A 115,343-nucleotide genomic window follows, 5' to 3' on the forward strand; every position below is an offset into this window, starting at 1 on the left:
AAAATAATACAGGTCCGGCAGTATTTAAAACCGAGTCAGGTTTAATTTGATCAAATAATTTGAAGCGCACAATAAACTCCTGAGTTACAAATTGAGCGCAAAAAATACATTAAATTTAAACTTTTTTCAATGATTTACCTCAATAACCTTATTTAACAGTGTTAATGCATTGTACTATTTCATTAAGATCGCTGTCTAAAGGTAAAACATGAGCGGAATTTTTTAACCAGTGTGTGGTGACATTAGGTAGTGACGTGAACAGTTTTTCAACCTCTTCTGATGCAACTACCTCATCATAAGTACCCAGAAACAGATCTACAGGGCAGGTTGGTGGTACCCACTCATATTGTTGGGCAAGAGTCAGCATTTCTATGATCGAAGAAATTGGGAGTTTTCTATAGGCAATTTCTGCATGTTCGTTGGTTTTTAGATTACCCGCCGCATTACGCAGATGACGAAATCCGAAGTATTTGAGTATTTGGGCTAGCTTGAGCATGGAGTTTACTTTCATGTGCAGTTTTAGAGCTGGCGCCAAAAGAAACAGATGATTCAGTTTGAATCGTTGACTCAGTTCGCAGGCCAATAATCCCCCTAAAGATAAACCTAAAACATCTACTTTCTTGTATTCTTTTGTTAATGTTTCGCAAGCATGATGTGCAGTTAATAACCATTCGGAAGCTTTGGAATGAGAAAATGCTTCAATACTCTCAGCATGGCCAGGAAGAACAGGACAAACAATAGCATCATAATGTTTTAACTTAGGTATAAGATAGCGATAAACCGCAGGAGAAGAAGAAAACCCATGCAGAACCAGTAACGCACGTTCAAAGCCCGTCCCGCGTTTATTGATCGGTTCAAGAAGTGCCAGTTCCTCCTGAGTTAACCCTGAGAGTTGTTTACCACGCCGCATATAGCGAAAGTCGTCATTATTCATGGCTTACCTGTTTCTTATGATTGGTACACTGCATTACTTTTTATATTAGCTCTAAAAAATAGTGGTGTACCAAGTCGGTTATTATTCTAAATTTATTAAGCCATTATTCTCTGGCCTTTAATTTATTATAGAGCTAATTTTGATATAATTGCTCTCTATTATATTACTTTAAGTGAGTATTTAAGATGGATTTAAAACCTTTGACTGTAGATAGCGCCATTGAGCCATTAGGATCTTCAAACGTATTTGATTCTTATGAAAAGAAAGCTAAAGCGTATAATCAAAAAATAAGCGGATATCAAAATGATATAAATGCATCTGAATTAATACAGCAAGCGGGACAGGTTTTAGCGCAAAATCCTGAATTGGTTATGGCGTAATTACTTAATGCCTCTGGGATATGTCATGCTTAAGGCTAATTTCAAGATGCCATGAGGAGCTTTCAATAAGATTAATGAAATCTAACCAGTCAATTGTGTAAAAATTAATGGCCGTGCTCAGTAAATAATGTTCTGCAGCGTGCTATAAAACTGTAGAGGATCATGCCATTTAAAAATGCAAAATACGAATGAGCTACTATAATTTAATTATGATAGACTTAATTGGTACCTTAATATGGCAGAAGAAACTCCACCAAGCTCTGTATCTACTCCCTCTCCGAGTACGTCCGGGTCATCTGCTCCAACACCTACTCCAGAGCCAACGCCTTCTTCAGGCCAAGGCTTTTTAGGTAAAGCTGTTGATTTTGCAAAAAAAGGTGTCGATCTGGCTTCGAAGGCAAAAGCAGGATTAAGCAAATTGGCTCAAGCCCCTGCTGATGATTTTGCTGAAAATCAAAAGAAAAAGAAAAAACTTGAGGAAGAGTCAAAATCGGACAGTAAAGAAGATCCAATGATGAAGCTGTATAATCAGCTTTATAAAACTGTTGCAGGGATAAATGGCGCATTATACGATCCTATAAGAAATATTGGGAAAAATTTGGCACAAAAAGGTGTCGATGCTGCGGTTGATAAAATAAAGAATAAAGTTAAGAGTGTTTTTTCGAAGCCAGAGAGTGATTCTGCTAATCAACAATCACCTGCTACAACTACGCCACCTTCAACACAACCACAAAGCAGCAGTAATGTTGGCAGTAATCCTCCTGTTCAACCTCAAGGTAGAAGTACTTCTTCTGTTGTGGGGGACGTTGTTCTAGAAGTTAAGGAAGAGGTTAAGCCAGCAGTTAAGCCAGAAGATAAGGTAGAAGCTAAGGAAGAAGTTGAGGAAGTAGCTAAGGAAGAAGTTGAGGAAGTAGCTAAGGAAGAAGTTGAGGAAGTAGCTAAGGAAGAAGTTGAGGAAGTAGCTAAGGAAGAAGTTGAGGAAGTAGCTAAGCAAGAAGTTGAGGAACAGGCTGTTAGTAGTTCTGAAGTTGAGAATAGTATCGATCCTTCTGAAATCAGTCCTCCTGTCCAGGATCAAGACAGCAGCTTATCTGTGGAAAATGACAGTTCACCTGTCCCAATGACTGCAATGACTCCTTTTCCGGATTCTCCATCACCAAACCCAGAGGATCCCTTAAAACAAGCGAATACTGAAAAATATGATAAAATAGCCGAACAACCAGCTCCACCAGTCACACCAAGTTCTGAAGTGGAGAATACGAGCAGTATGGGTAATGTAATGCAATAACTAAATACCCCTGAGGGTAATCTTACCTACAGGGTATTAAACAAACAAAATTTAAAGATTTTAAAACTAAAATATAAAGCTAACCTGAAGATGAATTATCGGGTTAGCTTTATATAAAGAGATTTATCGTTCAAGCAATTTATGCGGTAAACTTTCGATTCTCCCCGCCTGAGTAACTACCACATAATTTAATTTGCGTTGTAATTCACTGATCGTATCGGCTCCGGCATAGGTTAGACCCGATCTTAAGCCACCTACGATATCGGCAATTATACCATCAGGGTTTTCTTTAAAAGGAACTTCTGTTGCTACTCCTTCAGCAGTTTTCCATTCGTGCATTTGACCTAAAAATGCTTCTTGTGCTTCCCTGGATGCCATACCGCGATAACGCTTAACTTTTGTGCCATCTTCTTTTTCAATGACATCACCCGGTGTTGGAGAAGTTCCAGCTAACATTCCACCAATCATCACAAAGTCCGCTCCAAATGCCAATGCTTTGACTATATCGCCGGAAGTTTTTATCCCTCCATCAGCAACTATAGAACGGTCAGCACGAGAACAATCCTGGATGCAGGTGAGCATAGGAACGCCAAAACCTGTTTTGATTCGTGTACTGCATACTGAACCGCCACCAATGCCTGCTTTAATAATATCAGCGCCACAGGAAGCAAGATAATCGGCACCCGCATAGGTCGCAACATTTCCTGCCATGATGCAGCGGTCACCCAGCAATTGGCGTAAACTTTTCAGAGTTTTACCGACGTACTTGGCATGAGCATGAGCTACATCAACGCAGAAATAATCAGCGCCTGCATCACGTAATGCTTCGGCTCTTTGTAACTCAGCATCAGTACATCCTACGGAAACAAAAGCATTACCCGTACATTTTTTAAAGTCCTGAATGTTCTCTTCTATGGACATAAAACGATGCAATGCTCCCATAGCACCTTTACTGTGCATGAAATTTGCCATAGTACTTTCAGTAATGGTATCCATATTGGAACTGATAACCGGGAGGTTTAAGCTCAGTTTACCCAATCGGTCCGTGTTCGTAGTATCAACCACCCGTCTGGATTCATGGTGGTTGTATGAAGGAACAAGTAAAACATCATCAAAAGTGATGGCTTGATCGGTCATGGTTAATCCTCGTTAAAACGCGTACTATAAATGCTCCGCTGCATAAAATGCAAGTCTTGAGCGTTCGCCGCGAGTTAAAGTCATATGCGCGCTGTGTTCCCAATGCTTGAAACGATCCACGGCAAAAGTTAATCCCGAAGTGGTTTCAGTTAAATAGGGGGTATCGATCTGCTTGATGTCTCCCAGACAAATGATCTTGCTACCGGGGCCTGCTCGAGTTACCAGAGTTTTAATCTGCTTGGAAGTCAGGTTCTGTGCTTCGTCTATGATGATGTAGCGATTTAAAAAAGTACGTCCCCGCATAAAGTTTAGTGAACGAATTTTAATTTTGTTCTGCAATAAATCTTGCGTTGCTCCACGTCCAAAACTACCGCCTACCTGCGAGCCATGAAGTACTTCCAGATTATCCATTAATGCGCCCATCCAGGGAGTCATTTTCTCTTCTTCGGTTCCTGGTAAAAAGCCTATATCTTCACCTACAGGAATGGTAACCCGGGTCATTAAAATTTCATTATAGCGATTCTGATCCATAACCTGAGTCAATCCGGCAGCAATAGTAAGCAATGTTTTCCCTGTACCTGCAGAACCTTGTAATGTTACGAAATCGATGTCTGGATCGAGCAGTAAATTTAAGGAAAAATTTTGTTCACGATTACGTGCGGTAATTCCCCAAACTGAATTTTTTGTCTGGGTGTAATCACGTACTAATTGAACCACGGCATTTTCACCATCAATTTTTTTTACCAAAGCCTGAAATTCATTGTCTTCTGTGCTGATGCAGTCATTGGGATTCCACTGATTGACCAATGGACCGCTGACCCGATAAAACGTCTTTCCACTTTCTTGCCAGGATCCCATATCTTTTGCGTGAGTATCCCAAAAATTGTTGTCTAAAATATGTAATCCGCGATGCAAAAGATTAACATCGTCCAACACCTGATCATTGTAATAATCTTCCGCGGGTATTCCCAGAATTCCTGCTTTAATACGTAAATTGATGTCTTTGGAAATAATAATTACCTGTTTCTTGCCAGCATATTTTTTTTGTAAGCCTAATGCGGTTGCCAGGATGGTATTATCCACTTTGTGTCCAGGTAGAGTGGATGGCACTACCTGATCAAATTCATCTGTTTGAAAAAACAGTCTTCCGCTGCCGTTCCCTTTATTGGAGCTTATGAAACTGGGTATCGCCAGACCGGATACAATTTGTTCATGGCTTGCGTTACTCATTAACTCCACTAACATCCGGTTGGTTTGGCGGACGTTGCGTGCCAATTCTGAAGTACCTGTTTTGTGGCTGTCTAATTCCTCAAGAACGACCATAGGTAAATAAATATCATGCTCGTCAAAATGATAAATAGCAGTGGGATCGTGCATTAATATATTCGTATCAAGCACGAACAGCTTTAGTCCAATATTGGTATTATCCATAGGGTCACCCTGTCAGCTAAAATAGTATTTCTTATAATTCAAGTTGTACCATGCCACCTGAGAGTAAAATTAAGGCTTCTGGATTCATCAGGACTTACAAAAAACTCCAAAATTTTCGTTAAAAGAAATTTTTTAATTCGGTCATTTAGTCCATCTAAACTCCCTTATTAAAAATTCCTTTTGCCTCCACCTTGGGGTTTTCGTAAATCTTAATATTGTGTCTCTTGAACTATTGGCCTATCTTCATTGTGCTGAGCTGGAGTAAATACGTCAAGAATTATATTTTTTTGTTTAGGAACAATTATTTAAGAATTTTAACCTATAATTAATAGGCGGCCTCAGCAGCAAGCCGTTCCGCCTTTAATTCCTTGTTGTTAAACACAAATAAAGTACACAGGGCTAAAGCTAAGAGAACAATCCCAACGGGAAATAAACTTTCATGATTCAGTAACCTTCCTGAATAGGTGCCAAAAGCCGAGAAACATAAAAGGATAAGGCTGCGGACTGCGGAAGCAGAGCCACGAAATTCATCAAAACACTGTAACGCTCTGGACGTTGTTCCACCCCAAAGGAGAGCAGAGCTGAATATATACATACTGAGATCAAGAGCATTAAAAATCTGATAGTCACACCAGCCGAAATAGTTACCTGCCAGGAGTAATACACTGCTGATTAATGCGATGTGTATTCCTAATGAAATGGTTTTATCTACCCCAAATCGAGTGAATAATTTAGATGCCAGCATAGAACCAAAGAGAAATCCCATTGAGGTGAGCATCAGTAAAAGACCCATTTTGTCTGGAGAGACATGCACATGAGAATAATAAAACGGTGCCATAGTCAGAAAACACCATTCACCACAGTTCAACAAACCGAAAAGGGCGATGTAGGAAATAAACGTTTTGTTTTTTAATATCTTGCCATAAATACGAAATCTTTCTTTTAAGTCAGGAGCATTAATCGTGGTGTTATTGGATGGATGGTTAGGCAATAAAATCATGATAACGCACAAAATTGTAGAATATATAGCAATGCCATATAAATTCATGTGCCAACCGTAGAGCACATCAATTTTGCCGCCTATTGCAGGTGCAAAAAGGGGAAGAGCTGCGACAAGGGTTCCAATCCAGGACATAATCCGAGCTCCGTCATCTTTGTGGTAAAGATCCTGAATTAAGGCCCACCCTGCAACTGGAACGACAACAGCACCTGTTCCTTGCAGGAAACGACAGGCCAATAGCAGATTGATTGAATCAGCATACAGACTCAACATAGATCCGATAAAGAAAATCAGCATGCCAATAAATAGAGTTTGCCTTCTTCCTATAAGATCAGCAATGATTCCCCAAATAAGAACGGTTGCAAATTGGCCTATCATAAAAATTGAAATAATCATTTTGACGTCGTTAGATGGAACTGCAAAAGATTGTGCAATTTGAGGCAGGCTGGGCAATAAAATATCGGTGGCTACCAACGTAAGTATTGATGAGGCAATAACAATAAACAGTTGAATATTGCGAATTAGCATATTAAAGTCAGGTTATTATTTGATTGAATTTGCTAATAATAACACAATTTATTAACTCATGTTTGAAATTCCGATATCGACGTTCCGCGAATTTGGGAGTCTTTGATGAATAACTTAATGCGGGATTAGGGAGTGGCATCCCGCATTTGCAATGGTGTTACAAGTGTTTGACGGAAGAGTTTTTGATTGTAAGGGATCTTTTCAATTTAAAGATTTAACATAATTCAAGACTTCCTCGACATGTCCCTTGACCTTAACTTTTCGCCATTCATGTTTTAAGGTACCAGTTTTATCTATAATAAACGTACTGCGCTCTATACCACGTACTTGTTTTCCATACATGGATTTCATTTTGATGACATCAAACAATTGGCATAGGTGTTCTTCCTGATCACTGATTAATTCAAATGGAAAATTGTATTTGCTTTTAAAATGTTCATGAGACTTTAAACTGTCTCTAGACACGCCAAATAGAACAACATCCAGAGCCTGGAATTGTGAATAAGCGTCCCGAAAATCCTGGCCTTCACTCGTGCATCCAGGTGTTGCGTCTTTAGGATAAAAATAGAGGATCACCGTTTTGCCTTTATAATCATGAATATGAGCTTTTAAATTATCGGTTGCCTGGAATTCGAAATTCGGTATTTCCTGACCTATGTGCATTTACGTTCTCCTTAATGATTCTTTTTCATGACGCGCGATTTGTCTCTCTGCCATTCTCTGTTTTTGATGGTATCTCTTTTATCATGCTCTTTTTTACCTTTGGCCAAAGCAATTTTTACTTTGATTTTATTTTTTTTCCAATATAAGGAGAGCGGTACTATGGTGTATCCTTGCCGTTCAACGCTGCCGATCAAATGATTCAATTCTTTACGGTTTAATAATAATTTACGAGTTCGTGTTGGATCGGGTATCGAGTGAGTCGATGCCGTTTGCAAGGGTTGAATTTGCGCTCCTAATAAAAATGCTTCGCCGTATTTAATGATTACGTGTGCGTCCGAGAGGTTGACTTTACCTGCGCGCAGGCTTTTTACTTCCCAACCTTCAAGGACGAGACCTGCCTCGTATTGATCTTCTATGTAGAAATCAAAACCGGCTTTTCTATTCAGCGCTATGCTGGAGTCGAATTGTTTTTTGGTAGTCATAAGACACCTGAACTATAAAAAAAAGATATTATAACTGAAAGGTACGATGAGATACATGCAGGTCGGATTAATGCGCTGGATTGTCAGGCTATTATACCAATAGGGTTTCTTTTAATTTAGGAGACTCAGGTCACTTCTGTATCATCTCGTGAAACGTCATCCCTAATTCCATTCGGGATGACGATATGTCGCAGATTTATTTAGGGTATCTCTCATCTTTATAATCTTGTGGCAGCTGAGGATAAACGCGCTCTAATTTTTGATCCACTGCGACTCGATCATCAAAAACAAAACATCGTCCTTCCCATAAAGAATCGGTTTCGGGTATTTTTTCAATATAGTTGAGTATGCCGTCATGCAGCTGGTATACATGCTGAAAGCCTTGTTCTTTCATAAAAGCGGTTGTTTTTTCACAACGAATACCACCAGTACAGTACATGGCAATTTTTTTATCTTTTTTATCACTCAGATGACGTTCAACGTATTCAGGAAATTCCCGGAAATTTTCAATATCGGGATTAATTGCATTTTTGAATGCGCCGAGTTCAAATTCATAATCATTGCGGGTGTCTAACAAAATGACTTCGGGATCCTGAATCAATTCATGCCATTGCTGTGGATCCAGATAGGTGCCTGCATTTACTTCAGGATCAACGTTTTGAACGCCCATGGTAACAATTTCTTTGCGGAGTTTAACTTTGGCTTTATCGAATGGATTTTCATTGTCAAAAGTTTCTTTAAAGTTCAGGTCAGCAAAGCGAGAATCACTATGCATGTATTGATAAAAATGTTCCATCTGCTCTCTATTACCTGCAAAGCCACCATTGATGCCTTCATGAGCCAGTATAATAGTGCCCTTTATGCCTATTTCACGCATTTTGGCCAGTATGGGTTCTCTCATGGTTTCAAAATCAATCAGAGGCACAAATTTATAAAATGAAGCAATGACTATTTCTTTCACGTGACTACCTAAAAATGACATAAAAATTTGGTAAAAATTAACATTTACTCACAATTTAATCAATAGGAATGAATTAAATGCACTATTTGAAACCAGTTGTTCTAAATATGACATAATGCGTTGACAACAATTTCATACCGATCGTACTCTTAGGATCAAGCTATCGTTAAATTGGGTTTGCTAGCTTTTATAAGGAGATTTGTATGTATAATCACAATAGAATGTGTCGCTGGCTGTGTATCCTGTTATTTTTTATTCCATTAGTAAGTGCCGCATCCATCCCTGTTAAATCAATGGTTGTCTTTGGAGACAGTTTATCTGATACAGGAAATACCACTCATCTGCTGAAAAGCTTACGGAGCGAAGAAAACCCCGCTTATATTGTTGCTCCTTTTAAAGTTTTTGTTATTAATAAAATGATCGAATTTGCTAACGACTATTATGTTCCTCAAATCGTACTTGATGCCGGTATTCTTGCGGTGACCGATTTTTTTGATCATGATTTGGCTCCTTATATTGTTAATTTGATTGCCCAGGTCAAATTGGTACCCATATTACCTGGTAAGCCTTATTGGAAATCCAGATTTTCAAATGGCCGTGTCTGGAATGAATATCTGGCAGACATGTTATCCATTCAAAAGGACGATGAAGATGTCTATTTAAACCGCGCTTTTGGCGGCAGTTGGGCTGCAACTTATGATACTCAGCTAACGGTTTGGAATGTGATTCGTCATCCTTTGGGAATCATTAAAACGTTAATTGTAGGGAAATTGATACCACCCAGCCTGGGATTAACCGTACAGGCCTATTTGTTAGAGCATCGACAATTAAGTAATGAGACTGTTTATTTTGTCTTTTCAGGTGGTAATGATTACATCAATGCCTTGCAGTATGAGGATAAATACGATCCTGCTGTTATGAGCGCTTATATTGATAATATTGTCGATGGAGTCAGTTCTGCTGTGTTAAAACTGACACAAGCTGGAGCACGACGTATTATTGTGCTAGGTGTTCCTCATGCGGGAGATACTCCTAAGTTTGTTAAAACAGCAGACAGGGAGCTATTAAATTATGCCTCAGATCAGCACAATGAGCGATTGGCGATTCGTGTTGCAGAATGGAAACAACAGTATCCCGACGCCGACATTCTCTTTATTAATACCCAGGAGTATCTGGAACGAGCCGTAAATGAACCCGGTAACTATGGATTTGCCAACGTGACTGATGCATGCATCGATGTAAAATTCCCTATGTTCCAGGGTCTTGCACATTCGGCTTTCGCTAATAACTTTGTCCTAAGATACGCTCAGGTACTTCAGTTTAAAGATAAAAGTTTTGCGCCAGGCGAGACAAATTATCACGTCTGTGATGCCCCCGAAGATTATTTGTTCTGGGATGAGATTCATCCAAGCACACGAGCCCATCATCATTTTGCTTATGAAGTCTGTTCCGCAATGAAAGATCATGGCTATGATGTACGCTGTACGAAGCCAGAATCCGCTCGAGCATAGAGCAATTGATTGCCTGAACAAAATTTGTAGTATTGTTCAGGCAATTGCCTTAGTGATTTACTCATGTTTATGGCATAATTCCTCTTTTTAATTGAAATGCCTCATCTTTGGTGAGGGATATTTTTCTTCGCAATCTAAATTGAGTTATGAATTGTCATTGAAAATTAATCATAAACCGAATTTAGGTACTATAAATAAATAGATAGAACATCTATAAAGCGGTTTCTGGAATGAGGAGCGGGTTATGTGTGGGATTATGGGAGTTGTTTCAGAAAGGGATATCAGCAAAGTCTTGCTGGAAGGATTACGTCGTTTGGAATATAGAGGATATGATTCTGCAGGAATCGCAGTAATAGATAATAATTCACGATTAAAACGAGTTCGAATTCAGGGTAAAGTACAGAATTTGGCCGATGCGATGCAAGAAACGGCAATTGCCGGTAATACTGGAATCGCCCATACTCGTTGGGCAACCCATGGAAAACCTTCAGAGCAAAATGCGCATCCTCATCTGTCTCATGGGCAAATTGCATTGGTTCACAATGGGATTATTGAAAATCACGATCATTTAAGACAACGGCTTATTACGAGTGGCTATCAATTCACCTCTGAAACAGATACTGAAGTTGCGGCTCATTTAATTCATTTCTATTACATACAGCATGAAAACTTATTATTGGCAGTACAAACTGCTGCGGCAGAGATGCATGGTGCTTTTGCTCTAGGAGTAATTCATCAGCAAAGACCGCTTGAACTGGTTGCCATACGTAAAGGCAGTCCTCTGGTTGTGGGTCTGGGAATTGGTGAGAACTTTATCGCATCTGATGCTCTCGCCTTAAGATCTTTTGCCCAATCGGTTATTTATCTGGAAGAAGGGGACAGTGCGTGCATTACTGCCCATCAGGTACAAATATATAATGCTGGAAGAGAACTGGTTGAGCGAACTGCCCATACACTAACTACTGATTCAGAAATAGTCAGTAAAGGGCCTTATCGACATTTCATGCTAAAAGAAATATTCGAGCAGACCAAAGTGCTTACGGATACTATCGAAGGCCGTATTAACAGTCCCGAAGTACTCAAAGCCAGTTTTGGAGAACGTGCTTCCCACGTATTCCCTCAAGTAAAACAAATTCATATAGTCGCCTGCGGTACCAGCTATCATGCGGGTCTGATTGCCAAATATTGGTTGGAATCGCTGGCTGGACTTCCTACTCAAGTAGAAATTGCCAGTGAATATCGCTATCGAGATGTGGTTGTTTCAGAAAACACCTTGTTTATCACCGTGTCACAATCGGGTGAAACAGCAGATACTTTGGCTGCCTTGTATAAAGCAAAGAAAATGAATTACTTAGCCAGTCTGGCCATCTGTAATGTTGCCACCAGTACTTTGGTGCGAGAAGCGGATTGCGTTTTTTTAACTCGTGCTGGAATTGAAATTGGTGTCGCCTCTACCAAGGCGTTTACTACACAGCTGGCTGCCTTTTTGATGTTGGCCGCGGCACTGTGTCATGATGACAGGGCACAGGAAGTATTAAGTCAATTACAGGAGCTCCCTGCGTGTTGTGAACGTATTTTAAAGATGAATGAAGAAATCGAAACCTTATCTGCTTTATTTGTGAATAAAGCTCATGCATTATTTTTAGGCCGTGGGGTCCAGTATCCCGTCGCTCTGGAAGGTGCTTTAAAACTTAAGGAAATTTCATACATTCATGCTGAAGCATATCCTGCCGGTGAATTAAAGCACGGTCCTCTTGCCTTAGTCGATAAAGATATGCCGGTAATCGCGGTTGCACCAAATGATGAACTTTTGGATAAATTAAAATCCAATCTGCATGAGGTGAGTGCGCGAGGCGGACAATTGTTTGTGTTTGTAGATGATTCTCAAGACTGGAAAGCAAATGGTGCACGCTTGATTAAAGTGCCATCCTGCGGTTCCTGGGTTGCTCCAATAGCATATACTCTCCCATTGCAATTATTGGCCTATCACGTTGCGGTAGCCAAAGGTACGGATGTGGATCAACCACGTAATCTTGCTAAATCGGTGACTGTTGAGTGAGTAAGGGGCATCAATTTTGGACTGAATTATGGGAGCAGGGACTCACTCCGTTCCATAAAGACGTAGTGAATCCTGATCTCATCAGGTATTGGCCAGAGCTAAATCTTGCTGCACCTGCCACAGTCCTTGTTCCATTATGTGGAAAAAGTCTGGACATGCTTTGGTTGTCTCAGCACGGTTTTCATGTCATAGGGATAGAGCTTAGTGAACAGGCAGTACACCAATTCGCTAATGAACATCATTTATCGTTTCATCAAAAGATCAACGGCCAGTTTATTCATTATTTTAATGACCAGTTCAGTATATGGGTTGCGGATATATTTAACCTGCCCCCTGCGTTCATTACACCTGTAGATGCTATATATGACCGGGCTGCTTTAATCGCATTGCCCGGCAAATTACGCTCTGCATATGTTAATGTCTGTTTAAACTGGTTAAAGCCAGGGGGGGAGATTTTGCTGAAAACAATGAGATATAATCAAGAAGAGATGCAAGGGCCTCCATACAGCGTTACTGATGAAGAGGTACGAGCGCTTTATAAAAACTGCGATGAGGTTCGATGCCTGAGCAGTATTTCCAGTACACGGGATTCAACTGATCCCTTGTTTGCAAGAGGTTTAAAAATTGTAAATGATACGGTGTGGTCTATTAAAAACGTATAGTTTTTTTTGGGATAGTAGGTGAGGGTGGTTTTTGAAATTATTATTGGATACTTTATATATCGCAACAGGACCTGTTGAGTATATAATGTGTCGATTTTTTATCATGTTTTACGGGGATGTGAATGGCTCAAGAGATGTTAGCGTCAGCTGCGATTATAGCGCAAGAACTTAAGGTAAAAGTGTCGCAGGTTGAGACTGCTATTCGATTGCTGGATGAGGGAGCAACAGTACCTTTCATAGCTCGCTATAGAAAAGAAGCGACTGAAGGACTTGACGATGTGCAATTACGTTTTCTGGATGAACGGTTACTCTATTTGCGAGAGTTGGATGAACGACGTGCAGTAGTTCTTCAATCCATACGGGAGCAGGAAAAATTAACTCCTGAATTGGAGCAGAGCATTCTGGCCGCGGATACGAAAACACGTCTGGAAGATTTGTATTTGCCCTTCAGGCCTAAAAGACGTACCAAGGCTCAAATTGCTGTTGAGGCAGGATTAGAGCCCCTGGCTCTTGCATTATGGAAGGATCCCTCTCTTGATCCTGAAGAACAGGCCGTTCAATACATTAATGCTGAACTGGGTGTTGAAGATGCAAAAGCCGTACTTGACGGAGCCCGGCATATTTTGATGGAGCATTTTGCTGAAGACGCGGATTTGATAAATGAACTGCGTGAGTATTTGTGGCAACATGCAATTGTCAAATCCGTGGGTAGCTCCAAGAAAAAAGAAACAGTAAATAAATTTTCTGATTATTTTGATTATTCAGAAGCCATTAAGAAAATCCCCTCTCATCGCGCACTTGCTTTATTCCGAGGGAGACGTGAAAGTGTTTTACAGGTTAACCTCACTCTGCCTGAGCAGGATATGAATTATGGAGAAAACAGAGTCGCGGCACATTTCAATATTGCAGATCAACAGAGAAAAGCCGACAGCTGGTTATTTGAAACCGTGCGTATGACCTGGAAAATAAAATTATTTACCAAACTGGAATTGGAGTTATTGACTCGTTTACGTGAAATGGCTGATGAAGAAGCCATTAAGGTATTCTCCAGGAATTTACGTGATTTATTACTTGCTGCTCCTGCGGGTCCTCAAATTACTATCGGTCTGGATCCTGGAATCAGAACTGGAGTAAAAGTTGTGGTAGTTGATACCACAGGTAAGCTACTCGATTATTCTGTTATATTTCCGTTTGCTCCACAGAATGAATGGCATCAATCCATTGCTGATTTAGCGAAGTTAGCAGCGAAACATCGTGTCAATTTAATCAGTATTGGCAATGGTACCGGCTCAAGAGAAACGGAACGTCTGGTTGCTGATTTGATTAAAATGTACCCTGATTTGCAATTAACCAAAATCATTGTTAGCGAAGCAGGTGCTTCCGTATATTCTGCTTCCGAGATAGCAGCCCGTGAATTTCCTGATTTGGATGTTACTTTGCGAGGCGCCGTTTCAATAGCAAGACGAGTGCAGGATCCTTTGGCTGAATTAGTTAAAATTGAAGCCAAGTCTATAGGTGTTGGACAATATCAACATGATGTAAATCAGGCCAGGCTTGCTCGCTGTCTTGACGGTGTGGTTGAGGATTGTGTGAATGCAGTTGGCGTCGATGTCAATACCGCTTCAGCAGCTTTACTGGCACATGTTTCAGGACTTAATGAAACTTTAGCGAAAAATATAGTGCAGTATCGCGATGAGCATGGAGCCTTTGTGAATCGGGAGCAATTAAAAAATATTAACCGTATGGGTGAAAAAGCATTTCAACAGGCGGCAGGCTTCCTGCGCATTATGAATGGTGAAAATCCACTTGATGCATCCTGCGTGCATCCAGAGGCATATCCTCTGGTTGAGCGAATTATTGCTGATCAGAAACTCGATATTCCTCAAATCATTGGTAATAGAGAAGTTCTGCAAAGTGTTAATGCAGATAAGTACGTTGATGATACCTACGGCTTACCTACGATAAGAGATGTTTTGCGGGAGCTGGAAAAACCGGGGCGTGATCCGCGACCGGAATTTAAAACAGCGCAGTTTAAAGAGGGTGTTGAAGACATTAATCATCTGCATGAAGGAATGATTCTCGAGGGTGTGGTAAGTAATGTGACCAATTTTGGCGCCTTTGTGGATATTGGCGTGCATCAGGATGGATTGGTACATATTTCTGCAATGACCAATCGGTTTATCACTGATCCAAGGGCTGTGGTAAAAGCGGGTGATATCGTGACAGTTAAAGTTGTTGAGGTGGATAAAGAACGCAGACGTATCGGTTTAAGCATGAAATTAGGGGATGACAGTACCCCGGCTGCGACCAAAAAGACAGCCAAATCAGCGCCACCCAAAAAGCAACCTGAAATTAAAAAAGTGGAACATAAGAAAAAACCAGAACCTGCTAAAAAATCAGAGCCAGTGAAGAAAACAGTATTCAATACTGCAATGGCAGATGCTTTAGCTAAATTAAAGCGCGGTGGAGAATAATGACACGGTTACCTAAAGGTGAATTGACCATTCAGACACTGGCCATGCCCATGAGCACCAACGCTAATGGCGATATATTTGGCGGATGGATAGTGTCTCAAATGGACTTGGCTGCTGGTGTTTTGGCTAAAAAAATTGCTCAGGGACGAGTCGCAACAGTGGCCATTAACTCCATGTCCTTTTTGAAACCGGTTCATGTGGGGGATGTGGTCAGTTGTCATGTTGATCTGATAAAACAAGGTACTACTTCGATGACTATAGGTGTTGAAGTATGGGCACTGCCAGCAACCCAGATTGAGAGATATCAAGTGACTGAAGGTACTTTTGTTTTTGTTGCCATTGATGAACAGGGACAACCACGACAGGTGCCAAAGCACCTATGACGAATCATCCTGAACTTTTGCACCGTTTAATTGCGGAAATGGCCGTTTTAATTGAACGTAATGACGATCCTGATCCGCAGTTATATGCGCTGTTTTTTCAGCATCCGGAATATGCGCTGGAACTGATTAATATATTAAATAATCTGGATGAGGAACTGATTCATGATGGTCCTCCCATTTATTCTGCCTGCGTATTTGCATTGGATATCTGTGTAGCTCAATTGCAGGCAGCTATCGATGCAACGAATAAATCAACTTCTAAGTCATTAAATCTACTGATGAATCATCTGGCTGATGTGATTCAAGCTAAAAAACACAGCTTAAGCTTTTGGTTGCCGGTTTTAAACGCGTTCTATGAGGTGCATGTAGAACTGACCCAGAAACTAAAAGACGCCTATTTTGATTTAGCCAGTCAGGAAGATGACAATGTAGAAGAGGCTGATCAAGTGTCCCATTTGGATTCCATTCGGGATTTAATAACGGAATTATCAGACCTTTCAGTTTTTGATATCGCTGAAAATTTTTTCGCGCAAAGTTATGCGATGCCAGCAGATTTTTTTGCTGATTTAATTATCGATTTATACAGTATCGATGAAGGGCATGATATTGCTTTACTGACCTTATTGCATCCGAAAGCAGAAGTCCGTGAGATTGCGGTTGCGACCTTGGATCAGGTGATGGATAGAGTAATTTTAACCTCTATATCATTATCGCGGTTACAGGTTATAAAATATTGGTATCCAGAGAGTTACCACGCTGTTTTTGATCGATGGATTAAAATTCAACGTAAAAAAGGCGTTGTATTTGAAGCAGAACATGAACCGGTCTTGATGTCGATCAAGGCAACAGAAGTAGATGGAACCGGCTCTCAGGGAATGTTCATTCATATCCGCAAAAACAGAAAAAATCGGCTTTGTGGTTTATTATTAAAATTCGAGATGGGCTTAAAAGATGCCTGGATTACTCCGTTCATTCCAACCAAAGAAGTCACTGAATATTATAGGCAGGCGTTTGCTGAAAGTGTCACACTTCGAGAAGTAGACAGTTCCTATTTTCAACAAATGGTAGAGCATTTTCTAGCAATAACTGTTGAAAAAGGGGATATTCCTTATCTGCATTTTCTGGAAATTCAAGAGTTGTTAGGCATTCGTTTAAGGCCAACAAAATTGGATTTAGAGTATCTATTTGAACAGCTCAGTGTACAAATCACTCCATTCACTCAGGAGACAATACAGGAATCATTACAACGGTCTAAATCCTGGCTTAAAACCAAACAATTTACTGAGTCCTGGTATATAGAAAATCCGTTGATTGATAAAATAGTCAATCATAACAGCAGTTTTGTAGATGGAGTTAAAGTGTGTCGGTTAGCCGATGCGATGGATGCTGTGTTTATCGAAGAAATGGAGTTACATCGGGAAAAATGGCAATTTCATTTTCTCTGGATAGCTTTATGGGTAAAAGCCAAGGCCAGAAAGAATGAAAAAGTATGGCAGGATAGTTTTCTAATTGCTTATACCATACATGAGGGAACACCGCTCAAAGATATTCCCGTAATGAAAGAAATCTGTCATCAAACAGTAATCAATAGTGTCGAAACCATGCAAGAAAGAAGAACACATTTGAGCCAGGAATAATTAAGAGTGCTGCTGAATTGGTTTGGTTATGATTTCTATTTGTACAGGACTTTCGAACTAATTGGTTTATTACTGCATTTGTATGCAAACACTGAATAAATGTCCTTAGGAGTGGCTTTAGTTTGAGTAGGCAATTGCTCGCATCGGTCAAAGTATTTTTTTAAACATTCACTTCGGTCCTTCAAATCAATAAACAGTATTTCCTGAACTGTTCTATTTGCAATTTTTTGATTGATGTCGGCACTCCATATTGAATATTGGTTTTGTAATGAACCACAATCCAAAGTATAAATAATAGGCTTATTTTTAATAAAAAATAACATTCGTGCTTCAAACCACCCTGAAGAAAATACGTACTCAGGAACGTCTTTAAGTTGAGCATTAAATTGTTGAATCAGGTGATAATAGTACAGCTTTTTTGAAGGTATAAAATGATATAAATAACTGTTATTCATGATGATCAGTACGCTTGTCAGTGCGTAGCCAATGAGGAGAGTGCGAATTGATTTATGATAACGAAATTCTTGATAGCAATACCCCCCCAATAAAGCGCTGGTAATCAGATATGGGGTGAACCAGCTTCCTCTGATAATGGCTTTACTTGCTGTGAATAAATAAAAACAGAGAAAAGTCGCGCAGATAATTTGACATAGAGTGACAATAATTTCATTCTGTTCTTCAACAGAATTGATCGATTTAATCGGTACCTTATGAAACCAGCAGAGAAGTGATGGGAGTAGCATTAAATTTAATGCAGGCAGAATGGTATTAAAAAAAGAATAAATGACCTCTATTACAGGATAGTTTCCTTCTTTCAGTTGATGGATTGTCAATTGATATATAAAGGATTGCCATTCATGCTGATAGTTCCATATGATAACAGGACTAAAACAAATAACCGAAATCAGCAGAGCAAGATAAAAATGATAGGATTTGAATAAAACACGATACCTTGTTGAAATCAGAAAAATAATTAATGATACAATTAAAACGATTCCTGAATATTTTGACAACAGCATGAGGCCAATGCTGATACCAATAAAGTATAAAGTACGGTTTTCGTGATTTTTTAAATAATGAATTACAAAATAAAGGGTCAGCGCCCAAAATAAGGACAGTGGCGTATCATAGGTAGTTTGTTGTATCAGATCTGAAGTTACCAAAGGTGAAAACAACCATAATGACGTAGCGACAAAACTCGGTTTTTGTTCTAAAAATTGACGAGCCGTGTTATATATGACCCAGCTGGTGAGCGCAGTAACTGCAACGCCTACAAAGGTTAATGAAAATAGAGTATTACCAAATAATAAAGTCGATATCTTGATTAAGTAAGCAATCATGGGTGAACCGTCGTAATAGGATAAATCCAAATGACGGCTCCAATCCCAATAATAATAAGTATCAAATGACGACAGATTAAAAGGAGCAAGGATTAGCAAAAATATAAAATAGATAAAATAATAATGGCGCAAATTTAACACGAATCATCCCTAAGGCACTTTTTTGGCATTCATAGACTTTTTTCTTTACCGGTGCTTTGTGTTTTATTGTCACGTTACCAGAGTCTTTACCTTGCGCTCTATCAATATGCATGAAGTCTAAAGTTACATTGGGTTATGAGGGAATCCGTTCAGCCCAAATATGGCGTGTATAGGTAAAATAATTTAATAAAGAACCAAGCCCAATCCCTACCGCTAATAATATATTTTCTTGTAGTGTACCGCTACCAAAATAACTGACTCCAAGTTTAAGCCAATGACTTTGCAGATAGACCATGATGAATGAGTAAATGATAAAACCGGCAAGGCGTTTCATTTTAAATGACCATCCAACAAATGAGTTGCTCTTGAACGTAAATCGGTTGTTTAGAATAAAGTTGTTGATTATCGCTGTTAATACGGCAATTTGTGATGCGTTGTAAGGCGTCAAATAGTCCCGCAATACATTATATACAAAAAATTGAATGATCATGCCCATTGAGCCAACCAGGCACATATTTAAAAATCGTTTTAGCTCATAAAAGCGAAGAGTAAAAACAACTTTAAGCGAATCACCGATGCTGTTTTTAGGTAATTTACTAACCCCTTTTTCCCTGTCGATAAATTCAATAGGGTACTCGCAAATTTTCGCTTTATTTTTGTGCAACAACCAGAGGAGTTGCAATTTATAAGCGTACTGATTGGAGAGGAAGTTTTTGGGCAATACTTTTTGTAACATATGACGCCGGGTAGCACGAAAACCGCTCGTGAAGTCTTTATATCTGGGTGTAAGTACAGCTCGCGCAATGTAGTTACCAAAAATAGAAAACAGTTTTCGGTGAAGAGCCCAGTTTTTTGGAATGCTCCCTCCTTTAACATAGCGGCTACCCACTACACAATCACAATTTTTAAGCATTTCCAGCATGCCGAGTATGTATTTAGGCTGATGTGACAAATCAGCATCAAATTCAAATAGTATGTCAGCATTGAGTGTCGTCAGGGCATAATTCATCGCTTGCAAATAAGCAGAGCCTAATCCCGATTTTGCTGCCTCACTTTTTAAATGAAGTTTCGGATAAGTACTTTGTAAGGTTTTGATAATTTGCTGCGTGTTATCAGTAGAGGCACTATCAAAAATTAATACATGAATGTCATGGTTTTTAATTAAATTTACTGATTCAAACACCTGTTTTATTGTTTCTTCGATTACAGCTGCTTCATTATACGTTGGGATAATGATCACAACTTTTTCATTTGCTGACTGGCGATACACAGGTAAATTTGATGTGGCGAACTTATTTGAATCAAGAGTCAAATTTTTTATCTCGGATGTAATTAGCCATATTCCGGTGATATTATCAGTTGGGTTGTAAAAAATAAAGGGGAATCGATTTTATACAAACTGTAATATTTGTAAATTTGCATCCAATGGGCACTTTTCCATCATTGATTATCTAGTATAAGAGCCTAGAGTAGTTATGAAGCAGAACAGTATTCTTCCTTCAATGAAGGATGGTGATATTTGTATTTACTAAAACCGGAGACTCTAATGACGGTACCACACTCTAAATTTTGGGACTATTTTAATAATAAAGAGTTTGTCAGAGCGCAACGGGAGTTTGATGAACTGAGCAGTAATGAAAAGCAAAACATATTTAAAGACCTGTTTCAACAAAGCGCAGGTCATCGAATGCCATTTATGGTGTCTGTACTTAGAAGAGAATTAAAGGACAATACTTCATTTGATGAGTTTTATCAGTCATGGCTCCCCAGGGAAGACATGTGCACGAAAGTGACCATTGGAGAACAAGTGTTTCACCAGCATTTTCCAATACCCGTTCGTGTCGTTAATGCCATCAATATCAATAACTCAAAAGAAATCATTAGCATAGGAATAAGTTGGGTAACTAATAAAGACCAAGAGCAGACTTTGTTGAAACAAATAAAACAATCCAGTGAAGGTAAAGATAAAAATAATGAGCTTCGTCACGAACGTATTAAGGACGTTGCACAAGGCGAGTTAATTGGATTGTTTCGTGTTGAGACCGATGACTATTTAGGAACGCCATTTTAATATAAATAAAGATCGCTTTAATATGTGGTTAATGTCAGAATAGCTTTAAGAGATCGTTCTGTTTTGTAATTGCCCCGAAATGATATATTACAATGAAGTGATTGAAATATATGGATTTTTCTGATTTGATATCCTCAGCAATAAAAACCGACTGTATTTTTAATTAAATCAAGTATAAGTTGTTAAAGTAATGCGTCTTATAGAGTACTGATGTAAAAAATTAACCTTCAATTAAATATCTACAAAATACTGATCACGGCTGCCAATGATTGAAGTGTGGCCAAAAAACCGGGCTGGTGTTTCATTTAATTCCATTGACTTAGCATTATACTCAATTTTTTATAGTCTAAGTTATCTGGTTTTTTTCTCAATAAGAGCCAAGATGAGCTATCTATTACGGTCACATTTTAATATTTCAAAAGTTTAATTGTAATCGCCTGCTGATTTTGAGGGGTCAGAATCGTCTTGCACTGTTATTAGTACAGTTTTTTTAATCGGTAATGCGTTTGCAGGGATATCAACATGAAAGTAAGAAACTTGATTAATAAAATAGGTGTAGGGGCATGGGCAATGCTAACTGTGACTCTAGCCTACGCAGGAACGCAGCTATGGACCCTCACACCAATAACAGCAACCTCAATCACGGTTCCTGCAAATGGCACGGCCACAGTGGCATATCAAGTTACCAATCAATCCAAAAAGTCCCATACGTTGGTGATGAGGTCCATTCCAGGAATTACCCAGGTGACCACAGCGGGCAATTGCGCTAACCCCTTTGTTTTAGGATATCAAATATCATGCATTTTGAATTTAAGCATCAAGGGCAGCACATTAAATGGTAATGTGACCGGTGGTCCCATCGTATGCCATAAAGGCAATATTAATCAGTGCTATCAGCCAAGCGCGGTGAATAGCTTAAATATTACCAAAGGGCCGGCTGTTGATTATACTGTAGGGGGCTCTACTTTTGGTCTTCAAGGGACTTTGGTTTTAGTAAATAATGGAGGTGATGCACTGACCCTCAATGCGGACGGCACATTTACTTTTGCAAATGCGTTGCCACCTGGCAGTGTCTATTCGGTCACTGTGCTGAATCAACCTGCAACTCAGACGTGCACGGTAAGCAACGGCAATGGCACGATAATAAATTCTAATGTAACGAACATCACCGTGAATTGTTCCACTAATACTCGAACCGTAGGTGGTACCGTTTTGGGGCTAGCTGCTGCGGAGTCGGTTGTGTTACAAAACAATGGAGGTGATAATCTGACCATCACCAATAACGGTTCGTTTACCTTTTCTACACCAGTCGCTCAGGGTGCAAATTACAATGTGAGCGTGTTGTCTCAACCCAGTACCCAATTATGTACCGTAAACAATGGCAGTGGAACGGCTGGGACTACAAACATCACCACTGTGCAATTGACTTGCGCAAACGCCTATACTGTGGGTGGAACTGTAACGGGCTTATCCGGGACAGTGGTGTTGCAAAACAACCTGATGGATGATTTATCCATAAGCAGCAATGGGGCATTTACTTTTCCCATCCCGGTAGCCCAAGGCGCAACCTACAGCGTGACTGTGTTGACCCCGCCACTAGCACAAACGTGCACCTTGACCAATGAAAGCGGGACTATGGGGAGCGCCAATGTCACTAATGTAGGTGTTAGTTGTGTTACTAATACGACAACTCTCACCACGAGTATCAGCGATTTGGCCTTGAGCAGGACGGGATTGACTGAGTACGGGGTCACGGGGACCCCGTCGTCTGGTGTTGCCCGCGTTATTACGATAACCAACACAGGAGTTAACTCCGCGTTTAATCTAGTAGTAACACCACCGAGCTGGCCTTCAGGCACCTCCAGTACCACAGACTGTAGCAGCACACTGGCGTCTGGTAGTAACTGCACCATTACTGTCACGCCGGGCAATACTGCAACATCGGATGGCACCAATCCTTGTTCTAGCGGGACTGCACCTGTTCCAGGCGCGATTCAAGTCACTGCGGTCAATGCAACTACCGTATCCATAGATGTCGTGATTTTGGGCTATGGATGTATTTATCAGAGTGGTTATGTGTATGCTTTTGATGATACGACCCCAAATGCGGGAAGTATAGGGGGTAAAGTAGTCACAACGAGCGACCAGGACTCTAATGTAATTTGGAGTTCCAATGGAGGAGGTACTGGTTCTCTTGATGTGAGCTATGATACGATTCCTGGGGTTGATGATGCATCCAATACCTCAACAGGCTCCCCCTCATACGCAACATTTACTGCATTTTTTTCACATACTTATATCAATGCAAATCCTTTTAGCAGTGCCTCCTTTGCAATGTGCGATGGAGGATCAGATGGAGCTTGCAATACAGGTAACATTGAAACATTTTATCATCAATTCATTACAAACAATACGCTGGGAAATGGTGGCTTTGCTCCCTTTTTAGCCACAGGTGGTCCTACTCCCCTCTCTTTTTATGCTGCAGGAATATGCAAAAAAACGATTAGCACTTTGACTGATTGGTATTTACCTGCAACTTGCGAGATGGGATGGGGGAGCGGTGATTGCGGTTTAGGCACACCCGCGCTGCAAAACATGCAAAGCAGTCTTATGGAGTTTAATCACCTTGATTTGCTTTCAGGCAACTATTGGAGTTCTACCGAAGTCTCGTTCATTGCTGATCAAGGCGCATGGTATCAGTCCTATGCCCCTGGTCACAGCAATCAAAACTATGGTGATAAGAGTGAGCGTCATAGAGTACGTTGTTCTCGGGCTTTAACTTTTTAGTTCTTCACCTCTAATGTCAGGTTTTACGAGTATCTTATAACCTCATTATTGTCATTGATCCTCTCATTGGCCACAGCAAAAAAGGTGGCCAGAAGAGTGTAAGTTAAGTTGGCAAACGATCCGCTCACCTTTGAAAGAGTACTCGTCCACTGTTTATTTTTGATTGGATAACCAGAAGTTAAATAGTCCATCAATATCAGTTGAACATAGATAATTCATGGCTGAAGCCAACTGATTTTCAGGCCAATTCCACCATTCTATGGTCAAAAGTTGCTTTATTTGTTCTTCAGAAAAACGCTTTCGAATAGGCTTTGCCGGGTTTCCTGCAACTAGTGTATAAGGTTCAACATTTTTTGTTACAACCGAACGTGCTCCAATTAGAGCCCCATGTCCAATTTTGATGCCTGGCATAATCATTGCCTCTGCTCCGATCCAGACATCATGCCCAACTTCTGTGTCTCCAGCATTTTGAAAGCCATCAATGGCATTTTGAGCATACTCATCGTCTGTATAAAAGAAAGGAAAGGTACTTATCCATTCCATTCTATGACCTTGATTACCTGCCATTATAAATGAAACACCTGAGCCTATAGAGCAAAAACTACCGATGATTAGCTTGTCTACTCCCGTTTCATCGGACAATAAATAACGAGCACAATCATCAAAGGAATGACCATGATAATAGCCGGAATAGTAACTGTAGCGTCCAACGATGATATTGGGATTGGTAACCTGTTCTGATAAAGGTATTCCTTTAAAAGGACTTTCGAAATAATTATTATTTATCATGAGAGTGATCACTTATGTTTAATGCGTGCTGTTTTTTTTAGTTTCTCAATAACCCGGGAAATTACAGGTATTAAATTCAGATCATTGTATTCGGTTGAAATTGATCTCCTGAGTCGATAAATGATGAGGCGATATAATAATCGATAGTAATGAATTTGTAATTTGATTTATAAATAATCGATTGTTTAAAAAATTAAAAAAGTGGTTTTGTTGCTTTCAATTTGATAAGTCCATATACTCATTATCAAAAAATTAGCTAAAATAATATAGGGAAATATTGCATGCGAATGATTCTATCGTGTATTGGCCTTTCTACCGCTCTAATGCTAACAAACGCCCCATCTTCAATAGCAGCTAGTGCCGATACTAAAACTCAAAGCCTGGAGAGAAAAACCATTTATGGTTTATCGAATGCCAGGCATGTTAAAGCATCTTCTTCTGGCGAGTTTTACATTCAAGCGGGGACATTTAAGTCGCTTCGAAATGCAGATGATTATAAGAGCAAGTTAATCAATAAATATCATCAACCCGTATATATAAAAAAACAAGGAACGTATCATGTTGTCTACATCGGTCCTCTACATTCTGCGGCTGAAGTCAGAGCCCTCAATAAATCCGGTTCTAAGGTAATCACTGTAAAACAAGAGATCACCAAGCCTCAATTGCAACAAGATCGCAATCCACATCATTTACTTGTGGTAAGTGATAAGGACGCCGCAATATCCCCTGTTCAAGACCCTAACCATTTTGAAGTAATTGGTGCTCTTGGTGTTGCAAATTTAATGCTTGGCGATGGTTATATGGGTGTTACCAGTGATGAAACAGATCGTCTCGTGCAAACGAATTCAAACGACTGGGACACTTTTACCGGGCAATTAGGCCTTGGTTATGTTTACTACTTGCATGGCGCTCAGCGATACTCTGAAAACACACAATGGTTTCCATGGATTGAGCCTGAATTAAATGGCTATTATCTTGGTCGAAACAACATTAAAGGGGACGTTTGGCGTTTTGGCAGTCCTGCTTTTAATGACATGACTTATAATATGTCTGTAGAAAGTTATCGGTTAATGTTTGATACGGCGTTAACGGTTGTATCCAGGAGACAGTATTCTCTCTACGCTATTGGTGGTATTGGAGGCGCTTGGAATCGTGTTGGTTATAGTGACGCGGATCGCAGCAGTATTCCCTGTGCGGATCAATACCTAAATCTCAACACCAGAACTAATTCGAGTTTTTCATGGGAAGCCGGTGCTGGACTTTCTTATGCATTTAATAACCGTTTCGCTCTTTCTTTAGAATACCTGTATACCGATTTGGGTAAGGTTAAAACTCATGCCAGCGGATATACCGGAACCATCACCGTTCCTGTTATTGTTCCTGCCAATATGGAACTGACCTCTCAAGCGGCATTATTGGGATTACATGTAGCAATATAAACATACAGGAATAACAAGGAGATACACGATGTTAAAGAAAATTCAGCATGGATCGGTGATTTTAAGTTTACTTTTTCCTTTGGCAACACATGCACTATCCTGTAGCGGCCTTCTTGAGGATGATACAAATGGTTTTCTTGATGAAAACACCTATATGGCAATATGTGATGGGGCATTTATAAACCCACCCAGTTTTGGTCCTCTTTGTATCAATGCGACATCGATAGGTACTTATACACTTAGAAATAACGCGCCTGTGCCTTTCAGGATCAACTACATTCGCATCCAAAGTAATGATGCGCTGCCTGCTGCAGCATCAATTATTATTCCAGCCGTTACGAATAACTGCGGAAGCTCATTAGCTGCCGGAGCCACGTGCAACATTAGCGTACAACTGTTACCACTAGGGGCTGGTGTTTTTAACCGGGTTCTTCAGGTCGGAATTAATACTCGTCAGGTTCAGGTAGACGCGTCAGCCATCACAACAGTGGTAGGTAATTGTGCGATACCAGGCCCCATACCTCCTCCTCCTGGGTTTCAACCAACGATTCCAGCAACGCCTTCTTTTCTTTTCCAGAGCTCAATTCTTGGTGCTACGACTGTTACAAATACTGGGGGTACCCTGGTTAGTGGCGATCTGGATCTTACCCCAGGATCATCTGTCACTGGCTTTCCTCCAGGTACAATTGTTAATGGGACCTTGAATATTAATAATACAGCTGCGTCTAATACGAAAACAGCCGCTTCGAATTATTTTAATGCGCTCAACAGCTTGCCTTGTAGCGTCATATTCGGTGCCGCGACAGATATATCAGCTCTACTACAACCTATTAACTGTGTGAATACTCCCGTCCTTTGCTTCTCCTCATCTGCCCTTATGACTGGCCCAGTACAGATTTTCGGCCCGGCAGGTAGCTCATGCACATTCAGAATAGCGTCTACCTTGACAGTCTCTAACAATGCGACCATGACGACGGCTGGTGGTATATTTAATGACAATATCAATTGGGCTATTGGGAGCTCTGCAACACTGGGAACTAACAGTACTCTTTATGGCATCATTGACGCATATGCCAGCATTACCTTACAAACTAATGCTGTTTTAAAAGGAAGAGCTTGGGCATTGAACGGGGCGGTTACTCTCGATACGAATCAAGTAAATCCAGCTGCTCCGTAATTCAATTAATTTCATCTTGTTAAGAGGATCTGTTGATCAGATCCTCTTTGCTTTTAAACTATATATAGTTTTAATTTCTTCTATATTTCTGTTCTATAAATACGTTCATTACACATGGTGAGGATGTTCGAATGTGCTTTTGCAATGATCCTGGCGTTCTATGAAACCCTTAATTCTACCTTAAACTGTACGTGTTCCTGTCCTGAATACCCAAATCCCAGAGGTTTATTTAAATAGAATTTCCGCCATCATGCATCGAGCACTTCCCCCACCAATCGTTTCAATTGTTTCTATATCAACAGGTACCAATTCTGAAAAGTGTTGCATGGTTTCCAATTGATGTTCATTAAAGTGCTGCTTGGCTTGAGAAGACAGGATTAATAGGCTTTTACCATTACTGTTGAAGAGTTCCAAAACATTACCGCACATGTGTCGGGTTTGTTCATAAGTTATCTCGATTACTGTTTTCCTGGTGATTTTAAAACTATGAAGTAATACCGATTTTTGTAGTGAGTCTTTTATTGATTCCAGACAGACGATAACGTAATTACGGGTAATGCTCAAAATGACGTTAGTATGATAAACGGGATGAAAATGTTCATCAACGCTGTTAAATACTATGGGTTTATAATTCAATATCCCGGCAACTGTATTGACCATGATGGGAGAGGTTCGAGCGGATAAGGCCGCGTAAATCAATTGATTATCACGATCTAAAACCAGACTTCCAGTTCCTTCCAGAATGTTATTCTCATTATTTCTCAGATCAATTAGTTTATTTACTTTAATGTGTGCGTCACTGAATACTTTTGTTAAACCACTGATGTTTACTTCTGCCTGGCGATTCGGAGCAAGCATGGGATAAATCATCAGGATGTTGTTTCCTTCGGCATCAACATGTGTGGAAAACCAGTTATTAGGAAAAACGGCATCGGGTAATAGTTTGTTTTGTTTCAAGATTAATACCTGAATCCCGTGTTCTCTTAAATTGAGTACCATGGCGTTAAATTCATTAAGTGCTTTTATATCGGCATCAATAATATGGGTTTCGGATTGGAACGTATTGCTTGCGGCTGTTTCAGGATTAAACTGAAAGCTTGCAGGAGGAACCATTAATACGGTTGAGCTATTCAACGACATAGAATTTCCTATAAATAAATCGTTTTGATATAGATACTGGCAGGACTAGAAGAAAACTGCAACGTTCATATTATAGTATCAGTATTTTGGAGTTTCTTGCATTACAGGAATTAAGTCACGCAGCATATTGATTAATATGGTAGGATGCGCTGATTTTAGATGGTCATGGAATTTGGGATAAAAAAACGCCTTGTTCATAAAAAGATAAGAATATCTGAAAATGAGCAAGGCGAAAAATAAATGAATTAGACTACTTCAACTTCTTCAGCTTGAGGACCTTTTTGTCCGTTGCTAGCTTTGAACATTACAGTTGCACCTTCAGCAAGAGTTTTGAAACCGCTGCTTTGGATTGCGCTGAAATGCACAAAATAATCTTTACCGCCACTTTCTAGAAAACCGAAACCTTTGGACTCATTAAACCATTTTACTGTACCGCGTATTTTATCTGACATGTTATTTTCCTAAATTGTTACCCAACCATTGTAGCATTATTTTATTAATTGTGCTGTTTTTTTATGAAATATTTTAAATATTTTTTTAATTTAAGGTTATTTGGCATAAAAATCAAGCAAACGTATAAGATTTTATCAAAAAAATCAGTCATTGCTCTGAATTAATAGTTCCTTCGCATGCGAGCGCGTCTGTTCGGTAATCGTCAAGCCTCCAAGCATTCGAGCAATTTCGTCAATTTTGTCAGCTGATTTCAACAGCGTTATGTGTGTTACTGTTTGTTTATTGTCACTTTGCTTCTCTACCAAAAAGTGATTATGTGCTGAGGCTGCAACTTGCGGTTGGTGCGTGACACAGAATACCTGTAATCGCTCGCCCAATTTTCGGAGCATTTTTCCAACCAGTGCGGCGGTTGCTCCACCAATACCTACATCCACCTCATCAAATAACAGCGTTGGAGTAGAGCCTCTTTGTGCCGTGATCATTTGAATAGCCAGACCAATACGGGACAACTCTCCACCAGAAGCAACCTTGCTAAGTACATCAGGCTCCATTCCCGGGTTGGTACATACTTTATATTCAACTTTATCACGGCCATGAACCTGCATCTTTTCCAATGGTGAAATGTCAATTTCAATCCAGCCTTTTGGCATGCCCAGTTGTTGAATGCTTGCTGTTATCTCCTGAGCTAGTTTTTTAGCATGGATTTGCCGTGATTCTGTGAGTTTTAGCGCAGCAACATCATAGGCTTTAGTCAGTTGGCTCAGTTGTAATTGTAAGTGAGCTAATTTGCATTCAGCATTTTGTAAATTATCCAGCTCTATTTGCAGCAAGCGTTCATGTTCCGCTAGTGCATGACTGTCGATGTGGTATTTACGTGCCAGGTGGTGGATGGCACTCATGCGCTCTTCTACTTCATGCAGACGCTGTGGATCCAATTGGACACGTTCACTAAATTGGTGCATTTCATTCAGGGCTTCTTCGCATTGAATCAGTGCGCCGTTAATCAGTTCAAATGAGTTTTTAATCTGCATTTGTTCCTGAGGAAGCAGATTGATCAATTGAAGAATTTGATTCAACCCCGAGCAGATATTCATTTGATCATCACCATTTAGCAGCGTATTTATATGGTGACTGTGTTGTAAATATTCTTTGGCATGATGCAGCATCTGATGTTCTTGATTTAAGGCTTCTATTTCTCCATCCTGAAGATTCAGGGCTGCCAACTCCTCAATCTGGAATTGTAATAATTTGATTCTGTCAGCCTGTTGTTCCTGATTTTGTAACTGGTCAATTTCCAGTTTAATGTGTTGGCACTGTTTGTATAAGCGGGATACTTCGTCCAATAATTTCGGGTGTTTGGAGTATTGATCCAATTGGTGTCTGTGTGTTGGATGTTGCATCAATGCCTGGTGCTGATGTTGGCCATGAATATGTACCAGTTTGTCGCTTAATTCTTTGACCTTCTGCAATGGAAAAGGCTGGCCATTAATATAGGATTTGGAGCGTCCTTCAGCATAAATGATGCGTCTTAAAAAGATTTCGCCTTCATCACAGGTAATATCGTGTTCCGCCATCCATTGGGCTGGTTCTGATAATTTATCAAAAATAAAACCGGCGGTAATATCACATTTTTCCTGGCCAGGGCGAATGACGGAGGCATCACCACGTCCACCTAATGCCAGCATTAAAGCATCTATCATGATGGATTTGCCCGCTCCGGTTTCACCTGTGAAGGCTGTCATGCCTTGTGAAAAATCCAGTTCTAAATGTTTAACAATAGCGAAATGTTCAATGCGCAAGGTTGTGAGCATGATTTATCCCTGATGTTTTGATTCCCATCCAAGTTTACTGCGTAATGTATCATAATAATGGTAATCCAATGGATGTAACAAGCGTAATTGATTGCCATTTTTGTATATTGCCACGCGTTGCCCCGGTTTTACCATTCTTGATTCATGACCATCACAACTAATCCGTAATTCAGTCTCGTTAAACTCGCTAATGTGCAGTTCAATTTTAGCTTCCCCGTCAATAACGAGTGGTCTTGAACTCAAACTATGAGAGAACATGGGTACAAGAACAATTGCATTGAGTTGGGGGTGCATGATAGGGCCTCCGGCGGATAAAGCATAGGCTGTAGATCCGGTAGGAGTGGATAAAATCATGCCATCAGAGCGATAATGGCTTACCAACTGCTGATTGACATAAACATCAAACTCGATCAGATGCGTTTCATTTCCTCGACCCAAAACAACATCGTTTAGAGCATCGCCTTCAAAATAGGTTGTTTCCTGATCATAAATTCGGGTGTGCAGCAAGAAGCGTTTTTCTTCTTCATATTCACCGTTTAACACGGCACCCAGTTGAGATTCTATATCCTGAGGCAATATATCCGTTAAAAAGCCCAGGCGTCCTCGGTTAATTCCTATTACTGGTGTATTCACTTGTATTGCCATACGTGCTGCGGAAAGCAGACTGCCATCACCGCCTACAACAATAATCAGATCATGTTTATCTCCCATATCTTCTCTGGCTAATACGGGTATGTTCATCATAAAACTGGTAGTGGTATCTTTATCCTGATAGATTTTGATGTTTTGATTCGTTAAAAATTCAACCAGCCGGTGCAAGCTTTCGCTCACACCTTGATTGGCTCTATGTTGACGTGCATAGAGTATGACTCGCTTAAATTTTTGTTTCATGTCGTTATTAATCTTCGCTATTAGCAATTCGTGATGCTTTTTTCCTGTCGTGTTCTTTTAAGGATTTTTTACGCAACCGAATTGAGTTGGGTGTCACTTCAACCAGTTCGTCATCATCAATAAACTCAAGAGCCTGCTCCAGGGTTAACTTGATTGGCGGCGTGAGTATGATGTTTTCATCAGTACCTGAGGCACGCATATTGGTTAATTGCTTTTCCTTGGTCACATTCACCACCAAATCATTATCTCTGGCATGAATACCTACGATCATCCCTTCATAACACGTAGCTTGTGGATCCAGAAACAAGCGGCCACGCTCTTGTAAGTTGAAGAGAGCAAAACCACGCGCGGTACCTTGACAATTAGCAATCATGACACCGTTGGTACGTTTGCCGATCCGACCTTTAATGGCGGGTCCGTAATGATCGTAGACGTGATACATCAAACCAGTGCCTGAAGTACACGATAAAAATTCGTTGTGAAAGCCAATCAACCCACGAGTAGGAATAATGTAGTCTAATCGGACTCTTCCTTTTCCATCTGGAACCATATTTTGCATATCACCGCGACGTTCTCCCAGTTTTTCCATTATGGTGCCCTGGTGGTTTTCTTCTACGTCGACAGTCAGGCGCTCGTAGGGTTCTTGCAGTTCACCGTCTACTTCCTTGATAATAACTTCAGGTTTACTGATTGCTAATTCATAACCTTCACGGCGCATGTTTTCAATCAGAATGGATAAATGCAACTCTCCTCGTCCAGATACTCTGAATTTATCAGGATCTTCGCAATCTTCAACGCGCAGAGCAACATTATGTAATAATTCGGTATCCAGGCGTTCGCGAATTTTCCGCGAAGTTACAAATTTACCTTCTTGTCCAGCAAATGGAGAGTCATTAACCTGGAAGGTCATACTAATGGTGGGCTCATCAACCAATAATGCAGGTAAGGCTTCGACTGTATTGGGATCGCAAATCGTATCGGAGATGTTAAGATTTTCAATACCGGTTATGGCAATGATATTTCCTGCACCGGCCTCTTCGATTTCAACTCGCTCCAGTCCTTTAAAACCAAGTAATTGTAATAAGCGGCCACTACGCATATTGCCGTCTTTATCAATTATTTTTACGGGAGATTTTGCTTTAATTTGTCCTCTGGTGACTCGTCCAATTCCTATGGTGCCTACATAAGTAGAATAAGCCAGGGAACTGATTTGCATTTGGAACGGGCCATTGGGATCGACTTCAGGAGGTGCCACTTTATCAATAATAGTTTGCAGCAACGCGGACATATCCGTAGCTTCATCTTCCAAATTGAGTTTGGCATAGCCATTAAGAGCAGAAGCATAGACCACAGGGAAATCCAGCTGAGTATCATTGGCTCCAAGATTATCAAATAAATCAAATACTTGATCCATTACCCAATCTGGTCGTGCACCTGGTCTGTCAATTTTATTGATGACTACAATAGGATTCAAACCTCTGGCAAACGCTTTTTGAGTCACAAATCGGGTTTGCGGCATAGGACCATCAACCGCATCGACTAATAAAAGTACGCTGTCAACCATAGAGAGAATACGCTCAACTTCGCCACCAAAATCAGCATGTCCCGGGGTATCAACGATATTAATTTGGTAGCCTTTCCAATAAACGCAGGTATTTTTGGCAAGAATAGTAATTCCACGTTCTTTTTCAAGCGCATTGGAGTCCATTACTCGCTCTACCTTGGGTGCTCTTTCATTTAAAGTACCTGTTTGCTGGAGTAGTTTGTCTACAAGAGTTGTTTTGCCATGGTCAACGTGTGCGATAATGGCAATATTGCGAATCTGTTCAATCATAAATAACCTTTAGTTGGGAATAGCTGGAATTAATGTTAAGGCAAAAGCTGAGCATTTGTTCATAGTTTCAACATTATACACGAATTGCTGACTGAATCCTATCCGATGCTGGGGGTAAATTATATTTCTTTAACTAGAGTGTGTTGACAGTTCATCAAATTATTCCCAACGTCCCGCGACGTGTTCGTGGGAGCCAGAGATTCAGAATCAATAACGAACATAATGTATTCATCACGATCGAACTGGATCCCGCGAACACGTCGCGGGACGTCGAAATCAGAAATATTAACCCACCCTAGTTCAGTTATGCCAAAAAATTATGTTGAAGAAGAAAAAACATTTAAATAGAATGAATTGAGTTTTTTGTGTAGTAACTTTTCAATAACCAAGGGAATTTGGTTATCTTGAACGCAGAGCTGTCTCTTGGCTACGCCTCGCGGATTTTCCGTGAGACGCCAGAATGCAGAACTGGTTTGGGATTTAGAAGATGTGGAGAGGATTCAGCGCTACGTTTGGGATGATTTTTCTCGTAGATATTGAGAGGTTGCTTTTTTTAAGGCTTTAATATGAATAACTTTAAAGGATTTAAAGTTGTATTAATGATGTTATTTTTAATACAAGGACGTGCTTTTTCTAGCCCATTGCCCGCTGTTTGTGATTCCAGTATAGAAAATCCCTGCATAGTGCAAGACAGTAAGACCCAGTACTCTTCTGTTGAATGGTTGCGGGATGTCGCTACAATTGCCGATGCTTATAACGGCAATGTTCTGGGCATTCATGACCTCTATTTATCTGGAAGTGAAGAGCCTAGTGAAAAGGGATGGCGGATTATTGCGGAATACATCGCAATGCGTCGGCCTAAAAATGGAAAGCCGGTGGTCGTTCTGGATTTAAGACAGGAAAGTCATGGCTATCTTAATGGAAGAGCGATTACCCTCGTTAGTAATTATAACTGGTTGAATCTTGGGAAAACCAACGCCCAAAGCGTGATGGATCAGGAAAATTGGCTGGCTTCTTTACGATTTAGAAAATCCATTCCTGGAATTTTAACAGTACCTCAATACCGACAGAAACAATATTTCAATGGGAAATCAATGGCTGTCGGTACGGTCCGAAATGAAGAATATTATGTCACTAAATGGGGGTTTGAATACCACCGATTGTTCATAACCGATCATCGTGCTCCACTTGATTCAGAGGTAGATGCATTTTTGAGCTTGGTTCGTAGTAAACCTAAAAAAACATGGTTCCATGTCCATTGTCGTGGTGGCAAGGGACGTACTTCAACAGTCCTGGCGATGTTTGATATGCTGAGAAACGCGGATAAAGTCAGTTTCGAAGACATTATAGCGCGTCAGGCCTCAATTTCTCCATATTATAATCTTTTGGAAATTTATCGAGGGGATCCCGAGTTAACTCCTTATTATATAAAGAGAATAGCGTTCCTCAAGCAATTTTATGAGTATTCTCGCCAGTCCTTATTGGGATATTCTGGAACATGGTCTGAATGGATCGCATTGAATAATCCCAATTGAGTTTTGAAACGCTTTGATTTTAAATGACGCAGGCGGGGTGCACAATTCTATTGCAGTCAAGCTAAGGAGAAAATTAAGCCCGGATGAAGCACAGCGAAATCTGGGAAGCCTATGCGCAGCATGGTACCTTTTTAATCGGTGCCCGCTTCGCGGGGCTGAACCGTAACCCTCATCCCTAACCCTTCTCCCTTAAAAAGGGAGAAGGGATCAGTTGAGTATAAACCGGGATAATAGGTAACACTGAAAGCCAGTTGCTACGCTTGCTTTAAATACAAAAATTCCTTAGATTGACAATTATGGGTATACAATCCCACCTTGCAACAGTCAAAATTGTGACAATGCTCTGTCATTTTTTTATCGCCGATAAAATATCAACACGTAACAAGTGTTTACAACATATTAACCATTTATTGAGTGATATCACTGATATTTTGGTACAAGCTTTGCTAGACTAATAATAGGAAGTAAAAAAAGGGGGAGTTTATGAAGCAACTAATTTTACATCCCACCGATATTAGTCAATGGCATGCTCTGGTCAATGAGGCACAAGCAGCTACACGATTAATTTTGAACGAAAATACGGAAAGTTATTTGGTATTTTTATTGATGCGCTTTTCCCAAGGTCCAAAATTGATTGAATCTGTTGTGGCTCTGGATTTCCTTGATTCCATGCGTAAACCACGACAGTTGCAATTAGAACTATTACGTGATGTTGGTGATAAGAGCCTGTTATTTTGTGGTCTTTTCCCGGGAATTGCGGAAAGACGTCATGTCAGCCTGAGTTACTTTTCGGATATGGGTCAAGCTGCTTATTTAACTGCGGGTGAATTGCAAGATAGCGAGTCAGCCGATTTATATTTTCAGTTAAGCGCGCAATTTATCACCTTACAACAAATCTTACAGGCTATGCGGGGAGAGTACGTGCAATTTAGCCAAACGGACAAAGGCATCTTATCTTCTATTGATTTAACGCTGCAATAATCATTCAAATAAAAAATACAGTCACAAAAGACTGTGAGGCTTAATGCCTCACAGTTCTGTATTATGCGAATCTGTAGGTGAATACTCCCACAATTCCATGATCCTGGACGTTATTCGCCACTTCACCCATGTAACCCAGTTTAAAAGTATAGCTACCCAGGACATTCTGAAACCAAAGTGCGGCATCAATTAACAGGGCATTTTCGGCAATAGGCACCCCATTAATTCCAAAGGGGATACCGCCGCTTTGAAAATTAAAAAAGGCCAGCGGATTTACTTCGCTATAGGCATGCTGCCAACCCAGCAATAGTTTCTCAAAAACATCGGTATCTCCAGTAGAAGTGAGTTTACCTGCTTCTCTTAAACCTAAAGTAGAATAAAATATATTTTGCGAACCACTGCCGCTTAGAGCCGCGCTACCGGTTTGCTCTAAAAACCGGCCTGAGCTGGCATCAACGTTGGCAACGCCAACAAATGGTTCAAATTCCATACCGCTGTAGATCACAGGGTAACCCAATTCAGCAAAAGCTTGTGACGTGCTTCCATTATTGTTTGAATGAAGGGTATTAAAAAAACCTGGAAAAGAAACCGTACGATTAATCCCGATGTCATGCCAGGTGTATGCGCCCCCTGCTTTTACATTTACGGGCCCTAAAAGAGCGCCGCCATAAAGAGCCGCATAATAGTTGGTGCTGCTACCTGAAGAACTGCGTGCATTGACATCAAATTTTGAATTACCAAAACCCGTCATTAAACCCAGACGAAAAGAGGTACCTAACAGAGTGTCCGCTCCTGCAAAAAATCCGCTGGTTGATCGATCGACTTGCGCCGCATTGCGATTACCTTCAAGATTACCCCAGGCTCCAAATCCTTGTCCCCAGACTGTAACTCCTGAATTGGGATTAAAATTGATTTCGCGTACATTATAAGGATTGTTGACTAGTTGACTGAATGATTGACTGATTCGGTTGGTAATGGCACTTCTCACGTAACGACTGTCTTCCACAAAGACCGCCAGAGCAGAAGCATGAATTTCACCTGAAAGTGCATCAAATGCCTGCGGCGCTAAAGCGAGATCAGGAAGATTACTGATTGCGTCATAGACTGGATTTCCTGATCCCAGGCTTTCAGTTGCAATAGCCGTATTGATTTGGTTTTTAGTATATGCTCCTGCTGTGAATGGAATGGCTGTGCGGTAAATATCGAGATAAACATGGTTTGCATCATAATTCAGTGCCAGGCCTAAAAAAGGATAGCTTTGCGCCAGTAAGGTAGAATAGACCCCATTGACGCCACCCGTTGCTGTCAAAATGGTATAACGTGTACCGGCCTGATAAGTTCCTGGCTCTCTGATGACCTGGATTGTGGAACCACCTATCGCTGCGGTGCCATTGGCAAAAATTCTATCAGATTGTCCTGAGGCGTTGATTTCGACTTCATATATGGAACCAGGTACCTGGGTATAATTCCCGACCGTTAAGGTGCCAATTGAATTGCCAGGGGCTATTACCCCGCGAACTGTGGTATTTCCCAGAACTCCTGTGCCTTGTAATCGTCCACCTCGTAACACGTCCATGTCGCCAAGCAGAATTCCATTGACTTGCAATGTACCCGCCTCAACAAAACTGGTTCCAGTAAATGTCGTACTGGTACCATTCAGGGTCAGCATGCCTTGACCTTGTTTGATAAAATCACCGGTGCCTTCAATAGACCCGGAAAAAATGGAAGAATTAGTGCTGTTAACGTACAGTGTGTTTGCACCGAGAGTGACCTTACTGCCATTTACACCTGATAAATCTCTGATTGATTGATTACCACCGGCGCTGATATCAAAAATTGCGGTTGAACCCGTTAAATTGACGCCAGAACTCGCTGCTATAGAACCTCCTGCTCCAATTGCCAGAGTTCCATTGGTTATAATGGTATTACCCGTATAAAGTTGTGCTCCGGAGAGTGTAAGAATACCAGTTCCTAATTTATTCAAAAATCCAGTTCCGGATAACACGTTGGTAGTACCAATATTAAATCCATTGGAGTCTATGAACAGGCCATTGCTGCCAATTTGTAAATCTCCAGCAGCGAATTGTGATATAAACGTGTTGGTTGACGTATTGGCACGTAAAATCCCTCCATTAAACAGAACGCTGGCGCTGCCTGTTCCTTTATTTATGTTCCGTGTTTCTAAAATCCCGCCACTTAAAACACTTAATATTCCTGTTGCAGTATTGTTTTGCCCCAGCACCATCCCGGTAACGGCCTGAACATAGGCTCCATTTGAAATGGTTAAACTGCCATTGCCATTAAAACCCAGAAAGATGTCAGCTGTAAGCCATTGTGAGCCTGCGCCGTCCACTGTGGCGATACCTGAACTGTTTACTGCACTACCTATAGTAGTAGATTGGTTGGATACAATACCCCCATTAACAATATTGAGTATTGCGTTGCCAGCAAAGCCAACATCCAAATTATTAGAATTAATCCAGGTACCATTATCAACCAGAACGAAGCCGCTTGAGCCAGCTAGAGATCCAATCGTAGCTCTATTAACCAATACAGTACCTTGATTTTGTATGGTGAGGGAGCCCGCGCCGGCATCTCCAATATTAATAAAATCTGTAGAGTTCCAGATACTTCCTGTGCCATCGACCAGAACAGAACTGTTATCACCATTTGCCTGACCTATGTTGCTACCTCCAGTAGAGGTTAAACTTCCACCATTCACTATACTTAAAGCTCCTGTGCCATTAAGTGTTAAAGATTTTATTGTAGCTGGTAGTTGAGTTATAACCGGTGCTGTGGCGGTTGTCGCAATAGTGACGTCATCCGCCGCAGTGGGTGGTACCCCACCACTCCAATTATTTCCATTAAACCAATCTGAATCACTAGTTCCATTCCATGTTATTGCGGCAAACTGAGGGTTTAAAGACAGATTTTGGTAAACAGGATCATTCTTTATAAGGGGAGTAAGTGTTTTATATTCTGATATGGTGGACAGTTTGTCTGTATATAAATTCTGAAAATTAAATTCGGTACTGGCATTGAGTGAAAAAGAGGTGCTGGTAAGCAGCGTAAGAAGAACTTTCCTGGTTATGACGTTCATTTAAAATCCCTTTATACTTCTACAAAACAAAGCAGTTTATATAGAACCATAAAAAAATCAACATATTAAGGTGTGTAGACAGTTCCTCAAATGATTTCCAACGTCCCGCGATGTGTTCGTGAACGATCTTCACGCTTTAAAAATGCCTATTGATTAATCCTATTATGCACTGTGTATAGTATTGTGATCCTCGCGAAAGGGGGGATCCATTAAGCAAGCACAATCAGGTGCTAATTTGATGCATGGATTCCCTCCTTCGCGGGAATGACGCAAATTTTACTCAGATGAGTTTCCTATAAATCAGTTGAGTAATATTATGACAGGATTTCACAGCGTTTTCGCGAGGATGACGTATAAAAAGGAACTCTCAAGAGCACGTCGTGGAACGTCGAAATTGGTATTGTCACGATACCTTAATACATCTGAGTACACAATTGGGTCATCCCCGCGAGTAGATGAGTTCGCGAGGGTGACTGACGTTATTTGTCTTATAGAGGAGAAATCATAGAACCACGTACTTGAATGATGAAGCCATTCAATTAATTAATGAAACAGCATGGCAATGTCTATGGAATCAAAGGTATATTTCTGATTACAGAAATCACAACTGATTTCAATAACTCCTTGCTCTTGCAATAATGCCTCGGCATCTTCTTTGCCCAGAGTAGTAATTACTTGTTTCATCTTTTCTTTATTGCATCGACATTGAAAACGGGTAGGACGGGTTTCAAATAATCGGAGTTCGGTTTCATTATAGAGCCGGTAGAGCAGGGTTGGATTATCCAGAGTCAATAATTCTTCCTCACTGACCGTTTGTCCCAGTTGTACGGCATATTCCCAAAATTGCTCTCGTTGCAGGGTGTCTTGTCCTGGCATGAGTTGCAGTAACATTCCGGCAGCCATCTCATCATTGACTGCCAACCAGACCCGAGTTGCCACCTGTTCGGATTGAGCAAAATAGGTCATCAGATTTTCACTCATTGAAGTGGCCTGAATGGGAACCATACTTTGGTATACTTGAGTTTGATTGTTTTGGGAAATGGTGAGAACCATTTGGCCTTGCAAAAATGCGGTTGCGTACTCGATAATTTCAAGATCTTCGGTACATTTGGCAAACGCTCTAATGTTTAATTGATGATCACACTGCACAAGCAACAAAGGCAATCGATGGTCGCCCTGAAACTGTAAATTCAAACTTCCTTCAAATTTAATGCTGCTGGCTAACAGCAGGCATGAAACAATGGCTTCACCCAGTAAATTTTTAACCATGGGCGGATAATTACGTTGATTCATTATTGTTTGAAATGTTTTTTCAATATGGACAATTTCGCCACGAATGTTGGCATGTTCAAAAATAAATCGTTGTAATGTATCTGGTTCTTTCATCGGAAAAGCTCGTTACATAAAATTGCCTATTATATCATAATATAGGCAGATTATTCATACCTAATCCCTTCGTTAAACAAACAGACGCAAACAAACCTAGCCGCGACCGTCAGGAAGCGGAACAGTTAGAAGGTAATACCGAACGCCCGGTTTTTATTTTCAAATACAGCCATTGGTAAGCCTTGTTCATTAACAACATACTGTATCGTAGATTCAATTTCTGATTCGTTCCATAGATATCGTGTACTGCCGTGTCGTGTCCATCGATTTACTCTATCATGATCCAACTTTGCTTCATTTAAATGTCGAGAAGCATATGATTTTATTGTATTCATAATATGTTCTGGTTGTCGTATAGCATGAATAACTAGATGCACATGATTGGATCGAACATGAGCAGCCAACAGTATCCATTGACGATGTCTGCATACCGCCATGATAGACTGTAAAACAATCTCACGCCTTGATTCATCAAGAACGTAAGGAGTCTCTGACATCTGTTTTTTTACTAAATGTGCCCGCTTGTAATTAAAAGACAAAAAATCAGTTCCGGGGGTATTATGGAGGCGGTCAACAGAGGTTGATTTTTCTCCATGTAACCATGTCCCATAACAACTAAATGTAATAAAATATGCAGGAGGGATTGCTGTTTCCGGCAACATAATTTCACCATTTTCCTTTTGGCTTATGGACTTGTATCTTGTTGTATATGATACCCAATTAATTGGTGATAGGCATCTGATTTTTAAAACATGTAATAAAGGGTATTGAGTGCGAAATAGTGTAATCGAAACCCGGCTCTCAAATCCATAAAGTACCATCATTGAACTGTTCCGCTTCCTGACGGTCGCGGCTCGGTTTTTTTGTACTTCTTTAAATTTATTTTTGGGGTTTTTCGTCAGTCGTGTCCATGTTAGGATGAGTGTGTTGATTGTGCAGGGAACGGATAATTAAAGGTAAAATCCAGGGTTATTCGATATAAGCCATTAGTTTATCAATAAGAGTATGATCATCGGTGAACTGTTGTTAATTTTGATTGAACAACATACATATTGGACACAGGAGATGGAATGGAAGCAAGTTATTTGTTAGTGCTCGGTTTTTGTACCTGGACAATGGTTCTGTTGTTATCGATTGGCGCTTATCGAATTGGGTTAACGCTTCTTGGAAAAAGAAGAGCGAACGCTTTTAGGTCATCCAGTGAAGACGGTCATACCTTTCCTCATCGGCTTGGGCGGGCTCATGCCAATTGTTGCGAAAATCTGCCCATATTATTAGGTGTGATTGTGTATGCTTTTATGACGGGGCATATTGCCATAACCAATACCTTCGCTTTGATTTTTTTAGGTTTGAGAATGGGGCAATCCATCACTCACATCGCCTCGGTAAGTATCAAAGCAGTCATGCTTCGATTTACTTTATTTGCTGGTCAGTGTGCCATATTAATTTATTGGTTGGTTTGCTTGTGGACGGCTTGATTTTTTTATATAAGAAGGCCTGAAATTATTTTTGATTATTTCCTGGAAATCCGGTGGTCTTGATCTATTCTTAAAAAACCCCCTAAATAAACCTGAGGAGTAATCATGAAAAATAACAGCATTCTCATGCCTCTTTTTAAAACAATTGATAAAATTCTGTTTGGAATTACCGAGATTAATGAAATCGAAAAAGTGGATGAATTTATTGACTCGGATAATGAAGAAGAGTTCGATGTGGAACGATCCAGTAATTAAATGTTGATTAGAAAAGATAGGGTAAGCGATAATGCCCTTTTTTTGAACGAGATCAAAGTATGTTGAATAGCCAACAAATGGCTGCAGTACATTATATAGATGGGCCTTTGTTGGTTCTTGCTGGAGCTGGAAGCGGTAAGACACGAGTTATTACTCAAAAAATTGGCTATTTAATAAATACCTGCGGTTACGCCGCCAAATCAGTCTGTGCAGTAACGTTTACTAATAAAGCAGCTAATGAAATGCGCGCCCGTGTTGCTACGGTCCTGCCTTCATCAAGCCGTCGTGGGTTGAAAGTCGCAACGTTTCATACTTTGGGTTTAAGTATGATAAAACGTGATGCCGCTTTATGTGAGTTAAAAAAAGGATTTTCTATTTTTGACAGTGAGGATTGTCTGCAGGTTTTACGTCATTTTCTTTCTGCTAATAAAGCGAATGAACGGGATTACATTATGCAAATTCAGCAGCAAATTTCGCGATGGAAAAATGATTTGTTAAGTCCTGAATCGGTTTTAAATCGTCCTCTGGATACGCCAATCCAGGCAGAAGCATCATTGATTTATCCTCGGTATCAACAGGCATTAAAATCTTATAATGCCGTCGACTTTGATGATTTGATTCGCTTGCCGGTCAGTTTGTTAACAGATCATCCAGAAGTATTGGAGTATTGGCAAAATAAAATCCGACATTTATTGGTTGATGAATATCAGGATTCAAATACTAGCCAGTATTTATTAGTTAAAAAACTGGTTGGTGTTCGAGCCCATTTTACTGTGGTTGGGGATGATGATCAGTCCATCTATGCATGGCGTGGCGCTAAACCTGAAAATTTAGAGCAGTTACAACGCGATTACCCACAACTCAAAATCATTAAACTGGAACAAAATTATCGGTCGACCAGTCGTATTTTGCATACCGCAAATCATTTAATCGCTCATAATCAACATTTATTCGAAAAGAAACTGTGGAGTGAATTGGGTCATGGCGAATTACTCAGAGTCATCAGCTGTAGGGACGAGCAAGATGAAGCGGAGCATGTGGTTGCTGATTTAATCAGTCATAAAATGCGTTCACGGACTAATTACGGTGATTATGCCATCTTATATCGAGGAAACCATCAATCACGAGTCTTTGAAAAAGTATTACGTAATTATGGAATCCCTTATCACATCAGTGGCGGGCAATCCTGGTTTGCCAAGGCAGAGGTAAAAGATGTATTTGCTTATTTAAAATTACTTTGTAATGAGGCGGATGATGCAGCTTTTTTGCGGGTGATCAATACGCCCAAACGCGGTATTGGTGATACCACTCTTGATGCGCTGGGACGTTATGCTCAATCAAGGGGCTTGAGCTTATATGCAGGTGCTGATCATCTGGCGTTAAGTGAGCATATTGCAGAAAAACCCAGAGCCGCTTTACAGACTTTTAAAGCATGGATAGACCAGATTAAGGGGCGATTGTCTTCTGGATCAGCTCTTGAGCATTTAAGGCAAATGGTTGAGGACAGCGGATATGAAGCTCATATTTATGAGCAAAGTGATACTCCTGCCAAAGCACAAAAAAGAATGGATAATGTATGGGAATTGCTTGAATGGGTAGGTAGATTATTGGCCAAGGATCCTGAAAAGACGTTAGCTGATGTTGTGAATAAATTAATATTAATCGATATCCTGGAACAGTCAGATGAGCAGGATCAGGATACCCTTCAATTGATGACCTTACATGCTTCAAAAGGTTTGGAGTTTCCTTATGTATATCTGGTGGGTATGGAGGAAGAACTTTTACCGCACAGAGTCAGTATTGATGATGACCAGATAGAAGAAGAGCGACGCTTAGCTTATGTTGGCATTACACGCGCGCAAAAGGGTCTTTGTTTTACTCTTGCCAAACAACGACGTCGAGCCGGTGAACTTCAAGATTGCATTCCCAGTCGCTTTTTGGATGAGTTGCCGCCGGATAATCTTGAATGGTTTGGTAAAGGTGGCGAGCGCTGTGAAGAGAAATCTAAAAATATTGCTAAATCTCATTTAGCCGGTTTAAAAAGTATGCTGACTTGAAGGGGACTGTGTAGAGGGGTGTTGGGATGCTGGGCTGAAGGCTGTTGCTATTTAGTGAACTAATTTCGTAAATTCGTCATCCCCTCATCCCAAGCAGCGCAAGATATCTCCATTCAAAGGTTATCGAGATCTCACTAGAATGGCCTTCTCCCTCAGGGAGAAGGTGCCGACAGGCGGATGAGGGGATCAAACATCATTCATAAATTAGTTATAGATAACATCTATGACTAAATTAAATTGCTGACGTACTTCATTTTAATGGTTTTAAGATCCCCTCATCCGCCTGTTGGCACCTTCTCCCTGAGGGAGAAGGCCATTCTAGCGAGATCTCGCTAGAATTTGATATGAAACATGGAGCATTGTGTCAAGAAACTCCTAAAGCTGATTGGAACCGTTTTACTCGGGATGACGTCTTAACCCAATGTTTTTAGGAGCTTTTCGCCCAGCCCGCAAATTGAGTCCGGGTTGTTACAACACATTGACTCTCTGCGGCAGGTCTTCAATAAACTCCTGAGTACGTGTTTTTTCATCTTTTTGAGCAAACAGTCGATGTTGATTATAAGCAGGTTGGTTTTTTGCTTCTTTTAGAACCGTAGCCAGAGATTCACCATTTTTAGGATGACGAATAGTTTCTTTTAATTTATCCAGTTCAATGATTTTGGCATGTGCCTGTTCGCGACCAACAAGAGCATTTTTGAGGTGTTTTGTTTTAAAATGTTCAATTCGCGAAACGGCATGCTCTTCTTGCCATTGTGCTGAAGGGCGTTTGGCTGTGGGATCAACCTCAACATGGTGTTCTTTGGGGATGCCTCGTTGTTTGTCCCAGGCTTCCTGGAACGATAAAACTTGAGGAGTTCTTGTTTTTTGACTCTGAATTGGATTGTCAGATTGTGCATCTTGTTTTGAATGATTCAGTTTACTGGCTTGGGAATCCCAGAGTGCTGCCAGAGCGTAGAGAGGTGAGGCAACCGTTTTAATAATCCAGGTCGGAATATCCATGCTGTGATCATGTCCGCCATGTTCATCCATGCGCTCTTGAAGCAGTTCATTAATGTCCTGATGGTCATGGTCATGTTCTTTGTTCTGTTCGTCTTTACTCTCATGCTCATCCTTTTCCTCTTCATGATCGTGAGCGTGGGGAAGAAAATAATGCGCGTCTTCAAAACCTTCGCTAATAATAGCAACCAGCATGGATACAATTTGAGGGACACCCGGCATGCGATCTGCAGTTAAGGCAATACTTAGAAGATGTCCGAGAAAAAACAGAATACGCAGTGGAGTTACGGTTAATTTAAGAATAATCCGAAAGGGGTTAATGATTTGCAACCAATTTTCGGTTTCTCCTAGTTTTTGGAATCCTTTGACAAAGTAATTATACAGGGCTTCAAAAGGATTTGTTTTACTTCGTGACGCCTCGTCCACCATTTCCAAAGATTCAGCGGTGTTCTGTATGTTAAAAAATATAGCGGATAAACCAGTAACTACAGGATTAATGACTCCCATGATAAAACTGGGCATTTTTTTCATCCACTCGAACAGTGGGCGTGCATTCGTCGCTATAGTCCACCAGGTACCGGCAGTACATACAGTAAGCGCTAGAGCCAGACCAACAAGAAATACCGCGGTTGACGCGATGAATACGTTTCGCAGAGTTAAACCCTGGCTTAAATCTTGACTGATTTTATTATACCACTTGACTACTGTATTATTATTAATCATGTCGGTAATGGCATTAAACGTCAGCATAGCGTAAGCCGCGCCTGCGATTACTGCCATGGGGAGTACTATTAATGGCCATAATGCGAAGGGAATGGCGGCAAAAAACGGGAGGATGGTGAATGCTTCAACAATGAGGTAGGTACTGCCTAAGCCCATGAATAAACCAGCCAATACACTAAAGGCTTTGACAATATTATAGTGAAAGCTGCGATTTTCCAGACGTTTCTGATAATCCTTTTGATGATGTTTGGCAAGCCAAAGCTGCAGTTTTTCTGCATATTCGGACTCTGCTGTATTATGCTTTTCTTTGCTTGAGAATAACTGCAGAGCAAACCATTTTTCCATATCGCCAAGGGTTTTTTCAATGCGTTTTTTGTTTTGTTTACTTTCTTCATTCAATTCTTTGTGGCCGAAGGAGCGAAGTAGTTTGAGTTGCGTTTTATAATCCTTGAAAAACTGAGGATAATCTTCATCTTTGGCGTGTTCATTGAGGTGATTGAGTAAGTATTCTTTAGCCAGCTTGTTCTCAAGGTAATTGTTCTTTAATAATTTGTTGAATGCGCCTTTAATATTTTGTAAATATACTTCTCCCTCATAAACTACAGACAACCCGAATGCAGCAATTGCTAAAGATAAGACAGGCATAAGGGCGTACATTCCGCCAAAACTTAAAAAGCCAAGAATTAAGCTGGCGCCTAGTGTTAGAAGTATCAACGCCAGGTTAAGTGGAATTTTTTTTGGATCGATGGGTCTATTTTTTGGTTTCATTGCAGTATCTTTGGTCATGGATATTAGAAGAAGAACTTTATACCAAATGAAAATGATTATCAATAGCATTAAGGACAAAAATAGAACATATCCAAATCTTAAGGTGGTTCCTGTTCTCGTGCACGCTGGGGAGCTCGTTAATGACTGTGCGGCTCAGAATGACCTGGCGAGTCAGGTTAATTGTACGATTTTGAAAAGTTTGCTTGCATCATTTTGTTCATCATGTAGTATCGTCGATGAAACAGGACTTACGAAAAATGCCCAACCTATTCGTTAAAAATTCCTTTTGCCTCGATCTGGGGGTTTTTCGTAAGTCCTGTGAACTATAAATTAGGAGAGGATATGCGTTTAAACCAATGGATGACCTGTGTAACAACAGGCTTAGTATTTGCCGGTAACTCACTTTTTGCTGCAAGCATTCCAGCGCATGAGCAATTACAAGTACCTCAATGCCTGGCTGCAAAAATTGCAGTACCTCATGATGTATTAGCGGAAAACAAACAATTTAAAATTATTGATGTGCAATCCAGCGATGTAGAGAAACTGGTATTACTAGCAGATCAAGTAAAATGTGGTCATTTTGTGAACGTCAGTCATAAAGTCACTGGCGCACAAATCGATCTCAAAAAACAGTCTGCACAGAGTCTGTTGCAACAAAGCACTTTAAATTCTCTTACTCTGGGTAAATTAAATAAAGATGTCTATGAAATTAAACATCAGGAAGAAGTGAATGCGGCTTTAAATGAAATTGTAGCTGATAATATTTGGCAAACTCTGACTCATTTAACGTCCTATCACAATCGTTCTGCAACTAAAGATACGGGTGTTGAAACAGCGAATTGGTTGAAGGCTACTTTTGAAGCGATGGCTGTTGAGTACGGCCGAACTGACACAGAAACTTATTTTGTGAAAACAGGTTGGTATAAACAACCTTCTTTAGTAACCGTTATAGGAAAAGACATCAAGGCTCCTGGCATTGTGATTGGTGCTCATATGGATACTCTTGATGGCCGTATGCCTGGTGCTGGTGATGATGGCAGTGGTTCTTCAAGTGTTATGGAAACAGCTCGAGTCCTGTTAGCATCAAAAACTACATTCAAACGTCCTGTTTATATCATTTGGTATGCTGCTGAAGAAAGAGGTTTGGTTGGTTCTCAACATGTAGTGGAATACTTCCAGGATCATTCCATACCGGTTAAAGCTGCCGTTCAATTTGATATGACTGGCTATCGTGTGAAAGCAGAAGATCCTACCATGTGGGTATTTACTGATTATACTGATCGGGGTTTAAGTAATTATATCGCAAAACTAATCGAAACTTATGTACATGTTCCTGTCGATTATTCGCGCTGTGGTTATGGTTGCAGTGATCATGCTTCCTGGACTGAAATAGGTGTTCCTGCTGCGTTCCCATGTGAATCCAATTTTGAAGATCATAATCCTTTTATTCATAGTTCTTCCGATACCATGTCTTTATTGAGCCTTGAACACATGACTAATTTCTCTAAATTAGCCTTGGCGTTTGTGATCGAAATGGCATCTGAGTAATCGATTCTAAATAATTTGCTTCAATGTTATCCCCCCAAAGCGGGGGATAACCTGTCACCACACTTCTTAAAATAATTTAAGTCCACACATTTTAAAATGTTATTCAATAATCAAGAAAATAACAGCAATTGAAATTCATGGCCACTTTGGATCAACACAAAACACATAGGAAATAACTATTTTTGACCGTGTGGGTATATTTTTTGATTTTATTGTAGTATATTTGTTCACAGAAATTTAAAATCGAACCAAATGACTGGTATGATGGTTGTTTATGGCCTTTGAGAACACATATAAGCCTTTTTTGGCATATGTTTTTTCTAAAAGGACATACGAATGGTTTCATTTATTATGCGGTAAAATTGGTTAAAAAATTAAATTGGGAGAGGAAATGCGTAAATTTATACTATTGGTTACTGCAGGTTTAGTCTTAGCCAGTAATTCAATTTTTGCAGAGTTTCAATCATCTCAGGAAGAGTCAGTAGTAACTCAGTCTCGCGCATCTGCTAAAGAAAAACAAAATCATTTTGAAATTAAACATACAAAAGATGTTAACGCGGCTTTGAAAGCAGTCGTAGCGGATAATATTTGGCTTACATTAAACCATTTGACCTCTTATACCAATCGCTCTGCGACCAAAGACACTGGTGTTGAAGCAGCTAATTGGTTAAAAACTACTTTTGATGCAATGGCAAGTGAGTATGGCCGTACTGATACGGAAACGTTCTTTGTTAAAACAGGCTGGTACAAACAGCCCTCTTTGGTTACTGTCATTGGAAAGAATATCAAGGCTCCCGCAATTGTCATCGGTGCTCATATGGACACTCCTGATGGCCGTATGCCAGGCGCGGATGATGGCAGTGGTTCTGCAACGATAATGGAAGCTGCCCGTGTTTTATTAGCTTCCAAGTTGAGTTTTAAACGCCCCATTTATATTATCTGGTATGCTGCGGGAACACGTGATCGAGCTGGTTCTCAATACGTCGTACAATACTTTCAAGAAAAATCAATTCCCGTTAAAGCGGTAATTCAATTCGACATGACCGGTTATCGTGCCAATGCAGATGATCCAACCATGTGGGTATATACAGACTATACTGATCACAATTTATCTAAATATATTGCGCAATTAATCACTACCTACATTCACGTGCCGGTAGATTATTCTCGTTGCGGTTATGAGTGTAGTGATCATGCGACCTGGAATGAGGAGGGAATCTCTACTGCATTCCCATCGGAGTCTGATTTTGAAGATCGCAATCCATACATACACAGTTCTTCCGATACAATGGATTTTCTAAACTTAAATCATATGACTAACTTTGCCAAACTGGCCATTGCGCTGGCAATAGAATTAGCGTCTTAATGATTTCTTTTACAACCTCTCGGAATTTTTATAGCGCAGAGAGGTTGTACTTGTTGATTTAATAACAGGAATCAATTGAATTAAAAGGTTAATGCAGGATTCTATTTATTGGGCAATCGGCCTCCTATCTAATTCGCGTTGTATCATTCAAGATTTTTATTTTAAGAGTAGTATTTTATGAAATTAACTCCCAGGCAGAAGTATCAAATCATATTAGTTGTGATCGAAGAGGCGCAACGTTTAGCGATAAAATTTGGGTTAAATGATGGAGTTTCCGTATTAGAGGAATTTAAAAATTCCATTCAATTGTCCACGGGAACGAAAAGCTTGCTTGAGCTGGTGATTCTCTCTGAGAAAGATCTTGTGGAGAAAAAGAAGAAGTCGGCAAGTGCGGGGCAATTTAAAGAGGCTTATAAAAAAAATACAGCCAATTTAATTCAGATTCTAGGCAGTGTTTTTTCTAACGATCCGGATGTTTTTCATCAGACCAAAGAGCTTGGCAAAATATTCCGTGATAAAGAATTAAAAGGGATACCCAAGTTAACAGATGGAACGATTGATGTGAATCAATTGCTGGAGTCTGTGAAAGCGAAGGCTAAAGCACAAATTAAACTCATTTTTGGTGTTACCAGAAAGGATATCGGTACTTCTCTCACCTTGTTGGAAGAACAGTTATCCGTTGATTCTGGCAATGCGGAATCAACAATAGCGAGCTGCTCCAAGTTACCACTCGTTTTATTAAAAAGTAATTCACTACAAAATTTTAAATATCATGGAATTTATATTAATGGTTTATATAAGTTTATAAAAATCATCAGTGGTATTCAAAATGAAGGATTGGCAAGTGCATTATCCTACTTTTTCAATGAGGATAATCAGGACAATCGTCAGGTAATGCACGCATTTTTTGCTAATGAAAAAACGCAATTATACTGTCGTAATAGCAGCATGCTGGTTCAGATCTTATCCTTGTTGGTAAAAAACGATAAAAGGTGTAACGCCATCTGTGATCAATTTGTTGTGAAGCTTATCACAGAAACCAGCATAACCAGTATTGATGATTTAAGGACAGAGCCCAGGGATAATAGCGTTATACCTCTGTTTAAAGAGTTTTTTGAATCAGCACTGGATATTGCCCTTCAATTCAAACATATATTATCAGTCGCCAAAATTAATATTGCCACCAGAGAACACAAGATTAACAAATTAAATTCGAGTCAGGATGTCTATTTGAAATCTGCATTTTACTTTTGTTTTATTTCACCTCTATTAGAGCGCATCAATGCCAGTTTAAAATTCCATGGAACCTGGATGGATTTAGATTTACATGCATTACGACTCGAATTATCACTGGCATTTCATGTATTGCTGGGGATGAATCCTACAGCTCCTCGAACAAATGGCATGGCTAAAGCACCTGTATTTCTTGACCTGGTGGTTGACAATGACATGCAGGAAAAGGTAAAACTGATTTTCGCTGCTATTGGCGCTTCAGATATTGGGCATCAATCCAGAGTAAAACCGAAACATATCGTGTTGGCTGACGAATCGGAACAAACAGAACAACAAAATCGTCGATTGGATAAAGAAAGAGATGTTCCCAGAAGATCACGAAAAGCGTCTGAGAGTTCCGTTGTAAAGGGGCCTAAACCATTAGAAGATTTAGGCTCAATTAACAGAGGAATCTATTCTTCATCACGAACAATGAGCTTTTATAGTCCGGTTCAAAACAGCATTGCCAGCAGTTCTTCTTCTTCTTCTTCAAAAACACCTACAGTTGAAACGTCTTCCAGAAATCGCAGTCAATCCAGCACAAAAGAAAATAAGACAGTAGAGCGCAGAGCGAGCCATGCGGTTATTTCCCGACTGCCTTTGATCAGCACGTCGCAAAAGGAACCGTCATTGGAAGATTATTTTAATGAATTATTTTCCTGTGATTTAGAAAAGGCGACTCAATTTGTATTGTCACTGGTTAAGCCAAAGGATAAAAGGAAATTCACCTGGGGCGTGCGAGTGCTTAATGAGGCTTGCGATAAATCCAATAAACAAATTGCAGCTCTATTAATGACTCATCTTTCAGAGACCGAATTTCTTGCTGTATTTACCGAATTGTTAAAAGAAGAGACGGATCAAAGTTGGTGTCGAGGCAATAAACTTTTATCCCAGCTGATACAGCAATTATTAGCGCATGAAGACTGTAAAGAATTTAAGAAAAAGGTTTGGGGCACAGTGTTAACCCTTTCAGATTCCTTTTCCAAAATTAAAGTAAAACAACGAGAGTCTATGGTCTTGACTCCGGATAGTTTTGATGCGGAACAAGTGGATATCAAGACAGTTCAGAACAATTTTTTTAGTGTAGTCAGGACTATTTTGTCTCCGAAAGAGTTTCCAATTTTAATCCAGAAGGTTTTAACTTTAAGTTATGCTGATTTGATGCGAAGAGAAGAAGGACAATCCAGCACTGATGATTCGCAGTTACGTAAATTGTTGGCTTTAATTTTATTACGATTTATTAATCCAATTATTTATGAAGAAGCACAGCTTTTGACGGATACCAATATGAAGATGTGGTATCTCAAAATTCTTCCGGCGGCAATTCAATCCCTGGCTTCGCCGATATCCCTTAGAAGTTTGATGGACGATGAGCCTCAATCACTACAGGATATGATTTTTGTTCCGGTCACCAAGGATGATCGAAAAAGGAAAAAGATAGGTCAGATGATTGCAACTGCTCTTAATCTTGGCAGTATTGTTGCCGTACCAAAGGATACTGCTTCAAACAACAAGAATGCTCTTGATGTGTCAGAATGCATTAAAGAATTAAATGATCTGTTGAAACAGGAGCAATTTTCAGGTTTGAGTTTTAAACCAAACGGCAATGTTACACCGCGTCGGGAAGTGCAGAAGCCATTAGTGCAGACATTTTTTGCAAGTTCTTCTGATTCCGATACAGATACATCCTCAAACGGATATTCCTCTGAAAATCCCGGTATGAGTTGAATCCTAAGATTGACATGGATGAGTATGATTTAAAAATAAGTTCACTCTGAATTTTAAGGCATTCAGACTGGTTTCTCCCGTCAATATTATGGGCGGGAGAAACAACGTCCTGATGATAGTTGTTAATTGGGTACTTTAGATGTTGCAGGTGGACAGGTATACTCTGCAGTAACTTTGTCTTCCGCATCTACAGCCTGTAGTATAACGGGAAATTTCCATAAGCTATGGAGATGTTTTAGCACATCTGCAGTTGTTTCTCCCAAAGGTACTCGATTTTGCTGGGTATACCTTAGGGTTAATGAACGATCACCTTGCAGATCTACTGAGTAAATCTGGATATCCGGCTCTAAATAACCCAAATTATATTGTTTGGATAAAGCCTCTCGTATTTGTTGATAACCTGGTTCATTGTGGATTGCATGAACGTATAATTCCGGGCTACGGTCATCATCTACTATATGGAATAACTTTAAGTCACGTATCAGTTTTGGAGACAGATACTGAGCAATAAAACTTTCATCTTTATAATTTCTCATTGCGGTATCCAAACTGGTAAGCCAGTCAGTGTTGGCCAGATAAGGAAACCATTGTTTATCTTCTTCAGTTGGATTCTCACATATTCGCTTGATATCCTGCATCATATGATAGCCTAAAGTGTAGGGATTAATACCGCTGTAATAGGGGCTGTTATAAGGCGGTTGCATAATGACATTGGTATGACTTTGCAGAATTTCCAGCATAAACTCATCAGTAACCAACCCTTCATCATATAAGGCATGTAAAATGGTATAATGCCAAAAACAGGCCCAACCCTCATTCATGACTTTAGTTTGTCCTTGAGGGTAAAAATATTGGGCGAGTTTCCTCACTATCCGTACAATTTCTCTTTGCCAGGGTTCAAGGAGTGGCGCGTTTTTTTCGATGAAATATAAAATATTTTCCTGAGGCTCTTCAGGAAAGCGTTTCTTCTGTCCATTTTCATCAATTTGTTTACTGTGAGGGATGGTTCGCCATAACTCATTGACTTGGGACTGCATGTAAATTTCCCGGTTTTGTTGACGAATTTTCTCTTCCTGAATGGACAATGCGGTAGGATGTTTGTACCGATCCACACCATAGTTCATTAAGGCATGACAGGCGTCAATAACCGCCTCAACCTCATCAATACCATGACGCTCTTCACAATCACTGATGTATTTTTTAGCGAAGACCAAATAATCGATAATGGCATCAGCGGATGTCCACATTTTAAATAAGTAATTGTTTTTAAAGAACGAATTATGTCCATAACAAGCATGAGCAATCACCAGAGCCTGCATCGCCATGGTATTTTCTTCCATGAGATAAGAGATACAAGGATTGGAGTTAATCACCAGTTCATAGGCAAGCCCCATTTGTCCGCGTTTGTAACTTTTTTCGACGCCAACAAAATGTTTACCAAAGGACCAGTGATGATACCCTATAGGCATACCTACTGAAGCGTAAGCATCCATCATTTGTTCCGCAGTAATAATCTCAATCTGGTTAGGATAAGTATCCAGGTTAAAGCTTTTGGCGATTCGAGCAATTTCTCGGTCGTAAGCCTGTATTAACTCAAAAGTCCATTCTGCACCAGTTGATAAAGGCTTTTTTTTCATGCAGTTTTCCTCTTAAATAATTCGCGAAATACTGGATAAATATCGGCTACGTTATCAATATTTTCCATAGCAAAGTTTGGATATCGCTCTTTCACCTGTTGGTATACTTCCCACAGACTTTGATGATGTCGAGGCATAATTTCAATATAAGCAAAATACTGCAGTAAAGGCATAATTTTTTCTTGCAGTAACTCTTGGCAATAGGGTGAATCCGCATTCCAGTTGTCGCCATCAGAAGCTTGCGCCACATAGATATTCCATGCCTGAGGAGGGTAGCGTGCTTCTATTATGGTATTTAATAATTCCAGGGCGCTGGAAACTACCGTACCCCCTGTTTCACGAGAGTAAAAGAACTCTTCTTCATTGACTTCTTTAGCAGAGGTATGATGACGAATAAAAACCAACTCAATTTTTTCATAATTTTTGGTAAGAAACATATACAGCAAAATAAAGAATCGTTTCGCTATGTCCTTTTTTGCTTCATCCATTGACCCTGATACGTCCATCACGCAAAACATGACGGCCTGAGTAGAGGGTGCGGCGATACGAACGCGATGGTTATAGCGGAGATCAATGGTGTCTATAAAAGGAACCGTTTTTATCTTTTTCTTGTAAAATTCAATGTCTCGTTCCAGTCTTGATAGCTCAACTGCATCAGGATTGGAGCGTTCTTTAAGTCGATCCAGTTCTTCTTCTGCTTCTCTCAGTTGTCTTTTATAGGGCGAAGCCAGGGCAACTCGTCGTCCAGTAGCCTGCTTCATTGAGCGCAGCACATTGATATTATTAGGAATACCACTGGTAGTTACCCCAGCTCTGACGGTTTTATAAGTGCTAATGCGTGCCAGTTCTTTTTTTACCAAATCAGGCAATTCCAAATCTTCAAAATAAAGTTCTAAAAATTCTTCACGAGAAAGTTCAAAAACGAAATTGTCCTCTCCTTCACCGCTATCGCTGGCATTGCCGCCATCTCCTCCAGCTCCACCGCCATTCGGTCTTTTTATACGGTCTCCGGTAATAAAATTATCATTACCCGGCAAAACTCGTTCTACATGACCGCCCTGGCCACGATGGAACATGGGTTCAGAAATATCTTTAGCCGGAATGGTGATTTGTTCGCCCTGGTCGATTTCAGTAATACTTCGCTTACCAACGGCGTCGGAAACGGCTCGTTTAATTTGATTTTTGTAGCGGCGTAAAAAGCGTTGTCGGTTTACCGTACTTTTTTTGCCGGCATTTTGTCGTCTATCAATCAGTTGCGACATAATAGTTGCTCCACACCTTGCACAGGGTAAGGTTTATTTTGGTCAAGGTTGAGAGATTGTGTTCTCCTGTCCCCTGGGTATATTTCATTACTCAGGAACGCCAACCTTGACTGTTTTCATAACGTTTTAGTTATGGATTAGACCCTTATTGCGATTTACGTACTCGTAAGTACCACTCACAAAGTAACCGAACTTGTTTTCGTGTGTAGCCTTTTTCTACCATGCGAGAAATAAACTCCTCATGTTTTTTCTTGTCGTCTTCAGATGCTTTTGCATTGAAGGAAATCACCGGTAACAAATCCTCGGTATTGGTAAACATTTTTTTCTCAATGACCGATTTTAATTTTTCATAACTGTTCCATACCGGATTCTTGCCTCTATTATTGGCTCTTGCTCTCAATACGAAATTGACTACTTCGTTACGGAAATCTTTAGGATTGGAAATACCTGCCGGTTTTTCAATTTTTTCCAATTCAAGGTTTAATAATCCTCTATCAAAGATCTCGCCTGTATCCGGATCTCTGTAATCTTGATCTTGGATCCAGAAGTCCGCATAAGTGATGTAGCGATCGAAAATGTTCTGGCCGTACTCTGAATAAGATTCGAGATAAGCCGTTTGTATTTCTTTACCAATAAATTCAACGTACTTGGCGGCTAAATATTCTTTAATGAAGCTCAGGTAGGTTTCGTGAACTTCTTGTGGAAATTGCTCTTGTTCAATTTGCCGTTCCAGTACGTACATCAAATGAACCGGGTTTGCAGCAATTTCACTGTGATCAAAATTGAATACCTTGGACAGTATTTTAAAGGCAAAACGAGTGGAAATTCCGCTCATTCCTTCATCAACACCGGCAAAGTCACGATACTCCTGATAGGATTTCGCCTTTGGATCCGTGTCTTTTAAACTCTCACCATTATAAACGCGCATTTTAGAGTAAATGCTTGAATTTTGTGGCTCTTTCAAGCGAGTTAATACGGAAAATTGCGCCAGCATGTCTAAAGTACCGGGTGCGCAATGAGCTTTGGCCAGCGAGCTGTTGTCTATAAGTTTCTGATAAATTTTAATTTCTTCTGAAACACGCAGACAATAGGGAACCTTGACTATATTGATTCTATCGATAAAGGCCTCATTGTTTTTATTATTTCTGAAGGTTTGCCATTCGGATTCGTTTGAGTGAGCCAGAATTATCCCTTCAAACGGTATGGCGGATAATCCTTCTGTAGCATTGTAATTGCCTTCCTGAGTCGCGGTTAATAAAGGATGTAGAACTTTGATAGGGGCTTTAAACATTTCAACGAATTCTAATAAACCGCGGTTAGCCCGGCAAAGTCCACCGGAATAACTGTATGCATCCGGATCATCCTGAGAGAATTCCTCAAGTTTACGAATATCTACTTTACCCACCAGTGAAGATATATCCTGATTGTTTTCATCCCCCGGCTCTGTTTTGGCTACAGCAATCTGTTTCAGACGGGAAGGTCTAACTTTAATTACTCTGAATTTACTAATGTCTCCATTAAATTCCTGCAATCGTTTAACCGCCCAGGGAGACATGAGATAGCGTAAATATCGGGTAGGGATACCAAAACGCTCGCTAAGTAATTCACCATCTTCCTGTGGGTTAAACAAAGAAAGTGGTGATTCAAAAACGGGTGAGCCTTTGATGGCATAAAAAGGGGTTTTTTCCATTAAATCTTTTAATTTTTCAGCAATAGAGGATTTACCGCCACCGACAGGGCCGAGCAGATAAAGAACCTGTTTGGTTTCTTCAAGTCCTTGGGCTGCGTGTTTTAAGAAGCCAACGATCTGTTCAATGGGTTCTTCCATTCCATAAAATTCTTTGAATACTGAGTATTGATGAATTATTTTATTGGAGAATATTCGCGATAATATTGGGTCATGACGCGTATCAATCAATTCGGGTTCGCCAATAGCCATAAGTAAACGTTCTGCCGGGTTGGCATATGCTGAAGGATCCGTTTTGCATAACTCCAGGTATTCGTCCAGACTCAAGTCCTCTTCTTTGTTATCAACAAAGCGTTTGGTATAGCCGGCTAAAAAATCGTGTGTATTCATGTGCCATCCCCTTTTACTTATCCTTGTTCAGGATATAACGTGATTCTTTATTATTATTTTTTGCATTTTTTTCTTATCGCTGGTAAAACCAACAAATAACTTCTTTTATTTCATAGTATAGTAGACTAAACAAATTAATTTGATACATAAATCAATAAACTATATGTTTTTTTTATAGGAATGCAATGACTATGCCAGACACTACCATTTACTTGAAAAATTACCAAGCCCCTACTTTTACAGTGGATACTGTAGATTTAAATTTTGATTTATATGATGACCATGCTTTAGTAAAAAGTATAGTGAAATTAAATCGCCAGCATGAAGGCGCTCTGGTTTTGTATGGTGATGAGTTAGAACTTATTTCTCTGCAGATGAACGGTAAATCGCTTCAACCCTCTGAATACTTCCTAAATGATGAGACACTGAGTATAAAACAGTGCCCCGATGAATTAATCCTTGAGATAGTCACGAGAATTCAACCACAAAATAATACAAAATTATCAGGTCTTTATCGTTCAAATCATTTATTTTGTACTCAATGTGAAGCGGAAGGATTTAGACGAATTACTTATTTTCCAGACCGTCCAGATGTTTTAGCAACCTATACTACCAGGATATCTGCCGATAAAAAGCAGTATCCCGTTTTATTATCCAATGGAAATTTAGTGGATTCTGGCTCAACCCCTGATGGTCGTCATTGGGTTGTTTGGCATGATCCGTTCAAGAAGCCCTCTTATCTGTTTGCTTTGGTGGCTGGTAATTTAGCGTGTATTCGTGATGAGTTTATCACCTGTTCTGGTCAAACAGTGGATTTACGCATTTACGTTGAACCGGGCAACGAAGATAAATGTTCTCATGCCATGGAGTCATTGAAGAAATCGATGACATGGGATGAGCAGGTCTATGGCCGAGAATACGATCTGGATATTTTTATGATAGTCGCGGTAAGCGATTTCAATATGGGCGCCATGGAAAATAAGGGATTAAATATTTTTAATTCAAAATACATTCTTGCTCGGCCAGATACCGCAACAGATCAGGATTTTGCAGATGTTGAGGGTGTTGTTGCTCATGAATATTTCCATAACTGGACAGGAAACCGGGTGACGTGCAGAGACTGGTTTCAATTAAGTTTAAAGGAAGGATTAACGGTATTTCGTGATCAGGAATTTTCCCGGGATATGAATTCACGGGATGTCAATCGAATTATGGATGTAAAAGCATTACGAAGCCAACAATTTCCTGAAGATGCAGGAAGTATGGCACACCCTGTAAGACCGGAGTCGTATCAGGAAATCAATAATTTTTATACAGCAACCATTTACAATAAAGGAGCTGAAGTAATTCGCATGCAGCACACTCTGTTAGGAAAGGAAGGGTATCGGCGCGGCATGGATCTTTATTTTAAACGACATGATGGTCAGGCGGTTACTATAGATGATTTTGTTGCAGCTATGGAAGATGCGAATGGCGTCAATCTTACTCAATTTAAACGCTGGTACAGTCAGGCCGGTACTCCTGAAGTCCTGGTTCGATCCGATTACACTAATGGACGTTTAACATTGTCTATGCAGCAAAGCTGTCAGCCCACACCAGATTGTCATGAAAAAAAACCATTTCATATTCCCATTCGGATTGCATTATTTGATTCGAAAGGTCACATGATGCCAATCGATAAGGATATTTTAGAACTGAAAGAACATGAGCAGAGTTTTGTGTTCGCCGGATTAAGTGAAAAACCGGTAGTTTCATTACTTCGTGAGTTTTCTGCCCCCATCCGCTTAAAGGACCAATTGTCTCAGGACGATTTATTATTCCTGTTACGTTATGAGACAGATGGCTATGCCAAGTGGGATGCCGCACAACGATTGGTTTTAAATTGTATTAACGACTGTTTAACCCTGCCATCAACTCAATGGCATATTCCTGAACCTTTAATCTCCGCCTTTGAGCATGTATTACTTGATGAATCACTGGATGCTGATTTGCGAGCTGAATTATTAACTCCTCCTGGCTTTGAAGAGGTAGCTGCTTCTTTGAAACAGGTCGATGTCAGTCTGGTTGAGGCGGTGCGCGATCATTTTCGCAAACAACTGGGCATCCGCTTATATGATTCTTTGCATCAAGTATATAAGCAATTATGGCAAGCAGAAGATCATCAAATGAATGGTCAAGCTTATGGACGAAGAAAATTACGCAATGTATGCTTGTGGCTGTTGATGAAAGCGAATGAACAAGCCAATCTGGAATCCTGTAAGCAGCAATTTGCTTTGGCCAAAACAATGACGGATCAAATCGCTGGTTTTGCTTTATTGGTGAATTCTGCTGATGAGGACAGCCGAGTTAAGGCTATTGATGATTTTTATCAGCAATGGTCCCAGGATGAACTCGTGCTGGATAAATGGTTTGCGTTACAGGCTGCATCAGAATTGCCTGAAGCGCTAAGTCACGTAAAACAATTATTGAAACATCCTGCATTCAGTATTAAAAATCCCAATAAAGTTCGCTCCGTTATAGGTACATTCTGTATGGCCAATCCTCGTAATTTTCATGCGGTTGATGGAAGTGGTTATCAATTTTTGAGTGAGATGTTATTGACAGTCGATAAATTAAATCCTCAAATCGCCGCTCGCCTGGCAACGCCGTTCACCCGTTGGCAACGTTACGATCACTCAAGACAAGCATTAATGAAAGATCAACTAGAGCAATTGGCAAAGCAGGATTTATCTCGTGACTTACGTGAAGTGGTCGACAAGAGTTTGGTTATCGGCTGAGGGATGTAGGATTAACGACGGTGTCATTAAGTTAAGCCCTAGTAGCCTGTATTAGCGAAGCATAATACAGGATCGAAGTGGCATCAAAACTCCATTGTTTCCCGTATTACGTTTCGCTAATACGGGCTACGAACACTAGTTAATCTCCTTAACTTAATGGCAGTGAGGCTTACCGGGAGGTATATTGGCTCAATTGAAAATCATCAGTTGAGCCTTTTGAACATTCGTTATTTTGGTCCTTCTGGCCTAATTTCTACAGTAGCATCCTGTTCCCCAGAAATTTGGGGCGAAGCTGTTCTGAATAGTGGAGGACTGAACATAGGTTCCTGATCCTGTGCATGATCCTGTTTTGAGTGATCTTTAATTGAATAGGATCTGGTGTTGGATTTGGAGGCTGATGTTTCGGTACCCTCTGATTTTAATGAAGGCTCTTGGGGGATGATCTTATCAGCACTCCAAAAAAGGCGACCTAAACCTACTGCTGCAGAAGATAACAATACGCCAATACCGGCACCCACCAACGAACCAACCAGAGCACCAACTACTGGTAAGACAAAAAAGCCAATAAGTCCGCCAATCAGTGCTCCGATTCCAGTGGAACCTGCTATGCTGCCTGCTTCAATGCCAATTCGAGCACCAGAAGACAGATTAGTGGTCTGGGTTATTTTATCATCTGAATCAGAAGTAACTCTTACATGATCCTTATTAATTTCAAGCGGAGGTTGACCATCGTTAATACTTGCTTTGATCACATCTGTATTTTTTTCCTGATCAACTACAGGTAGTACTGAGCTATTTGCAGGAGTATCCGCCTGAGTTACAGCTGAAGTACCCTGGGTAACCGGTGTAATAAGAGCATCTGATGAATTGGTCGATATGGGTAAAACAGGTGATTCAGTCTGTTCCGGATTTTTAATCGTTACGCCTGAAGATACACGAGGGTCTATAGGTGGATGAATAACTCTTGGACCTTCCAGCTTTCGCTGAATCTCATCACGAGTGGCCATTCTGAGTACATCATCTTTATTTCCTAAATTATCAAGAGTTGTAATTAAATTTTGATTATAAGAGCCTGTAGGGGCCCCTAGTTCTTGCATTTTTTTGTGGCTGTGTGCGCAAGTAAAATCACCACAGGAATAGGCATCTCCCTGGGGGTGCTTGGGACCAGAATATTTGATGCGGATTAATTCCTTGTTTAAACCACATTGCTCCAACAATTTCAGTGTATAGTCTTTGATTGCTGATGCGCCAGAAGGGCCATAAGGGTCAAATAATTCAAGTTCGTAAAATACTTCATCTTCTGTTGGTTTTGTTAAATACACGCCACGCCAATGGCCTGGGCCAACGGGGATGATAATGTGTTGAATGTTTTCGTTGAATAGTTCGCTGGCCAGTACATCTTGAATAGCCAATGCTGAACTTGGATCATAGCGATTGAGTACTGCCATTACTGAAATATTGCCAGTCGAATTGGGCATCAACAAAGTCATATCATGATCTTGTAACTGATCTCTAGCGGATCGAAGATGAAGTCCTGATTGATCAAAACGCCCCTGATTTCGGTGTCTATTTCTATTGGATTGCGAATGGGTTTCCATCCGATTCAGAACTAATCCGTAAATCAGGTTGGATACTTCAGAAATATCATCATATTGTTCTGATTTAGCCTCTTTAATTTGATCAATTAAATAATCAGTAATAGTCACACCTTGAAGATGTAAAGCTATATCATCATCAGCGGCAAAATCATTAATGAGACTCAGTAGCTGTTTGTCTGTTTCATTTAATCGACCTTCGTATACACGCACCAGAGAGTTATAACTCTCAAGTTTTATCTTATCGCTTAATGCCATCAGGCTACTCCGTTTAAATATTCGATTTGATCAATAATTAGATTATATGCATAAAATACTTAAGAAAAAATGAAGTCCTCCTGTACTTTCACCATTAGATGGTTAATTACGTGATTTATGCCTCTGACTGAGTAAACTGACATAAATCTGGTATATCTTTAACAAAGGTTTTGACTGATGTCTACATAAATTGATCATTATTTTCAATAATTGATTAATCTGTTCTATGACTTAAATGAATACATTTTTGGCGTTATACATTATGAGGGAATAACTCATACTTAGGTGTGCTTAAACCGTCTTCTTGGAAATTTCTTCCATTATTATTAAATATTGAATAATCTCTTTACTCGTTTCATCACGTAATGGTGAAAAAATTACTGTGAACTGCAGATATTTTCTCTTTTTATTTTTGATTAAGATTTTGCCATGCCATTCGTTCCCTTTGTTTAAATGTTCTATAACTGATTTAAAATGTTTTATGGGAGTTTTTTCTGATTGTAACGTTAGGAAGTTTTGGCCGATAATTTCGTAATAATCATAACCTGTTTTCTCAATAAACCGCTCATTAACGTAATCAATAGTGCCTGCCTTATCAGTTATTATAATTAATACGGGACTTTGGTCTAAAGCACGAGTTAATTTTCTTATAGTCGCTTCTGCACGTTTCTGCGCTGATATATCTCTAACGATAGCCAGTACAAATTGTTCACCCATCGTACTAAACATGCTTAATCGAACATCTACAGGAAAGGTTGTTCCATCTTTTCTTCTGTGCAGACCTTCTAAATTTAAAGGTCCATAAGACAGTTTTACTATATTTTTCTTTATGGTGTCTTTATTAATGGCAATCTCAATTTCCCAAGCATAAGAATTAATGAGTTCTTTACGAGAATAACCTAAAGTGATGCATGCTTCATTATTAACATCCAGAATAACTCCATTTAAATTATGTACAAAAATGGCATCTGTAGTCGCATTCATGAAATTTTGATAACGTTCTTCGCTGGTGATCAACTGATAAAGTAATTCTTGTTGATTAGGTAGATTCATTTTACTGGACATGGTTTAAATCAACCTTCGTAAACATAGTATTATTAATAATAGGCTTTCGCAGGGTTTTGTTCAAATTTAGGTCAATCATGGGGTTCTGTTTAGGCGCTTGGTTGATCTCTACAGGGGAGGATCGCCACATACCCCATCCATATTACGTATTTATTGATATCGTTGTAAGGAAAGAACTATCAACTGTTGGTTTTATACTATTGAATTGATCAGAGACGATGCAGAGAATCTTATCTCACTGATGGATCTAAATTGGGGACTCATCAGGTACTTTCGCTCCAATTTTTCTGTTTCCGAGGCTATTTTATATCTACCCATGTTGATCATTTATTGCCCATGAATTATATTAGGCCATATTTTTAAACACAGAACTACTTCCAAATGACTCGTCCAACTTCTTCAGAACCCTCATATTTCAAAAAATCTTATCAACTTTTATCCGACTATTTTCTTAATTCAAATAAAAAATGGAAGGCGTGGGCTTTATTTTCTGGTTGTGTTCTTAGTACTTTAGCAATGATTGGTCTTGGATTTGTATTAGGAGGTTGGTTTTTCCCCTTTATTTACGCCGCATTTATCGTTAAAGATACCGCACTTCTGTTATTAGGATTAGGGGCTGGTCTTTTAATATCTGGTGCGATGGCTGGATTTAACTATTTAGCGAATTATTTAAAAAATGAATTGTATGTTAGTTGGCGCTCCTGGCTCACTAAAAAAATGATTAATCAATACTTGAGTAATAAGACGAACTATCTGGAAATCTCACGAATCTATAATGATATTGATAATCCGGAACAGCGTATTCAAGAAGATATTGATAAAGTGGTTGAATCTTCACTGGATTTATTTTTAGGATTTATCGATAGTTTTTCCAATCTTGTTGTTTATACACTACTTTTAAGTTTAGCCGGCGGAACACTATCTTTTGTGCTCTTGGGGAGTACTATAGTGATTCCCGGATTTTTAGTGTTTGTGGCCCTGGGAGTGGGTATTGTAACTTCTCTCATTGGTTATTTTATCAATAGGTCATTACGTGAATCGACCAATGAAGAAACGATTGCGCAGTCCAATTTACGAGCTGATTTACAGCATATTAAAATGTTTTCCGAGGAGATAGCAATTGAACATGCGGAGCAGTATTACCAAAACCGACTGGAAAAAGAGGTAGATGAATTAAATAAAAAAACAGCAAAACGCCTATCGATTCAAAATGATACAACATCGTTTAATGTATTTAATGGAACATTTCAAGTCATTGTCCCTATTATAGCCGCAGCACCTTTATATTTTGCGGATCTGATCTCCCTGGATGTATTCTATTCTGTAGGATATTATTTTTCCATGATGACGCGTTCGTTAAACTGGTTCATCAACTCTTTTGAGACGATTAATAAATTCCAGACCAGCTTGAGCCGTATTATAACCTTGCAGAATGCTCTGGATAAAAATAATGCGGGTGAATCCACTAGAAAAATTATTCGTACTGTAGCGCATCATGATAACACTCTTGTAGTAAAAAAACTGGAGCTTAATTTACACGGGAGTAATGAGTTAGTCATAAAGGGTCTTGATTTACATTTTACCCCAGGCGTTCATACCTTGATTCAAGCACCTTCCGGGGCTGGAAAAAGCAGTCTTTTTAAAGCAATAGCAGGTACCTGGTTATCTGGGGAGGGAGAAATAATTATTCCCGGAAGTCTGGAATCTGTTTATTTTTTACCGCAAAAACCCACTCTTCCCAATGATACTTTAAGAAAAGTACTCGCCTATCCTGATGCTAACTGTTCATATTCTGATAATGAATTAATTTCAGCATTAAAAGCCGTCAATATGGGCGCTCTAGCAGACAAATTAGACAAACAAGTTGGCTTTAAATCATTGGGTGAGCAACAACGAATCGCTTTTGCTCGTGTATTATTAAGGAAGCCTGACTGGATATTTTTGGATGAAGCTACGGCTTCTTTGGATGAAGAAGTAGAAGAGCAAGTTTATTGCCGTCTCAAGGAACTTCTTCCTAAAACCACAATCATTAGTATCGCGCACCGATCTACGGTGAGGCGACATCACGATAATGTTGTATTTTTTAAGGTGAACGACAAGAAAGAAGTTCAGGTCCAAGAAGAACACCGATTATCAGCCGATAGTCATTCAGCATCGGGTTTTTAATATTTTTTCCTTTTGGCAAGCCTTAACAAAAAAGGTGCCGAAGGGTACTATTATTTATCACTAGAGTACTAGGGGCTGTTGGCAATTGTTCTATAATCCTTTTGTGGCGTGGCGTGGCGTGGCGTGTTATTCATCGCTCCTTACTATTTATACGTCATCCTCGCGAATGCGGGGATCCATGCACCAATGTGGCATTGTGCTACATTGGTGCATGGATTCCCGCATTCGCGAGGATGACAAGCTGCGATACGTCGAAACTGTTTTTGAGTTATTATTTTTGTCTTGTTATTAATAGTCCAATTTAATTGGTGCATAATCAAATCATTCGGCGATCTAGAAGTTTAATGTGAATAATCAGTACTATAAGGTCCAAAAATGGTTCAACGTTTTGCAGTCATAGGAAATCCAGTCGAGCATAGCTTATCGCCATTGATACACCAACAATTTGCGCAACAAATGAATCTCCCTTTGACTTATGAAAAAATAAAAGGAGATGATCATTCATTTGAACACCAGGTACTCGAGTTCTTTAACCAGGGAGGTAAAGGTCTTAATGTGACTCTGCCTTATAAAAAAAGAGCGTTTGAGTTGGCAAGAGTACATACTCCTCGTTGTACCTTAGCGGGCGCTGCGAATACCTTATGGATGAAGGATGCTGTTCTGTATGCGGATAATACTGATGGAATAGGTCTGATTTGTGATTTAACGCGTATGTTCGAACTCCGGAATAAAAATATATTAATTCTAGGTTCTGGGGGGGCGACCCGAGGTATTCTTTATCCTTTATTGGAAATGAAACCTGATTCATTAACTGTTGCCAATCGTACCGTCGAAAAAGCTAAAGAACTTCAGAAGGCTTTTCCGCAAATCAAAATTACTGGTCTCGATCTGGTGCATGGGGATTTTGATTTGATTCTAAATGCAACTTCGGCAAGCCTTGAGGGGCATGTACTGTCTTTGCCAGAAGAGATCATGAGATCCAGGCCCTTGTGCTATGACCTGGCTTATAATCAAAAGGGCATGACTCCCTTTGTGCGTTATGCAAGAGCTTTTGGTTGTCTGGCTGTTGATGGTTTGGGTATGTTGGTTGAGCAGGCCGCAGAGGCTTTTTATATCTGGAATGAAGTGAAGCCATCAACAGCAGCGGTCATAGAATTTTTGCGTCCTGATTAATCAAAAAATGCCGTCACTTCATCAGCAGATGCAATCGTGTCCTGATAACCTAATTCAAGCAGGACGCGGGTAAATTCCTTTTCAAAAAGTAAAAAGCTCAATAAATCACCTGAATGACTCTTTGCACCCAGAATATTTAGCAGGTAGCGTAGCAAAGCCGGCATGCTTTGAAAGTGTTCTTGTGCTACTGAGGCCATGTCTCTGCTCGGGCGAAGATGCAGGGTTGTTATTGGCCGCCATGGTGATCGGCGTTTTTTCCACATAGATAGAAGAGTTGCTATTTCATTCATACGATTGACCATCTCAATATCTCGATCAAGATTGTCCAGGAACAACCCATTCATCATATTTCCCAGGATATGAGCAAAGGCAATATCGCCGTTTCGTAGCGTTTCCGGATCGGTGAATTCAGGTAATTCTCTAGTTCCCAAGATCATGATTCTATCGACATGAGATCGTATCGCTCCTCTAAGAGGAGTACCAAGTCCCACGCTTCCATCACCGTAATGAAATCCATCAAGATGAATCGGAGGAAAGAATAGAGGCAAAGCACTGGATGCTAGAATATGCTGGGCGTTAATCGTGGCTCGTTGGCTGCTGTGGCGTGGATAATTCCAATCTTCAAATTCAGGTTGATAATGATCATAAAACGAAATGGTTTGGTGCGTTTCATAGCGTGCGGTTAATACCTCGAAGGTATCCAGATGGCCCGCGGCAATATTTTGTCCAATACGAGAGAAATCTATAGTCTCATCAAGAAATTGTCTCAATGGGGAAGTATCCAGCAGGTGGCCTGCCTGGCGTTGTTTTATTATCAAGGTGCTCAGGTTCCGCATTACCGATTTGCCTAATTCATAATTACTGGCTTTATAGATTTGTTGGCAATGAATTTCGCCCCATATAGATTCGAGTTTATCCAGTCCGGCAGGAAAGTCATCTGCATTTTCTACAAGTACGGCCGCATTGATACTGCCGACACTAACTCCGCTCACCATATCAAAGGGAAGTGTTTTTGTTTGCAGTATATGACCGATAGCTTTAAGAACGCCTGCCTGATATGCGCCTCGGGCACCACCACCTGCTAGATAAAGGGCTTTTTTAACCATCGTGATTTTTTTTTATTTATTATATTTGAAAATATAGCTGATTTTAATGAAAATTTCCAAGGAAGAAAAAGGGACGTCATCTTTTCTTAAGAATTAATTGTTATATTAATTATAAAGATGCTTCATTTGTTGAGTAGGAATATGGGACTTGATAATGATGTAAAAGAAGATGAACTGGATAAAGCCAGGGCCATTGAGCTTTTAAAGGCTATGCAAACTCCTATTGACTACCAATTGGTGCCTCTAACGAAAAAATCATTGCTCAGGGCGGCGGCAGCGCGTATTCCCTGGTTATCAAAGATTTCGCTAAAAGTTGATGATGCAGCGGATACAGCAATAAGGATAGGTGAGCGTGTCAGCAATGTGAATGATTCATTTGGTAATGAATCGATTGCGCACGGATTTCATTATGCTGTGCTTGTCATGGCGGCCATTGATTTTGTGCGTATCCCTTTAATCTATCTTGCAGCGTATCTTTTAGATGAAAAAATACCCTTTAAATTGAGTAATAACGCCAGATGGATTTATTCCGCTTTTCTTTTAGGCCTCACCATAACTGCCTTGGCTGCTCCCGTGACCGCTCCAGTAATCGCTTTTATCGGAGCGGGAACTGGTTTGGTTTTTGGTACCTTTTTATTAGCTCGAACCCTTAATACTCGTTATCAATTGGGTAAGGAACGAAAATTTATACAAGGAGAAATTGCTAAAGCAGAAGAACTCATGAAATTGCTTCAGGATGACGCTAAAGAATTGGAACATAAATTGGCTACATCCACCGGAGATGAATTTATTGCATTGGAAATTAAGGGGTTAGAAGAGCGCTACGAGTCACAAAAATCATTGATTTATGAATTGAAAAATAAAGAGTTGCATCTAGAACAAAAAATCGATCGCGTCGGTATGATGCGTGTTTTTGATAAAAGTATTGGTGTTGGTTTAACATCATTATCCATCATTGGACTTGTGGTGACATTATTTTTTCCTCCTGTAGGTGGATGGATACTTGCAGGAGCCGCAATTGCAGGTGGCGTTTATCTTACTGGAAGATTATTGACGCCGGTAGTTAAACATTTTGGCAATTGGTTAATGAATCAATTTACATCGTCCAAAGAGTCGGTTGAACCGGAATCTAAAGAAGATTTGGCTCATGACAATACGTTGAATGAGCAAAAAGAGGCTGTAATGGAGAATTCATCGGGATTAAAACTAGCAGTATCTAATGTAATTGCTTCTGATAGTCAATCGAACATGAGCCAGGTTACTCATGGAGAACTTCTTGATGAAGCTGCTTCTGATATCGAAAGTAATCACCATACAGCTTCTCAACATCTGGAGCCCGAGCAGGGTGAAACGATTCATCAAGTAGATTCTACTGCCCTTGTTTTGGTTGGTCTAATGGGAAAGAAAGCCGCTATAGAATATTCAGAGCATTTACATACACACCCTCATGAAGTGACTAACGAGTCTGAACTGGATACTGATTTTTTAATTGCAAAACCAAAACCAAAGCCAGAGCCTGAAGTGATCGCGCAAGCAGAAGTTGACGACAGGGAAGATGAAGGGGAAAGTGAAGCCGTTGGAGAACATCCTTAACCTAAAAGGACTTACGAAAACCCCATGTCTCTTTGTTTTAAAGAATTTTTTTTGATAATTTAGTTTTTCTAAACTTCCTCATTATAAATTTTTTTTGCCTCGCCCTCGGTTTTCTTTGTAAGTCATATCTAATTAAATTTATCTTTGAAACTCCGTTGCAAAAAGTAAAAAATTCCTATAATTTAAAAATTTACCCTCCTTAAGGAATAAAAATTCATGTTGAATTTATTTCGTGAACAACCGCGTGCTTTTCACATGATTTTTATGTTGGAATTGTGGGAGAGATTTGGATTTTATACAGTCCAGGGCATTCTCACCCTCTATTTCATCCGATATTTAGGTTACAGCGATATGGTTTCTTACTATACGTTCGGAGCCTTTTCTGCCTTGGTTTACGGCATGGTTGTTATCGGCGGATATATGGGGGACAGAGTTCTTGGTACCAAAAGAACAATCGTGCTGGGGTTGGTTGTCCTGGTAGCGGGATATTTTTCTCTGGCATTTACTGATAAAGAGCATGTTTTTCTAGCCTTGGGATTGATTTGTGTGGGTAACGGTTTGTTTAAAGCAAATCCATCCAATTTACTTTCAAAATGTTATGAGGAGAATGACCCTCGTTTACATGGTGGATTCACCCTTTATTATATGGCTATTAATTTAGGCAGCATGGTTGCTTTGATTGCAGGACCTACCATTTCCAGTCGATATGGCTATTCCTATGCCTACTTCATCAGTGCTATAGGCCTGGTTTTGGGGCTCGCTAATTATTGGTTTCAACATCATCATGTTTCTCATATAAATACTGAAGCTGATATGCGTAAGATTACCCTTTGGCATTGGTTCTTAATCCTTATGGGAGTTTTACTGTTCACTGAGATAGCCGCTTATTTACTCCAACATGTGATGCTTGCCAAAAATTTGTTGTGGTGTATCACTATACTGGTCGTTGCAGCATATGGTTTGATGATGAGAAAAGAAAATCGAGCCACATTCATGAAAATGTTAGTCGCTCTTGCTTTAATGGTAGAGGCAGTCATATTCTTTACTTTATACCAACAAATGCCAACATCCCTCAATTTATTTGCAGTAAATAATGTGATTCCAAATGTTATGGGAATCACTTTTGATGCTCAAAGTTTTCAGGCACTTAACCCCATTTGGATTGTATTGATGAGCCCGGTTTTAGCTTATGTTTATGGCAAATTGCATCGAAAGGGAATCTTGTTTTCAATCCCTTACAAATTTGCGTTGGGAATGACTATGTGCGCCGTCAGCTTTTTAATGCTCTATTTTGCCCGTTATTTTTATACGGGAAATGGCATGGTATCTTCATGGTGGCTCATTTTTAGTTATTTATTTCAAAGTCTTGGTGAGTTACTGGTATCGGCTCTTGGGGTGGCTATGGTTGCCGAGCTGGTGCCTACGCAAATCGTTGGTTTTGTGATGGGCATGTGGTTTTTGACCTCTTCAGTCGCGGGATTTATCGGGGCTTACGTGGCTTCATATACCGCGCTTCCTGAGCATATTAAACCTGGTGTTGAGTCACTTTTTATTTATACTAATGTATTTGCCTGTATTGGTATCGTAACGTTCATAATCGCGTTGTTTATGTGGTTCCTATCACCACGTTTAAGCCGATATATTGCTACAAACAGCACAAGTTTGAAACATGAAATTGAATCAGTTGAATTTTCTACTACGTATATACCCAGCCACTAGAGGCGTGACAGTTCGCTCTCCACACACCTGACTTGCCGCGGATTTGTCCGCGGTATTCCGGTCGTTATACTTCTAAAAATAACAACTCAATAAAAGAACCCTATTCTATAGCCTGTATTGGGGCATATTAAATTCAAATTACGCCAATAAGTTGTTATTATACTGCTCACTTAATGTTTATTTAATTATAATTGGTTAAAATATCATCATTAGTGGGGTGTCACTTGAAGGCAATATCAATTAATACTACCTCTTATTAAAATTTCACATTTAAAAGAGTAAGGAGCGGGGATGGGGGTACAGGTTGAATTAAGTGAAAATTCTCAGAACTTAATGAAGGAATTTATAGCTTCTTATGGCCCTGAAGCGGTAAGCCCAGAGCATTTGGTTTCGCCAGTGGAGGCTGTACAATTGATTCGCTGGTTAGCTGATGAAATCAATATCCCTGAGACTATTTCTAAAAGTAATAAAGAAAAAATTGATTTTATCCTGGCTTCATTGCGAGCGGAATTATTAAAAGATTTGTTGGCTGCCATGCCTGGAACTAATTCCTACGTAAAAAAGATGGACCCTCCCGCCTCATCAAGTAATCAAAACAAATTTATTCTTTTGGCAATTGCCGGGACTTTATTAGCAGCCTGTGAAGGCTTTGATAGTATTGCCTCTTTAATGTCGGTATTATCATTTCCTTCTATAGCCATACTTGCTGTTGGCGTTGTTTTTTCTGCTTTATCAATTGTCGTTTTTTATGGATTTGATCTTGTCCAGGTATCTCAGAATTTAGGTGTAAAATTAAGAGATGCACCTAAATTATTAGATATCTATCTATCACAAATGGATGAGATTAAAGCGATTAGAAGAACAATCGAATCATATAACCTGGCACAATTGACCTCGCAAGAATTAGAAACTTATGAACTCACCATTTCCATGTTGCAAACGCGGTTAAAGGCTGTAGCACAGGCGAGTAAGCAATTTGAAAAAGCATTGAACAGCGAGAATATGAAAGTAGCCGAAACCGTTGTTTCCTGGGTGGCTGGGTTATTATTTTTTGGTAGTGGATATTTTGCAGGCCAATCAGTTGCTGTATTTGTTTTGAGTTTGTTTATGACCGCGGTGACACCTGCTTTTTTTCCGATTGTTTTGTTTGGTATAGGTATTGGTTTAGCTGCATTTTGTCTTTATTGGAATGTAGAACGTGTTGGTGTAAAAAAACTTATTAGTACCTGGTTTGGTCTTGACGAAGAAAATATTGAGAAATTATGTGATTCTGAAAACCTGGCAAATCAAGAGAGAAAACTGGAGAATTTACAGAAACATGTATCAAGTACCAAGGCTTTAATCACTGAGGTATCTGAATTGCAACAAAACAGGAGCAGTTCAGCACTTAAGGAAACCTGTAAACCCGAGGAATCCTCAAGTGCTAAAGAAGGTAAATCACCGGTCATTAAAACCAGTAATAATATTTACTCATTTCATCTTAACTCTTCAATACAGGAGAGTGACAATACTGAGATGGATTATGATAAAGCTTCTGGTTGTAGTCACAATTAGAGTCGAGGCGACCCAGACCATAATTGATGTTTGCTAAATGCAGCGGCATGTAGACTAATAATGAATTTCCCTGTAAATAATCAGGGTTTGTAGATAAGAAAAATTCATGCAGTTCATCTGTTTCATCAATCGTGAAATTGCTTTGACTTCTAAGGGGGACCAACGGAGAGTTAATCACCAGAGGATGAGAATTGGTTGCAACCCAACCGTACTGTTTCTTGAATGCATTAATCAGGTTAAGTATTTGCTCAGGAACTCTTTGAGACGGTTTGGGATAAATTGAATCACTCAGTTGATAAATAAAATCATAAGTTAGCGGATTATTTGCAAACGCCAGATAGATAATTTCTTCCTGAGGATTCTCCAGCTTTTCTTTTATTGCCTGAGTCAGACCTGCGCTCTCTATAGTTGGGCGTACTTTATAATGTGGACTAAGGTAAATATAAGCGGAGTAGACTATGGCTTGTTTTTTACTCAGATCAACACCTTGTCTGTAGGTACGTGAAAATCCTGCAATTTCCTGATTCATTCCGTAAAGTACGGTTACTTCACCATCAGTTTCAGGTTGTAAAATTAAACGCTCAAATTCATCATGATCAGCAAGGTGATACGACTTCGCAAGAAAACGATATAACTCATTACTTATTTGCACTGGCGTAGTATTCTGAGTTTCAACTACATAGGAATCAATTGCTATCACATCTTGAGTTTTCATTGTTCTCTCCATTGAACATCCCGACTCACTTTTTCGCATCAATTTATCCATAAATTAATTTTGGGCGAAGAGCGGATAAAAACTAACCAACTCTATTATTTATAGACCGAATTTGGGCGTTGTCAAATGTATGAAAACGTGTTTCAAATATTTAAAGTGTCTTTAACAAAGGGGATGGTAATTTTGCGATGAGCTGCCAGGGATGCATCGTCCAGACGATTAAGCAGTTGATGTAAATCATGCATATTACGCGAACAGCGGTTTAGTAGGAATTGCCCTACACTTTCAGGTAAATCAATTCCTCGTTTAAGGGCATGTAATTTAAGCGTATTAATTTTTTCTTCATCGCTTAATTCATTTAGTTGAATAACTAATCCCCAGGCAAGTCGGGAACGAAGATCGGCCAGATTAATAGTACTTTTTGCTGGTGGCAGATTTCCGGAAATGATCAATAATCCTTTTTCCATGTCTTTTATTCTATTATAAAGATGAAATAATGCCTCTTCCCAGGCGGAGTTATTTGCAATGGCATCTATATCATCAATACAAACTAAATCCTGCTCTTCCAGACCCTCTATCGTTTGCGGCCCCCAGTCTTTAAGAAGCGTCAAGGGAAGATACATTGCTGATTGTTTTAAATTGACGGATTGACAACAGGCTTGGAGCAGATGGGATTTTCCACTGCCTTTTGGTCCCCAGAGATAAAGTAATCGATCTTCTTTCAGGGTCAGCATATTTTTTAATTGTTGCTGTAATAGACCATTATTTGCCCAATTAAAATCGGCTAGAGTCGCTTCATCATTTAGTTTTATTGCTAAAGCCAATTGCTTGTTCATTGTGGTCGTTCTTTTTTGGGCCAGGCTTTCTTACCCCAGGTCCAGATATAATCAAGATAAGTGGTTGCTGTGGTAAAAGCGGTTAAGTAAATTAATACGTCAACTAAATAAAGAGAGAATTTAAAGTACGCTAATTCAAATAAGCATAAGGTAACCAGAATGAGTTGAAAGGTGGTATTAAATTTACTTAATAAAGTAGGTTCAAAATCAAGCTTGCGTTGAATGAACCAATACCAGGCAAGTACCCCCATGGAGATAGTAAAATCTCTAAGGAATACCAGGATTACTAACCACCAGGGTAAAGAGCCGATGAGCGCTAACGAGATAAAACTTGAGGCAACTAATAATTTATCAGCCAGGGGATCAACGAAGGAACCAAAAAAACTTTGCCAATTAAAATGGCGGGCTAGCCAACCGTCAAGCCCATCTGTAATACCGGCCAGGATAAATGTATAAAAAGCATTAACGTACTCATGATGATATAAATACATCAAAAATGGAACAATTAGCCCTAACCGAAACAATGTCAACGCATTGGGTATATGTTTTAGTATCATGTGTCATACGATAATTTTATTTACTCTCATTGATTTGCATGTTGAGAGTATGTATTGCGCCAAATATATATCCGCAATCCTGGATCACATATGGCAGTGGTACGAACTAGTTTATACAATACCGCTGCCTCTGTCACGTGATTGAGGAATGTATCTTGTATCCAGTGTTGATTTTGAGGACTCCTGACTTATTGAGAAGTCACGAGTCTTTTTCTTCGGTTCTGGATATAAAGAGGAAGATTATGTTCCCTTTTTGTCTATCGTCTATCAGTAATCCTTTAAAAGAGTGAAGGGATTCACCTCATGTACATTCGTATTTTTGTAGGAGTTGGAACTTAAACGCATGGTCAATGAACATTGATGCCGCCATGCCTCGTTTAATAAGAGTTGTTTTAGCCATTCTATTAAGTGAGGATTGAATTCCTGAACCAGTTCATTTAACAAAGAATGGATAACCTGATGTACGCAGCTCCATAATTGAATAACTGGAATCTGGCATGCTGTATTTAATGCCTCTATCCATAGTTTTATATTATTTTGCAGGGTGTTTTGAATAAAACGAGTACTTAACAAATTCAGATTCCCTGTATTAAGTCTCGTGTCGATTGGTAATCCTCTTTGTTCTTCAGCATTAAAGAATAAATGCTCTCCAATAACAATCTGTTCCAGATCTTTATAAATCAGTCCTTGTGGTGTGTTATCAGCAAAGATCACCAGAATATGATGGTGTTGTGCTTCAAGTATCACTCCATGTTTGAGCATGAGGTGTAAAGCACCAAATAAAATAGTACGACAATAGTTCGCTAAATAGTTCAACGGTTCTAGGCCGCTTTCTTTAATTATTTCGATAATTAGCGGCGTATTGGATAAGGGTGAGTTAGAAAATAAACTCGTTAAAGGTACCGCTTTTTGATGAGATTTTAAAAAATCGATGGGATTTTGACGTAGACTGGCGCTAAGTTTATTCTGGACATAGTCTGGTAGGGTATCGTCTTTAACTCCTATCGCTGATAGTTCGTCGGCTAAAAAAACCGTATTTTTATAGTGATAATTGGCCTTTAATAATGAATTGAGCCAGCGAAAGACTTCAGTATTCCGTGTCTTTAATGCAAATGAGTCTGCAGTGCTTGAATCGGATGTATTGAGCGTAGAGGTCAGGTTAATCAAGGCGCGCGGGCAATCCGGAGGTAACATGGCATCCAATGACATGGAAGGGATTAACGTCTGGTGATGTGGCAATAAAACTAATGATTTATTATCGATCAGTGCGGAGCATCTGGTTTGTAATTGATTGCGCCACTGCCAGGGATGTACAGGAAGTGGATAATAGTCCTCGGGATTTAAATGGTGAAGTAATACTCGCTCACGCCATAAAAGAAATTCCGTTGGAAACTCCCGTTTTATTAAATCATTAAATTTTAGTCCTTGGGCAGGAATAGACACTTTATTCTTATTTAATGCGCACCAGTGAATGCTGATTTTAGACTGAAATTCAGGTGAATTTTGTAATACTTCACGTCGTGATAATCCCGTTTTTGCTCGAAAGGCCGGTTGATAGGAGTTGCCTGTACAGCCCCATTGCTCAAGAAATAATAAGGTCTCATATGCCGTTTGGGTTTTATTCATCCAGGACCAAAGGCTGTGATAGCCATTTGCTTCATTTCGAATCTGGGTGTTCCAACACTGTTTATATGCCTGCGCCAGGGCATCATTGGCAATGGATTCATCCAGTTCATCACGAATAGTGTTCCATTGAAAAAACTGACTTGCGGGCAGTGTTTTCTTCAAACTCACCTGCAATTGGTCGATTAAATCATGGACATGGTGGGTGGCTATTGGAGCTTCTATTAATCCTTCTGCAAGAGCTGCATGCTGTAAGCGTTTTAATGCGTCTCGATGAGCAAGTGTAATATAATAATCGATCCTGTTTTGAGGCAAGCCAATACCAATTTCAAACAGTAGAAAACGTATTTGATGACTGAGTTCATGAAAGTTTCCATACGCCAGGGCCATTTGGTTCTCCAGAATTTATTACATACATATTAATATAAATGATAATCATTCTCATTTGCAAGTCATACTGGAATTATTTAATTTGCCTCGGAATTATTCCCTGGCGCGCCGAATTCAGGATAATAGAAATTAAAGTTTATGGATTGGCTTGAAGATGATAAAATTACCGGGTTATTGTTCCCAAGAGCCAGATTCATGAACTACAGACCAGATATCGATGGGTTAAGAGCTATTGCGATTTTGCTGGTCCTGGTTTACCACGGGGGCCTGGCATTTTTCCCTTCCGGATTTGTAGGGGTGGATGTATTTTTTGTTATTTCTGGATTTCTGATTACAAGTATAATCAATGGGTCCCTGAATAATCAGAATTTTTCTTTTATTGATTTTTATAATCGTAGATTATGGCGCCTTCAACCTGTTTTCGTGTGTCTCATAATATGTACTACGATTTTATCTTTGCTGTTTTTTTTACCGGAAGACTTAATACAATTCAGTCGAAGCGCACGTAAAACGTCTTTATTTATTTCCAATTTATTTTTTAATCATACGACGACAGGATATTTTTCACCCGATACTCACCAACTCCCATTATTGCATACCTGGTCACTTTCAATTGAATGGCAATGTTATTTGATTTTACCTATAGCCATGTTCTGTTTGCATCGCATGTTGAGCAATAGAAATATTATTCGAGCTGTTTTTTTGCTGACAGTTCTTTGTTTCCTGATTACGCTACGAAGTTCTCATAATATTCCCGCACAAACCTATTATTTATTCTCCAGTAGAATGTTTGAATTTTTATTGGGCTCTTGTATCGCTTTAATACCGTTGCATCGCGTCACATTGAATAAACACATCGTCTCAATCGCTGGAATACTATCCCTGGTTACTATTTTTTATATTGCCAGTCTTAATCAGATACTTCTTGGGTATCCTAATGGGTACGCCTTTTCGGTTTGTCTGGCAACCGGTTTTTTGATTGCCTTGGGTAAATATAATTCAGAGCATTTTTTGGTGAAAGCTCTTTCGGTAAAGCCCTTGGTTTTTATCGGTGTATTGTCCTATTCCTTGTATATCTGGCACTGGGTTGTATTTTCTTTTTTAAGGTATCAAGGCAATGCAGAGACGTTTCTGGTATTATTTTTAGCCTATCTGTTTACTTTTGTGTTAGGGTATTTATCATGGCGTTATATTGAAAAACCTGCCAGACGCTATCATCAGCTTCAGTTTCATTATACGGTGATCATTTTGTTGCTGATGCCCATCGCTTTTACTCATTTAAGTTCGGCGGTGATTAAAAATCACTCGGGATTTCCGCAGCGCTTTGATCAGGAATTGGTACATATTTATAAACAATTGGAGCAGTATAATAGTGCCCAAAGGCCGTTATGTATTAGTAATAAACGGACGGATTACGATAGCGTCTGCAAACTAGGCGCTAAAAATGTGGACAGTAAATCAGGCTTGATGATCGGTGATTCTTTTTCCAATCATTATTGGGGATTAATGGATACTTTAGGACAGGATGCCGGTATAACAATCCAGGCTGAGGGTACTTCCTCATGCATCACGTTACCGGGTATTTTTCTTTATGATTGGTGGACATTTAAAAACAGTGTGTATCAGGAATGTTTTGATCAGACACAAAAATATTATCGTATGATTCGCAACAATCATTATGACTATGTCATCATTGGGCAAGTCTGGAGCAATTATTTAACCGACAGCATCATCAATCAGATTGGGGACAAGCGTTCCGTGAGTCTTTCAAAACAGCGGTTTAAAGTTGCGTTAGATACCGCTTTAAAAGTGATAACGGATACAGGAGCCAAACCTGTTTTAATCAAATCGACAGCATTAATGCAAAATAATGCCTTAAGTTGTTTTTACAGTCACATCAAATTACATCAGACCTATAATCCTGAGATCTGTAATTTTAATTTATACACCTCAAGAAAAGATCTTTGGATTAATGTGGTTTTTGATGAAATGAAACTGAAGTACCCACAACTAATTGTGATTGATCCAAAAACGGTGCAATGCCCAAATAATCGATGCAAAGCGGATATTAATGGAATTCCGATCTATCGTGACGCAGGACACATTACTGATTATGCGTCCTATCAGTTCGGGAAGTTATATCTTCATGAATTAGGTAATCCATTAACCTGATTTATTTATGCTTTTCTTCATTTTTACGGTAAAGAATTACAGTATTGCCTATCATTTGTACTAATTCGGCGTGTAATTGATGACATAATTCATGCGCCATTTCCAAACGGTCTTCTTTTTCTGCGCCATTAATTTTAACTTTAATTAACTCATGCGATAGTAAGGCAATATTGGTTTCAGCAATAACAGCTTCAGTTAATCCCTTGGCTCCTAAAAGAATTACAGGTTTCAAATGATGAGCCTGTGCTTTAAGTGATTGTTTGAACGAAGTATCCACTATGATGTTCCTGATCGATAAAATGGCAAATTATTGCACGTTTTGCTGGGAAAAGGTAGTAAAATTCAGTATCATAGGGTAATTCGATATAATATTTGATGGTTATGAGTCGTACTAAAAGCAGTAAACGTTGGTTACAAGAGCATTTTGATGACGTTTATGTTAAAAAAGCACAGGCAGAGGGCTATAGAAGTCGGGCTGTTTATAAATTGAAAGAGGTTGATGAAAAGGAACTGCTTCTAAAGCCTGGAATGACCGTCGTTGATTTAGGCGCGGCACCGGGTGGCTGGACGCAGTACGTTTCTGAACGATTAAATGGTAAAGGTCATATTGTAGCTTTGGATATTTTACCTATGGATGCATTACCTGATGTGAACTTTATTCAGGGAGACTTTAGGGAAGATACAGTATTGCAGGAATTAATAAATTTAATTCCAGAACGTAGTGTGGACTTGTTATTATCAGATATGGCCCCAAATATGAGTGGAAGTACGGCAATAGATATTCCACGTGCCATGTATTTAGTAGAGCTGGCTTTTGATTTTGCAGAAAAAATGTTAAAACCGGGAGGCTCTATGTTGATTAAAATATTTCATGGTTCGGGGTTTGACGAATTAGTGAAACATGCGCGAGCATCTTTTGAGCGAGTGGTTATTCGTAAACCATCTGCTTCAAGATCTCGCTCAAAAGAAACCTATTTGCTGGCAAAGGGCTATAATTTATAGTAGCTTTATATATATCTCTCTTAAGGATAAAGATGCACCAATACAAGCAACTTGATTTACAAGGGTTATATAATCGTTCTCACAACAAAGCTGTAAGTAACTAACGAGGTTAATACTTTGAACGACATGGTTAAGAATTTATTTTTATGGCTGATTATAGCGATTGTCCTGGTCTCTGTTTTCAGTAATTTTGGTCCTCGAAACTCTGTTGCTGAGAAAGTTTCTTACAGCCAGTTTTTGAAAGAAGTCGATCAAGGCATGGTGAACTCAGTTACTATTGAGGATAACAAGATCATCAAAGGGATGACAAAAAATAATAAACGTTTTGTCACTTATATGCCGATGCAGGATAACGCCCTTTTAGGTGAGTTATTAAAAGGCAAAGTGGATGTCAGTGGACAAGAAAAACAACAAGAGAGTTTCCTCTTGCATCTGTTTATAAACTGGTTCCCCATGCTGCTTTTAATTGGTGTCTGGATATTCTTTATGCGACAAATGCAAGGCGGCGGCGGTCGCGGAGCTATGTCTTTCGGTAGATCACGCGCTCGGTTACTGGGCGAAGACCAGGTCAAAGTGACTTTTGCTGATGTGGCCGGTGTTGATGAAGCAAAAGAAGAAGTCAAGGAACTGGTTGACTTTTTACGTGATCCTACCAAATTCCAAAGTCTGGGGGGGCGAATACCTCGAGGCGTTTTATTGGTTGGTTCTCCTGGTACTGGTAAAACCTTATTGGCTAGGGCAGTAGCAGGTGAAGCTAAAGTACCTTTCTTTACCATATCGGGTTCCGATTTCGTGGAAATGTTTGTTGGTGTTGGCGCATCGCGTGTACGTGATATGTTTGAACAGGCCAAAAAGCATGCCCCTTGTATTATTTTCATCGATGAAATCGATGCGGTTGGACGACATAGAGGCGCAGGTCTTGGTGGTGGGCATGATGAGCGCGAACAAACTCTGAACCAACTTTTAGTGGAAATGGATGGCTTTGAAGGAAGTGAAGGAGTTATTGTTGTTGCAGCGACTAACCGTCCGGATGTACTCGATCCTGCTCTTTTGCGACCAGGACGATTTGATCGTCAGGTAGTTGTGCCTTTACCGGATATTAGAGGTCGTGAACAAATATTAAGAGTCCATTTGCAGAAAGTGCCTGTAGACAACGGTGTTGAAGTGATGGATATTGCCAGAGGTACTCCCGGTTTCTCAGGGGCTGATTTATCTAACCTGGTAAACGAAGCCGCATTATTTGCTGCGCGCGCAAACAAGCGCAAAGTGGGTATGATTGAGCTTGATAAAGCTAAAGATAAAATCATGATGGGTACTGAAAGACGCTCCATGGTGATGGATGATAATGAGAAAAAGCTGACTGCGTATCATGAAGCAGGACATGCCATAGTAGGCTTGTCAGTGCCTGAGCATGATCCTGTGTATAAGGTCTCTATTATTCCTCGAGGCAGGGCGTTGGGTGTGACGATGTTCTTGCCAGAACAGGATAGATACAGTCATAGTAAACGACGCCTGGAAAGTCAGCTATCCAGTTTATTTGGCGGACGTATTGCTGAAGAGCTTATTTTTGGCCTTGAAAGTGTCACTACTGGCGCATCAAATGACATCATGCGCTCTACTGAAATCGCTCGTAAAATGGTTACAACCTGGGGTCTGTCACCATTAGGGCCATTAACCTTCGGAGAAGAAGAGGAAGAAGTATTCTTAGGTCGATCAATGAATAAACATAAGGAAATGTCGGATCGAACTGCACAGCAAATTGATGATGAAGTCCGTGCTATTATCGATAGAAATTATCAAAGAGCGAAAGAAATTCTGGTTGCTAATATGGATAAGCTCCATCTGATGGCTGAGAGTTTAATTAAATATGAAACTATTGATGCGGATCAGATCAAAGAAATCATGACCGGAAAAGAACCTACACCCCCAGCTGGTTGGGGTGCATCCAAACCATTAGAAAAAGTAGAAGTAGTCAACGATACGCCTGTAAAACCAGTTAATGGTGAGACCATAGAAAATCCAGCTGAAGAGCATTGATTTGGTATGTTGAAGCTGTTAACAGAGAGACTCAGGTGACACCAGAACAATTTATTGGCTGGCTCGAAAAAAAAAGCCAGCCCAATTCACATGCTTATTTTCAAAAACCATTAATTATGGGGATACTGAATGTTACTTCAGACTCATTTTCTGATGGCGGAAACTATTTATCCATGGATAGAGCCTGTGAGCATGCATTTAATCTAATTGCTCAAGGCGCTGATATAATTGATATCGGAGGTGAGTCAACAAAACCGGGAGCAATATACGTTTCTCTTGATGAAGAATTATCAAGGGTAATACCCGTGATTGAACACATTAGAAAAAACTCTGATATTTGTATCTCAATTGATACCTATAAGCCTCAGGTAATGCATGCTGCAATCAGTGCTGGTGCTAATATTATCAATGATATTTACTCTCTAAGAAAAGAGGGGGCGCTTGCTATGGCTGCTCAACTGAATGTTCCTGTTTGTTTAATGCATATGCAGGGTGACCCTCAAAATATGCAAGACAATCCACATTATCCAGATGGGGTGATGGCAGAATTACAGCGGTTCTTCTTAGAACGTATTAATGCGTGCGAGAATGCAGGAATTGATAGAACACATTTAATTATAGATCCGGGTTTTGGTTTTGGTAAACGAGTACACAATAACCTTAATCTGATGAATCGATTAAATGAATTAACTCATTTAAACAGACCTGTTCTTCTGGGTGTTTCACGTAAAAGCACGATAGGAGCGGTTCTTGGAAAAGAAGTAAATCAGAGATTGCTCGGTAGTATCTCTCTTGCAGTATATGCCGCATTAAAAGGTGTAGGGATTTTAAGAACACATGATGTAGAAGAAACACAGCAAGCATTACTCATGATTGATGCAGTATGTCAGGCTGGTTAACAGAAATTATATTGAGTAAGGTGTGTTGATAATACCGATTCCGACGTTGTGGGACGTAGTAAATAAATTGATGAGTTGTCAACATAACCTAATTGGGATGAATTTAAAAAAGGTAGGTAAGGATGAGTCAGCGTAAATATTTTGGTACTGATGGCATACGAGGACACGTGGGCTTGTCAAGTATTAATCCTGAATTTGTTTTAAAACTGGGCTGGGCTGTTGGCCGTGTTCTCGCTAACGGTCATCGAAAGAAGGTGGTAATCGGTAAGGATACTCGCGTATCAGGATATATGCTGGAGTCCGCTCTCGAAGCAGGATTATCGGCTGCGGGCGTTGATGTTGCATTATTAGGGCCTATGCCAACTCCTGGAATTGCTTATCTGACGCAGACACTGAGAGCGAATGCAGGAATCGTCATTAGTGCTTCACATAATTTATTTGAAGATAATGGAATTAAGTTTTTCTCGGCTGATGGTGGAAAATTGCCAGACAGCGTGGAACTTTTAATTGAAGCAGAACTTGATAAGCAGCTGCAGACGGTACCTTCAGTTCATTTAGGTAAAGCAACCAGAATTAATGACGCAACTGGTCGATACATTGAGTTTTGTAAATCAACCATCCCCTCTATGTCCCGATTATCTGGATTAAAAATAGTTGTGGATTGTGCTAATGGAGCTACCTATCACATCGCTCCTAATGTTTTTGCCGAGTTGGGTGCTTCAGTTACTGCTATTGGGGATAAGCCAGATGGATTTAATATAAATCAGGATTGTGGCTCGACTTCACCCGAATTATTACAGAAAAAAGTGCTAAGTACAGGCGCTGATATTGGAATTGCATTAGATGGTGATGGAGACAGGCTGGTTTTAGTTGATGCTAAAGGTAATTTAATCGATGGTGATCAAATTCTTTATATTATTGCTAAAGATCGTCAGCAAAGAAGTGTATTGAATGGTGGTGTTGTTGGGACACTGATGAGTAATTACGGTTTGGAATTGGCTCTGTCAGCTTTGAATATCCCTTTCCTTCGTTCTAAAGTTGGTGATCGATACGTTCTGGAAGCATTGCGTGAAAATGAATGGAAGATTGGTGGCGAAACATCCGGGCATATCGTGTGTTTGGATAAGACAACAACTGGAGATGGAATAGTAGCAGCCCTTCAGGTACTATCAATTATGATGAAGCAAGATAAAACTTTAGAGCAATTGACTCAGGGTATTACCCTGTTGCCTCAATCATTAGTTAATTTGAAGACCGATCATGCTGCGCTGTTGGCATCAAATCCACAGGTAATAAAAGCAGTTCAAACTCTTGAAAGCAGTTTGAAAGGTGAAGGCCGAGTTTTATTAAGGCCCTCAGGCACTGAACCATTACTCAGAGTAATGGTTGAGGGCGCTGATGAGTCGATTGTAAAGCAACAAGCTCAAAAATTATGCGACGACATCAGCCTTATCGATCGTGAACTCAATAGTTCTAAAACTCCTGTCTAAGGAGTATTCATTGGAAGCAGATCATGAATAAGACCATCTGCTTCCTTAATTAATCGATGTGATTTGGTATTAAACAAACAGGGCCTTTTTGAATATTCATATTCAGGTTGGTTTTGAATTTTACCTAAAATTAATCTACAAAGATCCTCTAAAAATTCCCAGACTTTTATAAACCCTCTATGACGTTTTAATGGTTCGTACCGTGGATCGGTCGCCAAAGAGGGTATTTGTTCTGCTGTAATGGTACGATTGGGTAGTTTTGCATAAAGTTGAACCATATGAACTGAACGTACTGCCTGTAAAAATAATTCAGCTTCGATAGGGTGTTCTTTTTTTAATGTTGCATAATGTTCATAATGCTTTTTTAACTCTTTTGGGCAATCCATCATGGTGTCCGCTTCATTATATGGTTCATCTGTAATGAGTAATGATGGTTTCAAGGCAAGTAAAGGGCCAATATCTTGGGTTGGCTTAGGACATAGACGCATATAAGCTCTAATCACATCAGAATTATCTTTATGTTCAATTTCAAATAGAATGTCGCGTACAATATGAGCTGCTTTGTAACAATATAATTCACTAGAGAGCTCTTTTCTTAACTTATTATAAACTTCGGTATACCAATTTTGGATGTCAGCAGGGAATTTATTCAGATAACCAACGATTTCGTGATGCCATTTGACGGTATTCAGGAGATTTTGCTTCTGTGGAGTAGAACTGTCTTGCTCATCGTTTAATGAATCATCATCTGAGTTGCTGGTGTCTTCTGATGTACTGGGAGTAGTGAGTTCATGCTCAGAACTCGGGCTTGATTGAGCTGTTATTGTAGGCTCTGTTAATAATAATGTGCTGGAATTTTTCGTTCCAAATAAGTGTTCAAGATTGTCAGCGACATTATCTATCGGAGCAATTGGTTTAGGGGCAATAATTTGGTGCTGCGTTGGGAGCAGGTGTTCTGTTGGCTCCGGATTATGTTCAAATGCATCAGTGCTATGGATCAACAAATCAGTTGTTTCTATAACAGAAGGCTCAGTTGAGAAGTAAGTCGAACGGTCTGGATTAGAGCTAGGAGGTACTTCGCTCTCTACGATGGAGAGCTGAACAGGGTCATTATCCTGGAGCGAATGATCGCTTTCACTTGATAGTTCGATATAATCTTGATCCTCATCGGAATGAGAAGATGATTCTGAATCTTCAGTTGAATAGGAGGAATAAGATGAGGAATCGTGTTCTACCTCATCAGTATCCAATTCTGGGTACTGTAACGCCTGTACTAACTGGTCAGTCTTTTGGTGTTGCGGCTCTGATAGCGGTGTTTCAATTAATTTCTGTTGTGCCTCTAATGTAACCAATGGACTAATTGAAGATAAATCAGAAGAAACAGCGGGCTGTTTCAATTCGAGATGAGTAGGAACTTCTTCGTTTAATTTTGAAGTATCAACAGGTTCAGAATCAACTTCTGGCAATTCCTCAGTATTTGGTATGGCAAGTGTTGGCATTGGCAACTGAGCAAGTTGTCTCAATTTTAGGTTAATAGTTTCATTTAGAATCTTAAGATGATTCGAAATCGTCTCAAGTACTCGTGGTTTAGGAGGTTTTACTAATTGGGCTTTCAGATGCTTTTGTGAATCGATAACCTGGATAAGCTGGTCAGCGAGTTTGTCATATTCCATAGTGTCGTGAAGATACGATTTACATGAGTTAATAAGTTCTTGATATTTTGCCTTGAGTTCTGTTTGAGCGCTAAAGGTATGTTCCTCGTTACTAGCGTCTTGTAGACTGGGCAGTAGGTTATCTTGATCAGGCATTAAATTATATTCAGCTCTTAATGTATTAATCTCAGTCAATATAAGAAGTAATTCATTAAGTTTATTTAACGCGGTTGATTTTTTTTCAAGGGTATTCGAAATAACTGGAATATTGAGGATCAAAGTCTCCAAAAAATGCATTTCCGGTGAATCTTCATTCAGATCCATAGTTGCTGAATAGGATGGAAGATTAAATAAAAGCTGCAAGGTTTCAGCAATTAATTGAGTCGGATCAAGTTTGATATCTGATGTGGTTGCTGGATCATGAAGCTGAGTCGCATCAGTATTTTGAGTGCCAGGTTCAGTTGCTATTATGGGAATTGGCGTTTTATCTTTTTCGGTATTAAGTGCGGCAACGCTCTTTTCAATGTTATGTTGTTTGATTTCCAGCTCATGTTTTTGCGTCAGTAATTCTAAAAATGCAACAGAACGTGAGATGGTCTGTTGTTCTTCATCATGTTTTTTATTGCCATCCTGATTCGTTATATAGTTTAGACCCCAGGAAGTCCAGGCGATAGGATCAATATAAGATAATATGCCGTCCAATTTGTTGCGGTAAGAATTGATTAAGACATGTGTATCAGAACTGGAAGTAAACTCCTGAGTTAATCGCTCTTTAATTGTCAAATCTAAAGGGTTTTCAGCTATCTTGCGCTCAATCTCATTTTGGAGTTCGGACAATTCTTTACTTTCTTGTTTTAGTTCGCCAATTCGAATCGGCAGGTGATCATTCGATAATTGTTCAGAGAACTGTTTTTGATAAACAAGAGCTTTTCTCTGCATTGATGTGAATAGTTCTTTTTCTGATGAAACTGTGTCAATCATTCCTTGCAATCGCTGTGTCGATAATTCTTGAGTGCAGTGTATATCTAATCCTAGAAGTTCAGAGGCTATGGCATCAAATTTGTTTTTATTAATGACCAGTTTTGCTTTGGCCAGGCGAGTATCAATGTCTGTGCAAGTGCTGGTCAGCTTTATGGAAAATTCAGCTATCTTTTTTTGCATGTCGTCGCCATTTTTTGTATCGATTACAGCCAATGGGTCTGCAGCTAATGCGAATTCATTGGCTTTAATTTCTAATTCATTGTAAATGGGTACTAATTTACTTTTAAGTTGCTTGATATTGTTCTGCAGTTCCTGGATTTGGTATTGATAAGCTTCAATTTGCTGAGTTAAATCAGTATGATTTTTAATTTTGAGTTCAAGTTCGGTTAATTGGCTGTTATATTTGAATTGTTCATCAGTAAGTTGTTTCAATCGGACTAATAAATTGAAATGTTCAGCGAACTCTGTTGATGGCTTTCCCATATCTAATGGAGTCTTATCTAAAAGTTCTTTTAAAGTCATTGGGGGTTTTAAAGCAGAAATTTCATTCAATAATTGCAGTATGATCTCATTCATTGGTATACCCTCCTTGTACAGTCAATAGGATTCTATCGAAATAACAGGACTAAGCAAGTACCAAATCCATATTTTATGTAAAAAAAGTAGATAGACAATACTGAAAAAAAACACCTAATAGTGCTACACATCTGAGTCAAGTTTGGGTATAGTCCAACCCTGTAATAGGGAGGGGCTATGAGACGTAAAATGGTTGCTGGAAATTGGAAAATGAATGGTCGTCTGGATCAGGTGATTCACTTGACTAACCAATTAAAGGAACAAATTGAATCTGATTCTAAAACACAGACAGTAATCATGCCTCCAATTATTTACCTACCTTTAGTTAAAGAGATATTAGGTGGATCCACGATAGAAACAGGCGCCCAAAATGTATATCCAAAGGATTATGGCGCATATACTGGTGAATTATCAGCACCTATGTTAAAAGATTTCGGTTGCCGGTATGTTTTAGTGGGGCACTCCGAACGAAGACACTATTTTAATGAAGATGAAAATTTTGTCGCACAAAAATTCCACCATGTAAAAGAACATGGTATGATACCTGTTCTTTGTGTAGGTGAGACGCTTATTGAGCGTGAAAAAGGACAAACAGAGCAAGTAATTGCCAGTCAATTGCGCGCAGTAAGTGAAAACAACAAAAATTGTTTTGCAAATTGTGTCGTTGCTTATGAACCTGTTTGGGCTATAGGCACGGGTAACACGGCAACACCAGAACAGGCACAAGAAGTACATCAGTTTATAAGAGGACTGATTGCAGATGTAAATAATAGTGATGCTGAGCGTTTAACACTTCTCTATGGAGGCAGTGTGAACGAAAATAATGCCAGGGCATTATTTGCCATGCCAGATATTGATGGTGGTTTGGTAGGGGGCGCATCGTTGAACGCTAAACAGTTTGTGGAAATTGTGAAATGTATCAATTGATATTAATGATTCATGTAGTAGTTGCTGTAGTCTTAATAGGCTTAGTACTTATACAACATGGTAAAGGCGCCGATATCGGCGCGGCTTTTGGTTCTGGCGCATCAAATACTCTATTTGGTAGTCAGGGAACCGGGGGCTTTTTATTTAAATTAACCGGTGGTTTGGCGATGGCATTTTTTGTCACCAGCTTGATGTTATCTTATTTGGTTTCTACTCAATACCAAAAGGCAGAGCAGCAAGCTATACCTCAACAGACTAATGTACCAGTAAGCTCAGTTCCAGTACCGGTTGATAATGGTAAAGATGTAAAAAAATAAAAAATATAATGTTCCATGATGTCGTCCTGGACAAATTATGGAAGTTCGTTGATTGAGCCAGACTTTAATACTGTAGTTAAGTATTGTGCTTAAACAAACGAATTTTCACCAAATTAAGGATGAAGTCGTGGATGGTTTGAAAAGACATGCCGAAGTGGTGGAATTGGTAGACACGCCGTCTTGAGGGGGCGGTGGCGTAAGCCGTGCCGGTTCGAGTCCGGCCTTCGGCACCATTTATAATCCGAGCAAGGTGAACTGATGCTATCTCAATATTTACCCGTTCTCGTTTTTATTATCGTGGGCTTACTCTTAGGTCTGGCGATGATAGGCGCTGGCTCCTTGTTTTCAAAGAGCAGTCCTGACGAAGCCAAGAACGCGCCATATGAATGTGGTTTTGGCGCATTTGAAAGTTCGCATATTCCCTTTGATGTGCGTTTTTATTTGGTTGCGATACTGTTTATCATATTCGATTTAGAAACAGCCTTCTTCTTTCCCTGGGCTTTAGCGCTTCGCAAGATTGGGTGGTTTGGCTTTTTAGGTATGATGTTATTTCTTGGCTTATTAGTTATTGGATTTATATACGAATGGAAACGAGGCGCATTAGAGTGGGAATAGCTTTGCCTCGTTAAAAGTGTCAAAGAATTATTGGGTTTAATATTAATATTTAACTGCTTAGAGGCTAGCTATGGCGGTTGCAGAATTGCAAAAAAATGGCTTTATAACGACTTCGGTCGATAAACTTGTCGGATGGGCCCGCAGTGGTTCTATGTGGCCTATGACTTTTGGTTTGGCATGTTGCGCTGTTGAGATGATGCATGTGGGTGCTGCACGTTATGACCTTGACCGATTTGGGATAATATTTAGACCAAGTCCACGTCAATCGGATGTAATGATTGTTGCAGGTACCCTATGCAATAAAATGGCTCCTGCGTTACGTAAAGTATACGATCAAATGGCTGAGCCACGCTGGGTCATATCTATGGGGTCATGTGCTAATGGCGGTGGATATTATCATTACTCTTATTCAGTAGTCCGTGGATGCGATCGAATTGTACCGGTAGATGTTTATGTGCCTGGTTGTCCTCCAACCGCCGAAGCACTTCTCTATGGCATAATTCAATTACAGAACAAAATCAGACGGAAAAAAATAATAGAAGCTTAAGATCATCAAAGGTGCAGATTAGATGACTAAAAACGATTTTTTGGTTGAACAGCTCAATGCTGAATTAGCAGGTCACATTAGCGATATGATTGTTGCTAATAATGAAGTGACTATAGAATGTGATGCGAATAATTTATTACCCATAATGCTTGAGTTGCGTGATAGAGAATCATTTTCTTTTGATCAGCTTATTGATCTTTGCGGTGTTGATTATTTACTCTATGGGGAATATGACTGGGAGACTGATTCTGCTACAGAAAATGGATTTTCACGAGGTGTAGAACGTCAAGAGGCCAAAGCGTATGCGCTGGATAAACCCCGATTTGCCGTAGTGTACCACCTGCTTTCAACTAAAAAAAATCACCGTCTACGAGTCAGACTATTTATAGATGAAGCGCATTTAATAGTTCCATCCGTACATCATTTTTGGAAAGGCGCAAATTGGTTTGAACGTGAAGCATATGATTTGTTTGGGATTCTCTTTGAAGGTCATCCTGATTTAAGACGCATACTGACTGATTATGGATTTATTGGACATCCTTTCCGCAAAGATTTTCCTCTCAGTGGTCATGTGGAAATGCGCTATGATGCAAAACTGGAAAAAGTAATTTATACACCGGTAGATATAGTACCCAGAATTGGGGTGCCTAAAGTCATACGTAATGATAATCGTTACACTGGTAATGAGGGTGATGGCAAATGATTGAATTAAAGAATTACACTTTAAATTTTGGTCCTCAACACCCCGCGGCGCATGGTGTTTTGCGTTTGGTACTTGAACTAGAAGGTGAAACTATAGTTCGTGCTGATCCTCATATCGGTTTACTGCATAGAGCTACTGAAAAACTTGCTGAGACAAAACCATACCTGCAAAGTATTGGTTATATGGATCGCCTCGATTACGTATCCATGATGTGTAATGAACATGCATACGTTAGAGCAATAGAAAAATTATTAGGTATAGAAGCTCCTATACGCGCTCAATATATTCGAACCATGTTTGATGAGGTCACTCGCATACTGAATCATTTACTATGGGTTGGCGCGATAGCGATTGACCTTGGAGCAATGACTGTGTTCCTTTATTGTTTCAGGGAGCGTGAAGATCTGTTCGATTGTTATGAGGCGGTTTCCGGAGCGCGCATGCACGCTACGTATTACCGACCAGGTGGCGTAGCACGAGATTTGCCTGATACCATGCCGCAATACAAACCATCACGTTGGCATAGCGAGCGTGAAGTAGAAAAAATGAATCAGAATAGAGAAGGCAGTCTGCTCGACTTTCTTTGGGCATTTACCGAACGTTTCCCTCATTGTGTCGATGAGTATGAAACCCTTCTGACCGATAATAGGATTTGGAAACAACGTACAGTTGATATTGGAATAGTATCTCCAGAGAACGCCTTGCAATGGGGTTTTACTGGTCCAATGCTTAGAGGTTCGGGTATTGCCTGGGATTTACGCAAAAAGCAAAGCTACGCAGCTTACGATAAGGTTGAATTTGATATTCCAGTGGGTAAGACTGGTGACTGTTATGATCGTTATCTGGTACGTATTGAGGAATTAAGACAATCCAATCGAATTATCAGACAATGCATTGACTGGCTAAGAAAACATCCAGGACCTGTTAAAATTGACGATCATAAAATCACACCTCCTCGTCGTGTTGAAATGAAACATGATATGGAAGCGTTAATTCACCATTTCAAATTATTCACTGAGGGGTTTTGTTTGCCGCGAGGTGAAGTCTACTCTGCTGTTGAAGCTCCTAAAGGTGAGTTTGGTATCTATATGGTTTCTGATGGTGCTAATAAACCGTACCGTATGAAAATACGTGCACCGGGATTCGCTCATTTATCCAGTTTTGATGAAATGGTAAGAGGGCATATGCTTGCTGATGGCGTTGCTGTTCTTGCAAGCCAGGATATAGTATTTGGTGAGATAGATCGCTAATTGAGTTCCAGTACCTGCCTATACAATGGCAGTGTAAAAACAAACAAGATAAAGGTTTAGAAATGTCTGATACTTCAGAAAAAATATTACATCAATTTATGCCGTCGAAACGAATGCATGAAATTAATGACTGGATAGCAAAATATCCAGCTGATCAGAAGCAATCTGCAGTGATGAGTACGTTACGTATAGTCCAGGAAGAACATGGACATCTCACACCAGAACTAATGGATGCAGTAGCTGAGTATCTTGATATGGCTCCTATTGCAGTATATGAAGTGGCAAGTTTTTACACTATGTATGAACATAAGCCTGTGGGTAAGCATTTGGTTAATGTCTGCACCAATATTTCATGTTTGCTACGAGATTCTGCTGGTGTAGTGGAGCATTTAGAAAAAAAATTGGGTATTAAGCTAGGTGAAACAACCGACGATGGTCGTTTTACATTAAGGTCAGTGGAGTGTTTGGGAGCCTGTGTTAATGCACCAATGATGCAGGTAGATAAAGATTATCATGAAAATCTGACTGCCGAATCAATCGATGCAGTGTTGGAACAATACCAATAAAAGATAGAGGTGCTTGACATGGTTGAATTAAATCAGGTTTGTTATCGAACAGTTCATTTACCAGAGCCATGGACTCTATCTGCTTATGAAAGTGTTGGTGGCTATAGTGCATGGCGTAAGATATTAAAAGAACAGACCTCCCCTCAATTAATAATTGATGAATTAAAAACTTCTGCGTTACGTGGACGCGGTGGCGCTGGGTTCCCTACAGGGCTGAAATGGAGTTTTATGAATCGTAATTCTCCAGTACAAAAATATGTAGTATGTAATTCAGATGAAGGTGAGCCTGGAACGTGTAAAGACAGAGAAATATTAAGTCTGAATCCTCACCAGCTTATTGAAGGTATGGCGATTGCTGGATACGTTATGGGGGCAACAGTCGGATATAACTACATTCGCGGCGAATTTTGGTTACCTTATGAGCGTACTGAGCATGCTTTAAAAGAAGCCTATGCTGCCGGATTACTCGGCAAAAATATTATGGGTACCGGTGTCGATTTTGATTTGTTCAACCATTTAGGTGCTGGTGCCTATATTTGTGGTGAAGAAACAGCGCTTCTAAATTCATTAGAAGGTAAAAAAGGACAACCACGATTTAAGCCCCCTTTCCCAGCAAACTATGGCTTATATGGCAAACCCACCACGATTAATAATACAGAAACGTTCGCATCCGTACCCGTAATTATGGAAAAAGGTGGCGAATGGTTCTTAAAACTGGGCAAACCGAATAATGGCGGAACTAAATGTTTTAGTGTCAGTGGCCATATAAACAAGCCAGGTAACTACGAAATTCCATTAGGAACGCCTTTTAAGACCCTTCTTGATTTGGCAGGCGGGGTTTTGGAAAATCGTAAAATCAAAGCGGTTATACCCGGTGGAACTTCCATGCCTGTGTTGCCCGGTGATGTAATGCTCGGGCTTGATATGGATTACGACAGTATTCAGAAAGCAGGTTCAGGACTTGGTTCTGGTGCAGTAATTATAATGGATGAAACAACCTGTATGGTAGATGCCCTATACCGAATTTCAGAATTCTATATGGATGAATCCTGTGGCCAGTGTACTCCCTGTCGTGAAGGTACGGGTTGGCTGGTCAGGCTTTTACATCGTATAAAACACGGACATGGCGAGCCGGGTGATGTGGAAAAACTCGTCAATGTTGCAAACAACATTGAAGGACGAACTATTTGCGCATTAGGTGAGGCTGCAGCCTGGCCAGTGCAAAGCTTTGTTAAACATTTCTATAATGAATTTGAATATTTCATTAAGCATAAACGCTCGATCGTTGCAGCATAATTGAGAAGGTTAGACCATGGCTACTATTGAAATTGACGGTAAAACATTTGAAGTAGAAAACGGTAAAATGATCATTGAAGTAGCAGATGAAGCGGGTATTTATATTCCTCGATTTTGCTACCATAAAAAACTGTCAGTAGCGGCTAATTGCCGTATGTGTTTGGTTGAAGTTGAAAATGGCAGAAAGCCAGTTCCTGCCTGTGCCACTCCGATTACCAATGGAATGAAAGTGTTCACAAAATCGGAACAGGCATTGCATTCACAAAAAGTAGTGATGGAGTTTTTATTAATAAACCATCCGTTGGATTGCCCGATTTGCGATCAGGGCGGTGAGTGCGAATTACAAGATATTTCAATGGGATTTGGTGAAGATCAGTCCGAATATACTGAGAGTAAGCGCGCAGTTGAAGATGATGATCTAGGCACTCTGATTTCGACTGAAATGACTCGGTGCATCCATTGTACTCGTTGCGTTCGATTTGGTGATGAAGTAGCTGGTGTCAGGGAATTGGGTGCTACGGGACGTGGCGAACACATGCAAATTGGTACCTATGTAAAGCATAGTATGACTTCAGAAGTCTCTGGAAATATTATTGATTTGTGCCCCGTCGGCGCTTTAACATCGAAACCTTATCGGTTTACTGCAAGAGCTTGGGAATTGACTCAGCACGATAGTGTTGCTCCACATGATTGTCTGGGATCAAATATCTATTTGCATACTCGAAACAATACCTTGATGCGCGCAGTACCTAAAGAAAATGAGCGAATTAATGAAACATGGTTATCTGATAGAGACAGATTCAGTTACCTGGGTTTAAAAAGCAAATCACGAGCCGGTAAACCTCAAATTAAGCGTAACGGTCAATGGGAAGTTGTTGATTGGGAAACCGCATTGAAATTTACTGCCGAAGGAATTAGTCGCGTAATTAAACAAAATGGCCCTGAACAAATGGCTGCCTTTGCATCCAGTTCTTCGACAGTTGAAGAAATGTATCTGTTGCAAAAATTAATGCGGGAACTTGGTGTGCATAATATTGATCACCGACTTCAACAGATAGATTTTAGAGATCAGGGTAATCTAACTACAACACCTAGCAGTTCAATTCCTTATGCTGATATTGAACATCAAAACTCCATCTTGCTTGTTGGATGCAATATTGATAGAGAAGTGCCCCTTGCAGGAGTGCGAGTAAGGAAGGCGTATCGAAATGGAGCTAAAATCCATGCGATTAATCCGGTTGATTTTGATTATCATTTTGAGCTTGATGGAAATACAGTTATTTCTCCATTAGAAATGCCAATGCAATTGGCCCGACTAGCGCTTGCTCTTGCGCAGAATGTAAATAGTCTACCTGAAGAAGTACAAAAACTGCTAATCGGTCTTGAAGCAGATCAATTTTCAAATAAAGTTGCTCGCTCATTAAAAGAAGAAAACGCGTGTATTATTACAGGTGCGATATGTGAGAATCATCCAGACGCATCAATTCTACGAACTTTGATTTCAGTGATCAAACAATTAAGTGGAGCGAAAGTACTCAGACTAACCAATGGTGCTAACTCTGCTGGAGCCTGTATAGCTGGAATGCTTCCTCACAGAACAGTAGCTGGAAAATCCATTGCCGAGCCTGGCTTGAATGTCCAAGACGCACTTAATGCCAAGTTGAAAGGCTACTTTTTAATGGCTGTAGAACCCGGTTTTGATTTCGCCAATCCATATGGGGCTAGACAATCAATGCTGGCTGCTGAGTTCGTAGTGATGTTGTCAGCATACCATCACGATTCTATGCTTGATTATGCCGATGTGATTTTACCAATAGCACCTTATGCTGAAACATCGGGAACTTATATTAATGTGGATAATACCTGGCAAACCGTAAAGGGCGCTTTAATACCTTTTGATGAGTCCCGTCCGGCCTGGAAGATAATTAGAGTTCTGGGTAACTTATTGCATTGTAAGGATTTTGAATATACATCTACTGAAGATATTTTATCAGAGGTTAAAGAGTGCGTAGCCATGACTATGGAGCATGAATACACTCCATACTATCCCGAGTCGCTTCCAGTTATGAACCAATCTCTTGTTCGAGTAGGTGAATGGCCACTCTATCGTATCGATGCAATAGTACGAAATGCAAAAGAGCTGCAATTATGTGCTGCTTCTGAAACAGCCTGTATAAGGATTAACCCTGCAACAGCAGATAGATTGAAATTAGACGAGATTGCTACTGTATCTCAGGGAGATATTGAGATAACATTGCCGCTTAAACGTGATGAGCGCATTGCGGCAGATGTTGTATGGGTAGCAAACGCGATGCCTGAGACAGTTGATTTGGGTCATTCATTTGCTGCAATAACTATTAAGCGCTAGATAGGTAATAAAATGCTTCAAAATATTAGCATATTAATTTGGATCATCATTAAAATACTGGTAATAGTAGTACCGTTACTGCTATGTGTTGCTTATCTGACTTATGCAGAGCGTAAGGTTATTGGATACATTCAAGTACGAATTGGACCAAACAGAGTCGGAATAAAGGGTTTATTACAGCCCTTTGCAGACTTGATTAAGTTGATTACCAAAGAAATCATTGTTCCAACGAAATCAAATAAATATTTATTTATTATTGCCCCGCTTTTTGCGCTGGCACCTTCTCTCGCTGGCTGGGCAGTTATACCCTTTCAGGAAGGTATTGTCCTGGCAAATATTAATGCCGGTGTTTTGTATCTGTTCGCAATGAGTTCTCTGGGTGTTTATGGGGTTCTAATTGCCGGATGGGGTTCGAATTCAAAATATGCCATGTTCGGTGCTTTAAGAAGTACTGCGCAAACCGTATCGTATGAAATCGCAATGGGTTTTGCCTTTGTCGGCGTTTTGCTGGCTGCAGGCAGTATGAATATTACTGATATCGTTCTCTCTCAAAAGGGTGGAATTCTGCATTGGTGGTTTGTTCCACTTTTACCTTTGTTTATAGTGTTTTGGATAGCGGGTATTGCGGAAACGAATAGAGCTCCATTTGATCTGGCAGAAGGTGAGTCTGAAATTGTTGCCGGATTCCATGTGGAATATTCTGGAATTGGATTCGCAATCTTTTTCCTTTCTGAATACGCCAGCATGATATTAATTTCTACCGTTATGGCTCTTTTATTCATGGGTGGATGGATGTCACCTTTTGAAGGAATTTCATTTCTGGATGAAATATTTTATGTGGTACCTGGTTTTGTCTGGTTATTATTAAAAATAAGTTTCTTCCTTTTTGTTTATTTATGGATTAGAGCAACGTTTCCTCGTTATCGGTACGATCAGCTCATGCGTTTAGGATGGAAAGTACTCATCCCTGTCACCATAGTTTGGGTCATAGTTACAGCATTAATGGTTGTTACTCACTTCAAACCTTGGTTTTAATGGTTAATAGAGAAGCCGATGAAAAAAGCATATCAATATATAAGACATTATGTACGCAGTTTTCTTCTGTTGGAACTTTTATCAGGTTTAAAGTTAACAGGGAAATATTTTTTCAAGAAAAAAGCGACTATTCAGTTTCCTGAAGAATTCACGCCTATCTCACCTCGATTCAGAGGTGTACTGGCACTGCGTCGCTATCCAAATGGCGAAGAACGATGTATAGCCTGTAAATTGTGTGAAGCGGTATGTCCCGCATTAGCAATTACTATCGAGTCAGAACAACGCGAGGACGGTTCCCGTCGAACCACTCGTTATGACATAGATATGTTTAAATGCATCAATTGTGGACTATGTGAAGAATCATGTCCTGTTGACTCAATTGTGGTGACTCCGATTCATCATTATCACATTAGTGAGCGTGGCCAGAACATTATGACTAAAGAAAAGTTATTGGCATTGGGTGATTTAATGGAACCGAAACTTGCGGCAGATCGTACTGCTGATGAAAAGTACCGATAACGGGGTGATATATGAATGAATTATTACTGCAAGTAATTTTTTATATTTTTGCTGCTCTAGCAGTAGGTTCTGCACTAATGGTAATCAGCCAGAATAATCCGGTGCGTTGTGTATTATTTCTGGTATTAACCTTTTTTGCCAGCTCAGTTCTTTGGATACTAATGCAAGCTGAATTTCTTGCCCTGATTTTGGTGCTTGTTTATGTAGGCGCAGTAATGACCTTGTTTTTATTCGTAGTAATGATGCTTAATATTGATGTTGAAAGTATGACAAGTCATTTTATGCGCTATTTACCATTTGGGTTAATTATAGTTGCACTATTGGTAGGTATACTTCTGGTTGCTGTACCAACAGATTCCTTTAAATCCAATATTCAGATACAACAGGAAGTAACAGTAGATGGATCTCAATTAATTGGTACTCCGGTTCAAGATAATACCATAACGCCACAAAGTGAAGTATCTAACACTGAAGCTCTTGGTTTGGTATTGTATACTGATTATTTTCTGGCTTTTGAATTGGCCGCTGTATTACTTTTAGTGGCTATTGTCTCAGCAATAACATTAGTACATAGATCAACAGTTCGATCTAAAAAACAAAATATTACACAACAGATTATGACTCGAAGAAATGATCGAGTTAAATTAGTCAGTATGAAATCAGAGAAATAAAATTGGGGAATTCTTTATGATACCGGTTATTGATTATCTGATATTAGGTGCGATTTTATTTGGTTTAAGCCTTGTTGGCATTATGCTAAATCGTAAAAATATCATTTTGCTTCTTGTATGCGTTGAATTAATGTTGTTGGCTGTTAATACCAATTTTGTTGCATTTTCTCATTATTACAATGAACTTGGCGGTCAGGTTTTTGTCTTCTTTATTTTAACAGTAGCTGCCGCAGAAGCAGCGATTGGTTTGGCCATAGTTATGTTGCTGTATAGAAATCGTGGCAATATAGACGTAGATAAGATGAATCATTTAAAAGGTTAACATTGTGAGTATACAACAACTTTGTCTAATAATTGTTTTAGCTCCTCTGGCAGGATCAGTTATTGCCGGATTTTTTCGTAATCAAATTGGTAGAGTCGGTGCCCAGAGCGTCACAATCCTGGGTGTTTCTATCTCGTTTATACTATCAATCTATTTAGCTTGGGGGATTTTTTCCGGATTTATCCCAACAACGAATACTGTACTCTATAATTGGGCCAGCGGTGGCTTACTATTGCCCTATGAGTTCAATATTGGTTTTCTGATTGATCCTTTAAGTGTGGTCATGCTGGTAATCGTTAATTTTGTTTCTTTATTGGTCCATATATACAGTATCGGTTATATGGCTGACGATGATGGCTATCAACGGTTTTTTAGCTACATTTCATTATTTACATTCATGATGTTAATGCTGGTTTCGTCAAACAACTTTTTACAATTGTTCTTTGGTTGGGAAGGGGTTGGGCTAGTATCTTATTTATTGATTGGTTTCTGGTATCAGAAGGAATCCGCGCTTGAAGGAAGTCTTAAAGCTTTTCTGGTCAATAGAGTAGGTGACTTTGGCTTTGTTTTGGGCATAGCACTTATTTTTGCCTACACAGGAAGTCTAGACTACGAAACAGTGTTTAAAAGCGCCAGCTATCTGGCTAGCCAAAATATTCAGTTATTCAGTGGACACAACTGGTCATTAATAACCGTTATTTGTATCTTACTTTATGTCGGGGCAATGGGTAAATCAGCTCAGGTTCCTCTTCATGTTTGGTTACCCGAATCGATGGAAGGCCCAACGCCTATTTCAGCTCTGATCCATGCTGCAACGATGGTTACTGCCGGTGTATTTATGGTTGCTCGCGTTTCTCCTTTGATGGAACTATCAACTACTGCACTTAGTGTGATACTGGTCATTGGCGCTACCGGAGCCTTATTTACCGGAATTCTGGCTTTGGTGATGAATGATATAAAACGGGTTGTAGCCTATTCGACCTTATCTCAATTGGGCTATATGATGGTTGCTATGGGTGTGTCCGCTTATAGTGCCGGAATGTTTCATTTGCTCACCCATGCGTGTTTTAAAGCACTGCTATTCCTGGGAGCTGGTTCTGTAATCATAGGTATGCATCATGAGCAGGATATGCGTAAAATGGGTGGTTTATGGAATAAGATGCCTATTACCTATGTTACTTTTGTAATAGGGAGCTTGGCACTTTGTGCGTTCCCTCCTTTTTCCGGTTTTTACTCAAAAGATACGATTATCGAAGCGGCTCAACTCTCACAAATACCTGGAAGTAGCTATGCCTATTTTTGTGTCACAGTTGGCGCAATGGTTACAGCACTGTATACTTTTAGATCACTCTTTATGACCTTCCATGGAAAGCCAAGGATGGATGCTCATACCTTGAGTCATGTTCATGAATCACCCTGGGTTGTTTGGTTGCCGCTGGTTCTATTGGCCATCCCATCTATTATTCTAGGTTATATTTTATATATGCCTATGCTATTCGATCACCCTACATTATTAAGCTCATCCATATTCACTTTACCGGAACATGATGTGTTGGCTGAATTGGGAAGAGAAGTGACCTCTCCGTTTGAAAGTGCCATTCATTCTGTTCATTCATTAACGCTCTGGATAACAGTGGCAGGTGCTCTGATTGCCTGGATTTGCTATGTAGCTGTTCCATCAATTCCAGGGTATTTCTCACGCCATTTATCCTTGATATACACCATATTAATTAATAAATATGGATTTGACCGGTTTAATGACTTCTTTTTTGTTAAAGGATCAAAAGGGCTGGGACGCTTGCTTTACACTGTTGGCGATCAGAAATTGATTGATGGCCTGGTTGTAAATGGTAGTGGTCGCTTTGTTCGATGGTGCTCAGCTAAAGGACGTGCGATTCAAAGTGGTTATCTATATCATTACGCAACAGTTATGGTATTTGGGTTATTAGGTTTTCTATGCTGGTTGATACTCGGCTAAAGAGAAGTTAAACACTGAAGGTATATTAGATTTAATATCCAGAGTTGGTTTACCTCGATAGCGGTAAAACAATATTTATCCAGCTAAATGGAAACACTGATTGTATCTCTTAGGTCATACGTGATTAGGTTTCTTAGCTAAATGACAGTGAAGATAAGGTGAAGGTATGCATCATTTGCTTAATTTATTAATTTGGTTGCCTATATTAGGCGGAGTTTTTGTTCTCCTTACTGGCGACGATAGCAATCCTAATGTTGCTCGTTATTTATCACTTTTTACGGTGATATTATGTCTGATACTATGCGTGCCTCTGGTTTCTGGATTTGATCTTCAAACTTTCAGTATGCAATTCATTGAAGAGATATCATGGATGCCTGCTCTGGGGATTAACTACAGTCTTGGGATTGATGGCCTATCTTTGTTATTAATTGTCTTAAGTATCTTTACTAATCTTATCGTTATTCTGGCAACATGGGACAGCATTAATAAAAGAGTAGCGCAGTATATGTCTGCATTTCTAATTATGCAGGGATTACTGGTTGGCGTATTTTCAGCTATGGATTCGATACTGTTTTATATTTTCTGGGAAGCAACACTGATCCCTATGTACCTAATCATCGGGATTTGGGGTTCCGAAAATCGAGTTTATGCAGCGATTAAATTTTTCCTTTATACGTTCCTCGGTTCCGTTTTAATGCTGGCTAGCTTTTTGTATATGGGCTACATCTCCGGTTCATTTAAAATAGAAACATTTTATGCCATCAAACTCTCAATGACAGCACAAACATTAATTTTCATTGCATTCTTTCTTGGTTTCGCAATCAAAATACCAATGTTCCCTGTACATACCTGGTTGCCTGATGCACATACTGAAGCACCTGCGGGTGGATCGGTTATTCTTGCAGCAATTCTTTTAAAGCTGGGTGCGTATGGATTCATCAGGTTTTCTTTACCTATAGTACCGGATGCCTGCAGTAAATATGCAACATTAATGGTTGCACTGTCTTTAATAGCCGTTGTTTATATAGGATTGGTTGCCATCATTCAAAAAGATATGAAGCGACTGATTGCTTATTCGTCAATCTCACATATGGGCTTTGTAACTTTGGGTTGTTTTGCCATATTTGCCATTGCTAATAGCTCTGGATTAAGTAGTGCTGGCTTGGTATTGGAGGGGGCCATTGTAGTCATGATCTCTCATGCTTTTGTTTCCAGTGCAATGTTTGCCGGCGTAGGATTTATTTATGATCGAATGCACACACGAAGCTTGGCTGATTTCGGTGGTATTGTGAATACCATGCCAATTTTTGCATCATTTTTCATGCTCTTTGCGATGGCAAATGCCGGATTGCCTGGTACTTCAGGCTTTGTTGGCGAATTCATGGTTATCCTTGGCAGTATAAAAGCAGGATTCTGGGTTGCTTTTTGGGCTGCTACAACTCTTATTATTGGAGCTGCTTATACTCTATGGATGTATAAAAGAGTGATTTTTGGTCCCGTAGCTAATGAAAAGGTTGCTGCGTTAAAAGATCTATCGGGTTTCGAGTTAAGCGCTTATGTATTACTTGCTTTGATGGTTATCGCAATGGGTGTATATCCTAAACCCATGTTGGAATATGTCCATCAAACAGTCAGTCATACATTGGCATTAGCTGATAAATCAAAATTGTAACAATGCAAGGTTAATCAATATGATAGCAATACTTGAAAATATCCATGTAGCACTTCCTGAACTGATCGTGTTGGTCACCGCATGCCTTGCTTTGCTTGCTGATTTATTTGTGCGCCACAAACACTCAGACATTGCATTTTATATAGCATGCGCCGGATTAATATTATCAGCTTGCGTGAGTTTTTTATATATAGGCAGTTTTAAGTTATTGATATTTAATAACTTGTTTATCAGTGATGATGTAGGTCACCTGATGAAATTATTTATATACATTACTGTACTATTAAGTTTTATCTATTCTAGAAGTTATGTAGATGAAAGGAAGATACCCTCAGGTGATTATTATATCTTGGGTCTCTTTTCAACACTTGGTATGATGATTCTGGTATCGGCACACTCATTGTTAACCATTTATCTTGGACTTGAATTAATGTCATTGCCACTGTATGCCATGACTGCTATCAGACGCACCAACAGCGATGCCTCTGAAGCTGCTATGAAATACTTCGTTATGGGGGCAATCGCATCCGGAATGTTGCTGTATGGTATTTCATTGGTGTATGGAGCAACAGGAAAATTGGATTTATTAGATGTTGCTAATGCTGTTGCCGCAAACTGGCAACATCAAAATACAATACTGGCCTTTGCTGTTGTCTTTATTATGGCCGGTGTAGGATTTAAATTAGCAGCAGTACCATTTCATATGTGGGCACCTGATGTCTATCAGGGTGCGCCAAGTTCGGTTACTTTATTAATAAGTACAGCACCTAAAATAGCCGCATTAGGAATGGCATTCAGACTACTTACAATTGGACTAGTAGATATTACGGTTCAATGGCAACAAATTATTCTGGTTATGTCATTGTTATCCGCTGGTTTGGGGAACTTATTCGCGGTAATCCAAACCAGTATTAAACGTTTGTTTGCTTATTCTGCTATTTCACACGTTGGGTACGCATTATTTGGTATATTAGCCGCAACTTCGGCTGGTTATTCCGCCGCCTTGTACTACATCCTTGTCTATTCATTAATGTCTGCAGCTGCATTTGGTTTAGTTGTATTGATGTCGAGGCAGGGAATGGAAATTGATAGTATTGAGGATTTAAAAGGATTGAATAAACGGAATCCATGGTTGGCATTTATGATGTTAATCGTCATGTTTTCTATGGCAGGAGTTCCTCCAACAGTTGGATTTTTTACAAAATTGTTAGTCCTTAAAGCGCTGGTAGATGTTCAATTAACCTGGGTTGCTATTCTTGGTTTACTGTTTACAGTTATAGGCGCTTATTATTATCTGCGCATCGTTAAAATCATGTATTTTGATCAACCCGTACATACAGATAAAGTAACATTCAGCAAGACAAATACGGTGATATATTCACTAAATTGCCTATCTTTGCTGTATCTGGGTATTTTCCCTGGTGCCTTGATAGCCGCATGTATTAATGCTTTTGTTAATTAATTTGTTAACTTTAGCGAAAGTACTTGCTAAGGAACCCAAGTCACAGTATACTTGGCCTCAGTTGACGCGGGGTGGAGCAGCCTGGTAGCTCGTCGGGCTCATAACCCGAAGGTCGTAGGTTCAAATCCTGCCCCCGCTACCACTTTATTAGAACCCCATTTATGGGGTTTTTTATTATGTTTAATAGGGTACTGTGCGAATCTAAGTCATTTTACAGACTTGGGCGTGTGCGCCCTTTTTTTGTTTGTAAATACTATGATGCAAAATGAACTGGTACAATTACTGGCACCAACAGTCAGTGCTATGGGATACGAACTTTGGGGGTGTGAATACCTTTCTCAGGGTAAGCATTCACTATTAAGAATTTATATAGATAAACCTGATGGCATTGGGATTGAGGATTGCCAGGAAGTCAGCAAACAAATTAGTGCGCTGCTTGATGTTGAAGATCCTATTCCTGGAAATTATAGTTTGGAAATATCATCTCCAGGGATTCCCAGACCCTTGTTCAGTGATTGGCAGTATCAACGTTATGTAGGACAACCTGTTCAGGTGAAAACATTTAAGCCGGTAAATGGGAAACGCAAGTTGTTAGGAACTATTGTCTCCTCATCAGAGAGTGCAGTAGTACTGGATATTAACAACGAACATCATGAAATACTTTTTTCAAATATTGTGAAAGCATATTTGACAGTCTAGAGAGGCGAACAATGAGCAAAGAATTGTTATTAGTTGCTGAGGCGTTATCAAACGAAAGAGGCGTTAGTAAAGAGGTTATTATACTTGCCATTCAGGCCGCATTGGAGTCTGCTACTCGGAAAATCTTTGGATTGGATATAGGCGTTCGTATTAAGCTGGATCCACGAACCGGTGAGTATGAAACGTTTAGATATTGGGATGTTGTTGACGAAAATGAATTAGAATATCCAGATCATCAGTTAACACTGGAACAAGCGAAAGAGCGTAATCCTAATGCTACGATTGGTACACGGATTGAAGAGTTAATCCCTTCAATTGAGTTCGGACGAATTGAAGCACAAACTGCACGTCAAGTCATAATGCAGAAGGTAAGAGAAGCTGAGCGTGAACTGGTTATTGACCAATTTCGTAGTAAATTAGGTCAATTGGTTTATGGAACTGTAAAGAAAGTTACTCGCGATAATATTATTATTGATTTAGGCGGTAAGGCAGAAGCATTTTTGCCACGATCTGAAATGTTACCTCATGAAATGTTTAGACCCAATGACCGTGTTCGTGCTTATTTATATGAAATTACACCTCAAGCTCGCGGCCCACAATTATTTGTAAGTCGTACTCGTAATGAAATGTTGGTCGAATTGTTCCGCATTGAAGTGCCCGAGATTGGTGAGAATATTATTGATGTGAAAGCTGCTGCGCGAGATCCTGGAAATCGAGCTAAAATTGCAGTTAAAACAAATGATGGTCGTATCGATCCGATTGGCGCATGCGTAGGTATGCGTGGTGCTCGTGTTCAGGCCGTATCCAGTGAGTTAGGCGGAGAACGCGTTGATATTATTTTATGGGATGATAATCCAGCCCAGCTTGTAATAAATGCGATGGCACCAGCTGATATATCTTCAATAGTTGTCGATGAAGACAGTCATACTATGGATTTGGCAGTTGAAAAAGATCAATTGTCACAAGCAATTGGACGAAATGGCCAAAATGTCCGGTTAGCCAGTCAATTGACCGGTTGGACTTTAAATGTCATGACTACTGATGAGTTTGAAAATAAAAATCAAGAAGAATCCAGTAAAATTGTAAAACTCTTTACTTCTGCTTTGGAAATAGATGATGAAATTGCAGCACTTCTGGTAGCACATGGATTTTCTTCTCTCGAAGAAGTGGCCTATGTACCTAAAGATGAATTATTGGCCATTGAAGAGTTTGATGAGGAAATAGTAGAAGAATTAAGAAACAGAGCGAACGATACGTTACTTACTATGGCTCTTGTTTCGGGTAAAGGTCTTGCAGGATCTCCTGATGATTCACTACTCTCTATGGATGGTATGACGGAAGAATTGGCGAACAAATTGGCAAGTAAAGGCATTACTTCGATGGAAGATCTTGCGGAGCAATCAGTAGATGAACTGTTAGAAATTGAAGGCATCAGCGAAGATCAGGCTGGTGCATTAATTATGAAAGCCAGAGAACCATGGTTTCAATAAATACATGGCTTTTGGAAAATAAATACACCAATTTGGTGCGAGAAGTATTAGAATATTTGCAGTTATATTAGAACTGCTGAAAGGGGATTAAAATATGGCGGATGTGACGGTTAAACAATTAGCTCAAGTCGTTGGTATTCCGGTTGAACGCTTATTGAACCAGTTACAGGAAGCAGGGTTATCTTTTAACGATGATCAACAAACTGTGAATGAAGATCAAAAGCGAATTTTACTCAATCATTTAAAGGGTAGTTCTGCGCGTGATACCAGTGCTGCACCTGAAAGAATAACCTTAAGACGTAAAAGTTTAACCCAAGTTACTGTTGGCCATGATGCTCACAGTGGAAAGACCGTGAACATTGAAGTTCGCAAAAAGAAGACTTTTGTAAAACGCAGCAGCATTGTAGAGCAGCCAGAAGTTGAAGAATCAGTTCAGGAACCTGAAGTTCATGCATCTGAAGTCGAGCAGCTCATTAGTGCAGAGCCTGCTGAACACCCAATAGCTGATAACGAAGAATCTGTTGAGTCCAATGAGCCTGTTGCAGAAACTCAAACAGAGCTGTCTGATACTGTGACTGAAGCCGTAACAGAGTCGTTACCAGAATCTATCGATCCTTTGGAGCAATTTGCTGCTGAAGTTCTTGATTTGGACAAAATCCCTGAGGTAGCACCTATAGCTGCTAAAAAGGAAGAGCCTAAATTAGAAAAACCAGGCAAAAAGAAACATGCTGAGCTGGCTAATCCAGAGTCAGAGTCTGCTGAGTTCAAAAAAGCGAAGAAAAAACCAAAATACCAGACTTTCGATCGTGAAGATGATGAACAAGACGCGCATCGACGAGGCGGACGAAACAAATTTAAAAAGCGTAAGGGTTCTGAAAAGTCTGAAAAATACAGAGAAGCTGAAGAATCTTTAACTCATGGATTTGCTCTCCCCACCACACCTATGATTCGAGACGTGCTGATTCCAGAGACTATTACTGTAGGAGAACTGGCCAAACGTATGTCAGTTAAAGTCGCTGAAGTAATTAAAGTCATGATGACCCTGGGTGCAATGGCAACCATTAACCAGGTAATTGACCAGGAAACTGCAGTTATCGTAGTAGAGGAAATGGGTCATAAAGCAGTAGTCATTAAAGAAGATGCTATTGAAGTAGGTTTGGGTGAAGCAATATCCAAAGGAAGTACCACTGAATCCAGAGCGCCAGTCGTAACGATTATGGGGCATGTTGACCACGGTAAAACTTCTTTACTTGACTATATTCGACGTACAAAAGTTGCTGCTGGAGAAGCTGGTGGTATTACGCAGCATATTGGCGCATATCATGTCAGTACTCCTAAAGGTGATGTTACCTTTTTGGATACCCCTGGACATGCTGCATTTACTGCAATGCGAGCTCGCGGGGCTCAGGCAACAGATATCGTTGTTTTGATAGTCGCTGCAGATGATGGTGCGAAACCACAGACTATTGAGGCAATACAACATGCCAAAGCAGCTAAAGTCCCAATTATTGTTGCTATCAATAAAATGGATAAGCCAGATGCAGATCCTGAAAAAGTAATGAATGAACTGGCAGTGCATGAAGTAATACCTGAAGCATGGGGTGGTGAAACCATGTTTGTTAATATTTCCGCAAAAACAGGTATGGGCGTTGACGATTTGCTTGACGCAATTCTATTACAATCAGAAGTCCTTGAGCTTACTGCATTAACAGATGGTGCCGCTAAGGGTGTTGTTATCGAATCCCGCCTTGATAAAGGACGAGGCCCTGTAGCGACGGTATTGGTTCAAAGTGGTACTCTACATAAAGGTGATATTCTATTAGCAGGTTTCCAATATGGTCGTGTTCGTGCTTTGGTTGGCGATAATGGCGATATGGTTGACAGCGCTGGTCCTTCCATCCCTGTCGAGGTTTTAGGATTGTCAGCAATTCCGCATGCTGGAGATGAGGCCGTTGTAGTTCCTGATGAGAAAAAGGCTCGAGAAGTTGCCCTATTCCGTCAAGGCAAATTCCGTGATGTTAAATTGGCTCGACGTCAAAAATCTTCGATAGAAGGCATTATGGAAAACATGACTGCAACTGAATCCAAAGTTTTAAATATAGTGTTAAAAGCCGATGTACAGGGTTCTATAGAAGCTATCTCTGATGCCCTGGTTAAATTATCTAATGATGAAGTAAAAGTAGAAGTTATTTCCAATGGTGTGGGTGGAATAACAGAGTCTGATGTCCATTTGGCTATTGCTTCAAATGCAATTCTAATTGGTTTTAACGTCAGAGCGGATGCCAGTGCCAAACGGTTAGCTGAGCAAGAGTCTGTTGCACTTCACTATTATAGTGTCATTTATGACATTGTTGACCAAATCAAGGGTGCTTTAACCGGTATGTTAGCTCCTCAATTTAAAGAGGAAATCATTGGTATCGCTGAAGTTAGAGATGTATTTAAATCACCTAAAATTGGCGCAATTGCTGGTTGTATGGTCACTGAAGGTTCTATCAAACGAAATAATCCAATTCGTGTACTAAGGTCAAACGTTGTGATCTATGAAGGAACTCTTGAGTCTCTCAGACGTTTTAAAGATGATGTTGTTGAGGTACGTCAAGGTTTTGAATGCGGAATTGGTGTGAAAAACTACAATGATGTGAAGCCTGGTGATCTTATTGAAGTGTATGAAACAGTTGAAATTAAGCGTGATCTATAATAATGAGTAATAATTTTAAACGTACTGATAGAATTGCTGAAATGATCCAGCGAAAATTGGCTCAGATAATTCCCCAGGAAGTTAGAGATCCGCGCTTAAACGGTTTTGTTACCATTTCGGCAGTTAAGGTTGCTGCTGATTTGGGACATGCCAAAGTCTATTTTACTATTTTTGATGTAGATAAAGAACTTGCGACCAGCATTTTGAATGCCGCAGCCAGCTATTTACGCAGCGCATTGGCACGAAGTATTACTCTACGCACTGTTCCACAACTCCATTTCATTTATGATGAGTCAATAGAATATGGCGAACGATTAAGCCGTTTAATTGATGAAGTTAATCCTCCTGCTTCAGATGATGATGAAAGCAACTGATACTTCGACATCAATAAATGGAATTTTCTTATTAAATAAGCCCGAAGGAATTACATCGAATAGTGCTCTTCAGAAAGTGAAACGACTGTTTGGAGCCAAAAAAGCCGGTCATACGGGTAGTCTGGATCCGCTGGCAACGGGTATGTTGCCCATCTGTTTTGGTGAAGCAACCAAAATATGCCAATATTTGCTTGATGCAGATAAGTGTTATGAAACTACCGGATTATTAGGAATCAAGACCAATACATCGGATTCTATGGGGCAAGTGGTTGCTCAAGTAGATGACTTTTGTATAACTGAAGGGCAGTTATCAACAATTTTGTTGCAGTATACAGGGGCTATTCGACAGATTCCTTCAATGTTTTCCGCATTAAAACATAAAGGAACTCCCTTGTATCGATTTGCACGAGAAGGGATAGAAATAGAGCGTCAACCACGAGATATTATAATTAACCAACTGCAATTAAACAGTTTTAATGGGACACAGTTTTCATTAACAGTTCATTGCAGTAAAGGGACTTATATACGAAATCTTGTTGAAGATATTGGAGACAGTCTAAAGGTGGGGGCACATGTAACCCGCTTGCACAGGCTTTATACCTCCGGGTTTCAAAACATGCCCATGTATTCTATAGATGATTTACAGGCTATGTCTCCAAAGGAGCAACATGATTGCTTGATCCCCATGGATACGGCGATTGATTATTTGAAGTCAATAACTCTTTCTGATGATGAAGTCATTATTATTCGTCAAGGCAGAGTTATAGTGAATAAAATGGATGTTGATAGGGTGGATTGCGTACGTCTTTATGATGAGCGAGCGCAATTTATAGGTTTGGGTGAGCAACTTGCTAATGGTGATATAAAAGCTAAACGATTACTTTCATTTCCATCATGAGTTCAATTAGAACATTAATTGTTGCATGTTTTGGAATAAACTTGAAATTATTTGCACAAATTAATTTCTAACACTTGTTTCGTTTTGCTTGCCTTGGTAGAATGTCCGCCTTTAAATGAATACTTAGCAGTTCCAGGAGTGTATAATGTCGCTAAACAGCGCGGAAAAAGCAGAAATTGTTAATCAATACAAGCGTGCCGATAAAGATACTGGTTCGCCTGAAGTACAGGTTTCTTTAATTACTGGCAGAATCAAATATTTGACTGACCATTTTAAAGAAAATAAAAAAGATTTTCATTCCCGACGTGGACTGCAAGAGTTGGTTAATAAGCGCCGTAAACTTTTAAAATATTTGAAGCGCAATGATCAATCTCGCTATCAAACATTAATACAAAGTTTGGGATTGAGAGATTCTTATTGATTGATAAGATTTTTGTCTCATTTGAGACATATCAAATAAATACAATCGTTTAAAAAGGCGCAGTTTTCTGCGCCTTTTTTTTCGTTATTATTACTTAATGGGGAACATTACGTGGCTAAAATTACAAAAGAGATAGCATTTGGTGAACATACCTTGGTATTGGAAACTGGTGAAGTAGCACGGCAAGCTGATGGTGCTGTTTTAGCAAGCATGAATGGTACGCAAGTATTGGTTACTGTAGTTGGGAAAAAAGAAGGTGCTGAAAATAACGGATTTTTTCCTCTGACAGTAAATTATCAGGAAAAGTTCTATGCAGTTGGAAAAATTCCTGGTGGTTTCCAAAAACGAGAAGGCAGACCTAGTGACAATGAAACATTAATATCACGCTTAATTGACCGGCCAATTCGTCCTTTATTTCCGGATAATTTCCGTAACGAAATACAGATTATTGCTACAGTTCTTTCCCTGAATCCAGATGTCTCTTCTGATATTATTGCTATGATTGGTGCTTCTGCAGCTCTTGCATTATCAGGCGTTCCTTTTAATGGGCCAATTGGTGCCGCACGAGTAGGTTATAAAGACGGTATTTATTTATTAAATCCAAGCAGAAAAACTCTTGAGCAATCTCAACTTGACCTGGTTGTTGCGGGAACTAAAGACGCCATACTTATGGTTGAGTCAGAAGCTAAGGAATTAAGTGAAGACATTATGCGTGGCGCAATCATGTACGGCCATGAAATGATGAAAAGCGTTATCAAAGCGATTGAAGAACTGGCCGGAGAAGCGGGTAAAGCTCGTTGGGATTGGAAACCTGCAGAAATTGATACTGTATTACAGGCACGTGTTGCCGATGTTGCCAGACATGAAGTAGAAGCGGCATATCTGTTAAGAGATAAACAACAACGATATCAACGCCTCGCTGAACTTAAAGAACAAACCGTTGCTGCATTGATGGTGGGTAATGATGAACTATCGGCTGATGTTATAGAAGAGATGTTTGGTGAATTGGAACGAACTATCGTCCGTAATCGTATCCTTGATGGTGAGCCTCGAATTGATGGTCGTGATCATAAAACGGTTCGACCTATTTCTATCCGCACGAAATTCCTTGATCGTACTCATGGCTCTTGTTTATTTACCCGTGGCGAGACTCAGGCGATTGTTGTTGCTACGTTAGGTAATGATCGTGATGCGCAAATACTTGATGGCATCACTGGTGAAACCAGAGACCGATTTATGCTGCATTATAATTTCCCTCCATACTCTGTGGGTGAAACAGGTCAAGTCGGTAGTCCGAAGCGTCGTGAAATTGGTCATGGCCGTCTGGCTAAACGTGCTTTAATGGCTGTATTGCCTGAATCTGCAGATTTTCCTTATGTATTGCGTATCGTATCTGAAATTACTGAATCTAATGGTTCCAGTTCTATGGCTACAGTTTGTGGTACCAGTCTGGCATTAATGGATGCAGGTGTTCCTTTAAAAGCCCCAGTTGCTGGCGTGGCAATGGGCTTAATCAAAGAAGGCGATCGTTTTGCTGTTTTAACCGATATATTAGGTGATGAAGATCACTTGGGTGACATGGACTTTAAAGTGGCTGGAACTGAAAATGGTATCACTGCATTACAAATGGATATCAAGATTACCGGAATTACCAATGAAATTATGGAGCAAGCCCTGGAACAGGCACTTGCAGGACGTACTCATATCCTGGGTGTAATGAATAATGCCCTGTCCGAACATCGAGATGAATTGTCACAACATGCCCCAAGAATTACTACTATGAAAGTAGCTGAAGATAAAATTCGTACCATTATAGGTAAAGGCGGCGCTACTATTAAAGGCTTGATTGAAAGTACAGGTGTCTCTATTGATATCGATGACAGCGGCGTAGTACAGCTGTTTTCACCTGATATGATGGCCTTAGAAGAGGCACAACGCCAAATTAAAGCGTTAATCGCTGAAGTAGAAGTTGGACAAACCTACCAAGGTAAAGTGAGTAAAATCGTTGATTTTGGTGCTTTTATCAATCTGCTTCCTGGAAAGGACGGTTTATTGCACATTTCTCAGATATGCAATGACAGGTCACAAAAAGTTGAAGATGTTCTTAAAGAAGGACAGGATATCGAAGTTTTTGTTGCGGGAGTTGATAAACAAGGTCGTGTAAAACTGGAATGGAAAGACAAGCCACAAACTGAATCTAAAACCGAAGCAGCTGCTGCTCCTGTTGTTGCAGAAGAGCAGGATGAGGTAGTGGATGTAAACGGTAATTCAGAAGAAGAGTGATCACTACCTATCGCTTCAGATTGAAGTAGCGGGGCGATAGGGACTCCCTTGTTTGAAACATAAGCAGTCAATGATTGAATTGATTTATTTCATAAATAAAAAGCCCGCAACATGAGTGTTTCGGGCTTTTTTATTGGGATATGACGATGTATCGATGTAACGTATTAAACTGAATCTGTCGGTAGAATCTAGTGTGAGATACGCTTGTGCTAATTTATAAGTTTAATATGAACATTATCGGACAAGATTTAAAAATTCCAGACGACTGTTTGAATTTTGGCGCATTTCACCCAGCATTACAGATGTGGTCATTACTGAGTTTTGTTTCTCTACACCTCGCATCATCATACAAAGATGTTTTGCTTCTACAACTACAGCTACTCCACGTGCTCCAGTGATATTTTCAACACACCGAGCTATTTCACCCGTCATCCGTTCTTGAATTTGTAATCGTCGCGCATAAAAGTCAACAATACGGGCTATTTTGGATAAACCAATGACTTTTCCATTGGGTAGATAACCAACATGACATTTGCCTATGAACGGTAATAAATGATGTTCACACAACGAGTAGAGTTCAATATCTTTTACGATGACCATTTCATTCATATCAGAATCAAATAGCGCTCCATTAATGATGTCGTCCAGGCTTTCAGTATAGCCCTTGGTCAAATAACGCATAGCATTAGCTGCACGCGCAGGAGTATCTACTAATCCTTCTCGTTTTATATCCTCACCAACTTCTTCTAGCAGTTTTTTATACAGTTGTTCCATAGCAAGAACTCCTAACCTGGCGGCCAAGTCATTTGACGTCCGCCCAGTAAATGTAAATGAATGTGGTAAACCTCCTGCCCGCCACCAGAATTTATATTAAATACTAATCGGTAACCTATCTCGCTCAATCCTTCACTCTCGGCTAATTTTTTTGCCGTTAATATCATTCTTCCCAAAAGTTGCTCGTCTTGATCGCTGGTATCATTGATTGTTGCAATATGTCGTTTGGGTATCACTAGTATATGAGTTGGTGCTTGTGGTCTAATATCCCTAAAAGCCATAATCTCATTGTCTTCAAATACAACTGTAGCCGGAATATCTCCCTGAGCAATTTTGCAAAACAAGCAATTCATAGGTATTCAGTCAAATAGGTTGAAAATGATATTATACATTTCCTTTATTAGATTGCGACAGCTTGTCTTTGCCTTTTGGTACGATTTTTCGCATAATAGCGGTTTTTCTTAGTATAAGGGTGCATAAATGAGTTTAATGGAGATTAAAAGTGGCCGTGATGTGCCAAATGAAATTAACGTAATTATCGAAATTCCTATGCACGGTGAACCTGTAAAATATGAAGTGGATAAAGAAACCGGGGCGCTCTTTGTAGATCGATTTATGTCTACAGCCATGTTTTATCCTACAAATTACGGATATATTCCGAATACTCTTTCCGAAGACGGTGATCCTGTAGACGTTCTGGTAGTGACTCCGGTTCCATTAATCAGTGGAGCGGTAATTCCTTGTCGCGTTGTGGGAATGTTAAAGATGACTGACGAATCAGGCGTTGATGCTAAATTACTGGCAGTGCCAACAACAAAGCTCAGTAAAATGTATCAATCCATAGAGACCTATAACGATTTACCAAAGCATTTGTTATTATCATTGGAACATTTTTTCAATCACTATAAAGATTTGGAAGAAGGTAAATGGGTTAAAATCGATGGATGGGCTGGACCTGAGGCTGCTCGAGAGGAAATTATGTCAAGTGTAGCTCGTTTTAATCAGGCAAAAAAATAAGGTCAAGCCGCTCTTCCTATAACCTGGACAAAACAGGTTGATTTTTTGCATTTTGATACAAACAAACTCCGTGTATGTTTCGTTCTGGTGCTCGAAGCTCAACCTGTTTGGACTTTAGTCGATGAAAAATCAAAATACGTTAATCAGTAGATCCAGTATTGGTGTTGCGTTCTGTTAGTGAAACGCTCTTTGTGTTTCATCAATAATTGACGTGTATCGGTTAACTTATATCAATACAGCGATTCATTTTTAATTACTTACCGGTTCTATCAGCAGTGCTAACCTACTAACCAGCTTTTCAGTCTCGTTTGTTTATATTCCTTGGACAATACCTGCAAATCGCCTAAAATAACCTTACGATTCATTACGAGATTTCTTATATCAGCGCTATAGCTTAAGGAAACCAAGTGCAACTCCATATATCTTCTTTATTAATCATGCTGGTTTCATTGATTATTCTGTCTGCTTTTTTTTCTGGTTCCGAGATAGGGATGATGTCCATAAACCGATATAAATTGAGGCATCTGGTTAAGAAGAAAAATAAACAGGCCATACGAGTCAATCAAATGCTGGCCAGACCAGATAAGTTATTGAGTGTGGTATTGATTGGCAATACTTTAGCTAACATCGTCGCATCGACAATTGCCACTCTTATTGGGCAGCGTTATTATGGCGATGCTGGGGTAGCTGTTGCTACCATTCTTCTCACACTTATCATATTGGTTTTTTCGGAAATGACGCCGAAAACATTAGCCGCAATATATCCTCAACAAGTCGCCTTTTCTTCTTCACTTCCTTTATATATCTTACAGTGGATTTTTGCCCCATTAGTGCAGGTTATCAGTTTTTTTTCAAATGGAATTTTACGTATTTTTGGAATCTCAATAAACCGAATTCAAAAAGAAGCGTTAACTGGTGAGGAGTTACGTTCAG

General features: G+C 39.8%; 88 protein-coding genes, 2 tRNA genes and 3 pseudogenes (2 of these 93 running past the window's edge). 59 read left to right on the plus strand and 34 right to left on the minus strand.

The features are described 5' to 3' along the window. Positions 1–70 carry the start of a hypothetical protein gene (locus IZU94_RS17515; protein ID WP_203113738.1) on the minus strand. The gene continues 161 nt to the left of window position 1, outside the view, so the window shows 70 of its 231 coding nt (coding positions 1–70); the start codon lies at positions 68–70; its stop codon lies off the left edge, out of view. A gap of 78 nt (positions 71–148) precedes the next feature. Then, entirely contained in the window at positions 149–934 is a 786-nt protein-coding gene (locus IZU94_RS17520) for an alpha/beta hydrolase (protein ID WP_203113739.1), read from the minus strand. Between the two features lie 185 nt (positions 935–1,119). Between IZU94_RS17520 and IZU94_RS17525 the strand changes: the two genes are divergently transcribed. Both IZU94_RS17525 and IZU94_RS17530 read left to right on the plus strand, forming a co-directional pair. Next, positions 1,120–1,314 (plus strand): hypothetical protein, encoded by a 195-nt coding sequence (locus IZU94_RS17525; RefSeq protein WP_203113740.1) that lies wholly within the window; start codon positions 1,120–1,122, stop codon positions 1,312–1,314. A 235-nt stretch (positions 1,315–1,549) separates the two neighbouring features. Next, on the plus strand, positions 1,550–2,602 hold the full coding sequence (locus tag IZU94_RS17530) for a hypothetical protein (protein WP_203113741.1): 1,053 nt from the start codon (positions 1,550–1,552) through the stop codon (positions 2,600–2,602). Between the two features lie 123 nt (positions 2,603–2,725). Here IZU94_RS17530 and IZU94_RS17535 read toward each other — a convergent pair whose 3' ends face one another. The 6 genes from IZU94_RS17535 to trhO form a co-directional block, all read right to left on the minus strand. Then, complete coding sequence (locus IZU94_RS17535; RefSeq protein WP_203113742.1) at positions 2,726–3,739, minus strand: guanosine monophosphate reductase; 1,014 nt, start codon at positions 3,737–3,739, stop codon at positions 2,726–2,728. A gap of 24 nt (positions 3,740–3,763) precedes the next feature. Continuing rightward, positions 3,764–5,170: a PhoH family protein gene (locus tag IZU94_RS17540; RefSeq protein WP_203113743.1), complete on the minus strand. Its 1,407-nt coding sequence runs from the start codon at positions 5,168–5,170 to the stop codon at positions 3,764–3,766. A 325-nt stretch (positions 5,171–5,495) separates the two neighbouring features. Beyond that, positions 5,496–6,698, minus strand: coding sequence for an MFS transporter (locus IZU94_RS17545; RefSeq protein WP_203113744.1), 1,203 nt, complete (start codon positions 6,696–6,698; stop codon positions 5,496–5,498). Positions 6,699–6,899: 201 nt separating this feature from the next. Further along, on the minus strand, positions 6,900–7,361 hold the full coding sequence (locus tag IZU94_RS17550) for a peroxiredoxin (RefSeq protein ID WP_203113745.1): 462 nt from the start codon (positions 7,359–7,361) through the stop codon (positions 6,900–6,902). 11 nt (positions 7,362–7,372) lie between these two features. Continuing rightward, complete coding sequence (gene smpB / locus IZU94_RS17555) at positions 7,373–7,843, minus strand: SsrA-binding protein SmpB (RefSeq protein WP_203113746.1); 471 nt, start codon at positions 7,841–7,843, stop codon at positions 7,373–7,375. A gap of 196 nt (positions 7,844–8,039) precedes the next feature. After that, positions 8,040–8,804, minus strand: a complete 765-nt coding sequence (trhO, locus tag IZU94_RS17560) for an oxygen-dependent tRNA uridine(34) hydroxylase TrhO (protein WP_203113747.1) — start codon at positions 8,802–8,804, stop codon at positions 8,040–8,042. A 203-nt stretch (positions 8,805–9,007) separates the two neighbouring features. Here trhO and plaC point away from each other — a divergent pair, with 203 nt between their 5' ends. From plaC to IZU94_RS17590, 6 genes are all read left to right on the plus strand, one after another. Beyond that, positions 9,008–10,315, plus strand: coding sequence for a lysophospholipase/glycerophospholipid:cholesterol acyltransferase PlaC (gene plaC / locus IZU94_RS17565; RefSeq protein WP_203113748.1), 1,308 nt, complete (start codon positions 9,008–9,010; stop codon positions 10,313–10,315). Between the two features lie 244 nt (positions 10,316–10,559). Next, positions 10,560–12,374, plus strand: a complete 1,815-nt coding sequence (gene glmS / locus IZU94_RS17570) for a glutamine--fructose-6-phosphate transaminase (isomerizing) (RefSeq protein WP_203113749.1) — start codon at positions 10,560–10,562, stop codon at positions 12,372–12,374. Then, entirely contained in the window at positions 12,371–13,036 is a 666-nt protein-coding gene (locus IZU94_RS17575) for a thiopurine S-methyltransferase (protein WP_203113750.1), read from the plus strand. The genes glmS and IZU94_RS17575 overlap by 4 nt, the downstream gene beginning before the upstream one ends. A 122-nt stretch (positions 13,037–13,158) precedes the next feature. Further along, positions 13,159–15,510: a Tex family protein gene (locus IZU94_RS17580; RefSeq protein WP_203113751.1), complete on the plus strand. Its 2,352-nt coding sequence runs from the start codon at positions 13,159–13,161 to the stop codon at positions 15,508–15,510. Continuing rightward, entirely contained in the window at positions 15,510–15,893 is a 384-nt protein-coding gene (locus IZU94_RS17585) for an acyl-CoA thioesterase (protein WP_203113752.1), read from the plus strand. The genes IZU94_RS17580 and IZU94_RS17585 overlap by 1 nt, the downstream gene beginning before the upstream one ends. After that, the gene (locus tag IZU94_RS17590) at positions 15,890–17,530 is read left to right on the plus strand and encodes a Y4lR C-terminal helical domain-containing protein (protein ID WP_203113753.1); all 1,641 of its coding nucleotides are present in this window, start codon (positions 15,890–15,892) and stop codon (positions 17,528–17,530) included. The genes IZU94_RS17585 and IZU94_RS17590 overlap by 4 nt, the downstream gene beginning before the upstream one ends. A gap of 35 nt (positions 17,531–17,565) precedes the next feature. Here IZU94_RS17590 and IZU94_RS17595 read toward each other — a convergent pair whose 3' ends face one another. Continuing rightward, positions 17,566–19,011, minus strand: coding sequence for a glycosyltransferase family 39 protein (locus IZU94_RS17595; protein ID WP_203113754.1), 1,446 nt, complete (start codon positions 19,009–19,011; stop codon positions 17,566–17,568). A gap of 133 nt (positions 19,012–19,144) precedes the next feature. Further along, on the minus strand, positions 19,145–20,281 hold the full coding sequence (locus IZU94_RS17600; RefSeq protein WP_203113842.1) for a glycosyltransferase: 1,137 nt from the start codon (positions 20,279–20,281) through the stop codon (positions 19,145–19,147). A 276-nt stretch (positions 20,282–20,557) separates the two neighbouring features. Between IZU94_RS17600 and IZU94_RS17605 the strand changes: the two genes are divergently transcribed. Next, a complete protein-coding gene (locus tag IZU94_RS17605) occupies positions 20,558–21,082 on the plus strand; it encodes a hypothetical protein (protein ID WP_203113755.1) in 525 nt (174 codons plus the stop codon). Between the two features lie 522 nt (positions 21,083–21,604). Next, positions 21,605–23,869 carry an Lcl C-terminal domain-containing protein gene (locus IZU94_RS17610; protein WP_203113756.1) on the plus strand — a complete coding sequence of 755 codons (2,265 nt, stop codon included), beginning with the start codon at positions 21,605–21,607 and terminating at the stop codon, positions 23,867–23,869. Between the two features lie 153 nt (positions 23,870–24,022). Here IZU94_RS17610 and catB read toward each other — a convergent pair whose 3' ends face one another. After that, the gene (gene catB / locus IZU94_RS17615; RefSeq protein ID WP_203113757.1) at positions 24,023–24,658 is read right to left on the minus strand and encodes a type B chloramphenicol O-acetyltransferase; all 636 of its coding nucleotides are present in this window, start codon (positions 24,656–24,658) and stop codon (positions 24,023–24,025) included. Positions 24,659–24,939: 281 nt separating this feature from the next. On the opposite strand from catB, the gene IZU94_RS17620 reads away from it, so the two are divergent. Further along, positions 24,940–26,097: an SPOR domain-containing protein gene (locus IZU94_RS17620; protein WP_203113758.1), complete on the plus strand. Its 1,158-nt coding sequence runs from the start codon at positions 24,940–24,942 to the stop codon at positions 26,095–26,097. A 28-nt stretch (positions 26,098–26,125) separates the two neighbouring features. After that, positions 26,126–27,274 (plus strand): ice-binding family protein, encoded by a 1,149-nt coding sequence (locus IZU94_RS17625; RefSeq protein ID WP_203113759.1) that lies wholly within the window; start codon positions 26,126–26,128, stop codon positions 27,272–27,274. A gap of 225 nt (positions 27,275–27,499) precedes the next feature. Here IZU94_RS17625 and IZU94_RS17630 read toward each other — a convergent pair whose 3' ends face one another. From IZU94_RS17630 to typA, 5 genes are all read right to left on the minus strand, one after another. Then, positions 27,500–28,414, minus strand: coding sequence for an arginine deiminase-related protein (locus IZU94_RS17630; RefSeq protein WP_238400586.1), 915 nt, complete (start codon positions 28,412–28,414; stop codon positions 27,500–27,502). A gap of 245 nt (positions 28,415–28,659) precedes the next feature. Next, on the minus strand, positions 28,660–28,866 hold the full coding sequence (locus tag IZU94_RS17635) for a cold-shock protein (protein WP_028382754.1): 207 nt from the start codon (positions 28,864–28,866) through the stop codon (positions 28,660–28,662). A 144-nt stretch (positions 28,867–29,010) separates the two neighbouring features. After that, positions 29,011–30,678, minus strand: a complete 1,668-nt coding sequence (recN, locus tag IZU94_RS17640) for a DNA repair protein RecN (protein WP_203113760.1) — start codon at positions 30,676–30,678, stop codon at positions 29,011–29,013. A gap of 3 nt (positions 30,679–30,681) precedes the next feature. After that, entirely contained in the window at positions 30,682–31,569 is an 888-nt protein-coding gene (locus IZU94_RS17645; protein ID WP_203113761.1) for an NAD(+) kinase, read from the minus strand. A 7-nt stretch (positions 31,570–31,576) separates the two neighbouring features. Continuing rightward, positions 31,577–33,403, minus strand: coding sequence for a translational GTPase TypA (gene typA, locus IZU94_RS17650; protein WP_203113762.1), 1,827 nt, complete (start codon positions 33,401–33,403; stop codon positions 31,577–31,579). 566 nt (positions 33,404–33,969) lie between these two features. Here typA and IZU94_RS17655 point away from each other — a divergent pair. Next, positions 33,970–34,938 carry a phosphatase domain-containing protein gene (locus IZU94_RS17655; protein ID WP_203113763.1) on the plus strand — a complete coding sequence of 323 codons (969 nt, stop codon included), beginning with the start codon at positions 33,970–33,972 and terminating at the stop codon, positions 34,936–34,938. A 483-nt stretch (positions 34,939–35,421) separates the two neighbouring features. Beyond that, positions 35,422–35,919, plus strand: coding sequence for a hypothetical protein (locus tag IZU94_RS17660; RefSeq protein WP_203113764.1), 498 nt, complete (start codon positions 35,422–35,424; stop codon positions 35,917–35,919). Between the two features lie 61 nt (positions 35,920–35,980). On the opposite strand, the gene IZU94_RS17665 is transcribed toward IZU94_RS17660, so the two are convergent. The 3 genes from IZU94_RS17665 to IZU94_RS17675 form a co-directional block, all read right to left on the minus strand. Beyond that, the gene (locus tag IZU94_RS17665) at positions 35,981–39,019 is read right to left on the minus strand and encodes an autotransporter outer membrane beta-barrel domain-containing protein (RefSeq protein ID WP_203113765.1); all 3,039 of its coding nucleotides are present in this window, start codon (positions 39,017–39,019) and stop codon (positions 35,981–35,983) included. Positions 39,020–39,562: 543 nt separating this feature from the next. After that, on the minus strand, positions 39,563–40,405 hold the full coding sequence (gene hslO / locus IZU94_RS17670) for an Hsp33 family molecular chaperone HslO (protein WP_203113766.1): 843 nt from the start codon (positions 40,403–40,405) through the stop codon (positions 39,563–39,565). Between the two features lie 125 nt (positions 40,406–40,530). After that, positions 40,531–41,067: a transposase gene (locus IZU94_RS17675; RefSeq protein ID WP_203113767.1), complete on the minus strand. Its 537-nt coding sequence runs from the start codon at positions 41,065–41,067 to the stop codon at positions 40,531–40,533. A 408-nt stretch (positions 41,068–41,475) separates the two neighbouring features. Between IZU94_RS17675 and IZU94_RS17680 the strand changes: the two genes are divergently transcribed. The 3 genes from IZU94_RS17680 to IZU94_RS17690 all read left to right on the plus strand — a co-directional run bounded on the left by IZU94_RS17680 (position 41,476) and on the right by IZU94_RS17690 (position 44,195). Next, positions 41,476–41,883, plus strand: coding sequence for an MAPEG family protein (locus tag IZU94_RS17680; RefSeq protein WP_203113768.1), 408 nt, complete (start codon positions 41,476–41,478; stop codon positions 41,881–41,883). Between the two features lie 105 nt (positions 41,884–41,988). Beyond that, complete coding sequence (locus IZU94_RS17685; protein ID WP_203113769.1) at positions 41,989–42,138, plus strand: hypothetical protein; 150 nt, start codon at positions 41,989–41,991, stop codon at positions 42,136–42,138. 59 nt (positions 42,139–42,197) lie between these two features. After that, positions 42,198–44,195, plus strand: a complete 1,998-nt coding sequence (locus IZU94_RS17690; protein WP_203113770.1) for a UvrD-helicase domain-containing protein — start codon at positions 42,198–42,200, stop codon at positions 44,193–44,195. Between the two features lie 468 nt (positions 44,196–44,663). Here the strand turns inward: IZU94_RS17690 and IZU94_RS17695 are convergent, their stop codons facing one another. Next, positions 44,664–46,682, minus strand: a complete 2,019-nt coding sequence (locus tag IZU94_RS17695; protein ID WP_203113771.1) for a UbiA prenyltransferase family protein — start codon at positions 46,680–46,682, stop codon at positions 44,664–44,666. 342 nt (positions 46,683–47,024) lie between these two features. On the opposite strand from IZU94_RS17695, the gene lapA reads away from it, so the two are divergent. The 3 genes and pseudogenes from lapA (at position 47,025) to IZU94_RS17710 (ending at position 52,596) form a co-directional block, all read left to right on the plus strand. Beyond that, entirely contained in the window at positions 47,025–48,230 is a 1,206-nt protein-coding gene (gene lapA / locus IZU94_RS17700) for an aminopeptidase LapA (protein WP_203113772.1), read from the plus strand. A gap of 526 nt (positions 48,231–48,756) precedes the next feature. Then, a pseudogene (locus tag IZU94_RS17705) lies at positions 48,757–49,596 on the plus strand (M28 family peptidase); the annotation flags it as partial. A 177-nt stretch (positions 49,597–49,773) separates the two neighbouring features. Next, positions 49,774–52,596, plus strand: coding sequence for a hypothetical protein (locus IZU94_RS17710; RefSeq protein WP_203113774.1), 2,823 nt, complete (start codon positions 49,774–49,776; stop codon positions 52,594–52,596). Between the two features lie 122 nt (positions 52,597–52,718). Here IZU94_RS17710 and IZU94_RS17715 read toward each other — a convergent pair whose 3' ends face one another. The 3 genes from IZU94_RS17715 to IZU94_RS17725 form a co-directional block, all read right to left on the minus strand. Beyond that, positions 52,719–54,233: a SpoVR family protein gene (locus IZU94_RS17715; RefSeq protein WP_203113775.1), complete on the minus strand. Its 1,515-nt coding sequence runs from the start codon at positions 54,231–54,233 to the stop codon at positions 52,719–52,721. After that, positions 54,230–55,495, minus strand: a complete 1,266-nt coding sequence (locus tag IZU94_RS17720; protein WP_203113776.1) for a YeaH/YhbH family protein — start codon at positions 55,493–55,495, stop codon at positions 54,230–54,232. The genes IZU94_RS17715 and IZU94_RS17720 overlap by 4 nt, the downstream gene beginning before the upstream one ends. A 145-nt stretch (positions 55,496–55,640) precedes the next feature. Continuing rightward, the gene (locus IZU94_RS17725) at positions 55,641–57,572 is read right to left on the minus strand and encodes a PrkA family serine protein kinase (protein WP_203113777.1); all 1,932 of its coding nucleotides are present in this window, start codon (positions 57,570–57,572) and stop codon (positions 55,641–55,643) included. Positions 57,573–57,763: 191 nt separating this feature from the next. Here IZU94_RS17725 and pepN point away from each other — a divergent pair, with 191 nt between their 5' ends. Further along, complete coding sequence (pepN, locus tag IZU94_RS17730; protein WP_203113844.1) at positions 57,764–60,349, plus strand: aminopeptidase N; 2,586 nt, start codon at positions 57,764–57,766, stop codon at positions 60,347–60,349. 227 nt (positions 60,350–60,576) lie between these two features. On the opposite strand, the gene IZU94_RS18385 is transcribed toward pepN, so the two are convergent. Both IZU94_RS18385 and IZU94_RS17740 read right to left on the minus strand, forming a co-directional pair. Next, positions 60,577–62,202, minus strand: a complete 1,626-nt coding sequence (locus IZU94_RS18385) for a DUF456 domain-containing protein (protein ID WP_203113778.1) — start codon at positions 62,200–62,202, stop codon at positions 60,577–60,579. Between the two features lie 291 nt (positions 62,203–62,493). Continuing rightward, complete coding sequence (locus tag IZU94_RS17740) at positions 62,494–63,267, minus strand: PAS domain-containing protein (protein ID WP_203113779.1); 774 nt, start codon at positions 63,265–63,267, stop codon at positions 62,494–62,496. A 381-nt stretch (positions 63,268–63,648) separates the two neighbouring features. Between IZU94_RS17740 and IZU94_RS17745 the strand changes: the two genes are divergently transcribed. Together IZU94_RS17745 and aroE are read left to right on the plus strand one after the other, a co-directional pair. Continuing rightward, positions 63,649–65,433: an ABC transporter ATP-binding protein/permease gene (locus IZU94_RS17745; protein WP_203113780.1), complete on the plus strand. Its 1,785-nt coding sequence runs from the start codon at positions 63,649–63,651 to the stop codon at positions 65,431–65,433. Between the two features lie 375 nt (positions 65,434–65,808). After that, entirely contained in the window at positions 65,809–66,606 is a 798-nt protein-coding gene (gene aroE, locus IZU94_RS17750) for a shikimate dehydrogenase (RefSeq protein WP_203113781.1), read from the plus strand. On the opposite strand, the gene IZU94_RS17755 is transcribed toward aroE, so the two are convergent. After that, the gene (locus IZU94_RS17755) at positions 66,603–67,712 is read right to left on the minus strand and encodes a patatin-like phospholipase family protein (protein ID WP_203113782.1); all 1,110 of its coding nucleotides are present in this window, start codon (positions 67,710–67,712) and stop codon (positions 66,603–66,605) included. The genes aroE and IZU94_RS17755 overlap by 4 nt on opposite strands. A 141-nt stretch (positions 67,713–67,853) precedes the next feature. On the opposite strand from IZU94_RS17755, the gene IZU94_RS17760 reads away from it, so the two are divergent. From IZU94_RS17760 to IZU94_RS17770, 3 genes are all read left to right on the plus strand, one after another. After that, positions 67,854–69,305 carry a hypothetical protein gene (locus IZU94_RS17760; RefSeq protein ID WP_203113783.1) on the plus strand — a complete coding sequence of 484 codons (1,452 nt, stop codon included), beginning with the start codon at positions 67,854–67,856 and terminating at the stop codon, positions 69,303–69,305. A gap of 216 nt (positions 69,306–69,521) precedes the next feature. Further along, a complete protein-coding gene (locus tag IZU94_RS17765) occupies positions 69,522–71,024 on the plus strand; it encodes an oligopeptide:H+ symporter (RefSeq protein ID WP_203113784.1) in 1,503 nt (500 codons plus the stop codon). Between the two features lie 291 nt (positions 71,025–71,315). Further along, on the plus strand, positions 71,316–72,578 hold the full coding sequence (locus IZU94_RS17770) for a TraB/GumN family protein (protein WP_203113785.1): 1,263 nt from the start codon (positions 71,316–71,318) through the stop codon (positions 72,576–72,578). Here IZU94_RS17770 and IZU94_RS17775 read toward each other — a convergent pair. The 4 genes from IZU94_RS17775 to IZU94_RS17790 form a co-directional block, all read right to left on the minus strand. Beyond that, positions 72,505–73,293 carry a hypothetical protein gene (locus IZU94_RS17775; protein ID WP_203113786.1) on the minus strand — a complete coding sequence of 263 codons (789 nt, stop codon included), beginning with the start codon at positions 73,291–73,293 and terminating at the stop codon, positions 72,505–72,507. The genes IZU94_RS17770 and IZU94_RS17775 overlap by 74 nt on opposite strands. A 143-nt stretch (positions 73,294–73,436) precedes the next feature. Continuing rightward, positions 73,437–74,129, minus strand: a complete 693-nt coding sequence (gene hda, locus IZU94_RS17780) for a DnaA regulatory inactivator Hda (protein WP_203113787.1) — start codon at positions 74,127–74,129, stop codon at positions 73,437–73,439. Beyond that, entirely contained in the window at positions 74,126–74,686 is a 561-nt protein-coding gene (locus IZU94_RS17785; protein ID WP_203113788.1) for a CDP-alcohol phosphatidyltransferase family protein, read from the minus strand. Before IZU94_RS17785 ends, hda begins: the two co-directional genes overlap by 4 nt. A 267-nt stretch (positions 74,687–74,953) precedes the next feature. Further along, positions 74,954–76,699: an IucA/IucC family protein gene (locus IZU94_RS17790; RefSeq protein WP_203113789.1), complete on the minus strand. Its 1,746-nt coding sequence runs from the start codon at positions 76,697–76,699 to the stop codon at positions 74,954–74,956. Between the two features lie 195 nt (positions 76,700–76,894). Here IZU94_RS17790 and IZU94_RS17795 point away from each other — a divergent pair, with 195 nt between their 5' ends. Continuing rightward, positions 76,895–78,871, plus strand: a complete 1,977-nt coding sequence (locus tag IZU94_RS17795; protein ID WP_203113845.1) for an acyltransferase family protein — start codon at positions 76,895–76,897, stop codon at positions 78,869–78,871. 1 nt (position 78,872) lies between these two features. Here the strand turns inward: IZU94_RS17795 and yhbY are convergent, their stop codons facing one another. Further along, complete coding sequence (gene yhbY / locus IZU94_RS17800; RefSeq protein ID WP_058473829.1) at positions 78,873–79,148, minus strand: ribosome assembly RNA-binding protein YhbY; 276 nt, start codon at positions 79,146–79,148, stop codon at positions 78,873–78,875. Between the two features lie 104 nt (positions 79,149–79,252). Here yhbY and rlmE point away from each other — a divergent pair, with 104 nt between their 5' ends. The 4 genes from rlmE (at position 79,253) to glmM (ending at position 84,299) form a co-directional block, all read left to right on the plus strand. Continuing rightward, complete coding sequence (rlmE, locus tag IZU94_RS17805) at positions 79,253–79,873, plus strand: 23S rRNA (uridine(2552)-2'-O)-methyltransferase RlmE (RefSeq protein WP_203113790.1); 621 nt, start codon at positions 79,253–79,255, stop codon at positions 79,871–79,873. Between the two features lie 126 nt (positions 79,874–79,999). Next, positions 80,000–81,910, plus strand: coding sequence for an ATP-dependent zinc metalloprotease FtsH (gene ftsH, locus IZU94_RS17810; RefSeq protein ID WP_203113791.1), 1,911 nt, complete (start codon positions 80,000–80,002; stop codon positions 81,908–81,910). A 35-nt stretch (positions 81,911–81,945) separates the two neighbouring features. After that, positions 81,946–82,809, plus strand: coding sequence for a dihydropteroate synthase (folP, locus tag IZU94_RS17815; RefSeq protein WP_203113792.1), 864 nt, complete (start codon positions 81,946–81,948; stop codon positions 82,807–82,809). Between the two features lie 122 nt (positions 82,810–82,931). Next, positions 82,932–84,299: a phosphoglucosamine mutase gene (gene glmM / locus IZU94_RS17820; RefSeq protein ID WP_203113793.1), complete on the plus strand. Its 1,368-nt coding sequence runs from the start codon at positions 82,932–82,934 to the stop codon at positions 84,297–84,299. Here glmM and IZU94_RS17825 read toward each other — a convergent pair. Beyond that, positions 84,296–87,508 (minus strand): hypothetical protein, encoded by a 3,213-nt coding sequence (locus IZU94_RS17825; protein ID WP_203113794.1) that lies wholly within the window; start codon positions 87,506–87,508, stop codon positions 84,296–84,298. The two genes, glmM and IZU94_RS17825, sit on opposite strands and share 4 nt — an antisense overlap. Before the next feature lie 177 nt (positions 87,509–87,685). Between IZU94_RS17825 and tpiA the strand changes: the two genes are divergently transcribed. The 26 genes and pseudogenes from tpiA (at position 87,686) to pnp (ending at position 112,619) form a co-directional block, all read left to right on the plus strand. Then, positions 87,686–88,435, plus strand: a complete 750-nt coding sequence (gene tpiA / locus IZU94_RS17830) for a triose-phosphate isomerase (RefSeq protein WP_203113795.1) — start codon at positions 87,686–87,688, stop codon at positions 88,433–88,435. Then, positions 88,423–88,752, plus strand: coding sequence for a preprotein translocase subunit SecG (secG, locus tag IZU94_RS17835; RefSeq protein ID WP_203113796.1), 330 nt, complete (start codon positions 88,423–88,425; stop codon positions 88,750–88,752). The genes tpiA and secG overlap by 13 nt, the downstream gene beginning before the upstream one ends. A 148-nt stretch (positions 88,753–88,900) precedes the next feature. After that, a tRNA-Leu gene (locus IZU94_RS17840) sits at positions 88,901–88,985 on the plus strand. 25 nt (positions 88,986–89,010) lie between these two features. Further along, the gene (gene ndhC, locus IZU94_RS17845) at positions 89,011–89,367 is read left to right on the plus strand and encodes an NADH-quinone oxidoreductase subunit A (RefSeq protein WP_058473822.1); all 357 of its coding nucleotides are present in this window, start codon (positions 89,011–89,013) and stop codon (positions 89,365–89,367) included. A gap of 70 nt (positions 89,368–89,437) precedes the next feature. Continuing rightward, positions 89,438–89,914 carry a NuoB/complex I 20 kDa subunit family protein gene (locus IZU94_RS17850; RefSeq protein ID WP_058473821.1) on the plus strand — a complete coding sequence of 159 codons (477 nt, stop codon included), beginning with the start codon at positions 89,438–89,440 and terminating at the stop codon, positions 89,912–89,914. A gap of 22 nt (positions 89,915–89,936) precedes the next feature. Further along, the gene (locus IZU94_RS17855) at positions 89,937–90,617 is read left to right on the plus strand and encodes an NADH-quinone oxidoreductase subunit C (RefSeq protein WP_203113797.1); all 681 of its coding nucleotides are present in this window, start codon (positions 89,937–89,939) and stop codon (positions 90,615–90,617) included. Further along, positions 90,614–91,867, plus strand: a complete 1,254-nt coding sequence (locus IZU94_RS17860; protein ID WP_203113798.1) for an NADH-quinone oxidoreductase subunit D — start codon at positions 90,614–90,616, stop codon at positions 91,865–91,867. The genes IZU94_RS17855 and IZU94_RS17860 overlap by 4 nt, the downstream gene beginning before the upstream one ends. 62 nt (positions 91,868–91,929) lie before the next feature. Beyond that, the gene (nuoE, locus tag IZU94_RS17865; protein ID WP_203113799.1) at positions 91,930–92,433 is read left to right on the plus strand and encodes an NADH-quinone oxidoreductase subunit NuoE; all 504 of its coding nucleotides are present in this window, start codon (positions 91,930–91,932) and stop codon (positions 92,431–92,433) included. 18 nt (positions 92,434–92,451) lie between these two features. Next, entirely contained in the window at positions 92,452–93,729 is a 1,278-nt protein-coding gene (gene nuoF / locus IZU94_RS17870; RefSeq protein WP_203113800.1) for an NADH-quinone oxidoreductase subunit NuoF, read from the plus strand. A gap of 16 nt (positions 93,730–93,745) precedes the next feature. Further along, positions 93,746–96,097 (plus strand): NADH-quinone oxidoreductase subunit NuoG, encoded by a 2,352-nt coding sequence (nuoG, locus tag IZU94_RS17875; RefSeq protein ID WP_203113801.1) that lies wholly within the window; start codon positions 93,746–93,748, stop codon positions 96,095–96,097. A gap of 12 nt (positions 96,098–96,109) precedes the next feature. Further along, positions 96,110–97,132, plus strand: a complete 1,023-nt coding sequence (gene nuoH, locus IZU94_RS17880; protein ID WP_203113802.1) for an NADH-quinone oxidoreductase subunit NuoH — start codon at positions 96,110–96,112, stop codon at positions 97,130–97,132. Between the two features lie 18 nt (positions 97,133–97,150). Next, entirely contained in the window at positions 97,151–97,651 is a 501-nt protein-coding gene (gene nuoI, locus IZU94_RS17885) for an NADH-quinone oxidoreductase subunit NuoI (protein WP_058473814.1), read from the plus strand. 11 nt (positions 97,652–97,662) lie between these two features. After that, positions 97,663–98,322, plus strand: coding sequence for an NADH-quinone oxidoreductase subunit J (locus tag IZU94_RS17890; protein WP_203113803.1), 660 nt, complete (start codon positions 97,663–97,665; stop codon positions 98,320–98,322). 16 nt (positions 98,323–98,338) lie between these two features. Beyond that, positions 98,339–98,644 carry an NADH-quinone oxidoreductase subunit NuoK gene (gene nuoK, locus IZU94_RS17895; protein WP_058473812.1) on the plus strand — a complete coding sequence of 102 codons (306 nt, stop codon included), beginning with the start codon at positions 98,339–98,341 and terminating at the stop codon, positions 98,642–98,644. Between the two features lie 4 nt (positions 98,645–98,648). Then, positions 98,649–100,622, plus strand: a complete 1,974-nt coding sequence (nuoL, locus tag IZU94_RS17900; protein WP_203113804.1) for an NADH-quinone oxidoreductase subunit L — start codon at positions 98,649–98,651, stop codon at positions 100,620–100,622. A 166-nt stretch (positions 100,623–100,788) separates the two neighbouring features. After that, positions 100,789–102,294, plus strand: a complete 1,506-nt coding sequence (locus tag IZU94_RS17905; protein WP_203113805.1) for a complex I subunit 4 family protein — start codon at positions 100,789–100,791, stop codon at positions 102,292–102,294. A gap of 19 nt (positions 102,295–102,313) precedes the next feature. Beyond that, entirely contained in the window at positions 102,314–103,756 is a 1,443-nt protein-coding gene (gene nuoN, locus IZU94_RS17910) for an NADH-quinone oxidoreductase subunit NuoN (protein ID WP_203113806.1), read from the plus strand. 65 nt (positions 103,757–103,821) lie between these two features. Further along, a tRNA-Met gene (locus IZU94_RS17915) sits at positions 103,822–103,898 on the plus strand. 113 nt (positions 103,899–104,011) lie between these two features. Then, positions 104,012–104,455 carry a ribosome maturation factor RimP gene (gene rimP, locus IZU94_RS17920; RefSeq protein ID WP_203113807.1) on the plus strand — a complete coding sequence of 148 codons (444 nt, stop codon included), beginning with the start codon at positions 104,012–104,014 and terminating at the stop codon, positions 104,453–104,455. Positions 104,456–104,466: 11 nt separating this feature from the next. Then, positions 104,467–105,945, plus strand: a complete 1,479-nt coding sequence (nusA, locus tag IZU94_RS17925) for a transcription termination factor NusA (protein WP_203113808.1) — start codon at positions 104,467–104,469, stop codon at positions 105,943–105,945. Positions 105,946–106,039: 94 nt separating this feature from the next. Then, positions 106,040–106,388, plus strand: a pseudogene (locus IZU94_RS18535) (translation initiation factor IF-2 associated domain-containing protein); the annotation flags it as partial. A gap of 236 nt (positions 106,389–106,624) precedes the next feature. Further along, positions 106,625–108,643 (plus strand): annotated as a pseudogene (gene infB / locus IZU94_RS17930) (translation initiation factor IF-2); the annotation flags it as partial. A gap of 2 nt (positions 108,644–108,645) precedes the next feature. Further along, positions 108,646–109,017 carry a 30S ribosome-binding factor RbfA gene (rbfA, locus tag IZU94_RS17935; RefSeq protein WP_203113810.1) on the plus strand — a complete coding sequence of 124 codons (372 nt, stop codon included), beginning with the start codon at positions 108,646–108,648 and terminating at the stop codon, positions 109,015–109,017. Then, positions 109,004–109,915 (plus strand): tRNA pseudouridine(55) synthase TruB, encoded by a 912-nt coding sequence (gene truB / locus IZU94_RS17940; RefSeq protein ID WP_203113846.1) that lies wholly within the window; start codon positions 109,004–109,006, stop codon positions 109,913–109,915. Before rbfA ends, truB begins: the two co-directional genes overlap by 14 nt. A gap of 145 nt (positions 109,916–110,060) precedes the next feature. After that, positions 110,061–110,336 carry a 30S ribosomal protein S15 gene (rpsO, locus tag IZU94_RS17945; RefSeq protein ID WP_028382700.1) on the plus strand — a complete coding sequence of 92 codons (276 nt, stop codon included), beginning with the start codon at positions 110,061–110,063 and terminating at the stop codon, positions 110,334–110,336. A gap of 111 nt (positions 110,337–110,447) precedes the next feature. Further along, positions 110,448–112,619, plus strand: a complete 2,172-nt coding sequence (gene pnp, locus IZU94_RS17950; protein ID WP_203113811.1) for a polyribonucleotide nucleotidyltransferase — start codon at positions 110,448–110,450, stop codon at positions 112,617–112,619. A gap of 234 nt (positions 112,620–112,853) precedes the next feature. Here pnp and folE read toward each other — a convergent pair whose 3' ends face one another. Then, positions 112,854–113,393, minus strand: a complete 540-nt coding sequence (gene folE / locus IZU94_RS17955) for a GTP cyclohydrolase I FolE (protein WP_203113812.1) — start codon at positions 113,391–113,393, stop codon at positions 112,854–112,856. Positions 113,394–113,404: 11 nt separating this feature from the next. Then, the gene (locus IZU94_RS17960; protein ID WP_203113813.1) at positions 113,405–113,746 is read right to left on the minus strand and encodes a histidine triad nucleotide-binding protein; all 342 of its coding nucleotides are present in this window, start codon (positions 113,744–113,746) and stop codon (positions 113,405–113,407) included. Between the two features lie 127 nt (positions 113,747–113,873). On the opposite strand from IZU94_RS17960, the gene ppa reads away from it, so the two are divergent. Beyond that, positions 113,874–114,410 carry an inorganic diphosphatase gene (gene ppa, locus IZU94_RS17965; protein WP_203113814.1) on the plus strand — a complete coding sequence of 179 codons (537 nt, stop codon included), beginning with the start codon at positions 113,874–113,876 and terminating at the stop codon, positions 114,408–114,410. 407 nt (positions 114,411–114,817) lie between these two features. Then, positions 114,818–115,343: the 5' portion of an HlyC/CorC family transporter gene (locus IZU94_RS17970; RefSeq protein ID WP_203113815.1), read on the plus strand. It continues 740 nt past the right edge of the window; the window shows 526 of its 1,266 coding nt (coding positions 1–526); the start codon lies at positions 114,818–114,820; its stop codon lies off the right edge, out of view.

This window comes from Legionella bononiensis, assembly GCF_016786215.1.
Classification (GTDB): domain Bacteria; phylum Pseudomonadota; class Gammaproteobacteria; order Legionellales; family Legionellaceae; genus Legionella; species Legionella bononiensis.

What these genes read in the sequence shown, in the direction of transcription:
- IZU94_RS17520 (WP_203113739.1), bottom strand. Translation starts at nt 934, where the DNA reads ATGAATAATGACGACTTTCGCTATATGCGGCGTGGTAAACAACTCTCA.
- IZU94_RS17525 (WP_203113740.1), top strand. Translation starts at nt 1,120, where the DNA reads ATGGATTTAAAACCTTTGACTGTAGATAGCGCCATTGAGCCATTAGGA.
- IZU94_RS17530 (WP_203113741.1), top strand. Translation starts at nt 1,550, where the DNA reads ATGGCAGAAGAAACTCCACCAAGCTCTGTATCTACTCCCTCTCCGAGT.
- IZU94_RS17535 (WP_203113742.1), bottom strand. Translation starts at nt 3,739, where the DNA reads ATGACCGATCAAGCCATCACTTTTGATGATGTTTTACTTGTTCCTTCA.
- IZU94_RS17540 (WP_203113743.1), bottom strand. Translation starts at nt 5,170, where the DNA reads ATGGATAATACCAATATTGGACTAAAGCTGTTCGTGCTTGATACGAAT.
- IZU94_RS17545 (WP_203113744.1), bottom strand. Translation starts at nt 6,698, where the DNA reads ATGCTAATTCGCAATATTCAACTGTTTATTGTTATTGCCTCATCAATA.
- IZU94_RS17550 (WP_203113745.1), bottom strand. Translation starts at nt 7,361, where the DNA reads ATGCACATAGGTCAGGAAATACCGAATTTCGAATTCCAGGCAACCGAT.
- smpB (WP_203113746.1), bottom strand. Translation starts at nt 7,843, where the DNA reads ATGACTACCAAAAAACAATTCGACTCCAGCATAGCGCTGAATAGAAAA.
- plaC (WP_203113748.1), top strand. Translation starts at nt 9,008, where the DNA reads ATGTATAATCACAATAGAATGTGTCGCTGGCTGTGTATCCTGTTATTT.
- glmS (WP_203113749.1), top strand. Translation starts at nt 10,560, where the DNA reads ATGTGTGGGATTATGGGAGTTGTTTCAGAAAGGGATATCAGCAAAGTC.
- IZU94_RS17580 (WP_203113751.1), top strand. Translation starts at nt 13,159, where the DNA reads ATGGCTCAAGAGATGTTAGCGTCAGCTGCGATTATAGCGCAAGAACTT.
- IZU94_RS17585 (WP_203113752.1), top strand. Translation starts at nt 15,510, where the DNA reads ATGACACGGTTACCTAAAGGTGAATTGACCATTCAGACACTGGCCATG.
- IZU94_RS17590 (WP_203113753.1), top strand. Translation starts at nt 15,890, where the DNA reads ATGACGAATCATCCTGAACTTTTGCACCGTTTAATTGCGGAAATGGCC.
- IZU94_RS17605 (WP_203113755.1), top strand. Translation starts at nt 20,558, where the DNA reads ATGACGGTACCACACTCTAAATTTTGGGACTATTTTAATAATAAAGAG.
- IZU94_RS17610 (WP_203113756.1), top strand. Translation starts at nt 21,605, where the DNA reads ATGAAAGTAAGAAACTTGATTAATAAAATAGGTGTAGGGGCATGGGCA.
- catB (WP_203113757.1), bottom strand. Translation starts at nt 24,658, where the DNA reads ATGATAAATAATAATTATTTCGAAAGTCCTTTTAAAGGAATACCTTTA.
- IZU94_RS17620 (WP_203113758.1), top strand. Translation starts at nt 24,940, where the DNA reads ATGCGAATGATTCTATCGTGTATTGGCCTTTCTACCGCTCTAATGCTA.
- IZU94_RS17625 (WP_203113759.1), top strand. Translation starts at nt 26,126, where the DNA reads ATGTTAAAGAAAATTCAGCATGGATCGGTGATTTTAAGTTTACTTTTT.
- IZU94_RS17630 (WP_238400586.1), bottom strand. Translation starts at nt 28,414, where the DNA reads ATGTCGTTGAATAGCTCAACCGTATTAATGGTTCCTCCTGCAAGCTTT.
- IZU94_RS17635 (WP_028382754.1), bottom strand. Translation starts at nt 28,866, where the DNA reads ATGTCAGATAAAATACGCGGTACAGTAAAATGGTTTAATGAGTCCAAA.
- recN (WP_203113760.1), bottom strand. Translation starts at nt 30,678, where the DNA reads ATGCTCACAACCTTGCGCATTGAACATTTCGCTATTGTTAAACATTTA.
- IZU94_RS17645 (WP_203113761.1), bottom strand. Translation starts at nt 31,569, where the DNA reads ATGAAACAAAAATTTAAGCGAGTCATACTCTATGCACGTCAACATAGA.
- typA (WP_203113762.1), bottom strand. Translation starts at nt 33,403, where the DNA reads ATGATTGAACAGATTCGCAATATTGCCATTATCGCACACGTTGACCAT.
- IZU94_RS17655 (WP_203113763.1), top strand. Translation starts at nt 33,970, where the DNA reads ATGAATAACTTTAAAGGATTTAAAGTTGTATTAATGATGTTATTTTTA.
- IZU94_RS17660 (WP_203113764.1), top strand. Translation starts at nt 35,422, where the DNA reads ATGAAGCAACTAATTTTACATCCCACCGATATTAGTCAATGGCATGCT.
- IZU94_RS17665 (WP_203113765.1), bottom strand. Translation starts at nt 39,019, where the DNA reads ATGAACGTCATAACCAGGAAAGTTCTTCTTACGCTGCTTACCAGCACC.
- hslO (WP_203113766.1), bottom strand. Translation starts at nt 40,405, where the DNA reads ATGAAAGAACCAGATACATTACAACGATTTATTTTTGAACATGCCAAC.
- IZU94_RS17675 (WP_203113767.1), bottom strand. Translation starts at nt 41,067, where the DNA reads ATGTTGCCGGAAACAGCAATCCCTCCTGCATATTTTATTACATTTAGT.
- IZU94_RS17680 (WP_203113768.1), top strand. Translation starts at nt 41,476, where the DNA reads ATGGAAGCAAGTTATTTGTTAGTGCTCGGTTTTTGTACCTGGACAATG.
- IZU94_RS17685 (WP_203113769.1), top strand. Translation starts at nt 41,989, where the DNA reads ATGAAAAATAACAGCATTCTCATGCCTCTTTTTAAAACAATTGATAAA.
- IZU94_RS17690 (WP_203113770.1), top strand. Translation starts at nt 42,198, where the DNA reads ATGTTGAATAGCCAACAAATGGCTGCAGTACATTATATAGATGGGCCT.
- IZU94_RS17695 (WP_203113771.1), bottom strand. Translation starts at nt 46,682, where the DNA reads ATGAAACCAAAAAATAGACCCATCGATCCAAAAAAAATTCCACTTAAC.
- lapA (WP_203113772.1), top strand. Translation starts at nt 47,025, where the DNA reads ATGCGTTTAAACCAATGGATGACCTGTGTAACAACAGGCTTAGTATTT.
- IZU94_RS17710 (WP_203113774.1), top strand. Translation starts at nt 49,774, where the DNA reads ATGAAATTAACTCCCAGGCAGAAGTATCAAATCATATTAGTTGTGATC.
- IZU94_RS17715 (WP_203113775.1), bottom strand. Translation starts at nt 54,233, where the DNA reads ATGAAAAAAAAGCCTTTATCAACTGGTGCAGAATGGACTTTTGAGTTA.
- IZU94_RS17720 (WP_203113776.1), bottom strand. Translation starts at nt 55,495, where the DNA reads ATGTCGCAACTGATTGATAGACGACAAAATGCCGGCAAAAAAAGTACG.
- IZU94_RS17725 (WP_203113777.1), bottom strand. Translation starts at nt 57,572, where the DNA reads ATGAATACACACGATTTTTTAGCCGGCTATACCAAACGCTTTGTTGAT.
- pepN (WP_203113844.1), top strand. Translation starts at nt 57,764, where the DNA reads ATGCCAGACACTACCATTTACTTGAAAAATTACCAAGCCCCTACTTTT.
- IZU94_RS18385 (WP_203113778.1), bottom strand. Translation starts at nt 62,202, where the DNA reads ATGGCATTAAGCGATAAGATAAAACTTGAGAGTTATAACTCTCTGGTG.
- IZU94_RS17740 (WP_203113779.1), bottom strand. Translation starts at nt 63,267, where the DNA reads ATGTCCAGTAAAATGAATCTACCTAATCAACAAGAATTACTTTATCAG.
- IZU94_RS17745 (WP_203113780.1), top strand. Translation starts at nt 63,649, where the DNA reads ATGACTCGTCCAACTTCTTCAGAACCCTCATATTTCAAAAAATCTTAT.
- aroE (WP_203113781.1), top strand. Translation starts at nt 65,809, where the DNA reads ATGGTTCAACGTTTTGCAGTCATAGGAAATCCAGTCGAGCATAGCTTA.
- IZU94_RS17755 (WP_203113782.1), bottom strand. Translation starts at nt 67,712, where the DNA reads ATGGTTAAAAAAGCCCTTTATCTAGCAGGTGGTGGTGCCCGAGGCGCA.
- IZU94_RS17760 (WP_203113783.1), top strand. Translation starts at nt 67,854, where the DNA reads ATGGGACTTGATAATGATGTAAAAGAAGATGAACTGGATAAAGCCAGG.
- IZU94_RS17765 (WP_203113784.1), top strand. Translation starts at nt 69,522, where the DNA reads ATGTTGAATTTATTTCGTGAACAACCGCGTGCTTTTCACATGATTTTT.
- IZU94_RS17770 (WP_203113785.1), top strand. Translation starts at nt 71,316, where the DNA reads ATGGGGGTACAGGTTGAATTAAGTGAAAATTCTCAGAACTTAATGAAG.
- IZU94_RS17775 (WP_203113786.1), bottom strand. Translation starts at nt 73,293, where the DNA reads ATGAAAACTCAAGATGTGATAGCAATTGATTCCTATGTAGTTGAAACT.
- hda (WP_203113787.1), bottom strand. Translation starts at nt 74,129, where the DNA reads ATGAACAAGCAATTGGCTTTAGCAATAAAACTAAATGATGAAGCGACT.
- IZU94_RS17785 (WP_203113788.1), bottom strand. Translation starts at nt 74,686, where the DNA reads ATGATACTAAAACATATACCCAATGCGTTGACATTGTTTCGGTTAGGG.
- IZU94_RS17790 (WP_203113789.1), bottom strand. Translation starts at nt 76,699, where the DNA reads ATGGCCCTGGCGTATGGAAACTTTCATGAACTCAGTCATCAAATACGT.
- IZU94_RS17795 (WP_203113845.1), top strand. Translation starts at nt 76,895, where the DNA reads ATGAACTACAGACCAGATATCGATGGGTTAAGAGCTATTGCGATTTTG.
- rlmE (WP_203113790.1), top strand. Translation starts at nt 79,253, where the DNA reads ATGAGTCGTACTAAAAGCAGTAAACGTTGGTTACAAGAGCATTTTGAT.
- ftsH (WP_203113791.1), top strand. Translation starts at nt 80,000, where the DNA reads ATGGTTAAGAATTTATTTTTATGGCTGATTATAGCGATTGTCCTGGTC.
- glmM (WP_203113793.1), top strand. Translation starts at nt 82,932, where the DNA reads ATGAGTCAGCGTAAATATTTTGGTACTGATGGCATACGAGGACACGTG.
- IZU94_RS17825 (WP_203113794.1), bottom strand. Translation starts at nt 87,508, where the DNA reads ATGAATGAGATCATACTGCAATTATTGAATGAAATTTCTGCTTTAAAA.
- tpiA (WP_203113795.1), top strand. Translation starts at nt 87,686, where the DNA reads ATGAGACGTAAAATGGTTGCTGGAAATTGGAAAATGAATGGTCGTCTG.
- secG (WP_203113796.1), top strand. Translation starts at nt 88,423, where the DNA reads ATGTATCAATTGATATTAATGATTCATGTAGTAGTTGCTGTAGTCTTA.
- ndhC (WP_058473822.1), top strand. Translation starts at nt 89,011, where the DNA reads ATGCTATCTCAATATTTACCCGTTCTCGTTTTTATTATCGTGGGCTTA.
- IZU94_RS17850 (WP_058473821.1), top strand. Translation starts at nt 89,438, where the DNA reads ATGGCGGTTGCAGAATTGCAAAAAAATGGCTTTATAACGACTTCGGTC.
- IZU94_RS17855 (WP_203113797.1), top strand. Translation starts at nt 89,937, where the DNA reads ATGACTAAAAACGATTTTTTGGTTGAACAGCTCAATGCTGAATTAGCA.
- IZU94_RS17860 (WP_203113798.1), top strand. Translation starts at nt 90,614, where the DNA reads ATGATTGAATTAAAGAATTACACTTTAAATTTTGGTCCTCAACACCCC.
- nuoE (WP_203113799.1), top strand. Translation starts at nt 91,930, where the DNA reads ATGTCTGATACTTCAGAAAAAATATTACATCAATTTATGCCGTCGAAA.
- nuoF (WP_203113800.1), top strand. Translation starts at nt 92,452, where the DNA reads ATGGTTGAATTAAATCAGGTTTGTTATCGAACAGTTCATTTACCAGAG.
- nuoG (WP_203113801.1), top strand. Translation starts at nt 93,746, where the DNA reads ATGGCTACTATTGAAATTGACGGTAAAACATTTGAAGTAGAAAACGGT.
- nuoH (WP_203113802.1), top strand. Translation starts at nt 96,110, where the DNA reads ATGCTTCAAAATATTAGCATATTAATTTGGATCATCATTAAAATACTG.
- nuoI (WP_058473814.1), top strand. Translation starts at nt 97,151, where the DNA reads ATGAAAAAAGCATATCAATATATAAGACATTATGTACGCAGTTTTCTT.
- IZU94_RS17890 (WP_203113803.1), top strand. Translation starts at nt 97,663, where the DNA reads ATGAATGAATTATTACTGCAAGTAATTTTTTATATTTTTGCTGCTCTA.
- nuoK (WP_058473812.1), top strand. Translation starts at nt 98,339, where the DNA reads ATGATACCGGTTATTGATTATCTGATATTAGGTGCGATTTTATTTGGT.
- IZU94_RS17905 (WP_203113805.1), top strand. Translation starts at nt 100,789, where the DNA reads ATGCATCATTTGCTTAATTTATTAATTTGGTTGCCTATATTAGGCGGA.
- nuoN (WP_203113806.1), top strand. Translation starts at nt 102,314, where the DNA reads ATGATAGCAATACTTGAAAATATCCATGTAGCACTTCCTGAACTGATC.
- rimP (WP_203113807.1), top strand. Translation starts at nt 104,012, where the DNA reads ATGATGCAAAATGAACTGGTACAATTACTGGCACCAACAGTCAGTGCT.
- nusA (WP_203113808.1), top strand. Translation starts at nt 104,467, where the DNA reads ATGAGCAAAGAATTGTTATTAGTTGCTGAGGCGTTATCAAACGAAAGA.
- rbfA (WP_203113810.1), top strand. Translation starts at nt 108,646, where the DNA reads ATGAGTAATAATTTTAAACGTACTGATAGAATTGCTGAAATGATCCAG.
- truB (WP_203113846.1), top strand. Translation starts at nt 109,004, where the DNA reads ATGAAAGCAACTGATACTTCGACATCAATAAATGGAATTTTCTTATTA.
- rpsO (WP_028382700.1), top strand. Translation starts at nt 110,061, where the DNA reads ATGTCGCTAAACAGCGCGGAAAAAGCAGAAATTGTTAATCAATACAAG.
- folE (WP_203113812.1), bottom strand. Translation starts at nt 113,393, where the DNA reads ATGGAACAACTGTATAAAAAACTGCTAGAAGAAGTTGGTGAGGATATA.
- IZU94_RS17960 (WP_203113813.1), bottom strand. Translation starts at nt 113,746, where the DNA reads ATGAATTGCTTGTTTTGCAAAATTGCTCAGGGAGATATTCCGGCTACA.
- ppa (WP_203113814.1), top strand. Translation starts at nt 113,874, where the DNA reads ATGAGTTTAATGGAGATTAAAAGTGGCCGTGATGTGCCAAATGAAATT.